The organism is Mucilaginibacter sp. 14171R-50, from assembly GCF_010093045.1.
GTDB lineage: Bacteria > Bacteroidota > Bacteroidia > Sphingobacteriales > Sphingobacteriaceae > Mucilaginibacter.
In genome coordinates this window covers 978,048-1,093,390 of record NZ_CP048115.1, presented here as the reverse complement: position 1 = coordinate 1,093,390, position 115,343 = coordinate 978,048, and the positions used below count along the sequence as shown (strand labels likewise).

The following is a 115,343-nucleotide window of genomic DNA, read 5'->3' as shown; positions in this document are numbered from 1 at the left end:
AAAACCTTACCATCGGTATAAACAGGGGCCGAAGGGTTGCGCTTGTGGGCATTAACGGTGCAGGCAAGTCTACCCTGTTAAAGATCCTCTCAGGTTCGTTAAAACCAACCGAGGGTAATGTTGCGCAAAGTAAAGACCTTAATGTTGGCTACCTGGAGCAGGACCCGCATTTTAAAGGTGCGGTAACCATAAGCGATTACATTTTTCACGCCGATAATATACAGCAACAGCTGATACGCCGGTACGAGGAGTTGTTAGAAAACGACCCCGAAAACATGAGGGAAATGGATAAGGTGATGGAAGCGATGAGCGAGATAGATGCCTGGGAATATGAATATAAAATTAAGACTATTTTAGGCCGGCTTGATATACATCACCTTAATCAGCACATTAGCACGCTTTCAGGCGGTCAGAAGAAACGTTTGGCTTTAGCTAAGCTATTAATTGAGGACCCGGAGATCTACATTTTAGATGAGCCTACCAATCACCTTGATATTGATACTATTGAGTGGCTGGAAAAACTATTGACAGAAGGCAGCAAGACCATTTTGATGGTTACGCACGACAGGTATTTCCTGGATAACGTTTGTAACGAGATACTGGAGATAGACCGTGGCAAGATCATCCCCTATGTAGGCAACTACGGCTATTTTTTGGAAAAGAAAGCCGAACGCGAAGCAGTGGACGAAGCTACGTTTCAAAAAAACGCCAATTTGTTACGCAAAGAGCTGGAGTGGATGCGCAGGCAGCCTAAAGCACGGGGCACCAAATCAAAATCAAGGATAGATGCTTTTTATGACCTGGAATCGAAGACGAAGAACAACGGACCTAAGCAAAATGTTGAACTGAGTGTAAAAACAGCGCGCCAGGGCAATAAGATAATGGAAATGCACCATATCAGTAAAGGCTTCAATGGCACCACTTATATAGAAGATTTTAGTTACGTATTTAAAAAGGGCGATCGCATAGGTTTAGCCGGTAAAAATGGAAGCGGCAAGTCGACCCTATTGAACCTGATCACTGGCGGTTTACCGCCGGATAGCGGGGAGATCGTAAAGGGAGAAACAACTGTTATCGGATATTTTAACCAGGCCGGTTTAAGTTTTAAAGAGGATGAACGCGTAATTGATATCGTAAAAAATGTAGCTGAATTTATTACGATGGCCGATGGCAAGCTAATATCAGCTTCGGCGTTGCTAACCTTGTTCCTGTTCCCTCCTGCCAAGCAGTACGGCATGGTTTCAAAATTAAGCGGTGGTGAAAAGAAACGGCTGCACTTGATGAGCATCCTGATCAAAAACCCAAATTTTCTGATACTGGATGAGCCAACTAATGATCTTGACATTGATACCTTAAATGTGCTGGAAGAGTTTTTGACAAATTTCCCTGGGATTTTGATCATGGTATCGCACGATAGGTATTTACTTGATAAGTTAACCGATCAGTTATTTATTATGGAAGGCCAGGGAAAGGTTTTAATTTATAACGGTAATTATACTTCGTACCGGTTAGAACTTGAGGAAACCAAGCAACAAAACAAGAAAACCAGTGCCCCCGCTGTGGTTGCATCACCCGAGCCGGCACAAAAAGTCAAGTTGAGTTTTAAAGAAGAAAAAGAATTTGAGGGACTTGAAAAAGAGATAGAAGACATTGAAGCGAAATTGAAAGAAACGGCCGATGCATTAAATATAATAAATATCGACCCGAAGGAGTTAAGCAAGCTTACCGACAAGATCGCTTATTTAAATAAACAACTAGATAGCAAAACTGCCCGGTGGATGGAATTGGGAGAATTAAAAGGAGCTTGATCATGAAAGAATCAGACATCATAGCATCAGTTGGCGTTATTATTTTATTGATCGCATTTCTGTTAAATATGTTTAAGAAAACGTCGGCACAAAGTCGTTTATATACCGGGATGAACTTTGTTGGTGCCGGCACGTGCTGTTTTGCGTCATTTCTGATCGATTTTTACCCGTTTGTAGTATTAGAGGGCATTTGGGGCTTATTTGCTTTATACTCGTTTATTAATGTTCCACGTGGAACATCTGAATAAGAAAATACATAATGTTCCACGTGGAACATGGAGGTTATATGTTTAAAAAATATAATGTAATAGTTGTTGGCGCCGGGCACGCTGGCTGTGAAGCGGCTGCTGCTGCTGCAAATTTAGGTTCGTCTGTTTTGCTCATCACCATGAATATGGGGACAATAGCACAGATGAGCTGCAACCCTGCTATGGGTGGCGTTGCCAAGGGGCAAATTGTTAGAGAAATAGATGCGTTAGGAGGTTATTCAGGAATTATTACCGACAAGACCTCGCTACAATTCAGGATGCTGAATTCGAGCAAAGGCCCGGCTATGTGGAGCCCCCGTGCACAAAGCGACCGCATGCGTTTTGCAGAAGAATGGCGGATAGCCTTAGAGAAAACCCCCAATGTCGATTTCTGGCAGGATACCGTTACCTCCCTATTAGTTAAAGGCAATACCGTAGTTGGTGTAAAAACATCAATAGGTATAGAAATTGAGGCCGATTCTGTAGTGCTAACAAATGGCACATTCTTAAACGGCGTTATTCACATAGGTGAAAAGAAGTTTGGCGGTGGCCGTACGGGTGAAAAAGCCGCAACGGGCTTGACCGAGCAACTACTAACACTGGGCTTTGAATCGGGCAGGATGAAGACCGGTACCCCACCCCGCGTGGATGGCCGAAGCCTTAACTACTCGTTGATGGAAGAGCAATGGGGCGATAAAGAACGCGGCCGCTTTTCATATACCGACGTACCATTAGCAACCAATCAGCGCTGCTGTTGGATTACCTATACAAACAGCCGCGTACACGAAACACTCAAAGAAGGATTTGAAAGATCGCCCATGTTCACCGGTCGCATTAAAGGTTTAGGCCCGCGCTACTGTCCGTCTATAGAAGACAAAATAAACCGTTTTGCAGAGCGCGACCGCCACCAGATATTTGTTGAGCCTGAAGGTTGGAACACTGTAGAAATATACGTCAATGGCTTTTCAACTTCGCTGCCCGAGGATGTACAGTATAAAGCGCTGACACAAATACCCGGCTTTGAGACTGCAAAAATGTTTAGGCCCGGCTATGCTATCGAGTATGATTTCTTCCCGCCTACCCAGTTAAGTTTAACCTTGGAGACTAAATTGATAAGCAACTTATATTTTGCCGGACAAATTAACGGCACTACAGGTTACGAGGAAGCTGCCTCACAGGGTTTTATTGCAGGCATTAATGCGCATCAAAAAATCAACGATAAACACGAATTAATACTAAAAAGGTCGGAGTCATATATAGGTGTACTTATAGATGACCTCGTAACCAAGGGAACAGAAGAACCCTATCGTATGTTCACTTCAAGAGCCGAGCACCGACTGCTGCTTCGCCAGGATAACGCTGATATCCGGCTTAGTCCACTGGGACACGACCTTGGTTTGATAAGCGACGAACGATTGGACAAGGTAAACCGAAAGGTCAAAAATTCTGACGAGATAGTTGCTTATACAAAAAACAAGAGTATTAACCCTGCCGAAGTTAACGGCTTGTTAGAAGAAAACGGCACCTCTCCTATTAATCAGAGCGCCAAATTATTCAACTTATTAACCCGGCCGCAAATTGGCTTTAATGAGTTAAAGCGGGTAGATGCCTCATTGCAAGATAAGTTATCGCTTTATGATAAAGAAACTATTGAGCAAGCTGAAATAAAAATCAAGTACGAGAGTTACTTTATAAAAGAAATGGAAATTGTGGACCGGATGAAAAAAATGGAAGACCGGGAAATAAATCCGGATTTTAATTATCAACAGCTTGTTTCGCTTTCAAAAGAAGCGCGTGAAAAGCTGATGAGGATAAAACCCCGAACTTTAGGGCAGGCGTCCCGCATTTCGGGCGTTTCGCCGTCTGATGTATCGGTTTTAATGGTCCATGTGTCCAGGTAACACATAATATATTGTAAATCAAATGGTTATAAAATATTGGCTACAAGGCATTTTTTCAGATTTTTAATATAACAATTCATCAAAACATAAAAATCGTTTATAGGGCATAAAAACAATGTTAAATCCAAAATCGGTTATTTTCAGCAAAAATTTCATTTTCATACTGGCGGTGTTAACGTTTGTGGGTTGTGCAAGTATTCAAAAACCTATGGGTGGCCCACGCGACCTGACCCCTCCGAAATTATTAAAGGCCACTCCCGAAAATATGACCCGTAATTTTACGGCCAAAAAAATCCGTTTGGATTTTGATGAATTTTTTAAACTGAGCAATCAGTACCAGGAGATAAGCATTAGCCCCGCTCAGGAGAAACCGGCCGAGTATAACGTTGACAGAAAAAGCCTCGTTATAGAATTTAAAGATTCCCTCCAAAAAAACACAACCTACGTTATCAACTTTGGTAAAGCTATACAGGATGTAAATGAGAGTAATGTGCTCACCAACTTTACTTACGTTTTTTCAACAGGCCCTCACATCGATTCGTTAAGCATGTCGGGAACGGTTATAAACAGCACAACCCAGGAAAAGGAAAAGGATGCGACAGTAATGATATTCCCGGTAAGTCAGGATTCGTTGATATTTGGCAAAAAGAAACCAAGCATTTTTACAACAACCGATTCGTCCGGTAACTTTTCTTTGAATAACCTGCACGACGGCGAGTACAAAATTTACGCGCTAAAAGAACAAAGCCCCAATAAAATATTTGATAACGATAAAGAACTGATCGGCTTTTCAAACAAAACCATAAACCTTAGTAAAGACAGCGCTAACATAAAGCTATCATTGTTCCAGCAGATACCCGAAAAATTCCGGCTCACGGAAAAGAAGTTTACGAATGATGGTATACTTTCGCTAATATTTAATAAGCGCTTAGACAATCCTTCACTAAAAATAATTTATCCGCCGGCGCTTGATAATCAAAAGATAGTTGATATCAGCAAAACTAAAGATACCGCGCTGGTTTTTATGCGTAATATGGAGTTTGACTCGTTACGTGTGGCCATATATGATAATAATAAACCTATAGATACAATTTACCAGCTGAAAGGGCTTAAGGAAAAATTTGCACGTAACCTCACTTTTAAATATAACATAAACCGTGATAACAAATTAAGGCCTAACGCAGACCTGCGTATCACGGCTAATTTGCCTGTAGAAACCTTCGATCAGGGCCTTATAGCCTTAACACAAGATTCGGTTAACATAACCAACTTTACAGTTCAAAAAGATACCGCAGATGCACGCAGCGTTCTGTTAAAGTACCGTTTCAGACCCGGCAGCAAATATCAGCTGCTTTTAAATGAATCGGCATTTACCGACATCTACGGAGACAAAAATAAACGTACAGGGGCGAACTTTGAAGGCGATAAGCCGGAAAATTATAGCCAGCTTACCCTTAAAATAACGGTACCTGATACGAGTAAGCGCTATGTGGTAGAGCTGCTGAACGAGCAAAAGACCGTAATGCGCAGCGACCCTGTACGCGGTAATACTTCTGTTGTATATAAAAACTTTTTGACCGGTAAATACCGGGTAAGGGTGATATATGATGCCAACAGGAACGGCCGCTGGGATAGTGGGAATGTACGGTTAAAGGCCCAGCCCGAAAACATTTGGTTGTACGAAAAGGAAATAATTTTACGCCCAAACTGGGAAGCGGAAGAGCCTGTAAGTATCCCGAGGGAGCAGGCTAATCCATAAACCAACCCGAGTACATGATATAGTTTTGAGGTAACTTGTTCAATAAAGCCTTTTGCTCATCAGTAAGAGGCTTTATTTTTTTAGCGGGCGTGCCCGCATACAGGTATCCCGATTCGCAGATGGTCCTCTCCAAAACTACAGATCCTGCCCCAACAACCACATAATCTTCTACCACGGCATCATCCATAACAATAGCGCCCATACCTATTAAAACATTATCCTTAAGCGTACAGCCGTGTACAATGGCGTTATGGCCAATAGATACGTTGTTACCGATGTTAGTTGGCGCTTTCAAATATGTAGCATGTATAACCGCTCCATCCTGGATATTCGTATTGTCTCCTATTCTGATATAATGCACATCACCCCTGATAACCGCGTTAAACCATACTGAGCAGTTATTACCCATTACTACATCACCAACAATGGTGGCGTTCTCGGCAATAAAACAGTGGGTACCCCACTGAGGCGATTGATCTTTTACAGGTAGTATAACTGGCATGTTTATTTGGGCTAAAAAGGTGAAAGGATAAAGCTAAAAGCTTTTGAAAACTTATCTCAAAAATTATTATGTTTGGGGCTATATAAGCGGAAATAGCTCAGCTGGTAGAGCATCAGTTTCCCAAACTGAAGGCCGCGGGTTCGAATCCCGTTTTCCGCTCTTAATTCTTACCGTGTAGGTGCTGATAGAGTTTAGTAATACAATCCTCTTTACCAACACAATATGTAATACCCAACATATTGTGTAAATAAAAATATTTTCCAGAATTCGTTCCTTTATAAATTTTTCCCTTTTTTCCATCGTTAAACAAAATTTCTGTTTCCGTGTGATTGCCCAAAACAAAATCAAATTTCACAATTGGTAATTGCTCAATAAAGGTAAAATTGTTTAAGTTGAAGGCTCTTTGGGTGATTTTATCATTATACTTCAATTCAAGATATGAATTGACTTGGTCAATAGATTTAAAAGATAATCCTATTTTAGTTTCATTGAATAAAAATACATATGTATTGGTATCATGGAGATTTAAAATAAGTATAGTGTCATCAAAGAAAGAATTTTTAAATAATAATGATTTTTGATCAGAATCAATTAATAATGTATCATTTCCCAAGTTATCCCATTTTGATTTACTAACTATACCTTTTTCAGAAATTATTAATTCTCCATCATTTCTAAAAATTAAAGTTGACTTCAAAGATGTGACATCATTAAACGCCACCCAATGATGATTTTTTAAAAGTACACCCTCATCCAATTTCCTACTAAATCGCTGAAGTTGAGGTACTATATCTGAAACGTAAAATTTCATTTCTAATTATTTATAATTTAAAAAACCGTATCCTCCAAAACTTCCTGATGCTCGGGGTAATCGGTTGTATAATGCAGCCCCCGGCTTTCGTGCCTGGCCATGGCCGATTTCACGACAAGGTAGCTCACCTGAATTAAGTTCCGTAACTCGCAAAGTTTTACAGAAAGCTTTGTTTTTTTATAAAAATCTTCAGTTTCTTCATATAATAACCGCAAACGGCGCATTGCCCTTTCCAAACGGAAATCAGAACGAACGATCCCCACATAGTCATTCATCAGCTTTTGCATCTCGCGGATATTGTGGGTAACCAAAATATCTTCGTTCAACAATTTTACGCCGTGTTCATCCCAGTCGGGTATATTGCCTGGTATCTCCAGTTCGTTAAAGCCGATGATAGCATCCTTATAAATACGATGAGCGAACACCAACGCTTCTAATAAGGAATTAGAAGCCAAACGGTTAGCCCCATGCAAACCTGTTGACGAGCATTCGCCGCAGGCATACAGGCGGTTAATAGACGAGCGCCCCTGGTGATTAACCATTATCCCCCCACACATATAGTGGCAGGCAGGCGCTACAGGTATCATGTCGCGGGTCATATCAATACCTATATCCAAACACTTAGCGTATATATTGGGGAAATGCGCTAAAATATCTTTCTTCTTTTTGTGGCGGACATCCAGGTAAACGAAATCCTCGCCCGATTTCTTTATCTCTGCATCAATAGCGCGTGCAACAATATCCCGCGGCGCCAATGATTTACGCGGATCATATTCCTGCATAAACTCCTCTCCATTGGTACGTCGTAATATACCGCCGAATCCGCGTACGGCTTCTGATATTAAAAAAGACGGGTACTCTCCGGGGTTATATAACGCAGTTGGATGAAACTGGATAAACTCCATATTACGCACTTTACCTTTAGCACGATATACCATAGCTACACCATCACCGGTGGCAATAACGGGGTTGGTAGTTACCGAATAAATATGCCCGGCACCGCCCGATGCCATAACCGTAATTTTTGATTCTATCTTTTCTACCTGGTTATCTTCGGTGTTAAAGGCATAAATACCATAACACTTTATATTATTTGATGATTTATCAACAAACTCCCCAAGGTGATGCTGTGTGATCAGGTCGACTGCGAAATAATGGGTTAGTATTTCAATATTTGGTTCGCGATGTATCTCTTCTAATAAAGAACGTTCTATCTCAAACCCGGTAATATCCTTGTAATGCAGTACCCTGAATTCGCTGTGCCCTCCTTCTTTTGCCAGGTCGTAAATACCTTCGTTGGTTTTATCAAAGTTTGTTCCGTAGTCAATTATTTCACGAATACGCTCCGGTCCTTCTTTAACCACAGCCTCTACAACTTCCTTATCACACAGCCCATCGCCGGCTATAAGCGTATCATTTATATGTTTTTCAAAAGAATCTTCTTTTTTATCAACAACCACAGCTACACCGCCCTGGGCATACTTAGTGTTACTTTCATCTTCGTTAGCTTTTGTAACTATCAGTACCTTACCATGCTTCGCAGCCTTTAGTGCAAAACTTAATCCGGCAATACCCGATCCTACAACAAGGAAATCAACAGTTCTGGTCATCTTTAATATATGTATTGTGTAAAATTAGCCTTTATGTTAATAAGGGGCGCAAAACATGTTAACTTTGTGTAAGTAATTTTCTAACAAATATTCAGATGGTTGATAACTCCTCTAACTGATGATTTTGACAGTTACTTTTGAGCAATTTGTAAGACGATTTTGAGGGATAACTAACATTTTATTGAGCAGCTAATTATTAACAAATAAGTATTTAAATTAAAACTTGTTTGTCATAGCAATCTTATAATCAATTAAATAAAAAATAAAATTGAATTGTAAAATGTTAGTAAACAGTGAAAAACAACATTTACCTTAAAACGTATCACAACTTTTAAACATAACTAACACCATAATAACAATAGTTTTATTTTATATATAAAAAGAAGTTATTATTAATTGATTTGTTGAATGGATATCTTCGAAGAAATAAAAGCGAAAGGTTTTGCTGACGAATATATTGATCCGTCGCTTGATCTGTTTGCCGAAATAGAAAGACTTAAAAAGGAAAAGAATGCTGTTATACTGGCCCATTATTACCAGGAAGGAGATATACAAGATGTTGCCGATTATATTGGCGATAGCCTGGGCCTATCTCAGCAGGCAGCAAAAACAGATGCCAGCATTATTGTGTTTGCCGGCGTGCACTTCATGGCCGAAACAGCAAAAATATTATCGCCCAACAAAAAAGTTCTTTTACCGGATCTGAAAGCCGGCTGCTCGTTGGCCGACAGCTGTCCACCGCATTTGTTTAAAAAATTTAAGGAGAATTATCCTGACCATTTGGTGATCACCTATGTAAATTGTACGGCAGAGTTGAAAGCTTTAAGCGATATTGTTTGCACATCGAGCAATGCGGTACAGATAGTAGAGAGCCTGCCGCCAGAGCAAAAGATAATATTTGGGCCGGACAGGAACTTAGGTGCATGGGTAGCAAAAAAAACCGGTCGGGAACTGGTACTTTGGAACGGTGCCTGTATGGTACACGAAATATTCAGCCGCGAAAAGATAACTAAGCTAAAGGAACGTTACCCCAACGCAAAAATACTGGCACACCCTGAATGCGAGGAAGTTATATTACAACTGGCCGATTACATAGGATCTACCACCGGTATTTTAAAATATGCTACACAAAGTAGCGAAAATGAGTTTATTGTAGCAACTGAGTCAGGTATATTACACCAGATGCAAAAGGATAACCCGGATAAAACATTTATTCCGGCGCCGCCCAATAATTCATGTGCCTGCAACGATTGCCCGCACATGAAGCGCAATACGCTTGAAAAACTGTACCTGTGTTTAAAAAATGAAACGCCCGAAATAGAAGTGCCTGCCCACATCATTGAAAAGGCGGTAAAACCTATTGAGCGCATGCTGGAGATATCGGCAAGATTGGGGTTGTAGGTTATTCCACTGCGTCATTGCGAGGTACGAAGCAATCTCTGAACTATACATACCATTATGCTTAAATGGAGATTGCTTGGTACCCCGCAATGACGATTTTATAAATAAAAGATAATCATGTTCGAGAACGAAGAAAAAACCAATATAGAAAGCTTAGGTGAGTTTGGATTGATAAATCACCTTACGAAAAATATAACGCTTACCCAAAAGAGCACTATAAAAGGTGTGGGCGATGATGCCGCGGTGCTTGATTTTCAAGGTAAGAAAACACTCATATCAACCGATATGCTTTTGGAGGGTATCCATTTCGATCTGGCCTATACGCCGCTTAAACATTTAGGTTATAAAGCCATACAGGTTAATCTGAGCGATATTTATGCCATGAATGGTACAGCCAGTCATGTAACGGTTTCTATTGGTATGAGTAGTAAGTTTCCTTTAGAGGCGATAGAAGAACTATACGAAGGTATTTACCTCGCCTGTGGAAATTATAATGTGGATATTGTGGGCGGCGACACTTCGGCATCTAAACAAGGTTTGGTCATTAGTGTTACCGCTATTGGTTATGCTGAAGAAAACGAGGTTGTTTACCGTAATACTGCCGAGGAAGGTGACCTGATATGTGTATCTGGCGATTTGGGTGGTGCTTACATTGGTTTACAATTGTTAGAGCGTGAGAAACTGGTATATATAGAAAATCCAAATATCCAGCCTGACCTGGAAGGAAAGGACTATATAGTAGAACGCCAGTTAAAACCCGAAGCGCGTAAAGACATCATTGATCTGCTGAAAGAATTGAAGGTTAAACCTACATCTATGATAGATGTATCCGACGGTTTGGCATCAGAGATATTGCATATTTGCAAACAGAGTAATAAGGGTTGTAAACTTTACGAAGAAAAGATCCCTATCGACCCGATGACCTATGAAACCGCCCGGGAATTTGGGCTTGACCCAACCGTATGTGCGCTAAGCGGAGGGGAAGATTACGAGTTACTTTTCACGGTAAAACAAGCCGATTATGATAAAATAAAGCATAAAATGGACTTCTCTATTATCGGCTACATAACCGAGCCAAATGAAGGGTGCAGTTTGATAACAAAATCCGGCAACCTGCATGAGTTGAAGGCCCAGGGTTGGAATGCGTTTAACGCGCCTGCCCCCTGAAGCAGGGAATTTTTATTTTAAACAACCTTTATTCCATACTTAGTTAGCAAGCCCTCTAAGCCCGATGTTGAAAACATTGCTTTTTTAAGCACATTCAATTCCGGGTCGAGGATGAAATTGTAGGCAGTAGTAAAATTCACGGCCGAAAGGTCGGTGCGATTAAATACGGCGTCCAGAAGGTCGCTTTCATCAAATACTGACCCGCTTAAATTAGTCTCGGTAAAGCTTACCTCTTTTAACGATGACTTTTTGAAACGTGTTTTCACCATCTTTTTACCTGCAAAGGAAGCATAATCCAGTATGCACGCGTCGAAGTTTACACTAAATAAAAAATCTTGGCAAAGGCTGAAATTTACAGCCAAAATTTTGCAGCCTTTAAAAAAAACATCATTAAGGGTGGATGCATCAAACTTGATCATCGACAGATTGCACTCTTCAAATACACAATCAAGAAATTTATTATGAGCGAAGTTGCTGTTGCTGAAATCGCAATTGCGAAACGTACAGCTTTGAAACTCTTTGCGGTTTATAAAGGCGTCGTTTAAGATAGTTTTATCAAAGGTTATATCGTCGTAATGTAGCTGGTCGAACATGGATATAAAGTTACTACGTTTAATAAATTAACGCCAGCCCAATTTTTATTATATATGTTTATACCAAATAAAAACTTGAAAAATAATATATGAAGCCTGCACTGAAAACCAAAAGCAAAATAGTGCTTACGCTGCTGGTTATATTGTTGCTGGTATCGTTACTTACCGTGTTTGGGGCACCTGCCTATTATTTGTGGTTACTTGCCGTATTGGTAACCGGGTTTCCGTTACTTTTCATAGGCGTTACATGCATTTTATTAGTCAGCCTGTTCTGGATAAAAAAATACCGTGTTATTTCAGCAATTATAGGTGTATTGGCCTTAATATTTTTTTGCTCGCCGGTTATGCGTGCTTACTTGGTTTCTAAGGTTATAAAAACGGAGTTTAACGCTGCTTTTGGGTTAGGCAGTACCCATTTAACTGGGGATAAGAGCCAGCCGGCATTCAGCTTTTCCGGGCTATTTACAACGTACGGCATAAAACCGGGTGATTACAAGACATTTGCTTACGGCGGCGGGTCTACCCAAACACTTGATTTTTACCCTTCCCGCGTTGCAGGTAAAAGGCCCTGTATTATTATAGTACATGGCGGATCGTGGAGCAGCGGCGATAGTAAGCAACTGCCCGAATTAAACAGTTTACTTGCACATGCGGGTTACAATGTAGCCTCAATCAATTATCGCCTGGCGCCAAAATTTCAGGCGCCCTTAGCTATTACTGATGTTGAACAGGCGTTTATTTACCTGCGTAAAAATGCCGGCACGCTGAGCATAGATACCAATAACTTTGTGTTATTGGGCCGCTCGGCGGGAGCACAAATAGCACTGCTATCGGCATATAAGTACCCTCAAAACGGATTAAAAGGTGTGATAGATTTTTATGGCCCGGCCGATATGGTTTGGGGGTACTCGGCGCCGGCCAGTAAACTGATCATGGATTCGCGCGCGGTTATGGAGCGCTACCTGGGGGGCACTTATAAGACCGTTCCGGATAAATATTTTGCCAACTCGCCTATCGAGTTCGTAAACAGGCAATCTGTGCCTACCTTAATTATTCATGGAGATAACGATGTACTGGTATCGCCCGTTCATAGCCAAAAACTCAATAAAAAATTAAGGGATAATGGTATTAAACATTATTATCTTAACCTGCCCTGGGCAACACATGGCTTTGATTATAATATCAACGGCCCGGGCGGGCAACTGTCAACCTACCTGGTTGAGCGGTTTATAAGCACTGTTTGTAAGTAACTTTATAATCCCGAATAATAATCATACCCCTGTTCGGCCCAGTAATCGGGCGGTCGCTGGTTGCTGAAGCTGATGCTGCCAATCCGTTTCAGGTTTTTTATTCCATATTTTACAGGGATGATCAACCGCAATGGCTGCCCGTGTTTAGGTGGCAGCGGCCGGGCGTTTACCTCGTAAGCCAGAAGGGTTTGGGGGTGCATGGCGCTGGGCATGTCAAGGCCAACATAGTATTTTTTATCGGGCGTAGCTAAGCCAACATAGGCCAGTTGGGTTTGATCTTCAAGATTAAAATGTTTAATAAAGTCTGTGAACTTCACCCCGCCCCAGTACGATATCTGATCCCAGCCCTCTACACATTTAAAATCAAAAACTATCTCGGTCTTGGGTAACGATTTCAGATCATCCAACGTGATATGTAGTATTTCACCGGATTGTTTTTTTACAACCAGTTTCCAGTTCTGCAGGTCGGGCTGCCCGGCCGACCCTATATCGCTATTATGGCGCACCACTTTTGCCGCCATATGTTTAGGGTAGGTTTTAACCAGGTTATTATTGCTGAAAAAGTTTCTGAAGAAAAGCTCGGTTTTGTTAAGCGCTCTGCGCAGCGGGGCCTTTGCTCCGGCGGTTACCGTGCGCATTTCTTTAGGCGAATTTTTTAGCCAGGCCCAACCCCCGTATGCAGCTCCGGATAGCAGGGCAAATGTACCGAACGAAACAAAGGTTCGGCGGTTTATTTTCTGCTCGATGGTGAGCGGCTTTTTGGGTTTCTTATTTTTCATCGGCCGCGGGTGTGTTTATATGCTTCGGTTTTTGGTTAATCACTTCGAAGCCGGTGATCACTGATTGAAAGTTTCCCCAACCGGCAAGTATTACCTGTATAATGTGTACTAAAAAGAACAACACATAGCCAATGGTTAAAACAAAATGTTCAATGCGCGCGGCATGGTAACCGCCGCAAAGCCAGGTAAGCGTATTAAATTGCACGGGCTTATAAATTGCCAGCCCGGTTATTAGCGAGCCAAAGCCCATTATAATAATAGCAGTGTACGAAATGCGCTGCGCGGCATTGTACTTATTTTGCGGCGGCGCAATCTTACGGATATGCAGATCGTGCAGTATCACCTGCCAGGCTTCTTTAAACGAATTGCGTTTGGGCACCAGCTGGCGCCATTCGCCCGAAGAGAGCGTGTACAATACATATAATGCGCCGTTGATGGTAAAGAACCACATAAATAAAAAGTGGAAAGCCATACCCTCGGCCAGGCGACGTGGTATATTAAAAGTAGTGTAAAACCAGTTTGGGAAAAACTTGATATAGGTATGTCCAAAAAGCGTAATGGAGTAAGTGTCGCTGGCCCAGTAAATAAGCATTCCGCTCCATATCATAACGGTAAGTATGGGGAAGTTTACCCAGTGGCACCACCGCATGGCTAATGAGTGTTTCTCTTTTATCGCTTTCATTATCATCAATTATTTGCCATAGCGGTGCCCGGGAACGGCGCGCGGGTAGCGGCTGTTATTTCTCCCGTCTTAGCGTTTTGTGTAAAAACTATCAGTTCATATCCACCGGGCACAAAATTAGCCGGAAGCTCCATCACTATTGTGCCCTCGGGTTTTTTACCTAACCGGATGCTCTTAAAATTATTTACTATTTGCACGTGCGATAAAACACGCCCGCCGTTTTCGCCGCTTTTTACAGTAGTTTGCACTTGATTTTGAACAAGCGCCACTTGCAGCAAGCCATCATCAATTACTCCTGCTGTTTTGTATCGCAGGGTGGCGCTATAACCATTAACAGATACGCCGCTTAAAGTTACGTGGGTTTTTGCATCTGTTAAAAGACCGGCCTGTATAGCATTTCGCAACGAGCCTTGCGCCGATCCCACAAATTCGATTTTTCCGTTAACAACGGCTTGGGGGGTGTACACGCCGCGTAAGTTCAGCCATTTTGCATAAGCGCTTTGTCTCCGGCTGTATTCAGCCTTGCTGAACACGTCTTTCCAGCCCAAACGATTCCAATAATCAACATGGTAAGCTAAAAGGTAAACCGGTTTACCGGCGCTCTCCTTACGTATCTTAGCAAGCAATTCGTCGGCCGGTGGGCAGCTTGAGCAACCTTCAGAGGTGAATAGCTCGACTACCGCAAACCCCTGGCTGTTGCTGATGATATCCGGTTTATCCGTATTCTTATTTACGAAAGCCAATACAAGCACTGCAATGGCAAGGCATAAGATAACCGCATATATTTTGGTGGGTTTCATGGAATGTTTGTTTGCGTAGTCGGTTGCCGGTCTTAATCCTTACAATAAATATTTAAATTTAAATGGGATTTAATAAATATACGTAAATGTTACGGTTAGGTGATTAACCGGAATAAAGACATAGATGAAATAAGTTGTAAGGATGCTGAGATTTTCACGACTAACACGCGTTAACTATGGATAATATAGAACTAATTGCCGAAGCCGCGCCGCTTAAGCCCCGGGAGTGGGTTAGCGCCCATGCTGATTATTTATACGCCTATACTATTACGCGCGTGAACAACGAAGAACAAGCCCGTGACCTGGTGCAGGAAACCTTTTTAGCCGCGCTGGAAGGCATACACAAATTTGAAGGAAAAAGCTCGGAGCGGACCTGGCTTACTGCCATATTGCGAAACAAGATCATCGACACCTATCGCAAAAAAACAAAGGGGCTTAAAACCCTTAGTATAAATGATACAGGCGCCGGCGAAACCGAATTTTTTTGGGACCAGGAAGGACACTGGCACCAGGAGCACTGGCCGGCACCATTTGGCATAGATAATACGGACCCGATGCTTACCAAAGAATTTAACCACATACTGCAAAAATGCATGCACAAGTTGCCGTCGCTTTGGCTATCTGTGTTTACCATGAAACATATGGATGACCAAACAACGGATGTAATCTGTGCCGAATTGAAAATAAGCGCGTCTAATTTTTGGGTGATCATCCACCGCGCTAAATTAAACCTGAGGGCTTGTCTTCAAAAAAACTGGGTATAAAAATGAATAAGCTGACAAAAATACTTTACAACTGCCGCAAAGCTACTTTCATGATCGAAAAAAGGATGGAACAGCCGCTTAGCCTTCAGGAAAATTTTGAACTGCGCCTGCACTTAATTACCTGCGGCGTGTGCCGGCTATATATCAAGCAAAGCCGGAAGATAGATATAATGGTTAAGCAATTACTCAAAGGCCCGCCGCCGGCAAATATTCGCCTGGATGATAATTTTAAAAGAGAATTGAAACTGCGGATAGACAATGAACTGAATAAAAGTTAACCCCGCTTGTAAGGTTTAGTAATTACCTGCGACAAAGCCGGCAAATTAAAAAACCATAACAATGAAAACGTACAACAGACCAATTTTAAAAGGCACCGTATTAGCGGCTGCCATCGCCTTATGTTTTAGCCTTAATCTTCACGCAGGCACCATCAATCATTCTTTACCATCACTTACCGCCGTTAGCAATACCGGCAAAATGCAAAAGATGGATAAAATGAAAAAGAAGGATATGAAGAAGAAAAAACCGGCCAAAATGGAAAAATCCAAAATGGAACCATCTAAAATGGATGGAGATAAAATGGGCAGTAAAATGTAATTACCTGTACAGGTAAGTTTTTTGAGTTAAAGACGGGGTTGTGAATGGCCCCATCTTTTTTCAACCTATCAATTTAAAAATAATGAAGAAATATATTTTAGCAGCCCTGGGGCTTATGTTCTCGGTGCATATAATGGCTCAAACCGGGTTAAAAACCGGCGATACAGCCCCCAACTTTTCAGCAAAAGATAATTCGGGTAAAACGGTTGATCTGAAAGAGCTGCTTAAGTCGCACAAGTCGGTGGTGTTGTTTTTTTACAGGGGGCAATGGTGCCCGTATTGCAACAGGCAAATGCAGCATATCCAGGATTCATTGCAACTATTAACCAATAAAAAAGCTTATGTAATTGGCGTAACGCCCGAAACATCCGAGAATATCACCAAAACCGTGGCAAAAACAAAGGCGGCGTATTCTATTGTGCAGGATAAAGGCTACAGCATTATGAAAAGCTATGGAGTAAACTATGTGATGGACGAAGCTACCGTTACTAAATATAAAGGCTACGGTTTAGATATGACCAAGGCCAACGGTAATTCTGACAACGTTTTGCCGGTACCGGCTACGTATGTGATTAACAGCGCGGGCAAAATAGCTTTCGTTCACTTTGATAAGGACTATAGCAAGCGCGCAAGCGTAAAAGATATTTTAGCTGTGCTTTAGTTTTAACTGTATTTATAATTGCCCGGGATAGTTAATATCAGCCGGGCAATTTATTATCTTACTTTAACACCTCTCCAATAGCCGTACCTATGTTTCCGTCGGGTGCCTGTATATGTAATAGCTGGGCAACGGTCGGCGCAATATCTGTCATGTGCGTTTCGCGGGTGAGGCTGCCATGTTTAATTCCCCACCCCATAAATACTAATGGAATATGCGCATCATACGGGTTCCAGGAACCGTGGGTTGTACCTGTTTGGCCGCCGCTGAACCATCCGGGTTTCAAAATGATCTGGATAGATCCGCTACGCTCGGAATTATACCCGTTTTGGATGCGTGTTCTAAGTTCATCGGGGATGGTAGCGGTCTGTACGCGCTCCATATCTATGGCGTAAGCAATTTGTGGTTCCTGCTGCAAAAATTGAATACAGTCGAACTTTAGAGCATCCGTATTTAGTTTTTCTTTCTTTACAATTGTATTGTTAAAATTCACCTGGTAATTACCCAGGTTTAGTATTACGCCTCTAACTTTATATTTATCCTCCAACATTTTGTTTAAGCGTGTTTGCAGGTCCCTGCCATTCCAAGCTCCTGCCGGGATATTATGGTCCGTTAAAAAATTAGGGTTATGAGCAGCGCCATGGTCAGCACTCAAAAAAACAGTATAATTTCCTTTACCCAATTTGCCATCTAAATAAGTAAAAAAAGCGGCCAGGTCTTTATCCAGGCGCAGATAGGTATCTTCAACTTCCACGGAGTTTGGGCCAAATTGGTGCCCTACGTAATCTGTTGACGAAAGACTTACCGCCAGGAAGTCGGTAACCGCGCCTGCGCCTAGCTTTTCATTTTCGATAGCGGCTTTGGCCATATCGAGTGTCATGCTATTGCCGTAAGGTGTAGAGCGGATCATCCCGGCCTTACCCTTGTACAGTTCTGATGTTTTTATAGGAAATACAGGGGCCGCAGCGCCTGAAAATTTACCCTCATATTTTGGGCTGTTATCGGGCGCGCTTTGCACATAGGTATCTATCGGATAAAGGGTGTTCCAATCCTGTTTTAAATATCTTTCAGCCGGCTTGCCGGCGTTAAAAGTTTTTACCCAGGCAGGCAGGTCGGTCATATAATAAGTGCTGCTTATCCATGCCCCGTTAGCATCGTCAAACCAATAAGCCGCATTTGCCGCGTGGCCTGCCGGCAAAATACCACCACGGTCTTTTAGTGCTATGCCGATAACTTTTGAACGGAAGTTAGTAGCTAACCTTAGTTCATCAGTAACGGTGCTTACCAACAAATTGCGTGGCGACATCATGCCCGCCTTTGAATCGCTGCCGACTGATCGTGCCGTACTATCGTCTGTACAGTACATTGATTTGCCGGTGGCCTGTACAATAAAATCATTACCGGCTATGCCGTGTATAGCCGGGACCGAACCTGTGTAAATAGAGCTATGCCCAATGGCAGTAACTGTTGGTATATAAGGTATCAGCGTGTTTTCGCAAGTAAAACCTTCGTTGAGCATGCGTTTAAACCCACCGGCCTGGTACCTGTCGTAAAAACGGTAAAGGTAATCCCATCGCATTTGGTCAACCACAATACCCACCATCAGCTTAGGGCGGGGCAGCATACTATTTGTAATTACCGGCGATTTTGCGGCATTGGTATGATTTTTTTTGTTTTGCCCCCACACACCAAAAACGGCGGCGGATAACGTTAAGGTAAGCAGTATTTTTATCTTCATAACAGATGAGGTTAATGGGCAAATATCACCATTGCAGTATTTAAACCATGTGATATTTATGTTACTTAATTAAAAAGCAAAGCTAAAATTAATTAAGAAAAGTGAGTAAACTGTGTTGGCTGGCCGTGTGCAGGTCCCGCCAGGCCCGGTTTATCTCGCTATCGGCCGAGGCCGCCTGCAGCCCGCAGTAAGGATATAATTCATCCACACATTCACGGGATATTTTAGCCAGAACGCGGCTTGTGCTGCTTACAGCCATCAATTTGTCTTCATTTTTGGGGTCGCTCCAGGAATTTTCAACTGCTGAAAAAAATGTTGCGCGCGACTGGTCGTGCAATCCTATCGCATATCGCATCATCTCATTCATTACCTCCACATTTTCCGGTTTTATCCTGCGAATATTGATGATCCGGCTTTCAAAAGCAGAAGCGCACAAATCCATAAAATGAATGGCCATGCCCGAAAGATTTGCCGCCAGCGTAGCTTCGGCCAGTTGCAAAAACGGGTAAGTATACAATGGGGCATCTATTACAGTGGCTTCTGGGTCTATTTTAAAACAACGGGCTTTATCAACCCGTAAATCATTTACCATATAAGCGTCGCTGCCCGTAGCAATCATGCCCATATATTTCCAGCCCGGCTGTAGCATTACATCTTTCCTATCCAGTACAAATGGTAATATCAAAGGTGTCCCGTCTTTATTCAGCACGGGGCTACCGTCATTCAAAATATTACAATTAACCGTAATATAGGTTGCATGGTGCACGCCACTGGCATATTTCCAACCGCCATTTATGATGTAGCCGTCGCCGGTGATAGTAGCGGTACCGGTGGCTGCCCCGCTACCCGCCAGGCACACGTGTTTATCGCTATAGATCTGCCTCGCGATGGCTGGATTCATAAAGCCGCCGAACCATCCCGCGCCACAGCACAGGGTTACCACCCAGCCAAGGCTGCCATCGGCCCAGGCCAGCGCCTCTTCTGTTTTGACGAGTTGGGGCAATGGCGTTTCGGCGCCGCCATACCGGTGTGGTGCCAACAAGTTAAACCACTGCTGCTCATATACAAGCTGCAATTGTGCCGGATGCAGTTTACCCATACGCTCTGCTTCCTGCGCGTTATTCCGTATGGTGTCAATCCATTCGGGGGTTAACAAATATGATGGATGCTGAATTTTTTCCATTTTATTGTGAAACGCTAAAAGTTTGTTCCTCGTTTTGGTTGGTGAAGCGTTTAGCTATCCTTCGCCAGTCAAAATAACCGAATATTGCTACCACAAATAAGACGACCGTGAGTACGGCGAACATCACCAGGTTTTTATGATACAGCAAAGGGATGGCAAACAGGTTGCTTAAGTTAAGCAATATCCAATTTTCCACCTTGCGCCTGGCCAAGAGCCACATACCCGCCCATGCTGTTGATGATACCCACGAATCCCAGACAGGTACGGTCGAAGGGGTAAAGTTAACCAGCACCAGGTATAATATGCCCCACCCAACAAATACAATAAGCAGCGTTATTATCCATTCGTGCCGTGTAGCGTAGCTCACCTTTACGGGGGGCTGGTCCCGTTTTTTTATCCAGTGGTACCAGCCGTAAACGCTCATCACCACATAGTAGCAGCTTAACAAACATTCGGCATACAGGGTGGTATTAAGCAGCAGGTAAATAGAAATTAAAGTGGAGGCTATACCCGTTGGGTACAGCCACACTTTATTTGCCTTTGCCAGTATCACTTCGGCCACGCCCAAAATCACCGCGGCCCATTCCAGCCAGGTTGTTGCTTTTACCTGTTCCAGGAACAGTGCTATCCAGTGTTGCATCGGCCTAAAAACTAAAAGTTACCGATGCCAGGAAATTGCGCGTTGCCTGCGGGAAATAGTAGTTATAGTTAACTAATGTGCCACTATCCACTTCGGGGTAAGTAGCGCCATTGGCCTCGTACTTTTTGCTGAAAACGTTATTGACCAGTAAACCAAGGTTTATGTTTTTGATAGCCTGCGTATGGATGTTATAGCTTAGCCTTACATCGTTTACAAAATAGGCTTTTAGCAACCGGTTAACCGCGTATGGGTTATTGGCCACATCGGGCGAGGTGCTGTAACCCGCCGGGTTAATATTCCCGGTATTATCCAGATATTGCTTGCTTACATACTTGCTGATAAAGGCGATGCTGCCATTTTTTACCGGCGAATAAGCGATCTCGCTCCCCACGATCAACGACGGCGAGTAGGCTATATCTGTTTTTTTGAATGATTGCGTAACCGGGGCCAGTGGATTATAATCATCATCGTAGCTGGCCAGGGCAATATTCAGATCTTTGATTTTATTAGTGCTGATAGTGGCATTGGCCGCCCAGCTCAACTGGTTTGTAATTTTAATACTGCCGTCAAGCTCAATGCCCGCGCGGTAGCTGTTATCAACGTTGATACGCGTTGCCCCGCCTACATCATTTAGGGCCCCGGTTAGTATCAACTGGTTTTTATACAACATGTAAAACAGGTTTATGCCTCCTTTAAATCCATCGCCGCTGATGCGGTAACCGGCCTCAAAATCCTTCAGGTTTTCGGCTTTGGGCCTGCTTGCCGGAGTGCTTTCGGTATAGTCGTTACGGTTTGGTTCGTGGTTACCCACCGCGATGGAAGCATAAATATTGTTATGTTCATCAAACTCGTAAGTGATACCGGCCTTCGGGTTAAAAAAGTTCAGCGTGGCGTTCTGCTGCACGTTGTTCAGGTTCCTGTCGAACCCTAAGAAGGAGTAGTAAACCCTGCGGTACTGCATATCGGCAAAGAGGGTTGCGTTGCCCACTTTATATTCGCCGCGACCAAAAATGTTGAAATCGTTTTTATCAGCATCATCCCGGTAGTACTCGTAATTTGGCGGGATTCCTGCGCTTTCTTTGGTATAAATAATGTTGCCATAATGCGCACCGCTGTAACGGTTATATGCGCCGCCCAAAGTAAAGTTCAGGTTGCTTTGTGCCTGGTATTTTAAGGCATAGGTTACGCCATAAAAGTCATTATTCAGCCAAAGGCGGCGTACCAGGTCGGTATTGGTAATGGCTGTGCCGCCGATAACCACGGGCGTTAGGTTGTAGTCGGTTACATCAGCATCGTTCTTATATTCTTCATAGTAACCAAAGCCCTTTGTATAATGTAAAGCACCGCTAAAGGACAGCTTATCAGACAGTTTTTGATCGTACAGCAACTGGTAATGGTTTTGCTGGTAATTGTCTACCTGGTCTTTATAAAAGTTGCCGTCGCTCATCAAGCCCAGCTCGTTATAGGTACGGTTATCTTTACGGGTATCATCACCAATAATATAATCGGGCACACCGTTCCAGGCCTGGTACGTGCGCTCGATGCCCGAGAAAACGTTAAGCCTTAGCGTACTGTTTTTGCCATAATATGCCCCACTCAGGAAAAACGACCGCAGGCTTGATGATGCCCGGTCGATATACCCGTCGGATTTTATCCTCGACAAACGGCCATCCACACTAAAATGCCCGCCCAGTAAGCCTGTGCCCAGGCTTACGGTGTTTTTCATGGTGTTATACGAGCCTACAGTTGTGCCGATATCCGTGTAGCCGGTATCGCGGCGGGTAGCGGTTTGTATATTGATGCTGCCGCCGAAAGCACCCGCGCCGTTGGTTGACGTGCCCACGCCGCGCTGAACCTGTATGTTGTTTACTGATGACGTAAGATCGGGCAAATTCACAAAGAACGAGCCCTGGCTTTCGGCATCGTTTAACGGGATACCATTAATGGTTACGTTCACCCGTGTTCCGTCGCTGCCGCGGATGCGGATGCCGGTGTAGCCAATGCCCGTGCCGCCATCAGAGCTTACCACAACCGATGGTGTTTGGGCGAGCATATAGGGCAGGTCCTGCCCGAAGTTGTTTTTCTGCAGGTCCTTTTTGCTAAGGTTAGTAAACGCTGTCGGCGAGTTTTTGCCCGCGCGGGTGGCGGTTACCGTAACCTCTTCGGCGCTGAATGTCGCATTCGTAAGGGCAAAGTTAAGCGCCAGGTTACCGTTTAAGGTAACGGCTTGGGTGGTGGTTTGATAGCCGATATAAGTGGACTTAATGGTGTAGGTGCCGCTTGGCAGGCCGGCGATCTGGTAATTACCCTTTACATCGGCCTGTGTGTTAATGGCCGGGCTGGTAATGGTTACGGTTGCGCCGGGCAGTGCTTCGCCGGCTTGGTTGGTTACTTTTCCGCTGATGGAAAATTGGGCCGATGCCAGGACAGGCAGCAGCAGGGCGCTGAGCGCCGCAAATAAGTTTTTCAATTTGTTGAACAATAAATTAGTTAAACCATCTGCTCACCAGGGTATAATGGCAGTACACTTAACTTGTTACCTCTCCCTACGCCGGCATTACCCGGATCAGGTGCATATTTAAGTCGTTAGTCGTAAGTTCTTAGTCCGAAGCCGATTTTTCGACTTAAGACTTAAAGCTTTAGACTTTGTACTCAAATAATGGGTTTGATCTCAGCCTGTCTTTCAGTTTGATTGCTCAAAGCAAGGCACCCCTTGAGAATTATGTGGCAAATATAGGATTTGGTTTGAGAATATGATAAATAATTGTTTGCGACGGTAATAATAATGTAATGAAGTGCGCTTTTAGCGAGCTGGATTTAAAGCGTATTACCACATCATAGCGCGTGTAAAATTATTATATTTTGAAGTGAGGATAGTTAATCTGGTTGCTTATATTTTGTATCTATGCAGAATGAAACATATATACCAAACATTATCCCTTGTATCTGCAATTGCGCTTGTGTTATTTGCTAATGCGTGTAAAAAGGATGGTGATAAAAAGCCTACACCTACCTTAACAACAAAAGAAGTAACATCTGTAACTACTTCTACAGCTGTATCCGGCGCTGAAAATATAAAAAGTGAGGGCTCTGAAGTTTCTGACAAAGGTATTTGTTGGGCCGAATCGGGGCTACCCACTATTTCAGATAGTAAGAAGGCTGAAGGGAGTGGCGCAAGCAGCTTTAATAGCCAGCTTACAGGCTTAAAAGAAAACACCACCTATTATGTAAGAGCTTATGCTATGAATGCCTCCGGGGTATCATATGGCCAGCGGGTGTCATTTACTACACTTGCCCATGCAACAGTTTCAATTGACTCGCTTGTTAGTAGTACAACCAATGAGATAACCGTAAAAGGGAGCGTAGAATCAAAAGAAGGGAATGATATAATTAGTAAGGGATTTTGCCTGGCAAAAACACCAATCCCCACAATTAACGATATAAAAAGCATAGAGTCCCTCGACACAGATCCTATGAACTATACCTTTAAAAATCTGACTCCCAATACCACCTATTATATACGTGCTTATGCTATCAACGCTGCCGGTATTTCATATAGTGACGAAGTAAAGGTAGTAACAGATGTAATTGACATTGATGGTAACATATACAAAACTGTAAATATTGGAAATCAGGTATGGCTTGTGACAAATTTAAAAGTTACTCACTACAGAAATGGGGATGCTATCCCTAATATTACGAATGATAATGACTGGCCGCAAACCAATCAAGGGGCTTACTGTAACTATGATAATAATAATAGTCTCGCTGAAATTTATGGACGCCTATATAATTTTAATGCTGTAAAAGATACCAGAAATATTTGTCCGGTTGGCTGGCGCGTGCCAACAGATGCCGATTGGAAAGCGCTTTATCAGTACTTGGGCACAACAAATACTTCTGCCGGTAAAATGAAAGAAGCCGGAACAGCGCATTGGAGGTCGCCAAATACAGGCGCAACCAACAGTAGCGGCTTTACGGGCTTGCCAGCCGGATACCGCTCTGGGGTCTATTACGGCATAGGTTCAACTACAATTTTTTGGTCAGACGCTACATCGTCGTATACCGCTGTTTTAAGTTTTGATACTGAACTAGCCGGCGGAAGCGCCAATAAGGGAGATAGGGCAGGCTTCTCTGTTCGTTGTATTAAGATAAATTGACAGCTATAATTAACAATATTAAAATTTTTATACTGGCACCATGCTCTTTGTGGAATGTGTAGATTTTTAACGTAGAAGATAGTTATATCACGTGCTTTTACCTTTCGCCTCAAAACAGTACTTTTGCAAGCTTTTAACAGAAGGAATTATGCTTAGAACACACACCTGCGGGCAATTAAATATCAGCGATTTAGGCGAAACGGTAACCCTGTGCGGATGGGTGCAAAAATCGCGCGACCTGGGGGGCACCACGTTTATTGATGTGCGCGACCGTTATGGTTTAACCCAACTGGTTTTAAATACCGATACCGATGCTAACCTGCGCGAAGCCGGCAGGCAGCTGGGCCGCGAGTTTGTGATAAAGGTAACAGGCACCGTTCTGGAGCGTTCTAACAAAAACACTAAAATACCAACCGGCGAAATTGAAATTGCCGTTACCGCACTGGAGATATTGAACGCTGCCAAGATCCCACCATTTTTAATTGAGGATGAAACCGATGGCGGTGAGGAACTGCGCGCCAAATACCGTTACCTCGATCTGCGCCGCAACCCTATTCGTAACAACCTGGTCCTTCGCCATAAAATGGCGCAGGAGATACGCAAATATTTAGACGGGCTGGATTTTATTGAGGTGGAAACCCCGGTACTGATCAAATCCACCCCAGAAGGCGCGCGCGATTTTGTGGTGCCAAGCCGTATGAACCCCGGCGAATTTTACGCCCTGCCGCAATCGCCGCAAACCTTTAAGCAATTGCTGATGGTGAGCGGGTTCGATCGTTACTTCCAGATCGTGAAATGCTTTAGGGACGAAGACCTGCGTGCCGACCGGCAGCCGGAATTTACACAGATAGACTGCGAAATGTCGTTCATCACCCAGGAAGATATCCTGAATATTTTCGAAGGGCTTACCCGCCACCTGTTCCGCACTGTTAAAGGCTTGGAGCTTGGGGATTTCCCGCGCATGCAATATGCCGATGCCATGCGCTTGTATGGTTCTGATAAACCCGATACCCGCTTTGGGATGCAGTTTGTTGAATTGAATGACGTGGTAAAAGGCAAAGGGTTCAGCATTTTTGATAATGCCGAACTGGTTGTTGGTATCAATGCCAAGGGCTGTGCTAACTACACGCGTAAACAGATCGACGAGCTTACCGAGTGGATGAAACGCCCGCAAATTGGCGCTACTGGCTTAATCTATGCCCGCCATAACGAAGACGGCACACTTAAATCATCGGTTGATAAATTTTACAATGAAGAAGAGCTGGCCAAATGGAGCGCCGCTTTTGAAACCGAAAAAGGTGACCTGATCTTAATTTTAGCCGGCGAAACCGATAAAGTGCGTAAGCAACTGAATGAATTACGCCTTGAGGTTGGCGGACGTTTAGGCCTTCGTGATAAAAACAAATTCGCGCCGCTTTGGGTGCTTGATTTCCCGCTGCTGGAGTGGGATGAGGAAACAGAACGTTATCATGCTATGCACCACCCGTTCACTTCGCCAAAACCCGAGGATATTGCATTGCTGGATACCGAGCCTAAGAACGTCCGCGCAAACGCATACGACCTGGTTATAAACGGTACCGAAATTGGTGGCGGTTCTATCCGTATCCACGACAGAGAATTGCAATCGCTGATGTTTAAACACCTGGGCTTTTCGCCGGAGGAAGCGCAAAAACAATTTGGCTTTTTAATGGATGCATTTGAATATGGCGCACCTCCACACGGTGGTATCGCTTTTGGGTTCGACAGGCTTACATCTATCTTCGCAGGACTGGATTCCATACGCGACGTTATTGCTTTTCCTAAAAACAATTCGGGCCGCGATGTAATGATCGATTCGCCATCAACCATCGCCGATGCCCAGATGAATGAACTAAAAATTAAAACCACTGTATCGCAGTCATAATTTTATACGTATCATATCATATGAAAAAACATTTATTGATACTGAGCTTAGTTTTTCTTGCCTTTGCATCGTGCAAAAAGGATGAGGCACCGTTTGATGCCAGCGCGCAAGCCGCTAAGGACGAAACGGCCATACAAGCTTATTTAAGCGCACACGCCGACATTAACGCAACCAAAGACGCCAACGGCGTATATTACCAGGTAATTACCGAGGGCAACGGTGCAGCCGCCACAGCCACAAGTACCGTTACGGTAAATTACATTGGTAAATTATTGGATGGCACCCAGTTTGACACCGGCACCGGCCTGGCTGTAAAATTAAGCGACAACATCATCAAAGGGTGGAAACTTGGCTTATTACATGCTAAAACAGGCGGTCGCATCTTGCTTATCGTACCCTCGGCGTTGGCTTATGGTAATAAGGCGTCGGGTTTAAAAATTCCCGCAAACGCCGTATTGGTGTTTACCATTGATATTCTGGGCATTAGTTAGTAATATATTTGAATTTTAATCGTTAACTTTAATAATTATGAAAAAATATTTCTTTATACTAAGCGTGTTGGTTATAGGATTAGCCTCGTGCTCAAAAAACAGCGAACCCGAGCCTATTGTTGACCCGGCGGTACAAGCAAAAACCGATGATGATGCTATTGTTGCCTACTTAAGCGCGCATACCGATATCACCGCTGTTAAAGACCTTAATCACCCTGAACTTTATTACCAGGTATTGGCAGAAGGTACAGGCGACCCGATAACCGAAAATTCTCAGCTTGTTGTAAGTTATACCGGTAAAACCCTTAGCGGCGCCACATTTGACGCCCGCGATGATTTCTCGCTCAAGCTCTCTCAAAACATTATTGCGGGCTGGAAGATCGGTGTCCCTAAAATAAAAAATGGCGGTAAGATATTATTGATCATTCCTTCTGCCCTGGGTTATGGCCCGTATGCTAACGGTCCGCTTCCGGCCAATACGGTTTTAGTATTTACAATTACTATAAAATCGGTAGATGGTCATACCCCATCTGTCGATCCTATATAAAAAATACTATCCTTTAAATTTTAAGGGTTAAAAGCTTATCTTACTGCACTAAACCGCAGTGATGAAAAAGCTTTTAACCCTTCTTTTTTGCTTGTCCGTTTTATCGGGTGCGGCACAAAATCCTACGTTAAAAAAAGCAGTAAGTGCTAAAGCTGATGCCTTGCAGGATAAAGTAATAGCCTGGCGGCGCGATTTTCACGAACACCCGGAATTGGGCAATCACGAGGTGCGCACATCGGCCATTATTGCCAAACACCTGCAATCGTTAGGCATAGGGGTACAAACTGGTATTGCCACTACCGGTGTGGTAGGTATTTTAAAAGGCGACCTGCCGGGCCCCGTGGTTGCATTGCGTGCAGATATGGACGGGCTGCCGGTTACCGAGCGTGTGAACCTCCCCTTCGCTTCAAAAGTAAAAGCACAATATAACGGGCAGGAAGTTGGCGTAATGCATGCCTGCGGCCACGATTCGCACATGGCCATATTGATGGGGGTAGCCGAAGTGCTGTCTTCGATGAAGAAGGACCTGCGCGGAACAGTAAAATTCATTTTTCAGCCGGCCGAAGAGGGCGCACCTGTTGGAGAAAAGGGTGGCGCCGAAGAAATGGTAAAACAAGGGGTGATGGAAAACCCAAAGGTTGATGTGATTTTTGGCCTGCATATCAATTCGCAAACCGAAGTCGGAAAAATTGTTTACCGCCCGGGCGGTACCATGGCCGGTGTAAAAGATCTTCAAATAATCGTAAAGGGCCGGTCGGCGCACGGGGCCTATCCCTGGAGCAGCGTTGACCCGATAGTGGTTTCGGCACAAATTATCAGTAGTTTGCAAAGTATCGTAAGCCGGAACATAAATGTTACCGAAAATCCTGCAGTGGTAACCATCGGCTTGATCAACGGCGGCTCGCGCTTCAATATTATTCCCGAAAGCGTGAAGATGCAGGGCACCGTACGCTATTTTACCGAAGCGGATGAAAAACTGATAACCGAAAATGTAAAACGCATTGCCACCAAAACGGCCGAAGCATACGGCGCCACAGCCGAGGTACAGATCCCGTTCAGCAATAAATATCCCGTTACCTTTAATGATATTGCCCTTACCGCTAAAATGCTGCCTACGCTGGAAGCTACCGCCGGTAAAGAAAATGTATTGCTGCGCCCGCCGGTAACCGGGGCCGAAGATTTTAGCTTTTACCAGCAAAAAGTGCCCGGTATTTTTTTCTTTTTAGGCGGCATGCCAAAGGGCGGCAATAGTATAACAGCTCCATCGCATCACACGCCCGATTTTTACCTGGACGAAAGTGGTTTTACCCTCGGCGTTAAAGCGCTTTGTAATTTAACGTTGGATTATATGAACGGAAATGGCAAATAAAATGAAACGAACAGCTGCAACGCTCTTATTCCTTTTGGCAATATCTGCAGCATTTGCGCAGGATAAATACCTTGACCGGAAAGATATTGATAGCAGGACAGACAGTATAATGGCAGAAGGAAAGGCGCTATACAGGTCTGAATGGGCATCATGGTATGGTACGGATATTTTTTTAGAAAAGTTCAAAGATAAACGCGCCTTAATTGGCGGGTATTTATCTTATGAAACTAAAAGCGGGGTAAAAAATATCTTTTTGGAAAAGGAGACGACCCGGGCGTTCTTGCATCCATATCGTTTACTAATGATTTTAATGAGCAAAATTTCACGCTTGATACTACGGACAGGAAATTAAATGCAGGTGAAAAAGACTTCTTCACCATCAGGCGCCTCGCGCTCGAGCGCTTGCGCCAGGACACGACATTTAAATTTTATCAAAACACGGATATCAATGTTGTGCCCCTGATAAGAGGCGGGCATAAACGGGTGTATGTTTTAAGTGCGCCAAAAACCGACGGCGTGGTTCTGTATGGTAACGATTATCTAATTGATTTTGATAAAACAAATCAGATCGCTTCTGTAAAACGGATCCATAATTCCCTTATATCTGCGAGCGCGGGCGACAAATCTGATACAGCCAAGACCGTGTTAGAGTTTATACACTCTCATGTTGAGGGAAAAGAGCCCTTTATGACCGCCACAGATATTTGCACTACCATGTTATACCAGCACCTTACTACCTGGAAGCAAAGTATTGTGATATCAAAAAACTATGTTTCGATCTGGGATTGCGACAAGAGGTTAATGTTTGTACTCACTATGGATGCATGGAAAAAAATAGCCGGCGATCAATCTTCAAAAAAACCCCAATAGTAACCCTTGTCAAACCTCCTGTTCATCTGTAGTAAAAACCAGTGGCGCAGCCCCACGGCGGAGTTGCTCTTTAAAGGCCACCTGTTACATAGCGCCCGCAGCGCCGGCACAAGCGACAAGGCGCGTATCCGGCTCAACCAAAAGTTAATGGACTGGGCGGATGTGGTATTTGTGATGGAATATAAACACCGCGACCTGGTAAAGCAGCGATTTGCCTCCAATAGCAAACGGCTTGTTGTGCTAAACATACCGGACGACTACCAGTTTAATGACCCCGAACTTATTGAGATGTTAAGCGCTGCATTGGCCGATTGGCTATAATAAGACGCCTCAGAATATCTTTAAAGCTGACATGTTGAATCACCAGTTCATGAACATTAACGATGCTTACGAGGAATGAACATGAACACCATGAACGCGAAATTATTTATCTACCTTCCTGAAGTCGTAGGCATTGTACTCCACAAAATCGGCCACCTTAACCCGCAGCCCGGTTACCTTACCTTCCCTGACTGTAAAAGGGAATATCGCCTTGCCAAACACTGGGTCGGAGAAGGTTACGTAGAACCGGTTGCCGCCAAGCGGCTGCAGTTTAGCGTACATTTTCGGGTGATGCTCAAAGCGAATCTCCAGGTCATTGCCGCTTTCGCCGCGGGTTATTTCAAGGCTGCCGTAAAAATCGTTTACGTACTTACCGGTATATTTATTGGCCGATAGCGCCGGCTTAAGATTAAGCAGTGTGCTGTCGCGCAGTTTTTTATCGGCCGCCAGTTCCGCGTCGGTATTGGTTTTATTGTTTGCCAGGTAAACATCGTTATAATGGTAGTTTTTGTTCTTAAAAAACGCGTCCATGATATCCCATCGCAAAGCTTCGTAAAGCGCATTCTGGTCCGTATTAGTGAGGATGATAATGCCCAGGTTCTCTTTAGGTACCAGCGTTACCGACGATACATACCCGCTTACCCCACCGTCGTGCATAATTATACGCCGCCCGTCATAGTCCTGTATAAACCACCCCAGCCCGTAAAGCTGAAAGCCGCTATCGCCGTTCAAATGGTTAACATTGCCTACTACATCCTGCGGCTGTCTCGTTGCCGCTATGGCCGATGCAGGTATCACCTGCTTATTACCAGCCTTGCCGTTATTCAGCAAAGCCATTACCCATTTGCTCATGTCATTTACAGACGAACAAATGCTGGCCGCCGGTGCCAGGCCGTCGGTATTACAGTACGGGATGGCGGTAAGTCGGCCGTCAACAAGCGTGTGTGGCGCCGTGCGGTTTAGCGCTTTGGGCATATCGGCTGTTAAGGCCAGTGTGTTTGTCATGCCCAGGGGGGTAAAAATATTGTCTTTTAAAAACACCTCCCATTGATTGCCGGTAACCCGCGGGATGATCTCCCCTGCCGTTAAAAATGCTGAGTTGGTATACCCCCACGTGGTACGAAAGGGATAAGTGGCTTTCATTTTACCCAGTTTTTCTATTACCTCGTGGCGGCTTAAGTTGGTGTTATAAAAAGTAAAGTCTCCCTGAAACGTACGGAAGCCCAGCCGGTGGCAAAGCAGGTCTTTTACGATGGCCATATCGCCGGCAGCTTTATTTTCCAGCTTAAATTCGGGGATATATTTAGTTACCTTTTCATCAAGCGATAGTTTTTTTTCGGCCTGCAGCATAGCCAGGGCAGTGGCGGTAAAGGCCTTGGTATTACTGCCTATCATAAACAGCGTGTTTACATCTACCTTGTTGGGCAGGCCAAGTTCTTTCACGCCATAGCCCTTCATCAGCACAATTTTGCCATCTTTAACAATGCAAACGGCGGCGCCCGGAATACGCCAATTGGTAAGCGCCTTATTTATATAATTATCAAGGCTGTCCGTAATAAACTTACTCCTGTCAACAGTTTGTGCATTAGCGGTCACAACTACCATCAGGCATACAAGCAGTACGTATAATTTTTTCATAGGATGTTATATCAAGGGCTTTAAAATGCTAATTTAACGCAAAATTTACAGCAGCATTATTTATTTAATAAATTAAGAGGACAATAATCAAATCAAATTATTCATGAGTAAATATTACCGTTCAGGGTTGTTTGCCATTGCGTTTATGCTTTGTACGCTGGCACAAACCGCCGTTATGGCACAAATACCATCAACCCACTGGGCAAAAGATGGCTACCAGTATTATAAAGTTCAAAGCGGCGAAATTGTTGTGCTTGATGCACGCGATGCCAACAAAAAGTCGGTTTTGGTAAACAAAGAGATGCTTACCCCGCAAGGACAAAAGCCCATCGCGGTACGCAACTTCTACCTGTCAAACGACGGGCAAAAGGTGTTGCTTTATACCAATGCGAAGAAAGTGTGGCGTTATGCTACCCGAGGCGATTACTGGGTATATGACTTTGCAGCCAAAAAACTAACTAAACTGGGCTCAAACCTGCCGGCGTCATCGCTGATGTTTGCCAAGTTTTCGGCCGATGCAAGTAAGGTTGCTTATGTAAGCGGGCACAATATATATGTGGAAACCCTTGCCGGTGATAATGTTAAACAATTAACTACGGATGGTACCGAAAAACTGATCAACGGCACGTTTGACTGGGCTTACGAGGAAGAGTTTTTTTGCCGCGATGGCTTTCGCTGGAGCCCGGATGGTAACCAGATAGCTTACTGGCAGATAGACGCCAGTAAAACTAAGAATTACCTGATGCTAAACACAACCGATTCGATATACCCCTATGTAAAACCGGTTGAGTACCCGGTAGCCGGCGAGCCGCCATCACCGTTCAAAATCGGGGTGGTAAGCGTTGCCGGCGGCGCAACCAAATGGATGGATATCCCAACTGATCCTGTTTTGCAATCGTACGTTCCGCGGATGGAATGGGCCGCTAACAATACAGAACTGATCATTCAGCACCTTAACCGGGCGCAAAACCAAACAGAGGTAATGCTGTGTAACGTAGCAAGCGGCAAATCAAAAACCATTTACCAGGAGAAAGATGCGGCATGGATAGATATTTTACCCGAATGGGAAGAGCACTATTACTATGGCGGCTGGGACTGGTTTAAAAACGGCGCCGACTTTTTATGGGCAAGCGAAAAAGACGGGTGGAGACATTTATACCGCATAAGCCACGATGGGAAGAAGGAAACCCTGGTTACCAAAGGCAACTACGACGTAATGCAGATAAACGCCATTGATGAAAAATCGGGGTATGTATATTTTTCGGCTTCGCCCCAAAATGCCACGCAAAAGTATTTATACCGTACCAAGCTGGACGGCAGCGGTAAAGCCGAGCGCCTTACGCCGATGAACGAGCCTGGCACGCATGAATATGATGTATCGCCAAATGGCAGGGCCGCTACACATAGCTTCTCTAACTATTACACCGAAGCGGTTAGCGAGGTGGTATCGCTTCCGGAGCATAAAACTTTCGACGGGTCCGAAAAGGCCGTAAAAGCGGTAACCGCATCGGCGGCTAACAAAGCACAATCGAACGTTGAGTTTTTTAAGGTAAAAACAGAAGATGGTGTTGAAATGGACGGTTGGATGGTAAAACCTGATAACTTTGATGCCACTAAAAAGTACCCGGTGGTTTTATACGTATACGGTGAGCCCTGGGGCCAGAATGTAAAGGACGAAAACGGCAGCAGCTATAACTTTATGTACACCGGCGATATGGCTAAAGACGGCTACATCTACATGTCCATAGATAACAGGGGCACACCTGTACCAAAGGGGCGCGAATGGCGTAAATCTATCTACAAAGGCATTGGCACACTGAACATTCGCGACCTGGCAATGGGCACCAAACAATTGCTGAAAGAGCGCTCATATCTCGACACTTCTCGGGTGGCGGTTTGGGGATGGAGCGGCGGCGGTTCATCAACCCTGAACCTGATGTTCCAATATCCCGAAATTTTTAAAACAGGCATTGCTATTGCCGCGGTAGGCAACCAGTTATCATACGACAATATTTACCAGGAGCGCTATACAGGCGTACCTGTTGATGCCGAAGGACGGGCAGCCTATTTAAAAGGATCGCCCATTACTTACGCCAAAAACTTAAAAGGTAACTTATTGTACATCCACGGCACCGGGGACGACAACGTTCATTATCAGAACGCCGAACTGTTGATTAACGAACTGGTAAAATACAACAAGCAATTTCAGCTGATGCTGTATCCAAACCGTACCCACAGCATATCAGAGGGGCCGGGTACCGGGATGCATTTACGCACACTGTACACAAATTATTTAAGGGAACATTGCCCTCCGGGTGCGAGGTAGGGCCTGAATAATATCGAATGATAAATATTCAATATCGAACGCCGAAAGGGTAATATTCGTCATTCGGTATTCAAAATCTGATGTTTGTGATTTAAAGAATAAAAGCAAAAGCCCCGCGGTTACACTGGCGGGGCTTTTATATTAAATCAAATTTATAATTGGTTAAAATGGAAGGTCGTCTGCATCGTTGTTGCGGTAGCCATCGGTGTCGGCTGTTTTTAAAACCGGGCGCTGAGCATTCTCGCTTTCAAAATCGGTTTTGCGGCCCAACATGGTAAAATTTTCAGCAACTACCTCGGTAGTGTACTTTTTGATCCCCTCTTTATCCTCGAATGACCGGGTACGCAATTTTCCTTCAATATAAACCAGTTTGCCTTTTTGTAAAAACTTAGCGGCCACGTCGGCAAGGCCCCGCCACATAACTATATTGTGCCATTCGGTTTGCTCTACTTTGCGGCCATCCTTGTTAAATGTTTCCGAAGTTGCTAATGGGAAACTTGCTACAGCAACGCCGCCTTCTAAATGCCGTACTTCGGGGTCTTTTCCTAAATGCCCTACCAGTATCACTTTGTTAATTCCAGACATGGCCTAAATTAACGGAGAATTATTTAGAAATTAAAAAAATATTTTATAAATATAAAAATAGCTTTCGGGAGCGCTAAATTTTTAATGTTATCTACATCAGTATAAAACCAGCCCTTTTCCATCTTATCAGGAAATTTCTCTAAAACCAAAAACCGGATGAATAACTGCTGGTGTGTTAAAACGTGTTTGATTATAGCCGAATTATCCTTTAAAATAATATTATCACCAAAAACTTTTGCCTGCGGCAGGCGCAGCAATTCAACCGGTTCCAATAACCCGGCGGTTTCAATAAGCGGCAGATCATACATGTTTGCCCATATATCGCTTTCGTCGCGCTTATTCATCAGGATAACGTTCCCATCGGTTATTAACAGATAGTTAAAATATCGCTTGCGTACTTTAACTGTTTTGAGTTTTACCGGCAAATACACGGTTGCATTTGTTTTAAAAGCAACGCAGCCTAACCTAACCGGGCACACGCCGCAAGCGGGGTTGCGGGGTTTGCAAAGCATCGCTCCAAATTCCATCATGGCCTGGTTATGCAGCCCCGGGCGGGCCTCATCAAGCACATCATCGGCTATTTGCTGAAACCTCTTCTTTCCCTTTGGTGAATTTATTGGCTCGTCAATCCCAAAATATCGCGCCAGCACGCGGTACACATTACCATCAACCACGGCCCTCGCCTCATTGCTCGAAAACGATGATATAGCTGCCGCGGTATATTCGCCTATACCCTTAAGCCTGATCAGTTCGTTATACGTAACCGGGAACACCCCGTTGTGCTGCTGCTGTACCAATTGAGCGGTTTTTAACATATTGCGGCCACGCGAGTAGTAACCGAGTCCCTGCCATAACTTTAATATCTCATCTTCGTGCGCTGCTGCAAAGGCTGTTACGGTTGGGTACTTTTCAACAAAACGGTAAAAATAGGGCAAGCCCTGTTCCACCCGGGTTTGCTGAAGTATAATTTCGGATAGCCAGATAACATAAGCATCCGTTGTTTTGCGCCATGGCAAGTCGCGTTTATTATCGTTGTACCAGGCTATTAGTTGCGCCGAAATATCCATTAATTGCAAAGTAACACCATATCATCCCTGTATCATAATTTCCAGCAAAAAATGCGGTTGCAGCGTCCCTGCAAAAAAAATCTTCTATTTATTTTATTCTTTAATTATAAAGCGATACTTTTGCAACCCCAAAACAGTTAAGTATTTATACATTTAAATAAAAGAAAACAGGATATGACCAAGGCAGAAATAATAGCTGAAATCTCATCTAAAACAGGAATAGAAAAAGTGGACGTGCAGGAAACTGTTGAGGCGTTTTTCAAAGTGGTTAAAACCTCGATGGTTGGCGGCGAAAACGTTTATGTCAGAGGTTTCGGAAGCTTTGTTGTAAAAAAGAGAGCAAAAAAAACAGCCCGTAACATCTCAAAAAATACTGCCATCATTATCCCCGAGCACTTTGTGCCAAGCTTTAAACCGGCTAAAACTTTTGTTGAAAAAGTAAGAAGCGGTAACAAAGCAGCTAAAACAAGCAAATAATAAGTATGAAAGTTAAACAAATAGTTGTAGGCGTAGCAGTAGTTGCTATTATGGGCTATTTGTATTCGTTGCCGGTTAAGGGTTTAACCAAACAGGCAGAGGCAACCCGTGGCAATGCTGCCGCAGGCGCTGCGCCAATAGCAAAAGCCAATGCTAATATAAACGCGGCTTCGGTGTCGGCACTGGCTAAACCCAATATCGACGCTGCCCTGTCGCAGGAGATCACCACGCTTGAGGGCAAGCTAAAAACCGCCGGCCAGGCCGATAAAGTTACCCTGCAAAGGCAATTAGCCCAAGCTTGGGACAGCGCTACACAGCCCGCACCGGCTGCCTTCTATTACCTGGATGTTGCGCATAGCAGCAACCAAATGCAAGATTGGTTAAACGCGGGCAACCGTTTTAACGCGGCTTACAGGGTATCAACAGATACGGCGGCACAGGCTGCTTACGTAGCGAACGCTGTTGAGGCCTTTGATCACGCTACCAAATTACAGCCGGCCAGCCTTGAGGCTAAAACGGGCCTGGGTGTTGCTTATGTAAATGGCGGCGCAATGCCAATGCAGGGTATAGCGCTTTTGCTTGAGGTGGTTAAAAAAGAACCCAAAAATCATGATGCCGTGCTAAACCTGGGCATGTTTGCCATGAAGAGCGGGCAGTATGAAAAAGCGGTTGACAGGTTTAAAACCCTTATAGCGCAAAAAGAAGAGGTTGAGCCTTATTTTTATTTGGCGGAAAGCTATAAGCAGTTAGGCAAAAAACAGGAAGCAATTGCAGCTTACCAAAAATGCAAAGATTTAATGGGCGACCCGGTTGCGGGCCAGCGCATAGACGAGTATATAAAGGAATTAAAGAAATAAATTAATCACATTTAAAAATTATTACTATGCCAAGCGGTAAAAAACGTAAGAGACATAAAATGGCTACCCACAAACGCAAAAAGCGTTTAAGAAAAAACAGACATAAGAAAAAATAAGCTGCTGTAAAGCAGGTTATACCCCGCTTAGCGGGGTTTTTATGTGTGTATTTTACCCACTTATTAACTTGCGGCGCAATTATGCGCCGTTTTAAGAAATGGAGTAGCAGTTGATAAAAGAATTAATTATCGATTCATCCCCCAACGGGGCTACTATTGCACTATTACAGGACAAACAACTTGTAGAACTCCATAAAGAGCAGATCACTAACAATTATACTGTTGGCGATATTTACCTGGGCCGCATTAAAAAAATAATGCCGAGCCTTAATGCTGCCTTTGTGGATGTTGGTTACGAGAAGGATGCCTTTTTGCATTATCTTGATCTGGGGCCGCAGGTGCAAAGCCTGCTTAAGCTTACCAAACAAGTACGTAGCGGTGGATACCAATCGAAACTTTTAGATAATTTTAAGCCGGAAGCTGATATAAACAAAGGAGGCAAGATCTCGGATGTTTTATCAAAAAGCCTGCTTGTACCCGTACAAATAGCCAAGGAGCCGATTTCTACAAAGGGCCCCCGCTTAAGTTCCGACCTGTCGATAGCGGGGCGGTATGTTGTGCTGGTGCCTTTTTCTGAGGTAATATCTATCTCAAAAAAAATAAAGAGCAATACCGAACGCAACCGCCTGCGTAAGGTGGTTGAAAGCATTAAGCCAAAGCATTTCGGCGTTATTATACGTACCGTATCTGAAGGTAAAGGCGTGCAGGAATTGCAGAAGGATCTGTTGGACCTGATATCTAAATGGGAAACCTTTGTAACCAAGCTTCACGGTACCGAGCCATCTAAAAAGGTGTTGGGCGAAATTGGCCGTACATCAACAATCCTGCGTGATATCCTTAATCCCGATTTTCAGCATATTTATGTGAATGAGCAGAGTATGTATGAAGAAGTGCGGTCGTATATACACGAGATATCTCCCGACCTGGAGGGCATTGTACGCCTGCATAAGCACAAGGAGCCTATTTTTGAGCATCACGGTGTCGAGAAGCAGATAAAATCGACCTTTGGTAAAACGGTAAACCTTGCCGGCGGCGCCTACCTGGTTATTGAGCACACCGAGGCCCTGCACGTTATTGACGTAAACAGCGGTAACCGTACGGCTAATAAAGAGAACCAGGAAGAGAACGCCTACCAGGTAAATAAAGAGGCGGCCAAAGAGATAGCCCGCCAGCTGCGCCTGCGCGATATGGGCGGCATTGTGGTTGTCGATTTTATTGACATGCACAAGCCAACCAACCGTAAAGAGCTTTTTGATTACCTGAAGGCACAAATGGCCGACGACCGTGCCAAGCACACCATATTGCCGCCAAGTAAATTTGGACTGATACAAATTACGCGGCAGCGTGTAAGGCCCGAAATGAATATTGTTACCAGCGAGGTTTGCCCTGCTTGCGGCGGCACCGGTACAATAAGGCCAACCGTATTGCTGATAGATGATATCGAAACAAACTTCAATTACATCCTTACCGAGCAAAACGAGAAAAATATTACACTTTGTGTACACCCATACATTGAGGCTTACATTAAAAAAGGCGTATTTAACCGCCAGATGAAATGGTACTTTAAATATGGGCAGTGGATAAAGGTTAAAAGTAACCCCGCCTACCAGATAACCGAGTTCAGGTTTTTCTCGAGCAAGGATGAGGAGATAAAATTGTAGATGTGCAGATTTCAGATGTGTAGATGAAAAAGAGCCGCCTTTTAGAAAAGGCGGCTCTTTTTTTGTTTAGCTTTTAAAGCTATAAGTTTTCCAATCTCTTTATTTCTTCAACAATTTGCTCGACAACTTCTACGTTATAAATTTTCTTTCCGCTTGTTGTCTTTTCTGAATAGATGAAAAATACTTTTCCCCCAAAGTCCTTTTCAAATCTTTGATGATTTACCATATGCATTTCCACCCATTGATATTGATTCAAAGCTTGCCCCGAGGCAATTGGTTTAATTTGAAGACCTATAAATCTTCCATTGATTTCAATATAAAAATCGACGCTATATGTACGATCCCATTTATCCTCTGCGGGATGTATGATTTGCCCGACCAACCCTTGAAGCTGACCATAAACTGTCTGAATCTCCGTTATATAACCTTCAAATGTTCGATTTAACACGAGATTGTATGCGTAGTCAATACATTCATCTTCTGTTATAGCGTTCAGTTCTAACTGAACAACCTCCGACAGTTTTATATACAGTGTTTGACCCAAACCAGTAATATACTCTCTTGTTATTGTCGAGCCGCCTAATTTCTTCTGTATAGCGTTATTAAAATAGAACTTTTCCCATTCAGCAAACTCTTTCGGAGCACAACTTCTTATTAACTCAGACGTTGAGCCGACGCTATGAGCCTTATTTAATGCCCAACGGTTCATTCCATAATTAAGAAGCGTTTCCCTTTTAAACTTCTTATTAACACCATCAACATCTGATATCCAGTCCTTAGCCATTTTACTTAATTTAAAAATTCAATAATTCCTGTTTTCCATGTTTTGACGGTCTCTTTATAGCCAAATCATTATTTTTTGCAACAGGTTTATAAATAACAGTATATCCTATGTCAGTCACACCCGTTATTGATTCAACAAAATTAATTTTCATTTCAATTTCCTGGGATGTCATTACAGGTAGATTAAGATAAATGTTAAAATGCTTCATTTCATCTTTTCCTTCTTTGTCTCGGAAAACTATGAAGCGTTTATGACTTTCTACCCTGTTAGAGATGTACCTATTTAATCCCTCCGGTGTAGAGCGATATATATTGTCTTCAATGACTTTAAGGAATGATGGATCAATCTCAACACCGATGCTGTTTCTCTCCGAGGCTATTGCAGCCAGAGTTGAGGTCCCAGTGCCTAAAAAAGGGTCAAATATGGTATCTCCTTTCACGGAATACATATTTATTAAGCGATAAGGAATTTCAAAAGGATAAGCAGCGCTTCTACTACGAGTATCCGAGTTTTCGATTTTCTGTTTTACTCCTTTTAAATCCCATTGATCAGAAAACCAAGTATTCCTTTCCTCCCAAAAAAAAGCACTCTCGCGTCTTAGTCTCTTTTGCTCTTCGTTTTTGAATACTCTCTTTCCACCTTTTCGAAAGATTAAAATCCATTCGTGTTCAAGCGTTACATATGCACCAGCAGGTAGCATTCCTGACCCCATAAACTTGTTTGGAGCATTGGTCTGCTTCCTCCAAATAATATTAGGCATATTTAGAAAACCCAACTCAATAAACTTTGAGATGATTCGAGAATGATTATTATAAAGGCAAAACTTATCGCTAATAGTTCGTGTTGCGTCTCCTATGTTAATACAAACAAAACCGCCTGGTAAAACTATTCTTTCAACTTCAGTCCATACTTTATCAAGTTCCTTGTGCATTAATTCAAAACTTTCAAGCCCATTCTCGTTTATTAAACTTTTTGAAATTCTTGAATTTTGGGCCGACATGATCTCATCCCACATTTCAATCATAGGATAAGGTGGCGAAGTAACTACCAATCCCACTGTATTAGCTTCGATGGTAGCTATTTGTTCACATGCATTTCCAATAAGTATCCTGTGCTCAGTAACTATCTCGCTCATCATGTAAAATTACTTAAAGCAAATGAGAATGCACATATGTGTTACTTATTTGTCAATAATTTTTGCTAATTTTATTGGCAAAACAATCTGCATATTTGCACATCTGTAATCTGCACATCTAACACATGGCTAAAACCAAGATCGCCTATTTCTGCCAGAGCTGTGGCTACGAATCGCCTAAATGGCTGGGTAAATGCCCAAGCTGCCAGCAATGGAATACTTTTGTTGAAGAAATCTTAGAGAAATCGAGCGCATCGGTGCCAAACTGGAAAAGCAGCCCAGCCTCGTCGCAGCGGGCTAATAAGCCGGTTGAGGTTGGCGAGATCACCTTTAAGGAAGAGCACCGCCTGCTAACGCCCGATAAGGAGTTTAACCGGGTTTTGGGCGGCGGCATTGTTGCAGGTTCGCTGGTGCTGATAGGCGGCGAGCCGGGCATTGGTAAATCGACACTGATGCTGCAGCTTGCCCTGAACATGCCAAACGTGAAGGTGCTGTATGTATCGGGCGAGGAAAGCGACCACCAGATAAAAATGAGGGCGGAGCGCCTTGCCAATGAAAAATCCGAAATCCGCAATCCGCAATCCGAAATAAACAAGGGCTGCTACATCCTTACCGAAACATCCACCCAAAATATATTTAAGCAGATAGAAGAACTGCAGCCGGATATTTTGGTGATCGATTCTATCCAGACGCTGCATTCATCGCATGTGGAGTCGACGCCCGGAAGCGTATCGCAGGTGCGGGAATGTACCGCCGAACTGCTGCGTTTTGCCAAAGAAACCTCTACGCCCGTATTTTTGATAGGCCACATCACCAAGGATGGGATGATAGCCGGGCCAAAAATATTGGAACATATGGTAGATACCGTGCTGCAGTTTGAGGGCGACCGCCACCACGTATACCGCATTTTGCGCACTATCAAGAACCGCTTTGGCTCCTCATCCGAACTGGGCATTTACGAAATGCTGGGCGAAGGGCTGCGCGAAGTATCAAACCCGTCCGAGATCCTATTATCGCAACGCGACGAGCCTTTAAGCGGCGTGACCATATCGGCCACTTTAGAGGGCATGAGGCCCATGCTGATAGAAACCCAGGCGCTGGTAAGCACATCGGCATACGGCACGCCACAACGCACCGCAACGGGCTTTGATACCAAACGGATGAGCATGCTGCTGGCAGTGCTGGAAAAACGTTGCGGGTTCAAGCTTGGTGCGCAGGATGTTTTCCTGAATATTACGGGCGGTATCCGGGTGGAAGACCCGGCCATTGACCTGGGCCTGGCCGCTGCCATTATATCATCGCATGAGGATATTCCCATCCCGGCTAAAACCTGCTTTGCGGGCGAGATTGGCCTGTCAGGCGAAATAAGGGCGGTAAATAGAGTAGAGCAGCGCATAGCCGAAGCACAGAAACTGGGTTTCGACCAGATATTTATTTCCAAATACAATATGCCAACTGCCGCGAAGGACAAAAAGCGGCTCGACCTTTCCCGCTATACGATTGATGTGAAAGTTGTGGGGCGTATTGAAGAGGTATTTGGGTTGCTGTTTGGGTAAGGCTATGATATCCTCAACGTAAGCAGGGTTATATCGTCAATGGGTTTGCCTTTAACCACCTGGTTAATGTAGTTCATCAGCGCCTCGTTAAAGCTGTCAGGACTTTGTTCACCATTATGGGACACAAATTCCAGCAACTTATCCTCGTCCCATGCTTTGATATTTTGCGCATCGTAATCCATTAAGCCATCAGTGTAATTAACTATCAGGCTTCCTGGTTCTACATCTATTTCTCCCTCGTTTAAAAAAGGCAATTCTTCAAAGGCGCCAATCATGGTTGTGCCAAGTTTAAGCGGCACAGCTTCCCCTTCAGAATAGAGTATACTGGGGTTGTGTCCGGCGTTTATATAATTAAGCTTCCGGGTTTTTTCGTTGTACTTGGCCAAAAACAAGGTAATAAAACGCTCCCCTTTAGTATTATCTATCACAATTTTATTAAGTCGTTCCACAACGGTCGTTAGCTCGTCTTCTATGGCGGCTAAACCGTGCAGGCTGGCCTGGAAGTTTGCCATCAGCAACGCGGCAGAGATCCCTTTGCCCGATACATCAGCTATGCACCATAAAAACTCGTTTTCGTTCAGCCGGAAGAAATCGAAATAATCCCCTCCGATATCCTGATGCGGCAGGTATTTGGCCCCGATCTCCACCCCCTCTTCCTTGTGTTCCCTTAGCGGGATCAGCATGTTCTGCACTTCAACAGCCAGTTCCATTTCCCGCTGAAACCGCTCGGCCTGTAACCGCTCCCTAAAAAGTTTTTTGTTCTCTAAGGCCACTACTATAACATTTATCAGCGTCTGAATAAAGTTCAGGTCGTTGTTTAACATGTCGCCCGAGGTGTTGAAGTCGCCGATGAGCGCGAATGCAAGGGCCTTGTTTTTATGGTAGATGGGTATAAAATAATTGTAACGGCTAAGCGTGTTGTCGGCATGGCCTGTAAGATCAGCCGGCGATCGTAATTTGTTTAAGTGCGACCATGTTTGATTGAGTGTGGCCGCTGTTTCCATATCCCCGCCGTATTTCGAGATACAGTTATATGCGCCATCCTTTTCGATCAGGAAACGGAATTTACCAACCTGTAAATAATTTTTTAGGATCACCTCCAGCATTTGTATCAATGTGGGGGTTGGGGTGTTTTTATTGATAGCCCTTGTAACTTCCAATAACGAGTTTAACTCCGACTGCCTTTTAAGTAACAGCCTGATTAATTCATCTTCACCAGAACTATCGTTGTTATTTTGCATTTATATTTAGGTAGCCTAAAGTAACTAAATATTCTTTTTTAACGTCAGCGAACCACTCTTTTTTTAGCGGATAGTATTTATAGCTTACTTACCTTACAATACGCCCCTTCCACGCATATTTGCGGGTATTGCCTATCAAACCAACATATACAAAGTAAATAATATGTATAGGAGCAAGCACTATTAACAGGCCTACCAAATTTGCGCGCTTAAAAAAGGTGGTTATAGGCAATAAAAAGGCCACTTCTATAATATACTTTAACAGAAACTGAACCAGAAAAAGCTTAAGATAAAAAATATTATAAAAACCCAACCCTGCGTTTACCAACAGCGAAAGATTAAACAGCCATATACAAACCGCAAGCGCCACTACCTTTTTATCTTTATAACGGGTAGATTTTGACGCCCAGCGCCTGCGCTGTTGCAAAAACTCCTGCAGGGTATGCTTGGCGTGGGTAAATACTACCGCGTCCCGGTTTTTAAAAAAGCCTATTTTATGCGGGTAAATCTCGGCAACTTTTTGCAGCAGCAGTTCGTCATCGCCCGATGCCAGGTCATCTATCCCCTTAAACCCTCCCACCTCATAAAAAACATCTTTACGATAGGCAAAATTTGCCCCGTTACAGGTTGAGGCCCTGCCATTGCCAATAAAGGCTGCACCGATACCTATCAGGTACGAGAATTCAAGCGTTTGCAACCGCTCAAATAACGATCGTTCCTCAAAATAGGTAACCGGCGACGATATCATTACCGGCCCGTGCGTTTCATAATAACCCACAATTGACGAAAGCCACCCGCTTCCCATACGGCAGTCTGCATCGGTACAAACCATTAGCTCGCCGGTTGATAAATTAATAGCCTCGGCAATGGCTTTCTTTTTATAAGAGTTTAACGGCTTATCTTCGTTTAGTTGCAAAAGCCTTACGCCGTGTACCGCGTAGCTGCTTATAATGGCGGCAGTATCGTCAGTAGAGTGGTCGTCTACAATTATTATTTCTGTTAACTGTTTGGGATAATCCTGCGCTAAGATATCATCGATGGTGTAGCGTATGCGTCCGGCCTCATTTCGGGCGGCTATCAACACGGTTACTTTTGTAGCTAATGGCGCTGCGCCAATGCCCGGGCGCTTTAACGCAGCCCAACCTTTTATTAAATAGGCAACCACCAGCAGATATAAGCCTGTTAGCAATAACGAAATGGTACTATGCAGTGCGATCAAAAAACTTAAGTTTAAAAACAAATACTGAACCGATAATGGCAGGGATAATGAGGTTGACCAGCCAGATGGATGATACCGCTGCAATTATAGCTATTTGCTGGTTGGTTACATATAAAAATAAATGCATCGCCGTAAAACTGCGTACGCCGATGTCTAAAAGATCAAGCGATGGCAGGGCCGACTGGATAAAGATGAAAACAAACACTGTCATCATCATGCTGAAAAAGGCGATATCGGGCAGTAGAAGATCTATTACGAGATAATACTGAAATGAGAATACAAAAAACCGGGCAAGGCTATAACCAATAACAATAAGTAACTCATCCCTGTTATAACGGCCCATGATCTCAAAAAACCGGTGATACTTTTTAAGGAACCTGATACGGTCAAGCAGGGCCACCAGCCATTTTATATTTAAATAGAATACCAGCAATAACCCTAAAAAAGCCAGTGACAGTACCGTTATCCCCAGGTACAGCCAAAAATTTAAATTCAGGAAATAATAAATAAACCATAACGAGGCCAGTATACCAACCGTATTGGTGATCACGTTTTGTGCAAAAGCACCCACCGCCATAGCGAAAACGCCATGCACCCTTTTACGGTTTGGCAAAAACATTACGCGCCCCCCGTACTCGCCAATGCGGTTTGGCGTAAAAACGGCCCAGGTAAGGCCGCAAAAAACAGCCTCGATAGCAACCCACACAGATATAGTAGTAAGCTTTTTGGCCAGGTATTGCCATTTAAGGCTTTCTAAAAACCAGTTCAAAACCATCAGCAGAACAACAGCCGACAGGGTGAATATCACCTGATTGCGGCTAATAACAGCAGTTAGCGCTTCAAACTGTTTAAGGCTATCGTTCTTGGTTAAAAACTTATTGTATATAAAAAGAAAGGCTAAAACAAGGATGCCTGCTTTAAGAAGGTACGAGAATATTTTTTTGGCTGCGGCTGTCAATCTTAAAATTTGTGCAATGTTACAAAAAGCAAGTTAAAAGCCGGGAGCAATAAGGCTTTCTGCGTATATTTTAGTGTTGCCCACAAATGTGATAGCTGTTTTGTTTGATTAAGCTAATTACAATATTGCTGTGCTTTTGTTTGATAAAGAAAGTTTTAGGACAGAAAAGGGTTTATATTTGTATAACTGTGCCCAATAAGTATTTTGTATGTTACAATACAACTTGTTTACGTTTAAAACGACGATATTTCTAAACTCAAATACATCATCATGATAACACCTAAAAACATTCTGTTACTGGCCATAGGTATTGCTATAGCTACCACCGCCTGTAACGCGGCCGAACCCTCGCAGCGGGACACCCTGCCGGCGGTGGAAACGCAAAGCCCTAACACCAATTACAAACCAGCTTTTAAAGGGCAAACCCGCATTGGCGGTGTAAAAACCAAAACACCGGTTGCAATCACCGTTATAAACAGCAGCCTTAAAAACCCCTGGGGCATACATGTATTGCCTGATGGGCGTTTCCTTGTAACAGAAAAAGCAGGCTCGATGCGTATATTAAAGGCCAGCGGCGAATTTGACAAACAGATCACCGGTTTCCCGGCGGTGCTTTTTCGCGGACAAGGCGGGTTATTGGATGTTACTATTGACCCCGACTTTGCAAAAAACCGTATGATCTACTGGGCATTTGCAGAGCAGGCCGAGGGCGGATCGCTGCTGGCTATTGCCAAAGGTAAATTATCGGCTGATGAAACAAGGCTTGAAGGTGTAACCGTGATATACCGGGCAACTCCGGCGTATAAGGGCACCCTGCAATACGGCGCTCGTATAGTATTTGACAAACAAGGCAACCTGTTTATAAGCACGGGTGAGCGAAGCGGCAACGATATCCGCATGAAGGCGCAGGACCTTAGCGCGGCCATCGGCAAGATCATCCACATAACAAAAACGGGCAAGGCTGTACCGGGCGGGCCGTTTGCCGGTAAAGCTAACGCGCTGCCCGAAGTGTACGCCTATGGTATACGCAACCCCGATGGATTGGCATGGAACCCGGTAACCGGCGAACTTTGGGAGGCTGAGTTTGGCCCACGCGGCGGCGACGAGATCAACATTATTAAACCCGGGCGCAATTTCGGCTGGCCGGTAGTTACTTACGGGATTGAGTACAGCGGCGAAAAGGTTGGTGATGGCATACAGCAAAAAGAAGGTGTAACCCAGCCAATTTACTACTGGGATCCTACCATATCGCCCGGGGGCATTACGTTTTATACGGGCAATATTGCCGAGTGGAAGAATAACTTGTTTGTAGGGGGGTTAAGCGGGTCGCACATTGCCAGGCTGGTGATAAAAAACAACAAAGTTGTTGGCGAAGAGCGCCTGCTGCGCGATAGAAATGAACGCTGGCGCGCTCTTGTAACCGGTAAGGATGGTGCCCTTTACGGCTTAACTGATAGCGGGAAACTGTACAGGATAGCTAAGAAATAACAAAAACGGCTGATGAAACATCAGCCGTTTTTGTTGACATATGGCCAGTAAACCACTAAATAGTTTTAGTTATTTAAACACGCAGTGGTGACAGAATGGTGTCACCATGTAATTTTTTAACTGCCTGATTATGAGTTGTTCACGTTTGTTCACGGTGTTCACGTGCGCCGAACGTGAACACTTTGCAGAGAGTTAAGCTTCAGATTGACCAGATGGCATTACCCCAGGATCTCCTTAATATCCTCGGCGGTAAGCGATTTGATAAAGCTGTCTTCAGTAGTGATGAGGGCGCGGGCTACGCTTAGCTTGCGCTGCTGCAAAGCCAGTATCTTCTCTTCCACTGTATCTTTGGTGATGAATTTATAAATGAACACATTTTTGGTTTGGCCGATGCGGTGCGTGCGGTCAATGGCCTGCTGCTCAACCGCGGGGTTCCACCATGGGTCAAGGATGAAGACGTAATCAGCCTCGGTTAAGTTCAGCCCTACGCCCCCCGCCTTTATTGATATCAGGAACACCCTTGTTTTGGCGTCCTCCTGAAATTGCTTAACCACATCGCCGCGGTTTTGCGTACTGCCGTCAAGGTAAACATAGGAAATATCTTCCCTATCAAAATAATTGCGGTAGATGCTAAGCTGTTTTACAAACTGCGAAAAAATAAGCACTTTATGCCCGCCGTCAAGTACGTTGGCAAGCGTGTGTACAACGTTTTCGAATTTGCCACTGTCGCCCTCGTATTCAGTGTCTATCATACACGGGTGGTTTGCTATCTGCCGCAGTTTAATAAGCCCTTGCAATACCTGTATCTGTGTTTTGGCATAGGTGCCGTCCTCAATGCTGCGCAGCAATTCGTTGCGATATTCGGATTTTACTTTGTCGTACACTTCGGCCTGTTCTTCGCTCATCTTGCAATAAAAAAGGTTCTCGGTTTTTGGAGGGAGCTCTGTTGCAACCTGTTCTTTGGTGCGGCGCAGTACAAACGGCTTAATAATGGCCTGCAGCTTGCGTGCCTTATCTTCGTCCTTCTTCTTTTCTATCGGTGTAACAAACTCGTTCTGAAAAAACAGCTGCGCGCCCAGTAAGCCCGGGTTGATGAACGACATCTGGGTCCAGAGGTCGTTAACCGAGTTTTCTACAGGGGTACCGCTCAATATCAGTTTAAAACGCGATTTTAACTGCCTGACCGATTGGAAAGATTTCGACGATGGGTTTTTAATGTTCTGACTTTCATCCAATATTACATAGTCAAAAAAGTAAGCTTTAAACATCTCGATATCTATCCGGCTGATGCCATAGGTGGTTATCACCACATCGTAATTGGCAAACACCTCCGCGGATTTGTAGCGGAACGCCCCGGTATGCACCATCAACCTCAATTGCGGCGCAAATTTACGTGCCTCGTTCAGCCAGTTGTAAATGAGCGAGGTAGGCATTATTACCAGCGATGTGGCTTTGCTGCCCGCTGCCTCCGAGTCTTCTTTATGTTTTTGAAGCAAGGCAAGGGTTTGTATGGTTTTACCCAAACCCATATCGTCAGCCAGGCAGCCGCCAAAGTGATACTCCTTTAAAAAGTGGAACCAGTTATATCCCGCTTTTTGATACGGCCGCAGGCTGCCGGCAAAATTTACGGGCATGGCAACATCTTCTGTTTCCTCAAATCCCGCGAGCTTTTGCAGTTTGCGGTTCATAGCCACTTCGGCCATCTCGCCGCCCGCCAAATCGTTAACCAGGCCAAGGTGGTGCCTGCGCAGTTTTAAATGGTCGCCACCCTCGGCAAAATGCAGCAGGTTGCCGTATTGCGAGAACCAGCTTTCCGGAATAACGGCAATCTCTCCGGAGGGCAATACAAATTCCTTTTTATGATTAAGAATATGGTTTTTTAACTGGATAAACGGGATACGGTATTGGCCGAAATAAACCACCGCGTTAATGTCAAACCAATCGTTGTTCTCGCTTATTTCAAGGTCAATTTTGGTGTTTCCAAACACATACCGCTTTTGCCCGTCGGGCTGCTCCAGTTCAAAGCCTTGCTCTACCAGTTCGTCGTGGTGTTGGTTAAGCCATTCAAAAATTGGGAAAGAGCGGTCGCCCTCATCATTATGCGCAGCTACTTCAAGGTTTTGAAACAGTGATGATACCGTTTTTAGCCCCATAGCTTCTAACTGCTGCAGCTTCCCTTTCTCCCAGGCAACCGAGCGCTTAATGCGATGAAAAAGGTAATCATCGCCCGTTTTCTCCATCCTTACCGATACATGCCGGCCATCGCCGTACGGAAAGATATATCCGGCGTACTTAAAATATAATTGCAGCTGAGAAGTGCCGCCCTCAACATAAATAGGCTTTAAAAAGGCTGTTGCCTCGTGCTTTTCGGTATTGATGGTAAAACCTTCGGCATAAACGTTGTGCTTCTCTATCAGCGGGCCAACAAATTTTTCGAAGTACGATTGCTCTGATGATTTTGGTATGGATATATAGCGCTTGTTAAGAAATGGCTGTAGCTTTTTCCCCTCTATCTCTTTATCAAAATAATACAAGGTATCATCCAGCAGCATCCAGGCCGGGTGGTTGCAAATCACCTCGGCATCCTTAAACATAAATTCTATACGCATGCCCTGGTACTTAATAGTTGGGAAATACCTGATCTCGTCATCCCCTCTCCTGAAATGGAAAAGCACAGAGGCGGGTTCATCAGCGATATGAAGCTTACGCCCGGCCGGGTACCCTTCCTTACTCATTAAGTAGATCGGTTTTTTACTGATGCCAAGCAACGCAAGCGCTTCTACTAATTTTTTTTCGATCTTGGGGCGGATGGTGTCAAAAAGCTGGTCGTTAAATATTTTGGCAAAAAACTCGAACGGACGGATAGGCTTTTTGTAGAACTTTTTAATAATGTTACCCTGTTCTATATCCTCCAGTATCTTTATAAGCTTACGGTCGGTATCGTCAATACAGTGCATAAACTCTTCGGCGGTATTACTGAACAGGCGTTGATGGGTAAACGAAAACTCGCCGTTGGGGTTTAACTGCACTATGTGCGGCTCTATTACGTACGACAGGAAATCGTGCCGGGCAATGGCATAAATAATTTGGCAAGGTTTACTGCTATCTACGCGTAACATGAACTTTCTTCAGGTAAAAAATTAAAGAAAGCTACACTGAGAAAAAATTCAAACGTAATGTAAAAAAATGATACCCGAAAATTTTCGGGTATCATTTTTTATAGTGAATTATAACCAGTGGCTAAATAAGCGATGTTTCTTTTCCGGCAATGAGCAGTAAGCCTGGAAATACTTAAAGGTCTATCCGGCCCTCAAAAACGAGTTCTGCAGGCCCTTCTAAAAATATATTGCTGAATTTTTCGCCGTCATGATCAAAGCGGATATTAAGATCGCCGCCTAATACTTTAACGGGGGTATTTATGCTACCGGTTTGATGATGGTGTTTAGCCATTGCCAGCGCAACGGCAGTAACACCTGTGCCGCAGGCATATGTTTCGTTTTCAACGCCCCGTTCAAATGTGCGTACAAAATATCCGTCGCCACTTTTTTCAACAAAGTTTACGTTGATCCCCTCTTGCTTATACGTTGAATTGTTGCGGATGGCGTAACCTTCATTGTAAACATCTTTGGCCTCCAGTGCGGTTGTTAATTTAACATAATGTGGCGATCCGGTGTTAAGCACATACGCTTCACCATCCTCATTGATAATGGATACATCTATCATTTGCAAACTAACCCAATCACCCGCTCCTGAAATTTTGGCATGATGCGTTCCGTCACTCGCGAGAAATTTTGTCATATCAGTTATTATGCCCAGATGTTTGGCAAACGCTACAATACAACGCCCGCCGTTGCCACACATGCTTCCTTCCTTTCCGTCGGCATTGTAGTATACCATTTTGAAGTCAAATCCGGGTTCGTTTTCTAGTAGCATCAGCCCATCTGCACCGATGCCGAAACGCCTGTCGCAAAGCCTTGCAACCTGCTGATTACCAGTAAATTTTACTGATAAATCACGATTGTCGATCAAAATAAAGTCGTTTCCCGCTCCCTGGTATTTATAAAAGTTTATCTGCACAACACTTTGTTATATTTAGTCGTTAAATAATAGTCCAAATATACCGCCCCTGCAGGGTTATTTAACACTTTTTAACATTATTACCTATACCTAATTATTGATTATATCGTCTATATGGTATTAAATTTGAATTTCGATATATAAAGTAAAACAGAAAGTGGATAAAAATATGAAAAAAATTGGTTTAACATTATTAACCGCCTTTGCAGGCGGTGCTATGGCGTTAGGCGTATATAAATTTGCCGAAAAAAAGTACGCCGATAACATGAGTTTGGAGGATAAACAGAAAGTTTATTTTGCCAGCAACCGGGCAAACGCTCCGGTCACTTCATCTGCCGGTTCGGTAGATTTTACCCAGGCCGCGGCAGATGTAACGCCTGCGGTGGTATATATCCGCACAACCTTTGCTGACAGGAGTAACGACCAGCAGGACCAGATGGAGCAAATGTTTGGGCAACTGTTTGGGCAGCGTATGCGCCCGCAGGGTCCGCAAATGGCCTCAGGTTCGGGTGTTATCATCTCTCCCGATGGCTATATCGTAACGAATAACCACGTAGTGGCCAAGGCCGAAAAAATCCAGATCGTTACCAACGATCACCGTAACTTTGAGGCCAAAGTAATAGGTACCGACCCTAATACAGACCTCGCCCTTATAAAAATTAATGCAACCAACCTGCCGATTGTGAAGCTTGGTAACTCTGACGCTGTTCGCGTTGGCGAATGGGTATTGGCTGTAGGTAACCCATTTAAGCTTAATTCAACTGTAACCGCGGGTATTGTGAGCGCCAAAGGAAGAAGCATTAATATTATTGGCCGCGATGAAGACGAAAGCCCATTCCCGGTTAGGCAAAACGAAAACCCTACGCTTAGGAAGGGCATTGAATCGTTTATCCAAACCGACGCGGCTATTAACCCTGGAAACAGTGGCGGCGCATTGGTTAATACCGCCGGCGAACTGATCGGTATCAATGCGGCAATCGCTTCGCATACAGGCAGCTATGAGGGTTATGGTTTTGCTATCCCTATTAACCTGGCAAAAAAAGTTCTTAATGATATAAAGAAATACGGCGCTGTTAAACGTGGCTATATCGGCATCAGCTTTGCAGACCTTAGCGACCCTGATGCGGCTAAGCAAGTTAACAGCGATAAAACAAATGGCTTATACGTAAGCAGTTTGCTAACCGGCGGCGGTGCAGAGCAGGCCGGTCTTAAAACTGGCGATATAATTACCAAGGTTGAAGGTAACCCGGTTTACGAATCATCTGATTTACAAGAACGTGTAGCCCGCTTACAGCCAGGCGATAAAATTAACCTTACTGTATTGCGCGGTGGCAGCGAAAAGAATTTCAGCGTTACCTTAAAGCCGGAATCTGCCATAAGCAACCGTACAGCATCTGTAAATAAATCGGCGGCCGAGCTCTTTAACAAACTGGGGGCAAGTTTCCAGCCGTTAAATGCAGATCAGAAAGCCAAGTTTCATGTTAATTCTGGTGTGATGGTTACCCAGGTACGTCCGGGCGGTATATTTGATGATACCGAAATACCGGTGGGTTCTGTAATTACCTCTATTAATAAGCAACCGGTGAACAGCGTTGCCGATATGGACAAGGTAATAACTTCGTTAAAAAATGGCAGGCTCATCATTACCGGGTACTATCCTGATGGCGGTAGCTTCAGCAACGTTTTTGCAGTTCAATAATTATAAATTCAATTCCAAAAAAAAAACCGGCTAAAGAGCCGGTTTTTTTTTGCTTCATTCTATTAAAAAGTAACGCTTACACCGGTGGTAAATAAAAAGTAGATGCCATTCCGGGCATTTTCATTTACATAATTAACCTGTTTAACAGGTTTGATAAAATAAGGCGTAAAGTTGATTTGCCATTTGTTTATGGCATAAACTATGGGCATAGAGCCCGTAACCGCAAGCAAATTATAACCCTCAACCTCCCGTTGATGTTCCTCTGTTACCGTTTGGTTAATAATGGTTTGCTTAGGCTGCTTTGGAAACAAGATATTGATAGGTGACGTAGGTGTTGGGTTATCTACCGCGCGTTGAACCACCGAGTTTGTGTAATAGGTTTCGGTGAAACGCTGCGTACCGCTGTATAGCGTAAATGTTGGTGTTACTTTCAATCCGTTTGTTTTTTGCGCGCCGGTTTTAAGAACCGCTATCTCTTTGGATAGTTCCGCGGTGTTAACAATATCATTCTTATTATTCCGGCCAAACCGGTAACTGCCGCCCAGGGTGAGCTTCACAATATCAGACGGATTAAAGTTAAGTTGTGCATCTATCGTGGTATTAAATGATGACAGGATGTTCGGGCTATCGTCATTTATAAAATACTTGGTAACAGATATGGCGCCTCCGTAATATTTCTTTTTATCGAAAGAAAAGACATATCCCGGAGTGATGCTAAATCCGGGTGAGTTGGAGCCGCCGCCCCCCGCGTTAAAATAACCGATACCGCTCACAAACAGCCCGTACTTAGATATCAGTGTAAAAGTAGGCAATACCAGCGGCACGCTCGACTCGTCCCTGCGGCCGGCATAAGTAAGGTTAGAGATGTATTGCAACCCTGCATTATAAAATAAAGACTTAACCTGTGGGGTAACGGTATCCTTGCTTACCTCTTGTGCATGTGCGCCAACAGCGGCAGCCATCAATAAGGTAATGCAGATTAGTTGACGTTTTTTCATAGTAAAGTGTTTAAAATTTCCCGTATAAGCAAAAAGGCCGTTTAAGGCCTTTTGCTTTGAATACTTAAATAAAAATTAGTGCCTGGCTGCAACGCCGGTTTTGGTTGCAGTTGATGCATTTATTTTAACCTGTTTTTTGCCTACTTTAACAGCATTGCTGGTTGTAGCATGGGTATTGGTAGCACTTTTTACATTTTTTGATGATACCGCTGATTTGGCAGAACCATTTACAGTTGTTTTGCCGCTAACACTAACTTTAGTATTTTTTACACGGTTAGCTGTAGCAGTAGCTGCGCTTTTTGCGCGTAGCGATGCGTTCTCTTTTGCAGCATTTGCATTGGCTGCTGCGGCTGTAGCAGTATTTTCGGTGTTATCAACAACCTTGTCGGCATTAACATTTACCTTTTCTGCGGCGGTTGCATTTACTGCACCGTTTACTGTTGCTGCATTATTACTTGCGGCTGTTTTTGCAGTTGTATTAAGTGTAGCGTCCACGGCGGTAGTAGCAGCCGGGGTAACAGCAGCTTTTTGTGCAGCTGCTACGGTTTGCGCGGTAGCGTTTTGGGTTGCGGCCTGAACTTGTTTAGTTACGGCGGTTGTTTGATTAACTGCTTTTTGCGCCACCGCTGCAGCATTTACAGTTGGTGTTGTGGCCTGTGTTACTATTTTAGTTGCTGTTGCAGCACCAACGTTAACTTGTGCCATTGCAGAATTAACTGCAAACAAGGCTGATGCAAATAAAATTGGTTTTAATAGCTTTTTCATGTCTGTACTTTTTATAGTTAAATAATCGGCGGAAAAAAGTCCGCATTTATCTAACATTCGCAAAAGTAGTACCAAGCGTATAAATGCTGTTTTTATAAGGTACCAATTACTAAAGTCACTGCTGTTGTACTAAAAAAACTACATCTACCTGTGTATAAATCAGTTAATCCTATTGCCAATTTATTATAAAAAAAGCCCCGGCAAACGCCGGGGCTTGATATGCTCTTTACAAAAGAGTTTACATCTTTGGCATCCGTCGCATCATATTGGCCATAGCCGCCGGATTGCTCATTTGTTTCATCACCTTACGCATATCGTCAAACTGTTTCATCAGGCGGTTCACTTCCTGCAGATCAGTTCCCGATCCTTTTGCAATACGGGTGCGGCGACTTGGGTTAATAATGTCGGGGTTAGCTTTTTCTTTAGGGGTCATCGAGTTAATAATGGCTTCGATGCCCTTGAAAGAATCATCACTTACCTCTACGTCCTTCATCATTTTACCAACGCCCGGTATCATGCCCATCAGATCCTTCATGTTGCCCATTTTCTTGATCTGCTGTATTTGGCTGTAAAAGTCGTTGAAGTCGAATTTATTTTTACGGATCTTGCGCTGCAGCTCAGCGGCTTCCTTCTCGTCGAACTGTTGTTGGGCACGTTCAACCAGGGATACCACATCGCCCATGCCCAAAATACGCGATGCCATACGGTCGGGGTGAAAAACGTCCAGCGCTTCCATTTTTTCACCTGTACCGATAAATTTAATCGGCTTATTAACTACCGATTTGATAGAAAGTGCGGCACCGCCACGTGTATCGCCATCAAGCTTTGTCAGTACCACACCTGTAAAGTCCAGGCGATCGTTAAAAACTTTAGCAGTATTAACAGCATCCTGCCCAGTCATCGAGTCAACTACGAACAGTATCTCGTGAGGGTTAACCGCCGCTTTTACCTGCTCTATCTCAACCATCATGGCCTCGTCTATAGACAGGCGTCCGGCGGTATCAATAATTACCACGTTATTGCCGTTTTGCTTAGCCTGAGCAATACCTTCGCGCGCAATGGCGATAGGGTCCTTTGATTCCAGGTTGGCGTAAACAGGTATCCCTATTTGCTCTCCTAATACCTGTAGCTGGGTAATTGCCGCCGGGCGGTAAATATCATCGGCAACCAAAAGCGGTTTTTTACCCTTTTGTGTTTTAAGGAAATTGGCCAGTTTGCCGGTAAACGTGGTTTTACCCGCACCGTTCAATCCCGCTATCAGGATGATGGTTGGCGATGCTTTCAGGTCCAGGTCGGCAGTTGTACCGCCCATCAGCTCGGTAAGCTCGTCGTTCATCAGCTTGGTTAAAAGCTGGCCGGGCGAAATGGACGTTAATACGTTTGAACCCAAAGCTTTTTGCCTTACATCATCAGTAAAGGCCTTAGCGGTTTTGTAGTTAACGTCGGCATCCAGAAGGGCTTTACGTATCTCCTTCATGGTTTCGGCCACGTTTATTTCTGTGATTGATCCTTGTCCCTTTAATACTTTAAAAGCCCTGTCGAGCTTATCCGATAAATTTTCAAACATTATTTATTCTAATTTTTGAGGATACAAAGGTATGATTTTGAAGCAATTTGCCTTAATAATAGTATTACAAAACCATAATTAACCAGTATTTAACAAAAAGAAATGTAACGTTTATGCATTTTACAGCATCTTATAAAAACTATTAACCACCCAAAATGAAGGTTTTTTTCCTCGTCGTATTATTTGGCGCTGTAACGCTGGGCGCATTCTCGCAAACTGAGAAGAAAACCCTTGTTGCTATAAAAACAGAAACGCCCCCGAAAATAGACGGAACCCTTGACGACGCTGTGTGGCAAAACGTACCCATAGCTACTGATTTTGTTGAGTTGCAGCCCAATGCCGGCAACCACGAAAAGCCCGAAAACCGTACGGAAGTAAAAATTATTTATGACAATGCCGCTATTTATGTAGGTGCCCGTATGTATGAGCGGGACCCGTCTAAGATCGCGCGCGAGTTTGCCACCCGCGATCAGGTTGGCAACGCGGATTTTATAGGGCTTATTTTTGACACTTATAAGGATGGCATCAATGGATCGGGTTTTTTTGTGACCTCAACTAACGGCCAGTTTGACGCCAAGTACGCCCCTAACCCGAATGGCAATACCGAAGATGAAACCTGGAATGCCGTATGGACGAGCAAGGTGAACATAGACAGCCTGGGCTGGACATGCGAGATGCGTATCCCTTACTCGGCCCTGCGCTTTTCTAAAAAGGACGTGCAAACCTGGGGCATGAATATCATCCGCAGGCGTCAAAACGTTCAGCAGCAGCTTTGGTGGAACGAGCTCGACCCAAAAATGAACGGGTTGATAAACCAGGAAGGGATATTAACCGGGATTAAACAAATTGAGCCTCCCGTGCGCCTGGCTTTTTATCCTTATTTTTCTACTTACGTAAACCATTATCCCTATAATACACCGGGTATTGCCAATACCAAAGCCAGTTTTAACGGCGGTATGGATGTCAAATACGGCATTAACGAAAGTTTCACGCTCGACCTTACCCTGATACCCGACTTTGGGCAGGTACAATCTGATAATAAGATATTGAACCTTACCCCTTTTGAGGTAAAGTATAACGAGAACCGTGCATTTTTTACCGAGGGAACCGAGTTGTTTAACAAAGGGAATCTTTTTTACTCGCGCAGGGTTGGGGGGCAGCCTATTAATTATTACAAAGCGTATGATAATTTACAGCCTACGGAACAAGTGATCAGCAACCCTACCGAAACCAAACTGATCAATGCCGTTAAGCTATCCGGCCGTTTATCAAATGGTTTGGGTATAGGGGTTTTTAACGGGCTCACCAATACCGCATATGCTACCGTAGAAGATTCGGTTACAGGTAACCGCCGGCTGGTACAAACCAGCCCGGTTACCAATTTTAATATTATCGTTCTCGATCAAAACCTAAAGAACAATTCGTCCATAACCTTTATTAACACCAATGTTAACCGTTTTGGTAAAGATTATTCGGCCGATGTAGGAGGCTTTGTTTGGAACCTGAATAACAAGAAAAACACCTACAACCTGGGTGGTTATGCGTTAATGAGTAACAAATTTTACAAAGGCCAGGAAACGGTAACCGGGTACAATTACGAAGTGGTTTTTGGTAAGGTTTCAGGTAATTTTACGTGGAATGTGTCGCAGGACAGGGTTGACAGCAAGTACGACTCGAACGATCTCGGGATCATGTTCAATAATAACTATATCGAACATAACTTAAACCTGCAATACGCCAATTACAAACCCAAACATCTTTTTACGCAATGGAATGTTTGGACAAATACCTACTCCTCTTACCGGGTAACACCAACGTCATACCAATATTTTAATCAAAACTTTGGTGGTAACGCCAGCTTTAAAAACTTTTGGCAGGTAAATATAAACGCCCATTACCGGGTGGAGGGAAACGACTTTTATGAGCCTCGCTTTATGGGGAGGGTATTTAAAAACCCCGAAAACTTTGTTTTGAACTGGAACCTTAGCACAAACCGCGCTAAAGTTTTATCCGGCGGGTTCTGGTATTCTGACCAGTGGCTGGCCAACGGTCATGGCGGGCATGGCAATGACCTGGAGGTGTTTTATAATGTGCGCCTTAGCAATAAATTTTCGTTCGGCGAAGATGTTACTATCAGCCCGCGGATAAATTATACCGGCTTTGCAACGTTCGATGATAATAATAATGATGTTTTTGCCCTGCGTGATGTGCACACAGTTGATAATACCTTTACCCTTAAATATACATTTAGCAGTATTATGGGCCTGAATTTGCGTTTAAGGCACTATTGGAGCAAGGTAAACAATAAAAAGTTTTTCGGTCTGGGGCAAGACGGGTACCTTACCGACCTGGCATCAGAAAAATTCGATCATGATATCGATCAAAACGCCAACATCTGGAATGTGGATATGATATACGTTTGGCAATTTTCGCCCGGCAGCGAGCTGAGCCTGGCCTGGAAAAACTCCACGTTCAGCAATACAAACTTGGCCACGCAAGGATATTTTGGAAACCTTAGAAATACTGTAGAACAGCCGCAAAACAACAACTTTTCGTTAAAGCTGCTTTATTATATCGATTTTCAGACTTTCAGGAAACATCATAAGATCTAAACCCCCGGCTGCTTTACGGGAATTTGTATAATATACCCAGCGCCAGGCCCTCGGTGCCTTGTATGGTTGATGACGTGTTTTTGTCGAAAAGCAATGTACCGTTAATTGATACATTGATAAGGCGGTTAACCTTAGCAGCCAATACCGCATCCACACGATGGCGCACGTAACTGAGTGATTGCCCGTAGGGGATGAACATGTCATAACGCGTATTTAAATGCATATTTTTGGCAATGTCCTTATCAAAAATAGCTACCATCTGGAACGCCACATCGGTGCGGATAGTTTTGCCGGGTGTTACCCCGTAATTGGCCGGCTGGTTGTGATAAATGGTGGTATCAAGCACAAAAGTTTGGCGGGCGGTACCCGTACCAAAACGCAGATCGAAATACGTTGTGGGCTTATATTCAAAACCGATCGACTCGGTTAAGTATCCCGGCGACATGAAGTTCGAGATGACAAGCGGTTGGGCAAGTACAGCCCCCGAAGCATCGTTGTATTGGTACCCTTTGTCAAATTGCGATTCGAAACTAAGGGATCCGAAGAAAAACCAATGTTTGGATAGTTGTGTGGCTACCTTGTTATCAAAAAATATACGGTCGTTACTTTTACGCGACGATTGCCCCTTATTTTTTGATTTGCCATAAAGCAGGTTAAGCTCCGAGGTGTAGCTAAATGGCGCTTTGTTATACTCAACCCGGTATATAAAATTCGAGCTTAGCGCAACTGCGGTTACACCACCGGCCGCATAGTTGTCGCTAAAGGCCGCCTGACTAAAGTTTAACCCAAAAGTTATAAACTTACGCCAGTAACTTATTTTATAGTCAAGCATGGTTACCGGTATCAGTTCCTGCTGTATTTTTATGGGGGTTGGCGGTACCGGTATTACATTCTTCTTAGTAGGAATGCGGTATCTGTTAAGCAGATTAGTGTCTATTTTAACCGTGTCTTTTTTTACGGTATCTGTGATTTGTGCGCTTGCCGACAATGTAATTGTGAACGACAGTAAGAAAAATAGTCTGATACTGGTTTTCAACATACCACAAATAAAACGCAAAAAACTCTTATTTCATTGTTTTAATTTAAAATACCTACACCAACTGTACCATCTGCGGTAACGGATGTAATGCGTATCGGCTTCGTTTGCGTAAGCCTCGCGCTCAAAAATTATATTCAAATACGCCACGTTGTGATTGTGATAAATCATCAGATTTACCAGGTAATTTATCAGGTATAACAGGTAAAAAGGGATTACCAATAACTCGGCTTGCTGTTTCAGGTGAATACGTTCGTGGTTGATAACTACAGCATCGTTCAAAAGTTCTTTATTGTTTACCAGTATAACCGGAAATAAGGCCATGCCGCTCACCTTTAAGAAAGGGGCAACAATTATTTTGTATCGGTATCCCATTTAATTTGTGGCAGCGGGGCAAGCTCATAGGCTTCAGGGTGGCGCAAATAGCGTTTCAAATTCGTTTTGATGTAATTAATAAACTCGTAATCGCCTAAAGACAAAACCAGGTAATAACCGGGGCGGTATTTCTGCATAAAATCGGTTAACCGCGGCTCCTGCAAGTGCGTAATACCCTGCACAAAGGCTTTGTTAAACCGGTAATCTATAATGCTTTGCCGGTACTCTGCATCTATAATGTTCCGCAGCTTTTCGGCGTTACGACCGCTTTTACTAAATGCGTTGTAAAGGGCATCTGGGCCAAAACCAACGCCACCTGGCCCAATCTTCAAAAGGTCTGCATTATTTATCGACCCATATATTTTGCTGTAATCGCGTTGGGTATTGGCCAATCGCTTTTCGGGCGTTAAAAAACTGTCGCGGATGGTTACTTCTTGCAGCGGGATGGCCTTCGGCCGCATGTAAACGGCCATGGCGGCATAGCCTGTTACCTTAAGGGTATCGGTATACATATCCGGCTTGCTAAATACCAGCAGGTCTCCCGGATTAGCGGTTATGGTAAATTCGCCCTTAAACGTGTTATAAACGGTTTTGCGCGATGTGATGTTTTGCACATTAACCTTGGCTACGCGGGTTTTGGTGTCTTTATTAAATACAATGCCGGTCACCTCCTTTTCCTGCGAAAAAGCCGTTGCGCATAAAACGCTAAAAAAACAGGTAAGCCATAACTTCATTGTAAAGTTTAAAGCTAATCGTTTAAAGAGGGAAAATTTATAGTTTAACAATCTTTAACACACTATTTCACCACAACAATTTTCTGACCGATCTTAAGGGTATTGTCAGACATTTTGTTGAGCGATCGTAATTCATCAACAGTGATACCAAAACGTTTAGAAATATTGTATAGTGTGTCGCCCTGTTTTACGGTGTAAATTTTATCGTCGGGCGGGGTTTTTGAAATAGAGTCCTGCTGCGGCTGGCCCATGTTGTCGTTTATCTGTGTAAGCACCCGGTCTTCGCGCTTTATCTTGGCAATTTCGCCTTCCGGCCGGTCGTACTGATCAAGCTGATATTTGGTTATGATGTTCAGCAGCAATTGCGGATACTTTGGGTTGGTTGCATAACCACAGGCTTTTAAACCGTAAGCCCAGCCTTTAAAATCATTCTTATCCAGTTCAAAAAGGCGGGCGTAGTTTTTCTTCTTTAAAAACTCCGAGTGATCGCGAAAAGATTCTTCCGGGTTATTATAAACCCTGAAACAGTCGTTTTCGTTATCATCGTTTTTGTAATAGCTTTCACCAGCCCAGGTGCTTCCGCATTTTATCCCAAAGTGGTTATTGGCCACCTTGGCCAGCTCGCTATTGCCGCTGCCGCTTTCAAAAAGGCCCTGGGCAAGTGTTATGCTGGCGGGGATGCCGTAAGTATTCATTTCCTGTATGGCAATGTCTTTAAAGCGTTCAATATACTCCAGCGAGGTAAAGTCTTTATGCGCAGCTATAGCGGCGCGGTTGCGTTTTTGAATAGCCTTGTTGTTTTTTGAGGCTTTGCTGCGGCTAATGGTGTTTTTGTGGGCCGAGCACGAAGTAAATAACAGGGTGGCAATTAATAATGTATATATCCTACGCATGCAGTTAAGCTTATTGTTAGCCAAACTTAGGTTAAAAAATATAAAAGTTAATTGTTGTCTGCTATTTCGCGTTTGGTACTATCAGGCATGGCATCATCGTCAAGTTCGTTCAGGTCATATTTGTTGATGATACCTAAAACCTGGGCGGCCCATTTTTTACTGCTTGCGTAACCACTGCGCTGTATGCCCTTCGCCCAACCCTTATAATCCGTTGTAGAAAATTTATCAAGCAGGTGACTGAACTGTTTGCGTTCGGTCATGATACGGGCGAAATCTTTAAATGAATCGAGCACGCTATCGTAGCGTTTGTATGATGAATGTACCTTTTTGTTGCCTTTATAGTACACCGTGCTGCCACCGCCCTTAACACCAAACTGGTTGTTCAGATTTTTGGCCACCGCGCTCTTTCCGCTGGCCGATTCATGTATGGCAACGCCTAAAATAATGCTTGCAGGCACACCGGTTTCATGCATTATGCGAATGGCATTGTTTTTGAACTTCTCGATGTAAGATTGTGCTGCGGATTGCGCCGATACGGCCGTGGTAGATGCAATTAATGCGGAAACTGAAAGGAGAGTAACAGTTAAGAGTTTCTTCATAATTATTTTTTTCTGATGATCAATATGCCGTCGCGGACAGGTAGAATTAGTTTTTCGACCTGTGTGTTAACAGCTATTAGTTCATTTAGTTTGCGGATATTTTCGGTATCGGCATCTTTTTCGGTACCATATACTTTCCCTTTCCACAAAACATTATCAATTATTATTAAGCCTCCTGGCCTTACTTTATCAATTACTAACTCAAAATACTTAAAATTATTTCGTTTATCCGCATCAATAAAAACCAAATCGAAGTCAGTTTCTTCAAAATCAGCTATTATTGCTTCTGCAGCCCCAAAATGAACCTTAATTTTTTTATCCACATTTGTTGATCTGAAATGTGAGTTAAGCATTTCCTCAAATTCCCGGTTAACTTCAATGGTATGCAATATGCCCCCTTCAGCCAAACCCTCGGCGAGGCAAATGGCCGAGTACCCGGTAAAGGTCCCTATTTCTAAAATAAGTTTTGGCTGTATCATTTTGCTGATCATGCTCAGCAACCGGCCCTGGTAGTGGCCCGATAGCATATGCGGCTTCAGCACCTTCAGGTAAGTATCCCGGTTTATTTTTTGCAAGGCCGCCGGTTCCGGGTCGCAATGGTTATCAAGGTAGGCCTGCAAGGCCGGATCAAGGATCTCCATGCCGGCAAAGATACATCGCAGATTTTTAGGATTATGTGATTTCGTTGATTTTTGACAAATTATAAACTATTGGTTGCGATTTTTTCTTGAGAGTTTGTGTTCATTAGTCGCTCGTTTAAATTCAAGGCTCCTTCCGCCAAAATTTATTAATAATCCGGTTGCCAATTTGTATGCTTCCAAGTAATTTAACACCTGTGCCAAATGTGCATCATCTAACTGTGATATCGCTTTCAATTCGACCATCACAACATTCTCAACCAAAAAGTCTACCCGCCTTGTCCCAACTTCAACTTCTTCGTAATGAATAGTCATTTCTAATTCACGGGAGAATGAAATGCCTTGTTTTTGCATCTCGATTGCCAAACAACGCTGGTATATAACTTCCTGAAACCCGTTACCCAAAGTCCGATGAACTTTCATTGCGCAGCCAATGATCTTTCCAGTAATATCCGAGTGCTTATAGTCCATTCTTTCGTTTAATCAGCGAGATCTTAAAATCATTTAAATCTGCGGTCCATCCAGCTTTGCAGCAATATCACGGCTGATATCGTATCAACAAGCTCTTTATTTTGCCGGGCTTTTTTGCCCATGCCACTTTGCGCTATGGTAGCCGATGCCATTTTTGAGGTAAAACGTTCGTCGAGCATTTCTACCGGAATATCCGGAAAGGTTTTTTTAAGCAGGTTTACAAATCCCTTAACGTGCATAGCTGATTGTGAAGGGGTGTTGTCCATTTGTTTGGGTTCGCCAACAACAAAGCGCTCAACGCCCTCGGTCAGCAGGTATTTTTTGAGGTAGTCTATGATCTTTAACGGATGGATGGTATCCAGGCCCGTCGCGATGATCTGCATCGGGTCGGTAACGGCAATACCTATTCGCTTGGTACCATAGTCAAAAGCCATTACCCTCATGGCTTCGCAGCTATAAGATGTGAGACATGAGATGTGAGAACTTGCATGATATAGTATAAGCTTGTTTTATTCAAAGATAGGCCAATCACATGGTTGTCTCAAATCTCGTATCTAAAATCTCATATCTAATTTTTACCTTGCACCAAATGCAGTTTAAGGATATAATAGGGCAACAAGCAATTAAGCAGCGGTTGATAACCTCGGTTAACGAGAACAGGGTTAGCCATGCGCAACTGTTCTTAGGGCCGGAAGGTGCCGGAGGCCTGGCGCTGGCGGTTGCTTATGCGCAGTATCTATCGTGCGGGGACAAGCGCCCGGACGACTCGTGCGGCGAGTGCGCATCGTGCCGGAAGTACCAGAAACTTATGCACCCCGACCTGCATTTTTCATACCCGTTCTTCGCCAAGCATAAGGATGACACCGCGCTTACTTTTATTGAGCAATGGCGTGATGCCTTTACAGCCCATCCGTATATTAATCTTGATATTTGGCGGGGCTATCTGGATGCCGAAAACAAGCAGGCTAATATTAACATTGCCGAGTGCCATCAGATCATTAAAAAACTGAGCTTTAAACCGTTCGAATCTGCATACAAAGTGCTGATTCTGTGGTTGCCCGAATACCTTGACAAAGAGGGGAATGCTCTGCTGAAAATGATTGAGGAGCCGCAGCCCAACACGCTTTTTATACTGGTGGCCCAAAATCAGGACCAGATACTGAACACGATATTATCGCGTACGCAACTTGTCAAAATCCCTTGTTTAAATTACGGGGATATAAAAGCCGAACTGGAAAATAAGCACCATCAAACAGAAACAGCGGCATCGGAGATTGCCTACCTGAGTAATGGAAACATGACCGAGGCTTTAGCCATGCTGCAGCACGACACTAAAAGCTATCATGCGTTATTTGTGCAATGGCTGCGTTACTGCTTTGGCAACAAAGGGCTTGATATTTTAAAATTTGTAGATCAGGCGGCAAAGATGGGGCGTGAGAATCAAAAAAACTTTTTACGCTATGGAACCAGTTTTATACGCGAATGCACCCTGCTGCGGGCAGGGGCCGAACGAATAGTTAAACTGCCCGGGCAAGAGATGGAAACGGCAAAAAAAATGTCGGCGGTTATCAGCAACGCCATGGCGCAGGGTATTATTACCGAGCTGGAAAAGGCTCATTATCATATAGAACGTAATGCAAATCCTAAAATCTTGTTTTTAGACGTATCTTTGCAGATTATAAAAGTACTAAATTTGAAAACTGTCCCTGCGGGGAATCATTATATACCGAATTAATTATGGGATGCGGAAGTTGCTCATCCGGCGGATGTACGCCGGCCGGCTGCAAAAGTAATGGCTCGTGCCTTACTAATGGTTGCGCCAAATTGGATGTTCACGATTGGCTGTCGCACATGGATATGCCAACTAACTATAGACCTTTTTCTATTGTAGAGGTCAGATTTAAAGGCTCGCGGAAAGAGTTTTACCACAACAACGATAATATTTACCTGGAGGCGGGCGACCTTGTTGCCGTTGAAACCACTACCGGTGGTTACGACATAGGCCACGTATCTATCACCGGCGAACTGGTGCGGCTGCAAATGACCAAGAGGCATGTAAAAGAAGCTGATGTTGTTAAAAAGATATATCGCCGCGCCACCCCGGCCGATGTAGATAAATGGAAGATGGCCAAAGATATGGAATGGGAAACCATGCATAAATCGCGTACACTTGCCCTCGACCTTAACTTATCGATGAAGATAAGCGATGTGGACTACCAGGGCGATAAAACAAAAGCCACCTTTTATTATACCGCCGAGGGTCGCGTTGATTTCAGGGAACTGATCAAAAAAATGGCCGAAAGTTTCCGCATCCGTATTGAAATGCGCCAGATAGGTATGCGCCAGGAGGCAAGTCGCCTGGGTGGTATCGGTTCCTGCGGCCGCGAACTTTGCTGCAGCACCTGGTTAACAGATTTTAAAACAGTTTCTACATCAGCTGCCCGGTATCAAAACCTATCGTTAAATACCTTGAAGCTTGCGGGCCAATGCGGCAAATTAAAGTGCTGCCTCAACTATGAGCTGGATACTTATATGGACGCGCTTAAGCATATACCGGACAATGTGAATGTGCTGAAAACTGAAAAAGGCGATGCTCGCCTGCAAAAAACCGATATATTTAAAAAAATAATGTGGTTTAGCTACCCGCGCGAAGAAGCCTGGGTGCCTATGCCGATAGCCCGCGTAAAGGAAATTCAGCAGCAAAACCGCGAAGGAATTATCCCGGCGGACCTGGGTGAGGTAGTTGTGGTTGAAACCAAGCCGGTAAAGATACTTGATTACGAAAATGTGGTTGGGCAAGATAGCCTTACCCGCCTTGACGAGCGCCGCAATCAAAACAACAAGAATAAAAATAAGAACAAAAACCGTAGCCGTAACCAGCAAGGGGGTAATCGCCCGGATGGCCAACAGGCATCCCAACGGCCGGATGGTAACCGCCCTCAAGGAGGAAACAGACCAGACGGCGGCAATCGCCCGCAAGGGAACCGGCCGGATGGTGGTAACAGGCCCCAGCAACAGGGTGGCCCAAGGCCGGATGGTAATCGCCCGCAGGGAAGCAATAACAACAGGCGCAATAATAACCGGCCACGCCCGAATAATAATCAGCCCCCTAACAATAACACCCCCCGGCCGGAATAATGCGAGCGTTTAAATTTATTCCCGGCTGCTTAATTGCCCTTGTGCTTTTTGCAGCGCAAGGCTGTACCGATCCTAATGCGATAGTAGATCAAAGTACCCCTATTGATAACCACAATTGGTCGTACGTAAACCGGATAAAAGTAGATGTGAAGATAGATGACATTACGGTGCCATACAATCTTTACTTTAATTTAAGGGTAAGCGGCAGTTACAGATATTCAAACATATTTGCGTTGTTAAGGCAAACGTCGCCGGGTAAAAAAACACACACCACCCGTTACGAGTGGCCTTTGGCCAATAAAGATGGTGAATGGCTTGGTAGCGGCAGCGGCAATATTTACAGCTACCAATTGCCCCTGCGAACCAATTATAAATTCCCGGCTAAAGGGGTTTATCATTTCGAGATAGAACAAAATATGCGCGATAACCCGCTTCATGAGGTTATTGATGCGGGCTTACGGGTTGAGAAAGCGCGCTGATCTTCAACGCCAAATATTTAAAACCTGAAATGGCTCTGTTTGTAGTTTAAGTATATATAATACTTAGTATGAAAAAGTTATTTCTTTATATAGCCATGGCAGCAGCGCTAAGTTTTGCCGCCTGCAACGGTAGCCATAAAACAGGCGGCGACCAGCCCGATTCGGGCGCTACCAATGCAGGTAGTTCGGGAGCAACGGATAGCGCGGCCATTTCGGCCGGTTCCGGAAGTCCGCAGGCTGTTGGTACAAGCGGTACCGATACCAGCGGAAATGGAAAAGGCACCACTAACCCAACATCAGATACCCTTAAAACCAATCCTAAATAAGATGAAAAAGTTAGTTATATACTTATTTACGGTGATAGCAATATCTACCGCATCGTGTAAAAGTAAGGATAGCAAGGTTGATGCTGCTGATTCAGGACAGGTTCATGTGGGTGGTTCTACAACTGCCGATAGCGCTAAATATCCCGCAACTCCTGTTGAAACCGGCGGGCAGGATACGAGTGCTGATGGTACCATGAACACCAACCCGGCGAAAGACACGGTGAAAGGAACCCGCTAGCTTACTAAATATTTTATTTTAAAAGTAAAATAGCTACATTCGTTTTGCTAATATTTTTATCAAAATGGATGCTATTATTTTAGGCGCGGCGGTTGTTATATTACTGATAGCCGTTATTATATTTCTAAAACGACCTGCTGCCACCGGTGTTTCAACGGGCGAATTATCCTTGTTGAAAACTGAAAATGAAGCCTTGAAGATTTCATTGGCTAAGGCCGAGGAAAAAGCTGCCGGCATTTTAACCGAAAAAGAAAATGTCGCCAGGCATTTTAAGGAGGAGCAAAGCCGGCTGTTAGATGAGCTTTTGTATGAGCGTAGCCAACTGGCACAGGCCAACCAATCTTTAGAGTCGTCACGAGCGTATTTTAAAGCACAGCAGGAAAAACTGACTGAGCAGAAGGAAGAGATAGAACAAACGCGGAAGTATTTTCAGCGCGAGTTTGAAAACATTGCCGAAAAGCTGCTGAAGGAAAAATCCCGGGAGTTTACAGATGTGAATAAACTAAGCATCGATGCTATATTAAATCCACTGAAAGAAAACATAAAGGCCTTTGAGGATAAAGTTGAGAAGGTTTATAACAAGGAGGCGGCCGAGCGCAATACGCTTAAGGGTGTTATAACGCAGTTAATGGACCTGAATAAACTCATCAGTACCGAAGCATCAAACCTGACGAGGGCTTTAAAAGGCGACAACAAAAAGCAGGGTAACTGGGGCGAAGTCATCCTTGAAAAGGTTTTAGAACGCAGCGGATTGATCCGCGACCGCGAATACCGCGTACAAGCCAGCCTGAACAACGCAGATGGCAGCAGGCTGCAGCCTGATGTAATTATCGACCTTCCGGATGATAAACATTTAATAATCGATTCCAAGGTGTCGCTGATAGCTTATGATCGTTTGGTAAATTGCGAAACGGAGGATGAACGTAAACTATACTCAAAAGCGCATGTAGAATCGCTGCGCAACCATATACATGGCCTGTCAGCCAAAAGCTACCATGATCTTTACCAGGTAAACTCACCCGATTTTGTTTTACTTTTTGTGCCGATAGAATCATCGTTCAGTTTTGCAGTTCAATTAGACGCAGACTTATTTAGTGATGCCTGGGAAAAGCGGGTGGTAATCGTTAGCCCAAGTACTTTGCTGGCTACCCTGCGCACCATTGCCAGCATTTGGAAACAGGAGCGCCAAAATCGCAATGTATTAGAAATAGCGCGACTGAGCGGTGAAATGTACGATAAGTTTGTCGGTTTTGTTGGAGATATGGAAGGCATCGGCAAAAACATTAAGCAAAGCCAGGATAGTTATGACAGGGCACTTAGCAAACTTACCGATGGCCGGGGCAACCTGACCATTACCGCCGAAAAAATTAAGAAACTGGGCGCCAAGGCCAATAAACAGATAGAGCACAAATACATTAGTGAAGATTAGTATGCCTGTTGCGCGTTTGCTTACGCGATCGTCGCTCCGTTAGCATGCCATACGAAAACATTAAAAAAGCCCGGTTGCATTAGCAAGCGGGCTTTTTATATCTTGATTCTTAACTCTTATTGTCTTGTCTCACTTACACATGAAAATTATTAGCTTTCATGTAATTGTAGCTTTTGGTAATGCTTACAAACGGATCGCCGGGGCAAATATCCTGCTCATTGAAAAAGTATTTTAAGCCTGATGTTTTGGTATGCTTAAATATCTCTTTAAAAGGGATTACACCGTTACCCACCTCGGTAAACATCTGCTTTGGTGTGTTATCCATATCCTTTACGTGCCATAACGGGAAACGGCCCGGGTGTTTCTTAAACATGGCGATAGGGTCTTGCTTGGCTTTATACATCCAGTAAATGTCCATCTCCATTTTCACCAGATCTGCATCAGTGGCATCAAGCAGCACATCGTAGGGGTATTTGCCATCCTGCGATGCAAATTCAAAATCGTGGTTATGGTAGCAAAGCTGGATGCCTGCTTTTTTAGCTATTTCGCCACCCTTGTTTAGCTTATCGGCCGTTTCTTTATAATGGTCAAGCGTGCCGCGTTCGCTGTCTAACAGGTAGGCACAAACCATGTATTTAAGCCCAACCTCCGCCGCGTCGTCAACGGCTTTTTGCCAATCGTTGGTAATGGTGCCTTTGGCGTTTGGCATACCTTCGCCCAGCATAAAGTGCCCGCTTGGCATTATCAGGCCATTATCACTTAAAACTTTTTTAAATGCGGCTGGTTCCATCCCGTAAAATTTTTGGGTGCCGGTGTAAGTGGCGCCTTCAACCGAGTTAAAACCTACTTTGGCAACTTTAGCCAGCGTAGCAACCGGGTCTTTAGCCATTGCATCGCGCACAGTGTACAGTTGTACGCCTACATATCTTTTTTTATGCGCTGCAAATAATTCGGGCGCCATTAGCAGGCCGGCCGAAACCACCGCCGTGGTTTTAAGGAACGAACGTCTTGATGTCATTTCGGTAATTTAATTGGTTTGTGTAAATGTAACACATTGACTATACAAAACAAATAGACCGCATAAATATTACAAGGTTTAATTTGCCACAGATATTAAACAAAAAATCCCGGCAACAGCGTTACCGGGACGAGTATGTTTGATAATAGCTGAAACTACTTTGCCGGGCGCGACGGTTTGTTTTTGCCAAACCTTTTGGGGTTACGCCGCCCATCGCGGCGTTGAGAATGGCCCGCGCTGTGCGGCCGCTCTTCTTTCGGTGGTGCAGCAATACCTTGCAGTTCTTCAGGTAGTTCCTTTTGGGTAATGGGTTTATCAATAAGCTGCTCTATGCTCTTAAGCCGCTTAAGGTCGCGGTCGTTCACAAAAGTTATGGCCGTGCCTTTGCTTGCTGCACGCGCAGTGCGACCAATGCGGTGAACGTAGTCTTCCGGGTCGCCGGGTACATCGTAGTTAACCACCAGGTCTATCCCTTCTACATCAATACCACGCGACAAGGCGTCAGTGCCGATAATAACGGGTAGCTGCTTGTTTTTAAAGCGGAGCAATATCTCTTCGCGTTCGTTTTGCTGCAGATCGGAGTGAAAAGCAGCCACATTGATATGCGCCGACTTCAGCTCCTTATAAAGGGATTTCACAATTTCCTTACGTGATGCGAAAATGATAGAGCTTAGGTAGCCGCCATCCTTTAAAAGCATTTTTAATAAAGGTGTTTTTTGTCCGTCGTGCAGGCGGTATATCTGCTGGTCGATACCTGCTGCGGGCTGGGATATGGCAATGTTTATTTGCTGCGGGTCGGTAAGAATGGCCTTAGCTAACGTGCGGATGCGCCCCGGCATGGTAGCCGAGAACAGCAGCGTTTGGCGTTTTTTTGGCAAATAACCAATAATTCGCATAATGTCGTCCTGGAACCCCATGTCGAGCATGCGGTCGGCCTCGTCTAAAACCAGATGGGTAATGTCGTTAAATTTTAGCACCCCTGAGGTAAGATGCGCTATCAGCCTTCCCGGCGTAGCAATAATAATATTTACATTGTTTTGAATACCGCGTCGCTGCTGCTCATAAGCCATGCCATCGCCCCCGCCAAAAACCGCCTGCGAGCTTACGCCCGTAAAATAGGCAAGGCCCTCTACCTGTTGGTCTATTTGCTGAGCAAGTTCGCGCGTTGGTGCAAGTATAAGGGCTGTGGTATGGTGCTTATGCGTATTGCATATGTAATTTAAAACAGGCAGCAAATATGATGCGGTTTTGCCGGTGCCCGTTTGCGCACAGGCTATAAGGTCGTCGCCGTTAAGTATGGCCGGTATAGCCATTGCCTGTATAGGCGTTGGGGTAGTGTACCCCATACTTAAAACGCCTTCTAAAAGTTGTTCGTTAAAATTAAAATCCTGAAAAGTCACGTATGTTATTAAAGATGAGCACGCAAGGTAAGCATTTTTGTGGTTTTATGCATGTTTACTTTATTATGATACAATGTCGTTTAATTTTGAGCGCCTGATCTGCCGGCTTAAAATTTCTGTTAAAGAAAACTATTTTAGGTATAAAGTATTTCTGTTAGTATCTATGTATACATCCGCCATTTACCCTGCTAAAGCGTTCGTTCTTTTCCTGTTAGTGCTTGTATTTTCATCGGCCCAAAGCTATGGGTCGCCGACCGATACATCAGTGTTCCAAAACGGTACCGATACCGGAAAAGTGGCTGCCCGTGTAGTAAACCGCGACTTTAATAACATCTATATACAAAACCTTAAACCCTCCTTTTTTGGGCAGGAGCTTTTTCAGCCGGTTAAAACCAAATTGGTTGGCGATGTTAACGCGCACTTTGTATTGTTAAATACCCCTAAATCACGTTTCTTTTTTGACCTGTCTGCGCGGGTAAAGCTGCGGTTGCTATCTGCCTATGGCGAACCTGTGAAATCTCCGAGCTATATGCCCAGCGGTAATTTATATTACAGGCTTAACCGTGATGCTTACAAACCGCAGTTCCTGCAACTATCATACACCCATCATTCAAATGGTGTACGGGGGCCAACCTTAAAACCCGATGGCGGCTTCAATCGGGATAGCGGAAAATTCAGCACAGACTTTTACTCGCTTAACTATACTATCGGCAAACGGGTAGATAACCCCAATAACATTATAAATCATTATAGCACTATCGGCATCGAACTGCACCGGGGTTTGTTTGGTGACGATGCGGCTATGGGGCTGCCCGGTAGTTATGGTTTTGTACGCGTTAACGGCGGCTATATTTATAACATTGCCAAAAGGTACCAGGACGATATTGACGCCGATGCATCTTCGTTTAAGAACTGGCAGCGCATACAGTTCGATTTTACTTACATTGCCGATAAGTACCGGGGCTATGATGCCTTAAATTTAAAAGAACGCCTCAACGTTAGCCTCAAATATTACTACCAGTTTCCGTTTATGCAAAATGTATCGTTCATAGTGGGCGGGGGTTACCGCGGGCAGGATGATTATAATATTTACTTTGAAGACAGTTACGCCTATGTGCAGTTTGGGATAGCATCGGGTTTGAATTTCTTATTTCATAAGGATTAGCTTTTAAACGATTAAGCGGCTGTTATCTAATAAGCAATATGTACAGGGGCTTTATCCAGTCCTGCCAAACAAAACAGGTGTAATTTGCTTAAAAGTAAATTTCGGCGGCAGCTATCTGTAAAAATTTTGATTGATAAATTGCGTTACTATAGCATCAATAAAAATAAATACTACATTTAGCTGTTCTAATATTAACAAGCGGTACCCACACTGCTATATCTGATAACCCGTATGAAAAAATTACTTTTAAGCGCTATTGCTGTTGCCGCATTGCAGTATTCATCATTTGCGCAAACCAAACTTTTTGATGGTAAAACTACCAACGGCTGGCATGCCTATCTACAAAAAGATGCAGGCCCGTGGAGCGTTGTTGACGGCGCATTACAGTTTGACCCTAAAGCACCGCACTCAGCTGACCTGATAACCGATGGGGAATACGAAAATTATGAGCTTAAGGTAGATTGGAAAATTGCCGAAGGCGGTAACAGCGGCATCATTTTCGGCGTGCACGAAGACCCTGCCCTGGGCGCTACGTATTTATCGGGTATTGAAATGCAGGTATTGGATAATGAAAAAGCCGAAGATAATAAAAACCCAACCCACCTTGCCGGGTCGTTATATGATATGAAAGGTGCACCTGCAAATGCTGCAAAGCCTGCGGGGCAGTGGAATACTGCAAAAATACGTAAAGATAAGGGCCACCTGACTTTTTGGCTTAACGGTAAAGAAGTGATAAACGTGCAAATGGGCAGCCCCGAGTGGACAGAGATGCTGAATAACAGCAAGTTTAAAACCTGGAAGGATTTTGCTAAATACCCAAAAGGCCATATCGCGTTGCAATCGCATGGTGCCGTAGTAGCATATAAAAATATTACCCTTAAACAATTGTAGCCAATCACATTAAATTTTATAGTTCGACATATAAATGGAAGATTTACAGATAAAAAAATCAACCACAGCATACGATGTAGTAATTGTAGGCTCGGGCGCGGGCGGCGGCATGGCCGGTTACGTATTAGCTAACGCTGGCGTAAAGGTGCTAATGCTTGAAGCAGGCGCTTATTTTGATCCTAAAGTAGATTCGCACCAACTTAAATGGGCTTGGGAGTCGGCACGCCGGGGTGCTGGCACTACCCGACCATTTGGCGATTTCGATGCCGCTTATGGCGGATGGGAATTAGAGGGGGAACCTTACACCCAGAAGGACGGTACCGAGTTTGCGTGGTTCCGTGCACGTATGCTGGGCGGCCGTACCAATCACTGGGGCCGTATATCCTTGCGTATGGGGCCTGATGATTTTAAACCAAAGGACGGGCTTACTGACCCGTGGCCGATAACCTACGACGACCTAAAGCCTTATTATGACAAGGTTGACCGTATGATAGGTGTTTATGGAACGGTTGAAAATATTGAAAGCGAGCCGGACGGAATTTTTCTGCCGCCGCCAAAGCCACGATTAAACGAGTTGTTTATTAAGCAGGGCGCTACCAAAGCGGGGGTTAAAGTAATTACCGGCCGCGGATCAGTGCTTACAGAGGCCTTACCAAATAATAAAGACCGTGGCGCTTGCTTTTTTTGTGGGCAGTGCGGACGCTCATGTAAAGTTTACGGCGATTTCTCGGCCTCGTCATGCTTGGTGATCCCCGCCATTAAAACCGGCAATCTTAAAGTAATAACAAACGCTATGGTGCGCGAAGTTATTACCGATAAGAACGGGCTGGCTACCGGCGTATCATACGTAAATAAAGATGATATGCAGGAGTACCAGGTAAATGCCAAAACGGTGGTACTTGGTGCAAGCGCCGGCGAATCGGCGCGTATATTGTTAAATTCAAAATCAGCAGCCCACCCGGGCGGCCTGGCCAACAGCAGCGGTGTGGTAGGTAAATACCTGCACGACAGTACCGGATCCGGCGCGGGCGGTTTCCTTCCGCAGCTGATGGACCGCAAACGCTACAACGAAGACGGTGTAGGCAGCGTGCACATCTACTCGCCCTGGTGGCTTGATAATAAAAAACTGAATTTCCCGCGCGGCTACCACATCGAGTACGGTGGCGGCATGCACATGCCATCGTATGGCTTTGGCGGCGGCATACAGGATATGAACGGCGCTGTGCCCGGCCGCGACGGTAAGAAGAAAGATGGTGGCGGTTACGGTGTTGGATTGAAAGATGACTATCGCCGTTTTTACGGTACGCAGGTAGGTATGGCAGGCCGAGGTACTGCTATTGCCCGTGCCGATAACTATTGCGAGATAGACCCTAACGGCGTTGTTGATAAATATGGTATCCCGGTGCTGCGTTTTCATTATAAATGGACCAACGACGAAATAAACCAGGCCAAACACATGCAGGAAACCTTTGAGGAGATACTGCATAACATGGGCGCCATTTACGGCACCATGCAAGGGCCCGAAACCAATTACGGCTTAGAGGCACCGGGCAAGATCATCCATGAAGTGGGTACCGTTCGTATGGGCGACGACCCTAAAAAATCTGCTTTGAACAAATATTGCCAGGCGCACGATTGTAAAAACCTTTTTGTGGTTGATGCCGCGCCGTTTGTGCAGCAGGGCGATAAAAACGCCACCTGGACCATTCTGGCCCTGAGCATGCGCACAGCTGAATATATACTACAACAACGTAAAAAACTTAATGTATAACGCATCATGAACAGACGCGACTCCCTTAAAGCAATAGGTTTAGGAACCATATCAACCGGGCTGTTATTAGGCGGCTGCAAACCGGGCGAAAAAACTGATACAGCGGCAACCGGTGAAAAAGCCGGCGCGGTACCCGGCCGGCAGGCCTATGAAGTTGAACGTGAAAATAAACTGAAGGACGAAAAGTATTTCGATGACCATGAAATGGCCACCATTACGGTTTTGGCCGATATCATTATACCAAAAGACGCCCACTCGGGCAGTGCATCTGATGCCAAGGTGCCCGAGTTTATAGAGTTTATTGTAAAGGACATACCAAGCCATAAGCTACCCATGCGCGGAGGGCTTAAGTGGCTGGATATGTATTGTCTTAACCATTATGGCAATACATTTATAAAATGCAGCAGTTCGCAGCAAACCGAGCTGTTAGACCAGATAGCCTACCCTTATAAAGCCAAGGCAGAAATGCAGCAAGGCGTAAACTTTTTTAACCGCATGCGTGACCTGACTGCATCAGGTTTCTGGAGCAGCGAGATGGGTACCAAGGATATTGGATACGCCGGGAACGCCCCTAACAAATGGACCGGCGTGCCGGCCGATGTGTTAAAGCAATACGGCATGGAAAACGTGAAGATATGATACGACGCCCCTGAAAAGGGGCGTTTTTTGTTGATTAAAACCATTTTTTACTGGTAGCCACCTTTATGGCCGATGCCTTGTTGGATACGTGCAGCTTATCATAAATGTTAGCGATATGCTTACGTACGGTATGCGGGCTTATAAATAAGCGCTCGCCTATTTCCTGATAATTTAATCCATCAACAACGCGGCTTAATATTTCCATTTCGCGGGTCGAAAGGGCATGTTCACCGGCAATAGTCTCCTCTTCTTTTGCAGCGGCTTGTCTTGCCTCGGGCACCGTTCTTAACAGGGCGAGGGCCTTGCGGGCTATCCGTGGCGACATTGGAACTCCGCCTTCGTGCACAATTTCGGCAACTGCCTTAACTATGTTAGCTACCTTTTCATCTTTAAGTAAATAACCGCTTGCTCCTGCCTTAATGGCCTCAAAAAGCTTATCGTCATCATCAAAAACAGTAAGCATTAAAAAATGCATGTCAGGATAAAGGTCTTTGGCAATGCTAACGGCCTCAATGCCATCCATCACAGGCATCTCTATATCCATAAGTACTACTTGCGGGCGCTCTGTCGGGTTCAGCGCTTTTAATCCATCTAAAAAATCGGAACCATCGCAAGCTTGCAACACTATACTTATCTCGTTATAGTACGAAAGGTTATTGAATAAGGCCTCGCGAAGCAGTGTTTTGTCATCAACAATAGCTACCGGTATAGTGCTCATACATTTTAGATTGATCATCTAAAATAACGATATAAATTAAAAAAGCCGTTCAAATTAACGAACAGCTTTTTCAATTGTTGATTGGGTTGCATTACTTGCTCGGAATAGCCATTTTAAAAGTTAAAACCAACGCGTAAGCCTAAAAAGCCTGCACCGCTGTAGCCTTCGTAGCGTACACTTGCGTCAAAGCCGCCTAATTGTACACCAACCCCGGGCGCGTAGGTAAACTCAGAACCGCTTACCGACTGAAGGTCGCCGTTCGAATCGCTGTAGTATGACCGGATGATCGACATGCCGGCTTCGCCGATAGCATAAAAATTACTGCTCAGCATGTATTTATAACCTGCTTTGATGGGTATATTTAGTTGCGCTTTACTGTCAACACCAAGGTTTGAAAGATCTTTTGGTAAAAATGCCATGGCCCCGGATGTTAATGTGATAGCGCTGGTTTCGTCAAGTCCGAAAGCGGCACGTATTGTTAAACCGCCACCCACAGTGTATGATGTTTTCAGGGCTCCCATAGGCAAAGCGCCTTCTGCAGCTAAGCCAAGTTTAAAACCCGATTGTGCAAACAGGTTTGAGGTGGTTAATGTAGCCACCATAATAATTGCGATAGTAAAAAGTTTTTTCATTGTTTTTTAATTAAGTTATGAAACGATTTCTGTTAGGTTTTTAATAGTACTAAGCAACTGTAATAATTCCGCTCTGGCAATACCACATATACGGTATATTTATATGGTATAATTATGCGCTATAAAATATTCAAGGCTTTACTTGGTGTAAATTTCGTCTATCTTACAACTGCATGTCAAGCTCAGTATGAATGGCCGGGTAACAAAAAAGCGCGGTTACATTTATTGCTGTGAGAGCGCGCTCTGTGATTTTTATTCAACAACTATTACAGAATCGCCGTTAGGTCCTTCGGTTTGGGCGTTACCCGGATCGGATATCCATTTACCGTCTACAATAAATTTATAGGTGGTTTTGCCCTGTTCAGTTTCGGTAACTACCACCCATTTATTGCCCTTGCGTAACATTTGTGAGGCGTGTTGATCCCAATCGTTAAACGATCCAGCTACGTATACTTCCTTTGCGTTTTCAAAGCCTTGCAATTCAAAGGTAACGGGTTTAAGTTTAGGTGCGCTTGCTACAACTTCTGCCATCCAATCTTTTAGCGCGCCTTTCCATCTGTCGTCATTGGCAGCTTTTATAGATGACAGCATGGCGAGTTCCTGCGCTTTTTGCAGGGCAAGCCTTGCATTGATAACCGTATCGGGTTGTACGCCGACGTGCTCCCAGTTGCTTTTAGTTATTGGGTTCACCACTTTACCTACCGGAACAAACATCCTGAAATGCCCCGTTAACCTAACTATACCACCAGGATTGGCTCCACCACCTGTGGGCTGGCCAACAACAGTGGCACGCTTAAGTGCCTGAAGATCGTACGCCATTTCTTCGGCGCCCGAAAATGTACTACGGCTGGTTAATATGTATATGGGTTTGTTTAAATATTTGCGGCCGTTTACGTGCGCGTAGGTCCATGATTGGGTGAGCTTTGCATCTTTGCCGAAATAAGTATCATTTAAATGTACAGGCGACTGGAAAAAATAACTGCAAAAATAAGGCACTGCATCAGGCGACATGCTGCCCCCACATTTGCGCAGGTCGATAATAAGCGCTTCGGTATGGGCAACGTATAGCATCATAGCGTCGTAAACTTCGCCCGCGAATTCGGGGGATATCAACGTGTTAAAAGATAAATAGCCAATATTGCCCTTTAAAATGTCTAATTTATCGATACCATAATTGGTGCGCTGAAACATTTCTGCTAAACCTGCGCGTTCTTCATCCGGTATGCTCATCAGTTCGCGTGGTTTTTCAACAGGCAATTCTTCTGGCGTGTATGCAGCCCACAAGTGTTTATCGTTACCTGCGACCTGCATATCCTGTGTTAATACCTGCGCAAACTGATTGCCGCCTGTAATGGCGTTATAAGCGTTCTTGGCCTGCCTGTTACGCAAGTATTTCTCCACTTTTAGTGCGACATCAGGAAATATATAACGTGTTTTGATAGTCTTTACGATGCTGTCTATGGCCTCATCTTTTTGTTGAAGCGTTAGGGGCGCCTCCTGTTGTTGCGCTAAAGCGCTTATGGTTAATACGGTAAACAAAAATCCGGTGATAAGTACATGTCTCATTTAGGTGATTGGCTGGTTCTATATATTGACGTTAGCAAAAAAAATTCGTTACAAACCAAATTCATAAAAATCAATTAATTTGCACTAATAAATACAGCCATGTTTTTTATACTGTCTAAAGTGCTCCTGGTATTTATTTTACCGCTCACCTGGGTTTTCGCCTTAATGCTTTATGCGCTTTTAACAAAAAAACAACGGCTGAAACAACGGTTACTGCTAATAGCAACCATTCTTTTATATTTTTTTTCGAACCGGTTTACCATAACCGCCTTTGCCAGGGTATGGGATGTAGCACCTTATAAACAACTGAATGTTAAATATAGCAGTGCTATTCTTTTAGGAGGATTTGTATCCAGGGACAGCGGGGGGAACCCCTATTTTAACTGGGCAGCTGACCGTTATACCAAAGCGACCGACCTGTTATCTACAGGCGCTGTGTCACACTTGCTGTTTACGGGCGGGTATTCTGACATTTATCCGGATGGGTTTGCCGAAGCCGATTTTGTAAAGCAGGAATTAAAAAAGAAGGACTTTGCAGACAGCCTTATACTTTTAGACAGAAAGGCGCGTAATACTTTAGAGAATGCACTGTTTTCTAAAAAGCTGTTAGATAGCGCGCATTTAAAGCCGCCATATATGTTGGTAACATCGGCTTTTCATATGCGTCGGGCGCGGCTGATTTTTAAAAAGGCGGGTATTGATGTTGTGCCCTACCCGACAAATAATCTCTTTGACGCGAAGCACCTGTATTTAGAAGATTTTTTGCCCTCGGCAGACGCATTGGGAAAATGGAACTTATATATTAAGGAATTTTTTGGTTATTTAACCGTTTACTTTAGTTAATATCGCAACTAATGAAAAAGATATATTTATTATTACTGCTACCCGCCGCTTTATTGCAGGCGGCCTACGCCCAGCAGCCAGTTAAAAAAACATCAGGTAACCCCATAGCGCAAGGCTGGTATGCCGACCCGGAAGCCACCATTTTTGGTAAACAATACTGGGTTTATCCTACGTATTCGGCGCCGTACAACCAGCAGGTACATTTTGATGCTTTTTCATCGCCCGACCTGGTGAACTGGACCAAACATGAGAACGTGCTGGATTCGTCAAACGTAAAGTGGGCTAAACGGGCCATGTGGGCCCCGGCCATTGTACAGAAGGATGGAAAATATTATTTCTTTTTCGGCGCAAATGATATACAAAGCGATAAAGAATACGGCGGTATTGGCGTAGCCGTTGCCGATAAGCCCGAAGGGCCATTTAAAGATTACCTGGGTAAGCCGCTTATTGATAAAATAGTTAACGGGGCACAACCCATAGACCAGTTTGTATTTAAAGATACCGACGGGCAGTACTATATTATTTACGGCGGCTGGGGCCATTGCAACATCGCCAAGTTAAAAGACGACTTTACGGGCATTGAACCCGCCGCCGACGGAAAGATGTTTAAGGAAATTACGCCAGAGGGGTATGTAGAGGGACCGATTATGTTTATCCGCAAGGGCAAATATTACTTTATGTGGAGCGAGGGCGGCTGGACCGGCCCCGATTACCGCGTTGCTTATGCGGTTGGTAACAGTATAAACGGACCGTTCAAAAAAATCGGTGTTGTGTTAAAACAAGATCCTGCTGTGGCTACGGGCGCGGGCCACCACTCGGTTATTAAAGTGCCTGGTAAAGACGAATGGTATATTGTTTATCATCGCCGCCCCCTTACCGAAACCAATGGCAACCACAGGGTAACGTGTATAGATAAAATGACCTTTGATAAAGACGGCTTGATTAACCCGGTCAAAATTACAAACGAGGGAGTAACAGCTAACGTTATAAAATAACGGTATGCGCGGCGGGCTGTGATAACTTATCGTAAATTGGCGGCATCCCGGCGACACATGAAACAGGATAATTAAGCTATATCCACTTCATCTCCGCTGATGCCGTCTAACTCCTGCGGGTTATGGCTAACTATCAACACAGTTGCTTCAAGTTCGGCAAACAGCACTTGAAGTGTTGTTATCAAAGCCGCTTTCATGGTGATATCTAATGCTGAAAAGGGTTCGTCCATCAGCAATAGTTTAGGCTTTATGGCCAGCGCACGCAAAATAGCCAGGCGCTGCTGTTGCCCGCCGGATAGCTGATGGGGTTTTTGGTGGATAAATACATCCAGCCCACCTATTTTGAGTAATCGGTCTATCCATATATGATCATCGGTAGCATACTCCAGGTGCTGTCTTACCGTCATGTTCGGAAACAGCGCGTAATCCTGAAAAACAAAACCGATCTGACGCTGCTGCGGAGGTAAATTTATATTGGTTGCGGCATCAAACCAAATAACGCCGTTTGCTTTAATGGTGCCGTTATCTGGCGATATCAGACCTGCGATCATTTTTAACATGGTGGATTTTCCCGCACCCGACGGGCCGGTTATACGGGTAATGCCGCCCGGAATAAATTGCTTTTTTATTCGCAGCACATACAAGCCGTTATATGCCCTTAGCTTTTTCTCAATATCTATAGTTATCATTCTAACGGACTTTTGGCCTGGTACTTATTGTAAATAAATACGCTTAATACCATCGCAAAAGTAATAGCAAACAGTATCAGCGAATAGTTATTGGCAGCGTTATAGTTCATTTGCTCTACCGAATCGTATACCGCAATAGACGCGACACGGGTAACCCCTGGAATGTTGCCGCCTATCATCAGCACTACACCAAACTCGCCCAGGGTGTGTGCAAACGTAAGCACTGCCGCGGTAAGCAAAGATGGCTTGATGTTGGGGAGTAACACATGCCATAGGGTTTGCCAGTGCGTTTTTCCAAGCGTGTACGATGCTTGTGACAGCGAGGCCGGAAGCTGTTGAAAGGCCGATTTAACTGGGCTTATCATAAACGGCATGCTGTATATTACTGAAGCAATTACAAGCCCCGGGAACGAAAATACAAACTGCACATTAAACGTTTGCTGCAGCCAAAGCCCTACTCCGCGCTGCGGACTGAACATTAACAGCAGATAAAAACCCAGGACAGACGGAGGCAACACCAGTGGCATGGTAATAATAGCCTCGGTAATAATTTTAAACAACGACCGCTTTTTTGACAGCCACCACGCCAATGGCAGGCCAGCAAGCAGCAATATTAGCGTGGTAATGGCTGCTAATTTAATTGAAAGCCAAATGGGCGATTGGTCCATGCGTTATTGTGTATGATAACCGTAAGCGTTAAAAATGGCCTTTGCAGGGGCGCTTAATATATATTGGTAAAATTTTTCGGCGGCAGTATTTTTTTCGGCACGCTTTAACAGTACCATGGACTGTTGTATTGGCGCGTAGTCTGCCGGATTTACCAGTCTGTAAAATAGTTGTTGCTTATTCGCGGCGTCTTTTATCAGCGATAGCGTGGTAAACCCAACTTGTACCGCTCCCGTGGTTATGTAAGTATTTACCTGCGAGATGCTTTCTCCAAACACCATCTTGCCGTTCACCTTACTATAAACACCTGCTTTGGTAAGCGCCTGCTGTGCGGCTTTGCCGTATGGTGCAATGGCGGGGTTGCCAACAGCTATTTTTTTTATAGTATTTGTCATCAACAGGTTATTCCAGTTTGTAAGGTCTAAATTTTGAGCGCTGCATATTATAAGCACACCTTGTGCATAAACGGCCGGGGCCTTTGCGGCAAGGCCATCACGCCGTAACGTTTGCGGGAAATTACTGTCGGCCGATAGGAACACATCGTAAGGTGCGCCGTTGCGTATCTGTGCCGAAAGATTGCCGGAAGAGCCGGATATCACCTCGAGATCAATTTTTGTCCTCAACTTAAAATCGTTTTTCAGCGCCTTTATCACCGGCTGCAGGTTTGCTGCTATAGCTACCTTTATTGTTTGCGCGTCGGCCGTATCAAAAAAACACGTAATGATGAAAAAAATCGAAAACGTTTTAGTGAATAGTTTTATCATCCTTGGTATGTTGTTTCACAAATTACGTAATATTGGATATTGGCACAAATGTAACGATAATAGGTACGGTTACATTTATAAGCGCGCTTGCCAATTAGCGCATATAAACCAACGGTATTAAACAATGAAAAAACTTATCGCGATGGTGCTGCTAACAACCGCAGCAATGGCCGGCGCATTTGCACAGGCACCAAAATTTATCAGTGTAAAAGGCAAGGAGGTTATAGGGGTTGATGGTAAGCCTTTTTTAATGCGTGGTACCAATTTGGGAAACTGGCTTGTGCCCGAAGGCTACATGTTTAAATTTAAAAAGATCAATTCGCAACGCTTGATAAACGAGGCGCTTACCGAGTTGGTGGGTCCGGAAGAGATGAAGGTGTTTTGGCGTAAATTTCAGGACACCTATATTACCGAGGCCGATATCCAGTTTTTGAAAGCGTCGGGCATGAACTCCATCCGTATACCTTTCAATTATAAACTTTTTACCTACGAGGATTATATGGGCCAGAATAACCCAAACCGTGGTTTCGAGCTGTTGGACAGGGTGATCGGCTGGTGTAAAAAAGCAAAGCTATATGTAATATTGGATATGCATTGTGCCCCTGGCGGCCAAACCGGCGATAATATCGACGATGGTAACGGTTACCCTTTCTTGTTTACCAGCGCGGCAAGCAGGAAGCTTACAGCAGATATATGGCGTAAAATAGCCAGCCATTATAAAAACGAAACCATTATAATGGGTTACGATCTGCTGAACGAGCCGATTGCTCATTACTTCGATGTAAAAGCGCTTAACCCACATTTAGAGCCAACCTTTAAGCAAATAACCGCGGCGGTGCGTTCGGTTGATAAAAATCACATTGTATTCATCGGCGGCGCGCAGTGGGATAGTAATTTTAAACCGTTCGGCAAGCCGTTCGATAGCAAAAGCGTTTACACTTTTCACAAATACTGGACGGATGTAAAGCAGGATGTGATACAGGAATACATGGACTTTCGTGATAAATACAATGTGCCGATCTACGTGGGAGAAACCGGCGAAAACACCGACGAGTGGGTAAGGGATTTTCGGATCCTTTGCGAAAAGAACCGCATTGGCTGGCATTACTGGCCATATAAAAAACTGGACAACCTACAGGGCATAGCCAGCTTTAATGTGCCCGAAGGCTATAACGAAATAATTGACTATACCGAAAAACCACGCGGCAGTTTTGAAGAAATACGAAAAGCCGCCCCTGCCGATAGGGAAAAAATAAAGAGAGCACTATATGGATTTTTGGAGAATTGCAAGTTTGTTAACTGCAGCCCTAATAAAGGATATATAGAGGCGCTCGGCTTAAAGGTGCCGGCAAAGTAATGTAAAAAAGGACCCGGATAGCTATTTCGGGTCCTTTTTATTTATGGTTTTTGGCTGTTTTTAACGTCCTTTATCAATTTTACCTTTAAGGTGATCAATATGCCCGCTATAAACGCGCAGGCAAGTACATACTCATAACGTGCATGTGCAATTGCAGAATAGGTGATTATGATACACAAAAATATGCCTATGTTATAAAGCACATTCAGGGCTACTTTTTTCCCCATGTTAGTAAACGTTAAGCTCAGGGTCTATTTCGGCCTTCCAGGCTAAAATGCCGCCTTGCAGGTTGCTAAGATTGGTGTAGCCTTGCCCCTCTAACTGCATAATGGCTGCCGCGCTGCGTTTTCCGCTGCGGCACATGATCACTACAGGTTTATCTTTCGATACTTTGTCCGCCTCAATCAGAATTCCGCCAAGCGGTATTGATAGCCCGCCAAGGTTCGATGTTTCGTATTCAAAATCTTCGCGAACGTCAATCAGTTGAAAATCCTCGCCTTTATCTAATTTCTCTTTTAGTTCCTGTACGCTTATTTCTTTCATCTTGAATGTAATTGATAGCCAAAGGTAGGTTTTTCTGCATCAAATATTTGGGCATATTTTGTAACAAACAGTTCCTAAGTGCGTTTTAATATTAATGTAAATTATTACATCATAAACCGGATGAAGAAAATAACCCGTTTTTTTTGGTTTTGCTCGGGCGCGCATGTCGACACACTGAAAAAATACCCTATAGAACATAACAAGTATGTTGGCATTGGGGCCACCATATTTTTCACCGCCCTGTTTGCATCCCTATCCGGCGGATACGCCATGTATTTTGTATTCAGCGGCAATGCGTTTGCCGTTGGCTTTGCCATTTTATTTGGCCTTATATGGGGTACGGCCATTTTTAATATGGACAGGTATATCGTATCCAGCATCAACAAAGAGGGCAGCATGAACAGCCAGATATTGCAGGCAACGCCCCGTATTTTGCTGGCTATCATGATCGGCGTGGTAATATCACGCCCGCTGGAGCTTAAAATATTTGATAAAGAGATACGCACTAAACTAAAAACCGCTTACCTGAAAGGCCAGCATAGCAAGATAGATACCCTTCAAAAAACCTATCAGCAAAAATACGCCCAGGAGTTGGGTAAGAACAACGAACTTAAAAAGGAAAAGGACTCGCTTGAGCGCGATATCAATCGCTCGCGGTACCAGCTTAACCAGGAAGTATTCGGTGATAAAACCAATCAAACATCGGGGGTAGTGGGTTATGGCACTTATGCCAAGCAAAAAGCCCAGGTACTGCAGGAAAAAGAAGACCGTTTAAAAACCGTAAGGGATAACCTGGGTAAGATGGATCAGTATCTGAGCCAGCGTAAAGATTACGAAGGCGTAAACTCCACCCGCCTCTTCAGCGAGAAGCAACTTGACAGCCTGGCTAACGTGGCGGGCTTTGCCGACCGCAACTGGGCGCTTGGTCAGTTATCATTTAATGTGGACGGCACACGCGACCTGGATACTTACATGGCCATATCCTTTATTGGGTACCTGTTTATTTTGTTTGAATGCCTGCCCGTGTTTGTTAAACTGATGTCGCCCAAAGGGCCTTATGATGCTGCCATCGCTAAAGTTGCTGAGGCAAATATTTACTATGCGGATAAAGATAAAGAGCGCGACATAGCCGTAACCGATAGCACTTACGACCATAACCTGGATGTTGACATAGCGCGCCGAAAACAGATCATCACAGGGCAATCAGAGTTTGATCTGGGCAGGCATAGTTACGAATAGTATAGATCCGGTTTTATTTGTAATAAAATTGATAGATAACTGTTATTTATTAATTGGTAATTTCAACACCTGAATCATATCACCTCAATGAAAAAAATAATACTACTGGCGACTACTGCGCTATTTGCGGTTGCGGCTAACGCTCAACCCAAGGTACGTAAGGCAATTTCCTACGCAGTTTCTTTCCCGAACGCGGCCCATCATGAGGCTGAAATCACCATGACCATACCCGATCCGTCTGCATTGGCATTTAGGGTTAGGATGAGCCGCTCATCACCCGGCCGTTATGCTACGCACGAATTTGGCAAGAACGTCTACAATGTAAAAGCAACCGATTTAAGCGGTAAGGCCGTAGGAATTAAACAGGTGGAAGGGGATGTTTATGAAGTTGGCGGTCATAAAGGCACTGTAAAAATAAGCTACACCCTTTTTGGTAACCATACAGATGGCACCTATGTAGGCATTGATGCAAGCCATGCCCACCTGAACATGCCCGCAAGCTTTATGTGGGTTATAGGCATGGCCGACAGGCCTGTTAAATTTCAGTTTAACGATCTTGACAAATATGGGTGGAAGGTAGCCACGCAGTTGAAGCACGAAACCGGCAATGTTTACAGCGCACCCGATCTGCAATACATGATGGATAGCCCTACCGAGCTTTCAGCGGTTAACGTTAGTAGTTGGGAGGTAGTGAATACCAACGGGAAAAAACAAAAAATGAGCATTGCCGTACACTCTGATGACGACCAGGCAACCATAGACAATTTTGCCAAGATGGTGCAAAAGGTTGTGCTGGAAGAAAAGGCGGTATTTGGCGAACAGCCCGATTATGATTACGGCAGCTATACTTTCCTCGACGATGTGCACCCTAACAATTTTGGCGACGGGATGGAACACCGCAATTCTACCTGTATTGTCGACAGGTCAGAAAAGGTAGCAGGTAACGAGAATAATCTTTTAGGCACCTACTCGCACGAATTTTTCCATAGCTGGAACGTAGAGCGCATTCGCCCCAAATCATTAGAGCCATTTAACTTTGAGCATGCCAACATGAGCAACGAGCTTTGGTTTGCCGAAGGGTTTACCCAATACTACGGTGAACTGATATTGGCGCGCGCCGGCTTTAATTCGGTTGATGACTATACTGGTACAATAGCCGGTTTGGTTAATTCGGTATTGGCGCCCCCGGCGCCGGCCAAATACCCGCCAACGCAAATGAGCCGTTACGCGGTGTTTACAGATGCGGGTGTAGCGGTAGATGCAACCAATTATGCCAATATTTTCACCAGTTATTATGTGTACGGCGGTGCTACCGCACTGGCGCTTGATCTGCGTCTGCGCAGCGAATTTAAGATCACCCTTGACGATTATATGCGCCAGGTTTGGCTGGCTTTTGGTAAAACCGGTAAGCCGTACACCATCCCCGACTTGCAAGCTGTATTAGGCAAAGTAACCAACCCAAAATTTGCAGCCTCATTTTTTGCTGATTATATATACGGCGTTAAAAAGAACAATTACGAAGCTTTGCTGGCAAATGCGGGGCTGCTAATGCGTAAAGCCGCACCCGGTAAAGGCTGGATGGGCCGTATCCAGGCCCGCGCGGGCAACGGCGGATTGCTGATCATGAGCTCGACCGCATCAAATAGCCCTGTTTATAAGGCCGGTTTAGACGCCAACGACACTATTTTGCAAATGGATGGAAAAGATGTAAAAGAACTTGCAGCCATAAACGACATTATTAAAGATAAAAAGCCTGGCGATAAGGTAAGCGTTAACTATAAAAACCGCAGCGGCAACCACCAAACAATAATAATTTTAGAAGAAAGCCCGGCGATAGAGGTGATAACCTTTGAAAAAGCCGGTAAAGAATTATCTCAGCAGCAAAAAGATTTCCGCAGCAGCTGGTTATCATCAAAAGTAAATTAGAAAAATGAAAGCAAAAATATTAATAGCGATAGCCGCTTTAGCCGCCGCCCCGGCAATTGGGTTTTGCCAGGATGTAAATAAGCTGATAAAGCAGGACGATGTTGAACGCGTAATTAAAACCCTTAGCGCCGACGATATGCAGGGCCGCGGTACGTTTACACCGGGTATTGAAAAGGCCGCCAAGTTTATAGAGAGCGAGTTTAAAGCCGCGGGCTTAAAGCCGATGGCTGGGGCTCCGGGCTACAGGCAAACGTTTTCGCAGACACGTATTACCCCGGTTAACCCAAAAGTGATTTTTGACGGCACAGCTGTACCCGACGATAAAGTGACCATCATGACAGGCAGCGCTTTTAACTGGAAAAGCGATTCGACGGTTAGCGTGGTGCAGCTAACAGACGAGAAAACCTACCGTAAGCAATTAGGCGAAGCTATGCGAAGCGGTAAAAACCTGGTGGTGATATTTGATACTTCGATGGCAGATCTTTTCAAGCGCGTACGCGATAGGGCTACAAAAGGCAGCATCAGCAGCGGCAGGCAATCAAAACCGGTTGTATATGTGCTTGGCACACCGGCACCCAAAGCTTTTGAAGCGAGCTGCGAGGTTAAATCAGAAGAGTTGCCGTTAAGTAATGTGGTGGGGATCATCCCCGGGAAAACTAAGCCCGACGAGTATGTGGTTTTTGGCGGACATTATGATCATTTGGGCATATTGAAGCCAATGGAAGGCGATAGCATAGCCAACGGAGCCGACGATGACGCATCAGGCACCACGGCAGTTATAACATTAGCTAAGTATTACAAACAGTTGAATAATAACGCACGCACCTTAGTGTTTGTGGCCTTTACCGCCGAAGAGATAGGTGGGTTTGGTTCGCAATATTTTTCAAAGCAGCTGGATCCGGATAAGGTGGTGACACTGTTTAATATCGAAATGATTGGCAAACCTGCAAAATTCGGAGAAAATTCTGCCTTTATTACGGGTTTCGAGCGGTCGGATTTTGGGACTATACTGCAGAAAAACCTGGAGGGAACCGCCTTTAAATTTTACCCCGACCCTTATCCGGAACAAAATTTATTTTATCGCAGCGATAACGCCACTCTGGCTGCTTTAGGTGTGCCTGCACACACCATATCTACGGACCAGATACCTACCGATAAATTTTATCATACCGTAAAAGACGAATATGCAACGCTGGATGTAAACAATATTACGGCGACCATCCGGGCTATAGCGCTAAGTTCGCGCAGCATCGTAGCGGGTAAGGATACCCCAACCCGTATCCCCAAACTGGCGAAATAGTTGTTGATAGAAATTTCACAGCACAGAGGTTGTAACGGTTTTAACCGTTACAACCTTTTTTATTTACAACTTTTTACATTCATCATAACCTTTACAGCCCCGCAGCAAACCTTTAGATGTTAACGCTGTTTAAAAGCTAAATTAATCCCGACAATTATGCAATGGTTTGGCAGGCGCGAAAGCAGTAATACAGAAGACGGTAGCAGCAGCGGTGGCCGTGGGCTGGCCCTTGGCGGCGGTGTGGTAGGCATCATAGCTGCAGCTATATATTTTTTTACGGGTATAGACCCGTCTGCGGTACTTAACGGGATGCAGAGCGGCGGCGCACCGCAGGAAAACAACCAGCAGGCCATCCCTGACACCAAAGAAAAGAAATTTGCCAAAGTTGTTTTTGCGGATACCGAGGATGTATGGAACAAGCTTTTTGCCGATATGGGAAAAACCTACCAGGAGCCTACCCTGCATTTTTTTGAAGCCGCCGTAAACACCGCCTGCGGGCAAGCCGGCGCCGAAACCGGTCCGTTTTATTGCCCCGGCGACCAGAAGGTGTACCTCGACCTTTCGTTTTTTAATGAGCTGTCCGAAAAGTTTGGCGCCGCGGGAGATTTTGCCCAGGCTTATGTAATAGCCCATGAGGTGGGTCATCACGTGCAGGATCTGCTTGGGTTATCGGCCAAGATGGAAGAAGCCCGTAATCAGTTAAGCCAGGAAGATTACAATAAGCTTTCGGTGAAGCTGGAGCTGCAGGCCGATTTTTATGCCGGCGTTTGGGCGTATTACGAGAAAAACCTGAAAAATGTGCTTGATCCCGGCGACATCGAAGAAGCCCTGAACGCCGCCCACCAGATCGGCGACGACCGTTTGCAAAAGGAATACCAGGGCGAAGTGCACCCCGATAGCTTTACGCACGGTACCAGCGCCCAGCGCATGTACTGGTTTAAAAAAGGCTACGAAACCGGTGATATTAAACAGGGCAATACATTTGCCGCGGATACCGAATAATAAGCAGGCAAAGTTTCATCAGGTGTTCACGTTCGGTGCACGTGAACACCGTGAACATTTATGAACGCCTGATAATCAACGGTTTCGTTTTTTGCTACTGACAAAATAGCGCCACCATATTTTTAAAAAACAATTGTTTGGAGAAGCTGGGTGCGAAGGATTGAAAAGGCGTTATGAATGTTGCGGGTCTACTATCGCCCTTATCTTTTCTTCTGCTGACTTCACCAATTCCTCAACGGGAGTGGCGCCGGGCTCTATCGGTTCAAGCACTTCCCATTTCATGGGCGTAAAGGTATTTAAGGGGTATAACCCGTAACGTATCATCTTCCACGAGTCGGTAATAGCCACAGGTACTAAGAGCGCGTTGGGGCATTTTTTTAACAGTGTGGCTACCCCTGCCGATTGAAAAGGTTTTACCCTGCCATCTTGCGAGCGTGTCCCCTCGGGGAAGATCATCGCGCCCCAGTTATTCTCTTTCATACGGGTGCCCAACTTCACCAGTTCTGTGATCGACTGTCGCGGGTCTTTCCTGTCGATATTGGCACCGCCGCCATGCTTTAAGTTAAATGATATGGATGGTATACCTTTAGTTAACTCTATCTTTGATATAAACTTTGCGTGGTAACGGCGCAGATAATATATCATGGGCGGGATATCGAAGAGGCTTTGGTGATTGGCAATAAATATAATAGGCCTGCCAACCGGCAGGTTTTGCTTGTTAATGAAGATAACCCTGTTGCCCAAAATATAAAAGGTATGGAGCAAAAAGAAGTTCAGGATATCTACGCACCGCTTATGCGCCTGGTATCCCCCAAGTTTCAGGCTTAGCCACTGTAAGGGGTGAAAGATCACCAGCACCAAAAAGAATGCTAAAGTTGCAAACGGGGACAGGAAATAGCCTAAAAACTTTTTCATCAGCCCCGCAAATTTAAAGTTTTTTTGAGGATTTGATAATCGGGATATTACAAAGTGTTCTCTAACTGCATTAAACGGGCTTTTAATACGGCCGCCACCGCCAGCGAATCAGTTATCTCTCCTTTACAAACCATTTCGTAAACTTCATCAAACGGTACTTTTTTTACGATCAGTTGCTCAGTGTCTTCGGGTTCGGCCTCACACTGTTCCAGGCCGCGGGCAATGTACAAAATGCAAAGCTCATCGCTAACAGAGTTGGACAGGTGCATTCGTTGTATCTCTGTCCAGCCCGACGCTTTTAAGCCGGTTTCTTCCAGCAGTTCGCGTTTTGCCGATTCCAGCGGGTCAACGCCGATCATGCCGCCCCCCTCGGGCAGTTCCCAGCTGTATTGATTTAAGGTGAAACGGTACTGACCCACCAGGTAGGTGTTCATATCATCATCCAAAGGCAAAATGCCGATGGCGATATTTTTATAATGTACCTGGCCATAAATGCCGGGGTTACCCGATGGGTTGATTACCTGGTACTCGGTAACGTTTATCCACGGGTTATCATAGATCTCTTTTTCAGCAGTTATTTTCCAGGGATTGGCTTCGGGATGTTGCATAAGTAAAGATAATATTTTCTCTGCCACCGCATTAAAAGGCGGATTTCAAAAGCCATCAATCGCCTAACAGGTCCTTTAAACTATCCAGGGTATCGGCTTCCTCTTTTGGTTTATCATGCCGCCACCTGAGTATCCTCGGGAAACGCAGCGCGATGCCCGACTTATGCCGGGTAGACCTGTTAATGCCTTCAAAGCCTATTTCGAAAACAAGTTCGGGTTTTACGGTGCGCACCGGGCCAAACTTTTCGAGCGTATTGCGTTTTACAAAATAATCAACCTTATTTATCTCGGCATCGGTAAGGCCGCTGTAGGCTTTGGCAAAGGGCACCAGCTTATCGCCGTCCCAAACGGCAAAGGTATAATCGGTATACAGATCGGCACGGCGGCCGTGTCCTTTTTGGGCATATATCATTACCGCGTCAACCGATAGCGGGTCGATCTTCCATTTCCACCAGTCGCCACGCCGACGGCCAACCTGGTATGCGGCGCTTTTCCGTTTCAGCATAATGCCTTCCGCGATCATCGCGCGCGATTGCTCCCGCGTTTTTTCCAGCTCTTCCCAGCTGTTAAAATCAATAAGTGATGAGATGCGGAATACTTCAGGGAATGCCGTTCCGCTTTGCAGCTTTTCCAGTACCTCCCGGCGTTCGGCTTGTGTTTTATGCCGGATATCTTCGCCGTTATATTCCAGGCAATCATAAACAATAGTAGCTACCGGACTGTCGGCCAGTATTTTTTTGCTCAGGTTTTTACGGCCTATACGGGTTTGCAATACATTAAAAGGCATCGGTAGCCCGTTCTGAAAGCTCAGTATCTCACCATCCAAAACGGTGCCGTCAGGCAGGGCACTTAAAAAAGGGTGCAACTCCGGGAATTTCTCTGTCGCCAGGTCTTCGCCACGGCTCCAGATAAAAATTTCGCCGCCCCGCTTTATCATTTGCGCCCGTATCCCGTCCCATTTCCACTCGGCCTGCCAGTCGGCCGCTTCACCTAAAGCATTACCCACGTCCTCTGCAGATTTTCGTTTTTCAGATGTTTCCTGTATCGGGTAAGCCAAAAAGAAAGGGTATGGCCGCGATATATTATCCGCAGCATCCTGTTCCTGTACCAATTGTTCGTAAGTGTAATCTTCGGGCATCCAGCTACCCATAATGCGGTGAGTGAGCGCGGGGGCTTCAATACCGGTAATATCTGCAAGGGCCTTCACCACCAAATTGCTTGATACACCAATGCGGAAGCTGCCCGTAAGCAATTTGTTAAACACAAAGCGCTCCTGCCTGTCAAGCATCGCCCACGAATCCATCAGCCACAGCTTTTTTTCTTCTTCGGTTTTACTGCCCACCTGGTTTATTTCGGCCATCCATTCGGTTAACGTTTTACTGCTGCTGTTCTGGCTCTCGGGCATCAGCAGCGACATGGTTTCGGCCAGGTCGCCCACCACCTGGTAGCTTTCTTCAAAAAGCCATTGGGGGATGTTTGAGGCCTCGATAGCCCAGTTACGGATAAGGGTTGAATTGATAGGCCGTTTTGGCCGCCTGCCGGTAAACAGCGCCAGCATGTGCATTTTATCGGTATCGGGTACGTTAGTAAAGTAATCTTTTAAAACCTGAACCTTTTCGTTGGTTTTGTTGGTTTCGTCTAACGAGAGAAAGAGTTGGGCGAAAGCTTTCATATGGCAGCCCCTCCGGCCTCACCTAAATCCTCTCCAAAGGAGAGGACTTGGGACGTGTTATCATCTTTATTTTCCACTAATGGCTCCCTCTCCTCCGGAGAAGGCTGGGAAGAGGCTTCTTCCTCTTCCTCGCCGCCATAAAGCGTATGCACTTCGCGGGCGTTAAACCCTATCTCATTTAAATATCTGGTGAAAGATGCTGTGTAACCATGGGTAAGGTAAACACATTCGCAGCCGGTGGCATCAATAGCGCTTACCAAACCGTTCCAGTCGGCATGATCAGACATGATGAACCCCCTGTCGGCCGCGCGACGGCGCTTGGCACCGCGCAGGGCCATCCATCCGCTGCAATAACCAAAACTATAGGGGCCAAACTTACGCATCCATGGGGTACCTACCGATGATGGCGGGGCAAGTATAATGCCTTTACGTACCTCTTCTTTTGATGATTCTGATGTGATCCTTTCCGTTGGATTCAATATCACACCGTTTCGGCGCAGGGCTTCGTTGGTATTCTCGATCACCCCATGGGTGTACACTTTGCCAATATCCAGATCCAGGTTTTGCAGGATGCGCTGCGCTTTGCCCAATGAATAACCGACGATAACCGTAGCCACGCCGTTTGCGACATTGGTGCGCCACCAATTGTTTACATCGGTAAAGATCTCGGACTGCGGCTTCCATGAATAAACGGGCATGCCAAAAGTACACTCCGAAATGAAGTGATGACATTTAACCGGCTCGAATGGGGTCGAGATACCATCGTCGTCCGTCTTGTAGTCGCCGGATACCACCCAAACCACGCCTTTGTATTCCACCCGTATCTGCGCCGAACCTATAACGTGCCCTGCCGGATACATAGCGATATGCACACCGTTTTTGGTTACGGTTTCGCCGTACCCGATGGTGCGCAGGTTTATCTCGCCCAGGCGGTAAAGCAACACTTCTTTCGACAGATGGTGCGCCAGGTAATTTTTATGGCCCCAGTAAGCGTGGTCTGCATGAGCATGGGTTATTACAGCATCGTCTACAGGTTTCCAGGGGTCAATGTAAAATTTCCCCTGCTCGCAGTAAATGCCCCTGTCGGTAAACTCCAGCAATGGTTTGGCCATAGTTTTTTAATAACCAATGGGAAGGGGATTGGTTTGCTGCCAGATAGTCGGTTAATTAACCAAAGAGGAATGAGCTCTACTCCGTGCACTCTGTGGGTAAAAAATCTCACCAATAAAAAAAGACGCGAAGTATCGCGTCTCTACGGTTAATCTTCCTCCGGGATCCTAAACAGGCAGCCTTCCAGAGTTTCATTTACACGCAACTGGCATGACAAACGGCTGCTTTCGTCAACAAAGGGCAGGGTATCCAATATATCAAGCTCCTCGTCGCCGGGCTCGGGCAATTGTTCCAGTCCTTTAAGTACCTCTACTCTGCACGTTGCACAAAGCGCCATACCACCGCAGGTTGCAAGTATAGGGTAGTCGCTGCCTTTTAACACCTCCATCAGGCTCAGACTGATACCCTCCGGAATCTCTATCGGCTGTTGCACGCCGTTTCTGTCTTCTACTATAAAGTTGATCATGCCAGTTCGGTTATGCCATAAACGGTTGTGTATTTAAAAGTAAGCCGCTGATCGGGGTAAACGTACTTGAACGCACTTTGCGCCATCAACGCCGCTTCATGGAAACCACAAAGTATCAGCTTTAGCTTGCCGGGGTAGGTGTTGATGTCGCCAATGGCAAATATGCCGTCGATATTGGTGCTGTAATCAAATGTATTCACCTCAATAGCCGATCTGTCGATATTTAAGCCCCAGTCTTCTATAGGGCCTAATTTGGGGCTTAAACCAAACAATGGAATAAAATTATCGGCCTGCAGGTTTCGGTTATCACCACCGGGACCGGTAATAGTTACCTGTTCCAGATGCCCTGCACCATCCAGCGCCACCACGCGCGATTTAAGCACCAGGTCTATCGCGCCTGTGCGCGCAAGTTCTGCTACCTTTTCGGCGGCATCAGGCGCGCCCCTGAATGTATCACCGCGGTGTACCAGGGTTACCTTTTTTGCTACATTGGCCAAAAAGATAGTCCAGTCTAAAGCCGAGTCGCCGCCGCCCGCTATTACAATGTTACGGTCTCTGAACATTTCGGGGTTGCGTACCGCGTACATCACCCCTTTGCCCTCAAACTCGGCAAGGCGGTCCACCTCAGGCTTCCGGGGCTCAAAGCATCCCAGGCCACCTGCAATAACCACCGCCTTACAACTTATCTGTGTTCCTTCGTTAGTGCCGATAAGCCAGCTGCCGTTATCCAGCTTTTGCAAGGTCTCCACCCGCTCGCCAAGCGTATAGCCGGGATGGAACGGCGCTATTTGTTCTGATAGCTTATCTACCAGTTCCTGCGCGTTAATAGCCGGATAACCCGGTATATCATAAATGGGTTTCTGAGGATAGATCTCTGACAATTGCCCACCCGCCTGTGGCAGCGAATCAATTAAGTGGCAATGCATTTTTAACAGCCCCGCTTCAAAAACCGCAAACATGCCGGTTGGGCCGGCGCCTATAATGCCTATATCTGTAGTTATCATGTTATTCTGTTCCTAAGTTTTGATAAATCTTGTTTAATATCGTTTTCAACTGCTCGTAATCCTGCTCGGTAAGGTTTTCCCAGGCTTTCATGCGTATCTCGGTCACTTTCGGCAATAATTCCAACAACTTTGCCTTGCCTGCTGGTGTAAGGTGAACGGTAAAGCTGCGCCGGTCGTTCTTATGCATGAGGCGCTCGGTAAGTCCTTTTTTACAAAGCAGGTCGATAATGCGGGTTAGCGTTGGGTTGTCTTTCCCGGTAAGCTCTGCCAGCTCCTTTTGTTTAAGGTACCGGTCGTTATCCAGGCTTTTCAAAACCAGCCATTGGTCAACGGTTATATCAAAATTACCTGTTGCAAACTTTTGCTGTGCATACCCCTTTACCCGCTTTGCCGTACGATCGAGCAGGTAAGAGTAACTATCAAATTTTTTAGTTGTCATACTAATTATTAGTCAAACAAATATACTTACATTTAAAGGTTAGTTTTACATAATTGTGTAAATTATTTGCCGGTAAGGCGGCAAAAAAAAGGGCAAAAAAAATGACGCGGGATACGCGTCATTTTTTATTAGCATTAAAGTATTTTAAAAAGTACCTGTAGGTTTAACGCTGGTAAATTTACTCCCCAGCGTAAGGTAATCTGTCAGGATCTGGCCGGCTTCCTTTTGTAGAAAATCCATGTCCTCATTTTTAGGTTTTGCCTGGCCTTTTTTCAGCGCGGGCAGCCCTAAAGCTATACGGCGCAGGTTGTTTTGTTCAAATGTTTTTTTCTCGTCGGCATCGCGTTCCTGTTTCAGCTTTTGTTCGTTAAGCGTCACGCTTTTTTCTTCGGCCTGTTTTTTTGAATCTTCTATGTCTTCCAGCAAATATTTATAGCTTGGGCTGGCAGCCATCCGGTCGTCGTGCAGTTTTTTTAGCTGCGGAATTACGGTTGCAAAACTGCCCACAGGGCTGTAATCGCTTTTTTGGATCACATCAAAAGGCATAGCCGAGGGCTCAGTATCTTCGCCATATTTATCCAAAGGGATAACCGACGGGAACGAGATATCCGGTATAACGCCTTTATGCTGGGTAGAGTTACCACTTATGCGGTAAAATTTGGCAACGGTTAAGTTTAACTGGCCAAACTTATTTTGGCTACCTGTAGCAACGGTTTTGGCTTTGCCGGCCATTGCCAACAATTTATCCTTTAAGCTGGGGGTTATTACCTTATCCAGATCGATAGCGTTTTGTACCGAACCTTTGCCGTAAGTTTGGGTACCCAATATCAGGCCGCGGCCGTAATCTTGTATCGCTCCTGAGAAGATTTCTGACGCAGACGCGCTAAAACGGTCAACCAATACAGCAAGCGGGCCCGAGTAAGCTATCGCCGGGTCCTCGTCCTTATCAACGTCTACCTGGTCGCGAGGGTCCCTTACCTGCACTACCGGGCCTGTTTTAATGAACAGGCCGGTCAGTTCGATGGCTTCCATTAACGACCCCCCACCATTTTGGCGCAGGTCGATCACTACACCATCCACATTTTCGCGTTTTAAAGTGTCTAATATCAGCTTTACATCGCGCGTGGTGCTTTTATAATTAGGGTTGCCTGCTTTATAATCGGCGAAATCAAGGTAAAAGGCCGGGATAGAGATCACCCCGATTTTAACGGATTTGCCATTGTTGTTATACGTACGGATCTCCTTTTTCGCAGAGATATCCTTCAGAATTATTTTTTCGCGCACAAGTTCTACTATCCTTGGCTTTGCTGTAACCGGGCTGCCTTTTGCCAGTAATTGCAGGCGTACGGTAGTGCCTTTTGCACCGCGTATCAGGGCTATGGCGTTATCTATCCTCCAGCCTACTATATCCTGAAATTCGCCTGTTTTGCCTTGTGCCACGGCCACAATGCGGTCGTCGGTATTTACTTGTTTGCTTTTATCGGCAGGGCCGCCGGGTGTAACGCTTTTAATGGTCACATATTCATTTTCGCTTAACAACGATGCGCCGATACCCTCTAAAGAGCGCGACATATCGATATTGAAGTTGGCGGCAAGCGCGGGGGTAAAGTAATTGGTATGCGGGTCAATGGCTTCGGTAAAGGCATCCATAAACGCCTGGAAAACATCCTGGTTTGAAAGCTTGTTTGATTGCGACAAGATATTGGTATAACGCTTTTTCAGCGTTTCCTTAATGGTGCCTGCATCTTTGCCGGTTAGTTTAAGGTTAAGCAGATCATACTTTACGCGCTGCGCCCAAAGGTTGTGCACCTCTTCCTCGGATGCCGCCCAGGGTAGTTTGTCGCGGTCGTAAGTAAATGTCTCGTTTTTGGTAAAATCGAAGTTTTTACTAAGCTGCGACACCGAGAAGTTCACGTATTCGGTATAACGCTTTTGAAATACATTAAATATGTAGAAAACATTGGCGAGGTTACCGGCCTTGATGTCATCGTCCATTGTGGTTTTAAATTGTTCGAATTCTTTTATATCCGATGCGAGAAGATAGTTGTGGTTCTCATCAAGCTTTTTGATATAACGGTCGTATATAACGGCCGACAGGGAGTCGTTTAAGGGCACCTTTTTATAATTATATTGCGATATAAGGCCCGCCACATATTTTAGTACAACACTTTGCTGTTCGTCAGGCTGCAGGTCGTTAGGTCCGGCGTGCTTGTAGTTTGGTTTAGACGGAGCAGCGTTGCAGGCAAAAGCAGCAGCTAATACCAGCAATAAATATAATTTCTTGAACATATCTTTTACACTATTTAAATTGGGGCCTGTGTGAAACATCAATACTTGTGCCTGTTTTAATTTATACAATAAAAAAAGAGACAGCCACAAAGCCGTCCCGCTAATATATTGAATAACAATTATACAATAATGTTGGTTTGTTTTTATTATATGAGCGGCATTTTACGCAAATGTTACAAAAAACAGGCCGTTATTTTGATTTAGCCGTAACGTCAACAGCTTCAGCATATCGCAGTTCGGATTTTGGCAGCCACACTTTGTTATTTTGCACAAATTTTATCTTTCCTTCAATCATCTTAACGTCGGCATTGCGGCCGGTATTGCGCGCCAGGTCGCGCGCTTCGGTAAGGTCCTGCTGGGCCTGCGTAATATCGCCCAGGTCTGCCTTGATCAAAGCCAGGCTAACCAAGTTATCAATGGTGTGTTTAAAATCGTTTTGTTGTTTTGAAATAAGGATGCTTTGCAGGTAATACCACTTAGCCTCCGAAAGGCGGTTCTGCGAAACATATATCTGCGCTAACTCACTGAACTTATAGCTGGCCTGGGCATACTCGCGGAAACGCATGTTATGCTGCGCGGCGCGCATTACTATACGCTCATTTATTTGCAGGCTGAACTGGCTGGGCGGAATAACTACCAAAGCAAGTTTTTGAGGATTGTAAGCAGGCGTTTTAGCAGCCAGGAATTTTTTTAGCGAATGGTCTTTAACCTGCGCTATCAGCGGATATCTTTTGTGCTTTTTAAAATCGAGGCGGTACCATTGGGCAGATGCCGAAAGGGTGATAACGCAAAGAAATACTAAGATGATGTATCGCATGTATAGTTTCGCGGGGGAATAGTTAAATTAACTGGTATGCAAATGTAAAAATTAGTTTTCTGATTTACAAGTGTTTAATGATGGCCTATTTTGCGCTGTGCAGCATGGCAAAACATTCCTTTCAACGCTTGAAAGACAGGAATATTGCTATTTCAAAATTTATTAATATCTTGTGCATAACGACAAATCAATAGTTGCCGTTAAAAACCTAACCTATATTATCACATCTCAAGTAAATGAAAAAACCTACTCCTATCCGTTTTATTACAGCCGTTTGGTGCTCCATTTTAATATTGGCAATGGCTTTGGTTATAAACAGTTGCCGTAAAGATATCCAGCTTGCAGGGCAACAGGCTAATATTGCGGAAGCAAACCCCCATCTTTCTGTTAACGAAGCAAAAAGCTGGTTTGCTGGCAACAAAACTGCGCTGGCAAACAAAATAAAACTTAACTCCGAAACATCTTTTTTGAGTAAGATAGCCGATTTTACTCCGCTTTGGGATAGCGCCCGTACCGCAGTAGATACCAATTATTACGTGGTAGAAGCGCCGGCACAGTACGCCCGTAAAATACTTTTTACTACTGATGGCACCAGCAATATTAACGGACTGACCCGTCTGCTGATCCTAAAGAATAAGCGTAACGGCGAATTGGTTGCCGCTTTAATGCAAATACATGGCGAGCCGGGGGTAAACATTAACAATGTGCATTATATGGCCGTGCCGCGGAACTTTAGCGGCAATATATTTTATACCACCTTACAGGGATTATTTGTAAATGGCAATGCTTATCAAAACGGCGAAATAACGTTTGCCAGTCGTAGAGAGCCCCCTGCAGTTGAAGAACCAACCGGGCCACAAATTTTAAAATTGCCGGCACCCGGCGGATGCGAGGTGCGGACGATCGGCATATACGAACAGACCTGCTATTATTCAAGTTCGGATGTGCTTGAATATTGCGACCCGGAGGTGCTGTTATTTACACAGGATGTTACCTATTGCCCCGGGCAGGGCGACGATAGTAGCGGCGGGTACAGTCCGCCATGTCCACCAGGATCAAGCCCGGCACCTCCCGGAACCAACCCGCCACCCGGTGGAAACCCCACCCCGCCCATTATTCTTGAACCGCTTACCATCAACGGCAAAAAGGCGGTCAGGTTAGTGCAGGGCGGCGATCAGGGCAGCTGTGTGATAAACGTACAGGATACTATTAAATTTTGTGATGATATTACTACACAGCAAAAAGCCACAATTGAAAACACCATAGCGGAATTTAAGAGCGCAAATTGTGCAAATGCCACACTTTATAAAATTATTGATCAAGATGGTTCCGGATACACCTTTTGCATTAAAACTGGATATGGCAGTGCAAGTTATAGTCCAACTGATAAAAGTATTTCTTTTACAACAGATTATGCCGCCACACGTGCCGATATATTACAGCATGAAATGTTTCATGGCTATCAAGACCTGTATTATCCGGGTGGGACTGCGGGTTACGGGAAAAATTCATCCACCGGAATAGCATCTCCAGGGTTTTCAAATATCGAATTTGAGCAAGCCGTATTTAGCGATATAGTAAATAATGAAGTTGTGGCATTTCAAAACGGAACGCCTGAACAGCAAACCAGCTATCGAAATTGGTTAGCAGGATTAACAAATGACTTTACTTCATATCCCAAGTTAACATCAGGCACAACTGATTATAACAATTTTATAGAGCAATATACCTCTTTTTTAAACCAATTTAATAATTTACCAAACAATCCGCTAAGCGGACCAATTATCAATTTAGACCCTAAAGCATTGATTAATTTATTTAACCAAACAAATTGCAACTAATGAAAAAGCCATATTTTATTTTTTTGATTCTCCTGTTTTATAGCATAGCAGGCTGTGCACAAACAAAATTTTCTGTCGGAAAAAAAACATTTAAGAAAGAAACATTTACAATAACTAAATCTCAGATATTAACAAATAATCAAAGATCATGGTTTATATTTCCAGAGAAAAATAAATACAAAGGACCAGTTCCGCCTTCATTCAACAATTATCAATTTAAAGTTTTAAAATCTGATATACATTTGAATATTGAACAGGTAAACGATATAGTTTATGGTAACCTAAAAAACAAAAGGCAGGCTTTGCATGAGAAAAATGAGAAGCTAGGAATAATTTTCATTTTTGAGACTGACGGTTCAACTGCCAATATAAGTTATACATTACAAGAAAATACACTCATCACTCCTGTAGAAATAGAACAAATAGATATTGATTTAAGAAAAAATATAAAAGTGACCTTTACAGGAACTGATTATAAATATTATAAAGCAGTAAATTATGCATTCCCGTACATCAAATTTTGAAAGCACCAATTTATAATAATTGTAGTGCGGGGTTTTGCTAACAGGGCCGTAAGGCACAGCAATTAAAGCCAAACACCGTTATAAAAACAAATTCGATATCATTTAAACGGATGTTACTGTAAACGGCATAATGACAGTAAGAAACGAAAAGAGCGCGTTTGTAAATAGAAGCCCCAAAAACCAACGATTTCAATTAACCGATCCGCGAACTTTCAATATTTTAACGGCATTCAGGCAGGTGTTAACGATGGCCGGTTAAAAGAATTGCTTAACGAGCCATCTATAATGCTTACTTACTATATCTCCCCCCAGGGCAGGGTGCTTGATGTTGCATATAATTTAAAAACAAATACACTTATCACAGCCGATGAATTGGCGGCATTAACCAATGCTATAAAAAGCTGCGTTTCTTTTAAAATTAAGCAGGAGGGCAACAACGGTGATTTCTTTATGATATCTCAAAGAATATTGTTTAAGAGGATCTTAGACAAAACGCAGCCATAAAGGGAGCTGAAAGTGGCGGATAACTCCCTATTCAAACACCTCCACCTCGCCATCGTGCAGGGCCCAAACCATGTAGGGGTGGGTATCGGCGTGGTATATATCGCCGGTATTGGTAATGCCTATTATGCCGGCAAAGCCATCGTAAGGCTTCATTTCGTCAAGTGTTTTTTCGGTAGCGATCGACAGCGGCATACCATCGGTAACGCGCGTAACAATTTTTGTGGCTACCGATCCGCTTACGATATCTTCGCCTACACCGGTACATGAGATACCTGCAAAAGCGTTGGCATAATTGCCTGCCGTAGTTGCCGAATCACTTACCCGGCCGGGCATCTCAAAGCCCTTGCCCCCGGTTGAAGTGGCGGCAGCTATATCGCCGTAAATATCAAGTGCTACGCAGCCTACCGTACCCAGGCGGATAGAGTCGCTCAATTTTTTTTCATATTCCCTGCGGCGCTGCGGGGTTTCCGGATTATAATATGCTACGCCGTTATTTGCTGCAAAAGCGTTTGCGCCCTGTCCGCTCAATACACGGTCGTCGTAATCCATTAATTTTTCGGCAATGCATATAGGGTTCTTCACATCCTCTATATTAATAACACCGCTAAATTTGTGTGTTTTGCCATCCATCAGCGATGCGCTGAGCCGTATCTTGCCGTCGCTTTGTATCTGGGAACCGGTACCGGCGTTAAACAGGTCGCAGTCTTCCAGCAGGCAAACGGTATACACCACGGTTTGGGCAGCGGTATGGCTTTCCAGGTATTTGTGGCCAAGCGTAACAATTTCGCGCAGGGCATCCTGCTTGGCTTTTTTTACCTCCTGGTTTGTAAGCGATTCGCTAAAAAACCCGCCGTGTATGATCAATTTCATTGTAAATCGTTATTATCGCTATCCTGGGCCGTTACAAAAACACCCTCCTCTACCTTAACCACTTTTTTAATGATCATGCGGTGCTGTTGCAGGTCGTACTTATCATAGATCGACATTACGTGCACCTTTAAATTTTCAATCGAAACAGGGTCGCCTATCTCTACATCATAAACGTTGGTTTCCACAATATTCTTGCCATCAACCAGCATAATTAAACCCGAGCCGATCGCTTCCATCATATTGCCTTCGGTGATCAGCAATCCTGCATCTTCACCAAGGCCTATGCCGAGTATGCCGGGATTGGTAGCTACGGCGTACAGTAATCGGCCAATACGGCCCCGCTGTACAAAGTGGGTGTCGACAATAACCGAGTCGATAAAGCCTAACCCTGCGGTTATTTGTACTTCGCCCTTTATCAGCGCCTCGTTGCTTTGCCCGCGGTATATCATGTGGGTCGACGCTGCGGCCGCCCCGGCAGAAGTACCTGCTATTACAAAGTTTTCGTGCCGGTACCGCTCTTTTAATATTTGCAGAAACTGCGTACCGCCAAAAATAGCGGTAAGGCGCAGCTGGTCGCCGCCGCTGAACATTACCACATCAGCTTTGCGTATGCGTTCCAGGTATTCTTCATTCGATGCATCCTCGCGGCTTTTAATGTGCAATACATTAACACGGGTAACGTGCAGCTGGTTAAACGCCTTTATATATTCGTTACCAACAAGTTCGGGAATTTGCGATGCCGTAGTAATTACTTCTACAACTGAAGCTTCCTGTTTGTCCGATTCATTAATGATGCGCCTGAGTATGCCCTTTTCAAAAAATTTGATATAGTCTGGCTGCATAATATGCTCCAACACACTTACATTACTGCCCATATCCACAGCGCCTCCAATTATTACCAGTTTTCCTTTCGGGACATCCATAATCTTATATCAGTTTATACAAATTAAAATAAAAATTGATTAAAAACTAATGTATTAATGAATAATAATGCATTTTTTGGTCAAAACATTTCATAGATTTCGTAAGTTTTTTAGCTTTAGAATAATTATTGTACACAACCAGCAAGCATTTATGAAAATTGAAAATATACAAGTACTGCGCGGCCCAAACATATGGAGCATCAGTCGCAAGAAACTGATACAAATGCGGCTGGACCTGCAGGAAATGGAAGAGCGCCCATCAAATACTATCGATGGTTTTTACGAAAGGATGAAAGCCCTAATGCCCAGCCTGCATTCGCACCGCTGCTCGCCCGGCGTGCCGGGGGGCTTCTTCGAGCGGGTAATTGCCGGTACCTGGATGGGGCATGTAATAGAACATGTTGCCTTAGAGATACAAACCCTTGCAGGCATGGATACCGGCTTTGGCCGCACCCGCGAAACCAAAACGCCGGGCGTGTACAACGTTGTATTTGCCTACCTGGAAGAAAAAGTTGGCGTATTTGCCGCGGAGGCCGCTGTGCGCATTGTGCAGGCGCTTATTGACGGCACTGAATACGACCTGGAAAAGGACATACAAACCATGCGCGAGATCCGCGAGAATACGCGCCTGGGGCCAAGTACCGGCGCTATTGTAGAAGAAGCCATATCGCGCAGGATACCCTGGATTAGGTTGAACAATCAATCGTTGGTGCAGTTGGGCTACGGCAAAAACCAGGTGCGCTTTCGCGCTACCATGACCGAAAGGACAAGCAGCATTGCTGTTGATATTGCCAGTAACAAAGACGAAACCAAGCGTTTGTTGCAGGAACAGGCCATCCCGGTGGCTAAGGGCATGACCATCGGCCGGGTTGAACAGGTGGTTGAGGCTATCAATAAAATTGGCTTCCCCCTGGTTTTTAAACCGCTTGATGGCAACCATGGCCGCGGCATCAGCATCAATATCACCAATACCGAGGATGCTATTGCCGCTTACGAACACGCCGCCCGCATATCGCGCCGCGTAATTGTTGAACGGTATATAACCGGGTATGATTTTAGGGTATTGGTGATAGATAACAAAATGGTTGCCGCTGCCCTGCGCGACCCGGCACATGTTAAAGGAGATGGCAAACTAACCATACAGGAACTGATTGATAAAGAAAACACCGACCCCCGGCGCGGATACGGCCACGAAAATGTGCTTACCCTGATAGATGTTGACCGCGATACGCTCGACCTGCTGGAAAAGAAGGGGTATACTTTAGATACCGTGCCCGCCAAAGATGAAAAGGTGTTTGTAAAATCTACCGCAAACCTCAGTACCGGCGGTACATCTGTTGATGTTACCGACCATGTACACCCGCAGAATATATTCATTTGCGAGCGTATATCGAAGATCATCGGCCTCGACATCTGCGGTATAGATATTATGGCCGAAAACCTTACCGAGCCTCTAACCGAAAATGGCGGTGTAGTGTTAGAGGTAAACGCAGCCCCCGGTTTCAGGATGCATATTGCCCCCAGCGAAGGGCTGGCGCGCAATGTGGCAGGGCATGTTATTGATATGCTTTACCCGCCCGGTAAATCGGCGCGCATACCTATTATAGCCGTTACCGGTACTAATGGTAAAACTACCACCACCCGTTTAATTGCCCATATTGTTAAGAATAACGGCTACCGTGTTGGCTTTACCACCAGCGATGGTATATATATTCAAAACAATATGATGCTGAAAGGCGATACAACCGGCCCGGTAAGCAGCGAGTTTATTTTAAAAGACCCCACGGTTGATTTTGCCGTGCTGGAAACCGCCCGCGGCGGCATATTAAGGGCTGGCCTTGGCTTTGGCAGCTGCGATATTGGTGTAATAACCAATATTCAGGAAGACCACCTGGGCCTTTCGGATATCCACACCCTTGACGACCTTACCCGCGTAAAAAGCGTGGTGGTTAATTCTGTTAAAAAAAGCGGCTGGGCCGTTTTAAATGCCGATAACAAATACTGCGTGCAGGTAGGCAAAAAAGCCGATTGCAACGTGGCATACTTTAGCCGTGACGAGAACAACCCTGTTATTGTAGCCCATTGTAAAAAGGGGGGCATTGCCTGCGTAAACGAAAATGGCTTTATCACCATTATGAAGGGCGACTGGAAAATACGCGTGCAGCGCACCATCCTTATCCCGCTTACTTTTGGCGGTACAGTGCCGTTTATGATAGATAATGTAATGGCCGCGACGCTGGCTGCATTTTTACATGGGTTTAAAACCGAGGATATCAAAATGTCGCTGGAAACTTTTATCCCATCGGCTGCGCAAACGCCGGGAAGGATGAACATATTTGAGTTTAAGGATTTCCGCTTTATGATTGACTTTGCGCACAACCCGGACGGCTTTAACGGTATAAAGGAATTCCTGAGCCATATCGATTCGCCTTTAAAAATAGGCATCATAGCGGGTACCGGCGACAGGCGCGACGACGATATACGCGAAAATGGAAAAATAGCGGCCGAAATGTTTGATTACATCATCCTTCGCCAGGAAAAACACCTGCGCGGCCGAACCGAAGAAAACATACTCGATCTGTTGCAGGAAGGTATCCGGTCGGTTGATCCTAACAAACCGTTCGAGATCATCCCTAAAGAAGTTGATGCTATAAAACATGCCATGAGCCTGGCACAACCCGGCGCTTTCATTACCGCCTTAAGCGATGTAATAAGCAACGCTATTGAAACGGTACAAAACTACCAGGAGCAGGAAAGGAATGGTTTGTTTAACGTATAGCCCCCCAACCCCATGAAGGGGGAGCTTTTTAAAAGCTTAAAACCCCGTCTGTTTTCAGGCGGGGTTTTTTATTCCCACTATGTCGTTTGGAACGAGGAACGTGGAGAAATCTTATACGAGCAGTAGTCGCCAATATATAGGGCGAATAAGATTTCTCTCTGCACTTTCCTCGAAACGACATACTTTTTTGAAGCCTCGGCATAGTGAGCCTGTCGAACCATTAGCAAACCTCACAATTGTTTGATTGACAATCGTGCTCCCCCTTCAGGGGGTCGGGGGGCCTGAGGGCTTCCTGTCGCTCAAATAATAATGCCATAACAGCATACTTGCAACGGTGCGGTAAGGCTGCCATTGTTGAGCCAACAGCACCAAGTCGTCTTTTGGGGTTTCTTTTGGCAAACCTTTCAATCGTTTGATGGCGTTAACAATAGCCAGGTCGCCGATGGGCAGAACGTCGGTGTGCTGCAATACAAACATTAAGTAAACATCCACCGTCCAGTTACCGATACCTTTAAGGGCGGTAAGTTTCGCGCGGATATCGGCATCCTCCATCTGTTCAAAGGCCTCTAAATTTATTTCCCCGCTAATGATGGCCTCGGCCAGGTATTTTATATAGGCCGTTTTTTGGCGGCTACAGTAACATTCGCGCATTTCGGCATCGGTGAGCAATAATACCCGTGCAGGGGTAATTTCCTGTACACGTTCGCGCAGTTTATTTAATGCCGATAATGCTGAGGCCAGCGATACCTGCTGTTCCAGGATGATATGCACCAGGGTTTCAAAGGTATTGGGCCTTGTCCACATGGGCGGGTAGCTATGCTGTTTAATAACGTTAGCAAAATCGGCATCCATTTGGGCGAGCTGATCGCAAATAGAATGATAGGTAGCCTGGGTAAACTGTTGTGGCATTAAGTTGTTGATATTCGTATTCACTTGTCATCCTGAGGAACGAGGGATCCGATCACCCATGGATTCTTCGGAATGCTCAGAATGACAAAAGTGAAAATTACTAATTTTTTTAGGATTTAGCGTTTCTATTTCAGATTTTTACAATATGAATAACCTGCCGCCATTAGCCGAGCGTATGCGCCCAAAATCATTGGATGATTATGTGGGCCAGAAACACCTTGTTGGTAAAGGCGCGGTTCTGCGCAAGGCTATCGAAAGCGGCTCGTTGCCTTCCATGCTGTTTTGGGGGCCGCCGGGCGTTGGTAAAACCACGCTGGCTTATATCATATCGCAATCGCTTTATCGGCCTTTCTTTTCGCTAAGCGCCATTAATTCGGGGGTAAAGGATGTGCGCGAGGTGATTGAAAAGGCGTCGTTACTAAAAGAACAGGGCGAAATTTTACCGATATTATTTATCGATGAGATACACCGTTTTTCTAAATCGCAACAGGACTCGTTGCTTGGCGCGGTGGAGCGGGGCATTGTTACGTTGATAGGCGCTACTACCGAAAACCCTTCGTTCGAGGTGATCTCGGCGTTACTATCACGCTGCCAGGTGTATATCTTGCAGCATTTATCAGAGCAGGACCTTTTAGACTTATTGGAAAAAGCAAAAAAGGAAGATGTTGTACTCAAAGAAAAGAACATCGATATAAAAGAGCATGAGGCTTTATTGCGACTTAGCGGCGGCGATGCCCGCAAGCTGCTGAATATTTTTGAACTGCTGGTAAACGCCTTCGACAGTAAGAAAATAACGCTTACCAACGAGGTGGTGCTGGAGCATGTGCAGCAAAATATGGCCCTGTACGACAAAACAGGCGAGCAGCATTATGATATTATTTCGGCCTTTATCAAAAGTATGCGCGGCAGCGACCCTAACGGCGCAGTTTACTGGCTTGCGCGCATGATAGTAGGCGGCGAAGACCCGCTATTTATTGCGCGCCGCATGCTGATATTGGCATCCGAAGACATTGGTAACGCCAACCCCAACGCGTTGCTGCTGGCCCAGGCTTGTTTTGAATCTGTTAATAAAATTGGCATGCCTGAATCGCAACTGATATTGAGTCAAACGGTAATTTACCTGGCAACTTCACCAAAAAGTAATTCGGCCACTACGGCTATCGGTGCCGCTATAGCGCTTGTAAAAGAAACCGGCGACCTGCCCGTGCCCCTGCACCTGCGCAACGCCCCCACCAAACTGATGAAAAATATAGGCTATGGCAAAAATTATAAATACGCGCATAGCTACGAAGGCAACTTTGCCGACCTTGACTTTTTGCCCGAGCAAATAAGGGGAACAAAAATTTATAACCCGGGTAACAATGCGCGCGAGAATGAATCAAAAGAAAAGCTAAAGAAACTTTGGGGCGACAGGTATAAATATTAGTATCTTAACAGCATTAAACTATTTGTCTGACCGGCATAGTGAAGGCTCTGTGGGGGTGGGCAACTCTTTATAACTTCTATGATATCAACTTTTTTCGATCACGAACTGAAGGCCTTCTGGCGTTCAAAAAACACCGGGAAAAACATCACCGTAAAGGTGGTAATGGGCATACTCATCTTTATACTGTTTTTGTATGTGCTTGCGCTTGGGGTGTTTATGGATAAGTTGCTGGGCGCAATGTTCCCGCAAGAAGATCTTACCGTTGCCTTTTGCGGAGTTGTTTTAGTGTATTTTTTATATGATTTGCTGATGCGCCTGCAACTGCAGGAACTGCCCACCTTAAAGGTGCAGCCTTATTTACACCTGCCTGTTAAGCGCAACAGCGTTGTTGGCTATTTGGCGTTAACCGCGTTACTGTCGTTTTTTAATTTGTGGCCAATCATCATATTCGGGCCGTTTATACTAAAGGTGATATTGCCTGCATCGGGTGCGTTAACCACATTAGTTTTTATCGTTTCCATTATAGGCTTTTCGATATTTAACAATTACCTGGCCCTGTACATTAAGCGCAAAGCAAACTTAAACGGGTGGATATTTTTAATTGCCGGCGCTGTATTATCACTGGCAATATGCGGCGACTATGTTTGGCACCTGTACTCGTTAAAGGCCGGCTCATACCTTTTTTTTGGTAATTTAATTGCTATGCCTTACCTGGTGTTGCTGCCGTTGACATTGGCTGCCGCTATGTATTACGTTAACTTTTACTATTTAAAAGACAACCTTTACCTGGAAGAATTAACTACCAAAAAGGATGCCGCACCAAAAAGCAGTACCGAAATACCGTTGCTTAACCGCTTTGGCCATGTAGGCGACCTGGTGGCTAACGAAGTAAAGCTGATATTGCGTAACAAGCGCCCGCGCTCGGCGCTTGTTATGGGGCTTTTTTTTATGTTCTACGGGTTAATATTTTATACCAATCCCAAACTGGGCGAAAGCTTCAAAATTTTTGTGGGAATGTTTATGACGGGTATTTTCATCATCAACTACGGGCAGTTTATGTTTAGCTGGCAGGCCGCGCATTTTGACGGGCTGCTGGTAAGTAAAATTAAATTCGCCGATTTTTTAAAGGCCAAATACCTGCTGTTTACCATCGTGTCAACAGTGGCTTTTATACTCACCACGCCATACGTTTACTTTGGCTGGCGCACGGTGCTTATCCACTTTATCATGTACCTATGGAATTTGGGCGTTAATACCACCATTGTATTATATTTTGCCAACCGTAACTATAAACGCATAGACCTTAGTAAGGGCGCATCCTTTAACTGGGAGGGCGTGGGCGCAAGTCAGCTGCTGTTGTCGTTCCCGCTTATTTTGTTCCCTTACGTAATATTCCTGCCGTTTAAGTATATGGGATACCCCAATGTTGGGTTAGCTACGCTCGCCATAATAGGGATAGCTTTTATTATTACGCGCAACTTTTGGCTGCAAAAGCTGGAAGCCGATTTTTACACCAAACGATTTAAAATAGCCGAAGGCTTCAGAAATAAATGATCATGATAGAGATAAAGAACCTTAAAAAAGTTTACAACGGCGTAACGGTAGTGAATATACCGCATCTGCAAATAAACAAGGGCGAAAGCATTGGCCTTGTTGGTAACAATGGTGCCGGTAAAACTACCTTGTTCCGGATGATTTTAGACCTGATACGCCCCGAGAGCGGCGAGGTGCTGTCAAACGGCGAAAAAGTGATGGGTGCCGAAAACTGGAAAAGCTACACCGCATCGTACCTTGACGAAGGCTTTCTGATAGATTACCTTACACCCGAAGAATATCTTTATTTTATTGGCGGCCTGCACCAGCAGAACAAAGCCCAGGTTGATGAACGGCTGTTAAGCCTATCGGAGTTTTTTAATGGCGAGATCATCAATAAAGGCAAGTACATCCGCGACCTGTCAAAAGGTAACCAGTGTAAGGTTGGCGTTGGTGCATGCCTGTTGCAGCAGCCGGAATTACTGATGCTGGATGAGCCCTTTGCCAATATTGACCCAAGCACACAGTTCAGGCTAAAAAACATCCTGAAAGATCAGAACAAAAACCACGGGGTAACCACCATCGTATCCAGCCACGATTTGAACCACGTAACCGATGTGTGCGAGCGTATTTTGCTGATGGAAAAAGGCGTGGTGATAAAGGATATCGCCACAAGCTCATCAACTTTATCTGAACTGGAAGAGTATTTTGGTGTTGGCCAAAGCAGCAGCACTTTTATGGTAGATAGGGAGGAAAACCACTAAACGGCCCTATGTACCAGATAAGAGAAGCCACAACGGCCGATGTTGAAGCCATTTTACAAATAGCTGAGCAAACTTGGTGGCCAACCTATTCACCTATCCTGTCTAAAGAGCAGATAGGGTTTATGCTGAATGAATTGTACTCGGCTGATAAGATAGCCAAACAGGTAAAAGAAAAGGAGCAAGAGTTTTTGCTGCTGATAGAGGACGGGCAGCCCGTAGCCTTTGCAGCTTACTCGCCCCGCGCGGAGGATGAAAATATTTATAAACTTCACAAACTATACTGCCTGCCGGCAACCCAAGGAAAAGGTTATGGTAAAATATTGATCAATGCCGTTGCAGAGAGAGTTACCCAGGCCGGTAAAAGCATTTTAGACCTTAATGTAAACCGCTATAACAATGCCAAGAACTTTTACGAGAAAATGGGCTTTGAGGTGGTGTACGAAGAGGATATCCCCATTGGCCCGTATTGGATGAATGATTATGTGATGCGGAAGCTGTTGTAAATTGCCCGGTATTTTTTGTTTCGATTCGGCTTACAGTCGCCGGGACAGTCGCCAGGTGTTCACGTTCGCGGCACGTGAACAGTCATGAACACTTAATAATCAGTAATTTACATAATTGCGTACTGGCAAAATAGCGCCACCAAAAAGCTGAGTAAAATTTATATGAGCATCTTTCTCTGTTAGAATTACCCGCCACGTCATTGCGAGGTACGAAGCAATCTCTTTAGGACAGATCGCCGATCAGCACTTCGTTAGGTGCGGCAGTGCGTAATAACTAAGCTTGCGGATGTTCGTTTTATTTGTCTCAGCCGCAAAGAAAAGGCTAGTCAGGGTGAATGCTTCGCCGCCGTACCCGCCCACCCGCTTTAGCTGCGCCGGGCGAAAGTTCCCAATGCCCTGCCTCGCTTAGGCCATCATCGTTCTTCCCGCTTTCGGACGAAGCTGTTTTGCTGACGGGGACGAGGAGGAAGCCCAACGTGACTTGGCACAAAATGAGGTGGCTTTAAACTTGCGTGGGCAGTGGGGCTTGATTAATAAGGCTTGTTATTGACAAAAATTAGTTATAATTTTGAAATACAAGAACCCGCCACATCCCGTGACGGGTTCAAGTCGGCATACTAAAGTTTCACGAGGAAACGGAAAACTTTAGATTTCGTAGGATAAACTCGCTTACCGTTTATGGTTTTGTAGCGAGCGTAAACTACTTTGTAGCCTGGGGGTACATTTGAATTTCCCATGGTTACTAATAGCCCAGTTAGACTGCAATCTAATTGGGTTTTCTTTTATGCTCCTTCAGTAAAATTAAATTTCTTCTTAATCTTACGTATCACAGCATTTAATATGTCAAAATCCTCTTCCTCTACTATCGTTATTTTGGTGTTTATTCCTGGTCCAACGATATGAAATGAGAATTCGTTGCTATCTTGTATTTCAATAATTTTTGAATTTGAAATTTTATTCTGACTATATTCTTCAGCGGAATTATTGACTGCCATTACCTCTATGTTAGATTGCTCTTCCTCTTCCGCGGGCTTAATTTCAATAACATTATTGTCACTATCTAATAACTTGATTTGCTTTAGCCCTTCTATAAAAATATTTTTAACTCGTGTCGCTATATTTTCTTCCACATTCAATTCTCTCACTAGAAACTTTGAGAGCATTGTTACAGGCAAGGGTTTACCTTTAAACGTTTCATATAATTTGTTAAAAAGCACCATTGAAAAGAATGCCTGTCGTTCAAATTCTATCTTTTCATTGTCGTCATAAGCAAGCTTAATATTTCTATAAAGAGGAGTAGTAGATAATTGACCCGATTTAATATCTATTAATCCATATTTCGACGTCGCCGATACAAGGGCGTTAAAACTTCCACTAACTTTAAGCTTCATTCCATCAGCAGCTGATTGAACAGAACATCTTCCGCCTAATAAATCAATTGAACTCGCTAATTCGTAAGCATTTTTTAAAGTAACTCTTGGGTAATCAACTACTCTTGGCATGGTTTTTTTATTCAAATATAAAACTTTAAGTCCAAAAGTCAAGTCTATGAAGTAAATAATTTAAGTCTATAAAGTTTTACGCGCTAATTTTAGCGAAAAAGTCCATTTAAATGGTTTTTAAGGACATTTTATTTAGTCATAAACTTTTCCACATTTTGCTTTTAAACAGAAGATCAGCACAAATAGCCGATGGCAGCTTAAAACTGAAGTCAAAGTTCACTTTTTCCTGAACTTATATTAAGTTGATTCCTGACCGATGCTGGCATAAAGCATTGCTTCTCGCTGGCTCACGCTTGCGTGTTTGCCATACAGTCTATCGATTCAAATAACTATGGATTTACTTTTCTGATTCCTCGACTATCTATTTAAACGACGATAATCTTATACGAGCGACAAGCGAACCGTGCTTAAACGATGCATTACGCAGAAGATTTCTCCTCACCCCAACTCACAGCCCACCGCGTTCGTTCGAAATGACATCAGGCTAAAAGCTATAGCGAGCTACTCTCCATCCTCCCCCTCGCCAACATCCAACAGCCCTTCCGGCTGTTTAAAATTGCTTTTTACAAAGTGGCACCAGTCGCATTCCTTTTTGCCGCAGCCGGTGTTAAAATCGTGGGCTAATATCTTTTGATAAACAGTGGTTATCTGGTTGGTAACCTCCTCAATATCCTGCGGACTGATCACAACTTTCGCCTTGTAGTATTCGCCTTCGCGTTCTGGCTCCACAAAATCAAAAATGGTGTTTACCACTTCCCAGTCGTTGGTGCGGTCGTTATCCACCAGTATCTTGTAAAATACTGCCTGTCGCCAGTAGTCGCCGCCATTGGGCTGCTCGTTGGTGGGGCCCTCCAGCTTTGGTTTGGCATTACGCACCCGGCCGGTCTTGTAATCAACAACGGTAACCTGCTTGCCGTCAAACTCTATTTTATCCAGGTTGCCCTTAATGGGTACGCCCTGCACCTCAATATTCTTAATGCTCCGCTCGGTTTGCGCTACCTTATTCCAGGTGGGCACGTTTTGTTCGTAGTAGGGCGGCAGTATTTTATCGCCGTAATCTACACGTAGTTTAAAATCTTCCTTGGTG

Annotated in this window: 107 protein-coding genes and 1 tRNA gene (2 of these 108 cut by a window edge); 52 read left to right on the top strand and 56 right to left on the bottom strand. The window is 44.5% G+C overall.

Annotation, left to right across the window (positions count from 1 at the left end):
• The 4 genes from GWR56_RS04950 to GWR56_RS04935 all read left to right on the top strand — a co-directional run.
• Positions 1–1,808: the 3' portion of an ABC-F family ATP-binding cassette domain-containing protein gene (locus tag GWR56_RS04950; RefSeq protein WP_162430048.1), read on the top strand. The gene continues 61 nt to the left of window position 1, outside the view; the window shows 1,808 of its 1,869 coding nt (coding positions 62–1,869); its start codon lies beyond the left edge, outside the window; it ends in the stop codon at positions 1,806–1,808.
• Between the two features lie 2 nt (positions 1,809–1,810).
• Entirely contained in the window at positions 1,811–2,056 is a 246-nt protein-coding gene (locus GWR56_RS04945) for a hypothetical protein (RefSeq protein WP_202925374.1), read from the top strand.
• Between the two features lie 38 nt (positions 2,057–2,094).
• Positions 2,095–3,957, top strand: a complete 1,863-nt coding sequence (mnmG, locus tag GWR56_RS04940; protein ID WP_162433106.1) for a tRNA uridine-5-carboxymethylaminomethyl(34) synthesis enzyme MnmG — start codon at positions 2,095–2,097, stop codon at positions 3,955–3,957.
• A gap of 115 nt (positions 3,958–4,072) precedes the next feature.
• Positions 4,073–5,716: an Ig-like domain-containing domain gene (locus tag GWR56_RS04935; protein WP_162430047.1), complete on the top strand. Its 1,644-nt coding sequence runs from the start codon at positions 4,073–4,075 to the stop codon at positions 5,714–5,716.
• Here the strand turns inward: GWR56_RS04935 and GWR56_RS04930 are convergent.
• Positions 5,706–6,218: a gamma carbonic anhydrase family protein gene (locus tag GWR56_RS04930; protein WP_162430046.1), complete on the bottom strand. Its 513-nt coding sequence runs from the start codon at positions 6,216–6,218 to the stop codon at positions 5,706–5,708. The genes GWR56_RS04935 and GWR56_RS04930 overlap by 11 nt on opposite strands.
• Positions 6,219–6,304: 86 nt before the next feature.
• On the opposite strand from GWR56_RS04930, the gene GWR56_RS04925 reads away from it, so the two are divergent.
• Positions 6,305–6,377: transfer RNA gene (locus tag GWR56_RS04925), tRNA-Gly, on the top strand.
• A gap of 1 nt (position 6,378) precedes the next feature.
• On the opposite strand, the gene GWR56_RS04920 is transcribed toward GWR56_RS04925, so the two are convergent.
• Positions 6,379–7,029, bottom strand: coding sequence for a hypothetical protein (locus GWR56_RS04920; protein WP_162430045.1), 651 nt, complete (start codon positions 7,027–7,029; stop codon positions 6,379–6,381).
• Between the two features lie 17 nt (positions 7,030–7,046).
• A complete protein-coding gene (nadB, locus tag GWR56_RS04915) occupies positions 7,047–8,639 on the bottom strand; it encodes an L-aspartate oxidase (RefSeq protein ID WP_162430044.1) in 1,593 nt (530 codons plus the stop codon).
• 408 nt (positions 8,640–9,047) lie between these two features.
• Here nadB and nadA point away from each other — a divergent pair, with 408 nt between their 5' ends.
• Positions 9,048–10,040 carry a quinolinate synthase NadA gene (gene nadA / locus GWR56_RS04910; protein WP_162430043.1) on the top strand — a complete coding sequence of 331 codons (993 nt, stop codon included), beginning with the start codon at positions 9,048–9,050 and terminating at the stop codon, positions 10,038–10,040.
• A 117-nt stretch (positions 10,041–10,157) separates the two neighbouring features.
• Positions 10,158–11,207: a thiamine-phosphate kinase gene (thiL, locus tag GWR56_RS04905; protein WP_162430042.1), complete on the top strand. Its 1,050-nt coding sequence runs from the start codon at positions 10,158–10,160 to the stop codon at positions 11,205–11,207.
• 17 nt (positions 11,208–11,224) lie between these two features.
• On the opposite strand, the gene GWR56_RS04900 is transcribed toward thiL, so the two are convergent.
• A complete protein-coding gene (locus tag GWR56_RS04900) occupies positions 11,225–11,800 on the bottom strand; it encodes a pentapeptide repeat-containing protein (RefSeq protein ID WP_162430041.1) in 576 nt (191 codons plus the stop codon).
• Positions 11,801–11,889: 89 nt separating this feature from the next.
• Here GWR56_RS04900 and GWR56_RS04895 point away from each other — a divergent pair, with 89 nt between their 5' ends.
• A complete protein-coding gene (locus tag GWR56_RS04895; RefSeq protein ID WP_162430040.1) occupies positions 11,890–13,050 on the top strand; it encodes an alpha/beta hydrolase in 1,161 nt (386 codons plus the stop codon).
• 2 nt (positions 13,051–13,052) lie between these two features.
• On the opposite strand, the gene GWR56_RS04890 is transcribed toward GWR56_RS04895, so the two are convergent.
• The 3 genes from GWR56_RS04890 to GWR56_RS04880 are packed head-to-tail and all read right to left on the bottom strand — an operon-like array spanning position 13,053 to position 15,311.
• On the bottom strand, positions 13,053–13,829 hold the full coding sequence (locus tag GWR56_RS04890; RefSeq protein ID WP_162430039.1) for a molybdopterin-dependent oxidoreductase: 777 nt from the start codon (positions 13,827–13,829) through the stop codon (positions 13,053–13,055).
• Complete coding sequence (locus GWR56_RS04885) at positions 13,819–14,511, bottom strand: cytochrome b/b6 domain-containing protein (protein ID WP_238395305.1); 693 nt, start codon at positions 14,509–14,511, stop codon at positions 13,819–13,821. The genes GWR56_RS04890 and GWR56_RS04885 overlap by 11 nt, the downstream gene beginning before the upstream one ends.
• 5 nt (positions 14,512–14,516) lie before the next feature.
• Positions 14,517–15,311 carry a thioredoxin family protein gene (locus GWR56_RS04880; protein WP_162430038.1) on the bottom strand — a complete coding sequence of 265 codons (795 nt, stop codon included), beginning with the start codon at positions 15,309–15,311 and terminating at the stop codon, positions 14,517–14,519.
• A gap of 176 nt (positions 15,312–15,487) precedes the next feature.
• On the opposite strand from GWR56_RS04880, the gene GWR56_RS04875 reads away from it, so the two are divergent.
• The 4 genes from GWR56_RS04875 to GWR56_RS04860 all read left to right on the top strand — a co-directional run bounded on the left by GWR56_RS04875 (position 15,488) and on the right by GWR56_RS04860 (position 17,333).
• The gene (locus GWR56_RS04875) at positions 15,488–16,075 is read left to right on the top strand and encodes a sigma-70 family RNA polymerase sigma factor (protein ID WP_162430037.1); all 588 of its coding nucleotides are present in this window, start codon (positions 15,488–15,490) and stop codon (positions 16,073–16,075) included.
• Between the two features lie 2 nt (positions 16,076–16,077).
• On the top strand, positions 16,078–16,353 hold the full coding sequence (locus tag GWR56_RS04870; RefSeq protein ID WP_162430036.1) for a hypothetical protein: 276 nt from the start codon (positions 16,078–16,080) through the stop codon (positions 16,351–16,353).
• Between the two features lie 61 nt (positions 16,354–16,414).
• Entirely contained in the window at positions 16,415–16,672 is a 258-nt protein-coding gene (locus GWR56_RS04865) for a hypothetical protein (protein ID WP_162430035.1), read from the top strand.
• Between the two features lie 82 nt (positions 16,673–16,754).
• On the top strand, positions 16,755–17,333 hold the full coding sequence (locus tag GWR56_RS04860) for a peroxiredoxin family protein (protein ID WP_162430034.1): 579 nt from the start codon (positions 16,755–16,757) through the stop codon (positions 17,331–17,333).
• 58 nt (positions 17,334–17,391) lie between these two features.
• Here the strand turns inward: GWR56_RS04860 and pafA are convergent, their stop codons facing one another.
• The 4 genes from pafA to GWR56_RS04840 all read right to left on the bottom strand — a co-directional run bounded on the left by pafA (position 17,392) and on the right by GWR56_RS04840 (position 23,361).
• The gene (pafA, locus tag GWR56_RS04855) at positions 17,392–19,068 is read right to left on the bottom strand and encodes an alkaline phosphatase PafA (protein ID WP_162430033.1); all 1,677 of its coding nucleotides are present in this window, start codon (positions 19,066–19,068) and stop codon (positions 17,392–17,394) included.
• 88 nt (positions 19,069–19,156) lie between these two features.
• Entirely contained in the window at positions 19,157–20,251 is a 1,095-nt protein-coding gene (locus GWR56_RS04850; protein WP_162430032.1) for an acyl-CoA dehydrogenase, read from the bottom strand.
• Between the two features lies 1 nt (position 20,252).
• Positions 20,253–20,891, bottom strand: a complete 639-nt coding sequence (gene pnuC, locus GWR56_RS04845) for a nicotinamide riboside transporter PnuC (protein WP_162430031.1) — start codon at positions 20,889–20,891, stop codon at positions 20,253–20,255.
• A 4-nt stretch (positions 20,892–20,895) separates the two neighbouring features.
• A complete protein-coding gene (locus GWR56_RS04840) occupies positions 20,896–23,361 on the bottom strand; it encodes a TonB-dependent receptor (RefSeq protein ID WP_238395304.1) in 2,466 nt (821 codons plus the stop codon).
• A 442-nt stretch (positions 23,362–23,803) separates the two neighbouring features.
• On the opposite strand from GWR56_RS04840, the gene GWR56_RS04835 reads away from it, so the two are divergent.
• From GWR56_RS04835 to GWR56_RS04800, 8 genes are all read left to right on the top strand, one after another.
• Positions 23,804–25,051, top strand: a complete 1,248-nt coding sequence (locus GWR56_RS04835) for an FISUMP domain-containing protein (protein ID WP_162430030.1) — start codon at positions 23,804–23,806, stop codon at positions 25,049–25,051.
• Positions 25,052–25,199: 148 nt separating this feature from the next.
• Complete coding sequence (aspS, locus tag GWR56_RS04830; protein WP_162430029.1) at positions 25,200–26,954, top strand: aspartate--tRNA ligase; 1,755 nt, start codon at positions 25,200–25,202, stop codon at positions 26,952–26,954.
• Positions 26,955–26,974: 20 nt separating this feature from the next.
• The gene (locus GWR56_RS04825; RefSeq protein WP_162430028.1) at positions 26,975–27,445 is read left to right on the top strand and encodes an FKBP-type peptidyl-prolyl cis-trans isomerase; all 471 of its coding nucleotides are present in this window, start codon (positions 26,975–26,977) and stop codon (positions 27,443–27,445) included.
• Positions 27,446–27,482: 37 nt separating this feature from the next.
• The gene (locus tag GWR56_RS04820; protein ID WP_162430027.1) at positions 27,483–27,992 is read left to right on the top strand and encodes an FKBP-type peptidyl-prolyl cis-trans isomerase; all 510 of its coding nucleotides are present in this window, start codon (positions 27,483–27,485) and stop codon (positions 27,990–27,992) included.
• Between the two features lie 61 nt (positions 27,993–28,053).
• A complete protein-coding gene (locus tag GWR56_RS04815; protein ID WP_162430026.1) occupies positions 28,054–29,361 on the top strand; it encodes an amidohydrolase in 1,308 nt (435 codons plus the stop codon).
• A 1-nt stretch (position 29,362) separates the two neighbouring features.
• Positions 29,363–29,713, top strand: coding sequence for a hypothetical protein (locus tag GWR56_RS04810; RefSeq protein WP_162430025.1), 351 nt, complete (start codon positions 29,363–29,365; stop codon positions 29,711–29,713).
• A 101-nt stretch (positions 29,714–29,814) separates the two neighbouring features.
• Positions 29,815–30,231, top strand: a complete 417-nt coding sequence (locus GWR56_RS04805; protein ID WP_162430024.1) for a hypothetical protein — start codon at positions 29,815–29,817, stop codon at positions 30,229–30,231.
• 6 nt (positions 30,232–30,237) lie between these two features.
• A complete protein-coding gene (locus GWR56_RS04800; RefSeq protein ID WP_162430023.1) occupies positions 30,238–30,552 on the top strand; it encodes a low molecular weight protein tyrosine phosphatase family protein in 315 nt (104 codons plus the stop codon).
• A gap of 102 nt (positions 30,553–30,654) precedes the next feature.
• Here the strand turns inward: GWR56_RS04800 and GWR56_RS04795 are convergent, their stop codons facing one another.
• Entirely contained in the window at positions 30,655–32,190 is a 1,536-nt protein-coding gene (locus GWR56_RS04795) for a serine hydrolase (RefSeq protein WP_162430022.1), read from the bottom strand.
• A gap of 103 nt (positions 32,191–32,293) precedes the next feature.
• On the opposite strand from GWR56_RS04795, the gene GWR56_RS04790 reads away from it, so the two are divergent.
• Positions 32,294–34,516 (top strand): S9 family peptidase, encoded by a 2,223-nt coding sequence (locus tag GWR56_RS04790; protein WP_238395303.1) that lies wholly within the window; start codon positions 32,294–32,296, stop codon positions 34,514–34,516.
• Positions 34,517–34,678: 162 nt separating this feature from the next.
• Here the strand turns inward: GWR56_RS04790 and GWR56_RS04785 are convergent, their stop codons facing one another.
• Positions 34,679–35,101 carry a single-stranded DNA-binding protein gene (locus GWR56_RS04785; RefSeq protein ID WP_238395302.1) on the bottom strand — a complete coding sequence of 141 codons (423 nt, stop codon included), beginning with the start codon at positions 35,099–35,101 and terminating at the stop codon, positions 34,679–34,681.
• Positions 35,102–35,124: 23 nt separating this feature from the next.
• Complete coding sequence (gene mutY / locus GWR56_RS04780) at positions 35,125–36,168, bottom strand: A/G-specific adenine glycosylase (protein ID WP_162430021.1); 1,044 nt, start codon at positions 36,166–36,168, stop codon at positions 35,125–35,127.
• A 174-nt stretch (positions 36,169–36,342) separates the two neighbouring features.
• Here mutY and GWR56_RS04775 point away from each other — a divergent pair, with 174 nt between their 5' ends.
• The 3 genes from GWR56_RS04775 to GWR56_RS04765 all read left to right on the top strand — a co-directional run bounded on the left by GWR56_RS04775 (position 36,343) and on the right by GWR56_RS04765 (position 39,279).
• Complete coding sequence (locus GWR56_RS04775; protein ID WP_162430020.1) at positions 36,343–36,645, top strand: HU family DNA-binding protein; 303 nt, start codon at positions 36,343–36,345, stop codon at positions 36,643–36,645.
• A gap of 5 nt (positions 36,646–36,650) precedes the next feature.
• A complete protein-coding gene (locus GWR56_RS04770; RefSeq protein ID WP_162430019.1) occupies positions 36,651–37,502 on the top strand; it encodes a tetratricopeptide repeat protein in 852 nt (283 codons plus the stop codon).
• Between the two features lie 226 nt (positions 37,503–37,728).
• A complete protein-coding gene (locus GWR56_RS04765; protein WP_162430018.1) occupies positions 37,729–39,279 on the top strand; it encodes an Rne/Rng family ribonuclease in 1,551 nt (516 codons plus the stop codon).
• Between the two features lie 79 nt (positions 39,280–39,358).
• On the opposite strand, the gene GWR56_RS04760 is transcribed toward GWR56_RS04765, so the two are convergent.
• Positions 39,359–40,063 (bottom strand): MjaI family restriction endonuclease, encoded by a 705-nt coding sequence (locus tag GWR56_RS04760; RefSeq protein ID WP_162430017.1) that lies wholly within the window; start codon positions 40,061–40,063, stop codon positions 39,359–39,361.
• Positions 40,064–40,073: 10 nt separating this feature from the next.
• Positions 40,074–41,201 (bottom strand): site-specific DNA-methyltransferase, encoded by a 1,128-nt coding sequence (locus tag GWR56_RS04755; RefSeq protein ID WP_202925373.1) that lies wholly within the window; start codon positions 41,199–41,201, stop codon positions 40,074–40,076.
• Positions 41,202–41,323: 122 nt separating this feature from the next.
• On the opposite strand from GWR56_RS04755, the gene radA reads away from it, so the two are divergent.
• A complete protein-coding gene (gene radA, locus GWR56_RS04750) occupies positions 41,324–42,754 on the top strand; it encodes a DNA repair protein RadA (RefSeq protein ID WP_162430016.1) in 1,431 nt (476 codons plus the stop codon).
• 2 nt (positions 42,755–42,756) lie between these two features.
• Here the strand turns inward: radA and GWR56_RS04745 are convergent, their stop codons facing one another.
• From GWR56_RS04745 to GWR56_RS04735, 3 genes are all read right to left on the bottom strand, one after another.
• The gene (locus tag GWR56_RS04745) at positions 42,757–43,995 is read right to left on the bottom strand and encodes a PP2C family protein-serine/threonine phosphatase (RefSeq protein WP_162430015.1); all 1,239 of its coding nucleotides are present in this window, start codon (positions 43,993–43,995) and stop codon (positions 42,757–42,759) included.
• 88 nt (positions 43,996–44,083) lie between these two features.
• Positions 44,084–45,214 (bottom strand): glycosyltransferase, encoded by a 1,131-nt coding sequence (locus GWR56_RS04740; protein ID WP_162430014.1) that lies wholly within the window; start codon positions 45,212–45,214, stop codon positions 44,084–44,086.
• Entirely contained in the window at positions 45,198–46,172 is a 975-nt protein-coding gene (locus GWR56_RS04735) for a lysylphosphatidylglycerol synthase domain-containing protein (RefSeq protein ID WP_162430013.1), read from the bottom strand. Before GWR56_RS04735 ends, GWR56_RS04740 begins: the two co-directional genes overlap by 17 nt.
• A 270-nt stretch (positions 46,173–46,442) precedes the next feature.
• On the opposite strand from GWR56_RS04735, the gene GWR56_RS04730 reads away from it, so the two are divergent.
• The gene (locus GWR56_RS04730; RefSeq protein WP_162430012.1) at positions 46,443–47,660 is read left to right on the top strand and encodes a PQQ-dependent sugar dehydrogenase; all 1,218 of its coding nucleotides are present in this window, start codon (positions 46,443–46,445) and stop codon (positions 47,658–47,660) included.
• A 218-nt stretch (positions 47,661–47,878) separates the two neighbouring features.
• Here the strand turns inward: GWR56_RS04730 and GWR56_RS04725 are convergent, their stop codons facing one another.
• Together GWR56_RS04725 and dapF are read right to left on the bottom strand one after the other, a co-directional pair.
• Positions 47,879–50,779 carry a DEAD/DEAH box helicase gene (locus tag GWR56_RS04725; protein ID WP_162430011.1) on the bottom strand — a complete coding sequence of 967 codons (2,901 nt, stop codon included), beginning with the start codon at positions 50,777–50,779 and terminating at the stop codon, positions 47,879–47,881.
• A gap of 172 nt (positions 50,780–50,951) precedes the next feature.
• On the bottom strand, positions 50,952–51,737 hold the full coding sequence (dapF, locus tag GWR56_RS04720; RefSeq protein ID WP_162430010.1) for a diaminopimelate epimerase: 786 nt from the start codon (positions 51,735–51,737) through the stop codon (positions 50,952–50,954).
• A gap of 169 nt (positions 51,738–51,906) precedes the next feature.
• On the opposite strand from dapF, the gene GWR56_RS04715 reads away from it, so the two are divergent.
• On the top strand, positions 51,907–53,436 hold the full coding sequence (locus GWR56_RS04715; RefSeq protein WP_162430009.1) for a Do family serine endopeptidase: 1,530 nt from the start codon (positions 51,907–51,909) through the stop codon (positions 53,434–53,436).
• 62 nt (positions 53,437–53,498) lie between these two features.
• Here the strand turns inward: GWR56_RS04715 and GWR56_RS04710 are convergent, their stop codons facing one another.
• The 3 genes from GWR56_RS04710 to ffh form a co-directional block, all read right to left on the bottom strand.
• Entirely contained in the window at positions 53,499–54,434 is a 936-nt protein-coding gene (locus GWR56_RS04710; protein WP_162430008.1) for a hypothetical protein, read from the bottom strand.
• Between the two features lie 75 nt (positions 54,435–54,509).
• Positions 54,510–55,199 (bottom strand): hypothetical protein, encoded by a 690-nt coding sequence (locus GWR56_RS04705; RefSeq protein WP_162430007.1) that lies wholly within the window; start codon positions 55,197–55,199, stop codon positions 54,510–54,512.
• Positions 55,200–55,437: 238 nt separating this feature from the next.
• On the bottom strand, positions 55,438–56,766 hold the full coding sequence (ffh, locus tag GWR56_RS04700) for a signal recognition particle protein (RefSeq protein WP_162430006.1): 1,329 nt from the start codon (positions 56,764–56,766) through the stop codon (positions 55,438–55,440).
• Between the two features lie 155 nt (positions 56,767–56,921).
• Between ffh and GWR56_RS04695 the strand changes: the two genes are divergently transcribed.
• Entirely contained in the window at positions 56,922–59,378 is a 2,457-nt protein-coding gene (locus tag GWR56_RS04695) for a DUF5916 domain-containing protein (protein ID WP_162430005.1), read from the top strand.
• 13 nt (positions 59,379–59,391) lie between these two features.
• Here the strand turns inward: GWR56_RS04695 and GWR56_RS04690 are convergent, their stop codons facing one another.
• The 8 genes from GWR56_RS04690 to ruvX all read right to left on the bottom strand — a co-directional run bounded on the left by GWR56_RS04690 (position 59,392) and on the right by ruvX (position 64,567).
• On the bottom strand, positions 59,392–60,417 hold the full coding sequence (locus GWR56_RS04690) for a DUF3078 domain-containing protein (protein ID WP_162430004.1): 1,026 nt from the start codon (positions 60,415–60,417) through the stop codon (positions 59,392–59,394).
• Positions 60,418–60,447: 30 nt separating this feature from the next.
• Positions 60,448–60,789 carry a hypothetical protein gene (locus GWR56_RS04685; protein ID WP_162430003.1) on the bottom strand — a complete coding sequence of 114 codons (342 nt, stop codon included), beginning with the start codon at positions 60,787–60,789 and terminating at the stop codon, positions 60,448–60,450.
• Entirely contained in the window at positions 60,768–61,523 is a 756-nt protein-coding gene (locus tag GWR56_RS04680; RefSeq protein WP_162430002.1) for a hypothetical protein, read from the bottom strand. The genes GWR56_RS04685 and GWR56_RS04680 overlap by 22 nt, the downstream gene beginning before the upstream one ends.
• A gap of 62 nt (positions 61,524–61,585) precedes the next feature.
• Positions 61,586–62,416 (bottom strand): glucosaminidase domain-containing protein, encoded by an 831-nt coding sequence (locus GWR56_RS04675; protein ID WP_162430001.1) that lies wholly within the window; start codon positions 62,414–62,416, stop codon positions 61,586–61,588.
• A 47-nt stretch (positions 62,417–62,463) separates the two neighbouring features.
• Complete coding sequence (locus GWR56_RS04670) at positions 62,464–63,015, bottom strand: glycoside hydrolase family 73 protein (RefSeq protein WP_162430000.1); 552 nt, start codon at positions 63,013–63,015, stop codon at positions 62,464–62,466.
• A gap of 2 nt (positions 63,016–63,017) precedes the next feature.
• Complete coding sequence (locus GWR56_RS04665) at positions 63,018–63,656, bottom strand: O-methyltransferase (RefSeq protein WP_162429999.1); 639 nt, start codon at positions 63,654–63,656, stop codon at positions 63,018–63,020.
• A gap of 66 nt (positions 63,657–63,722) precedes the next feature.
• Positions 63,723–64,124, bottom strand: a complete 402-nt coding sequence (locus GWR56_RS04660; protein ID WP_162429998.1) for a GxxExxY protein — start codon at positions 64,122–64,124, stop codon at positions 63,723–63,725.
• Positions 64,125–64,153: 29 nt separating this feature from the next.
• Positions 64,154–64,567, bottom strand: coding sequence for a Holliday junction resolvase RuvX (gene ruvX, locus GWR56_RS04655; RefSeq protein ID WP_162429997.1), 414 nt, complete (start codon positions 64,565–64,567; stop codon positions 64,154–64,156).
• A gap of 146 nt (positions 64,568–64,713) precedes the next feature.
• Between ruvX and GWR56_RS04650 the strand changes: the two genes are divergently transcribed.
• The 6 genes from GWR56_RS04650 to rmuC all read left to right on the top strand — a co-directional run bounded on the left by GWR56_RS04650 (position 64,714) and on the right by rmuC (position 69,734).
• A complete protein-coding gene (locus GWR56_RS04650; protein ID WP_162429996.1) occupies positions 64,714–65,859 on the top strand; it encodes an ATP-binding protein in 1,146 nt (381 codons plus the stop codon).
• A 2-nt stretch (positions 65,860–65,861) separates the two neighbouring features.
• The gene (gene ricT, locus GWR56_RS04645) at positions 65,862–67,262 is read left to right on the top strand and encodes a regulatory iron-sulfur-containing complex subunit RicT (protein ID WP_162429995.1); all 1,401 of its coding nucleotides are present in this window, start codon (positions 65,862–65,864) and stop codon (positions 67,260–67,262) included.
• Positions 67,262–67,741, top strand: a complete 480-nt coding sequence (locus GWR56_RS04640; RefSeq protein WP_162429994.1) for a gliding motility lipoprotein GldH — start codon at positions 67,262–67,264, stop codon at positions 67,739–67,741. Before ricT ends, GWR56_RS04640 begins: the two co-directional genes overlap by 1 nt.
• A 68-nt stretch (positions 67,742–67,809) precedes the next feature.
• Entirely contained in the window at positions 67,810–68,067 is a 258-nt protein-coding gene (locus tag GWR56_RS04635; RefSeq protein WP_162429993.1) for a hypothetical protein, read from the top strand.
• 1 nt (position 68,068) lies between these two features.
• Positions 68,069–68,305 (top strand): hypothetical protein, encoded by a 237-nt coding sequence (locus GWR56_RS04630; RefSeq protein ID WP_162429992.1) that lies wholly within the window; start codon positions 68,069–68,071, stop codon positions 68,303–68,305.
• Between the two features lie 64 nt (positions 68,306–68,369).
• Positions 68,370–69,734 carry a DNA recombination protein RmuC gene (gene rmuC, locus GWR56_RS04625; protein WP_162429991.1) on the top strand — a complete coding sequence of 455 codons (1,365 nt, stop codon included), beginning with the start codon at positions 68,370–68,372 and terminating at the stop codon, positions 69,732–69,734.
• A 133-nt stretch (positions 69,735–69,867) separates the two neighbouring features.
• Here the strand turns inward: rmuC and GWR56_RS04620 are convergent, their stop codons facing one another.
• On the bottom strand, positions 69,868–70,752 hold the full coding sequence (locus GWR56_RS04620; RefSeq protein WP_162429990.1) for a TIM barrel protein: 885 nt from the start codon (positions 70,750–70,752) through the stop codon (positions 69,868–69,870).
• Positions 70,753–70,907: 155 nt separating this feature from the next.
• On the bottom strand, positions 70,908–72,152 hold the full coding sequence (locus GWR56_RS04615; protein WP_202925372.1) for a DEAD/DEAH box helicase: 1,245 nt from the start codon (positions 72,150–72,152) through the stop codon (positions 70,908–70,910).
• A gap of 73 nt (positions 72,153–72,225) precedes the next feature.
• Here GWR56_RS04615 and GWR56_RS04610 point away from each other — a divergent pair, with 73 nt between their 5' ends.
• The 4 genes from GWR56_RS04610 (at position 72,226) to GWR56_RS04595 (ending at position 76,618) form a co-directional block, all read left to right on the top strand.
• Positions 72,226–73,317 (top strand): hypothetical protein, encoded by a 1,092-nt coding sequence (locus GWR56_RS04610; RefSeq protein WP_162429989.1) that lies wholly within the window; start codon positions 72,226–72,228, stop codon positions 73,315–73,317.
• A gap of 231 nt (positions 73,318–73,548) precedes the next feature.
• Entirely contained in the window at positions 73,549–74,208 is a 660-nt protein-coding gene (locus GWR56_RS04605; RefSeq protein WP_162429988.1) for a DUF1080 domain-containing protein, read from the top strand.
• Positions 74,209–74,242: 34 nt separating this feature from the next.
• On the top strand, positions 74,243–75,979 hold the full coding sequence (locus GWR56_RS04600) for a GMC family oxidoreductase (protein ID WP_162429987.1): 1,737 nt from the start codon (positions 74,243–74,245) through the stop codon (positions 75,977–75,979).
• Between the two features lie 6 nt (positions 75,980–75,985).
• Positions 75,986–76,618, top strand: coding sequence for a gluconate 2-dehydrogenase subunit 3 family protein (locus GWR56_RS04595; RefSeq protein WP_162429986.1), 633 nt, complete (start codon positions 75,986–75,988; stop codon positions 76,616–76,618).
• 34 nt (positions 76,619–76,652) lie between these two features.
• Here GWR56_RS04595 and GWR56_RS04590 read toward each other — a convergent pair whose 3' ends face one another.
• The 3 genes from GWR56_RS04590 to GWR56_RS04580 form a co-directional block, all read right to left on the bottom strand.
• Positions 76,653–77,336 (bottom strand): response regulator transcription factor, encoded by a 684-nt coding sequence (locus tag GWR56_RS04590; protein ID WP_162429985.1) that lies wholly within the window; start codon positions 77,334–77,336, stop codon positions 76,653–76,655.
• A 113-nt stretch (positions 77,337–77,449) separates the two neighbouring features.
• Positions 77,450–77,968, bottom strand: coding sequence for a hypothetical protein (locus GWR56_RS04585; protein WP_162429984.1), 519 nt, complete (start codon positions 77,966–77,968; stop codon positions 77,450–77,452).
• A 252-nt stretch (positions 77,969–78,220) separates the two neighbouring features.
• The gene (locus GWR56_RS04580) at positions 78,221–79,534 is read right to left on the bottom strand and encodes a S41 family peptidase (protein ID WP_162429983.1); all 1,314 of its coding nucleotides are present in this window, start codon (positions 79,532–79,534) and stop codon (positions 78,221–78,223) included.
• Between the two features lie 99 nt (positions 79,535–79,633).
• Between GWR56_RS04580 and GWR56_RS04575 the strand changes: the two genes are divergently transcribed.
• Positions 79,634–80,377, top strand: coding sequence for a YdcF family protein (locus GWR56_RS04575; RefSeq protein WP_162429982.1), 744 nt, complete (start codon positions 79,634–79,636; stop codon positions 80,375–80,377).
• An 11-nt stretch (positions 80,378–80,388) separates the two neighbouring features.
• Complete coding sequence (locus GWR56_RS04570; protein WP_162429981.1) at positions 80,389–81,372, top strand: glycoside hydrolase family 43 protein; 984 nt, start codon at positions 80,389–80,391, stop codon at positions 81,370–81,372.
• A 71-nt stretch (positions 81,373–81,443) separates the two neighbouring features.
• Here GWR56_RS04570 and GWR56_RS04565 read toward each other — a convergent pair whose 3' ends face one another.
• Genes GWR56_RS04565 through modA form a run of 3 tightly spaced genes read right to left on the bottom strand, consistent with a single transcriptional unit; the run spans position 81,444 to position 83,491 of the window.
• On the bottom strand, positions 81,444–82,061 hold the full coding sequence (locus GWR56_RS04565) for an ATP-binding cassette domain-containing protein (protein WP_162429980.1): 618 nt from the start codon (positions 82,059–82,061) through the stop codon (positions 81,444–81,446).
• On the bottom strand, positions 82,058–82,729 hold the full coding sequence (gene modB / locus GWR56_RS04560; protein ID WP_162429979.1) for a molybdate ABC transporter permease subunit: 672 nt from the start codon (positions 82,727–82,729) through the stop codon (positions 82,058–82,060). The genes GWR56_RS04565 and modB overlap by 4 nt, the downstream gene beginning before the upstream one ends.
• A 3-nt stretch (positions 82,730–82,732) precedes the next feature.
• The gene (gene modA, locus GWR56_RS04555) at positions 82,733–83,491 is read right to left on the bottom strand and encodes a molybdate ABC transporter substrate-binding protein (RefSeq protein WP_162429978.1); all 759 of its coding nucleotides are present in this window, start codon (positions 83,489–83,491) and stop codon (positions 82,733–82,735) included.
• A gap of 124 nt (positions 83,492–83,615) precedes the next feature.
• On the opposite strand from modA, the gene GWR56_RS04550 reads away from it, so the two are divergent.
• A complete protein-coding gene (locus GWR56_RS04550; RefSeq protein ID WP_162429977.1) occupies positions 83,616–84,848 on the top strand; it encodes a glycoside hydrolase family 5 protein in 1,233 nt (410 codons plus the stop codon).
• 41 nt (positions 84,849–84,889) lie between these two features.
• On the opposite strand, the gene GWR56_RS04545 is transcribed toward GWR56_RS04550, so the two are convergent.
• Both GWR56_RS04545 and GWR56_RS04540 read right to left on the bottom strand, forming a co-directional pair.
• The gene (locus tag GWR56_RS04545; protein WP_162429976.1) at positions 84,890–85,075 is read right to left on the bottom strand and encodes a DUF6358 family protein; all 186 of its coding nucleotides are present in this window, start codon (positions 85,073–85,075) and stop codon (positions 84,890–84,892) included.
• Position 85,076: 1 nt separating this feature from the next.
• On the bottom strand, positions 85,077–85,391 hold the full coding sequence (locus GWR56_RS04540; protein ID WP_162429975.1) for a rhodanese-like domain-containing protein: 315 nt from the start codon (positions 85,389–85,391) through the stop codon (positions 85,077–85,079).
• Positions 85,392–85,511: 120 nt separating this feature from the next.
• On the opposite strand from GWR56_RS04540, the gene GWR56_RS04535 reads away from it, so the two are divergent.
• The 4 genes from GWR56_RS04535 (at position 85,512) to GWR56_RS04520 (ending at position 90,858) form a co-directional block, all read left to right on the top strand.
• Entirely contained in the window at positions 85,512–86,630 is a 1,119-nt protein-coding gene (locus tag GWR56_RS04535) for a DUF4407 domain-containing protein (protein ID WP_162429974.1), read from the top strand.
• A gap of 87 nt (positions 86,631–86,717) precedes the next feature.
• A complete protein-coding gene (locus tag GWR56_RS04530) occupies positions 86,718–88,556 on the top strand; it encodes a M61 family metallopeptidase (RefSeq protein ID WP_162429973.1) in 1,839 nt (612 codons plus the stop codon).
• Between the two features lie 4 nt (positions 88,557–88,560).
• Positions 88,561–89,856 (top strand): M20/M25/M40 family metallo-hydrolase, encoded by a 1,296-nt coding sequence (locus tag GWR56_RS04525; RefSeq protein WP_162429972.1) that lies wholly within the window; start codon positions 88,561–88,563, stop codon positions 89,854–89,856.
• Between the two features lie 156 nt (positions 89,857–90,012).
• Positions 90,013–90,858, top strand: a complete 846-nt coding sequence (locus tag GWR56_RS04520) for a neutral zinc metallopeptidase (RefSeq protein ID WP_162429971.1) — start codon at positions 90,013–90,015, stop codon at positions 90,856–90,858.
• 171 nt (positions 90,859–91,029) lie between these two features.
• Here GWR56_RS04520 and GWR56_RS04515 read toward each other — a convergent pair whose 3' ends face one another.
• From GWR56_RS04515 to GWR56_RS04475, 9 genes are all read right to left on the bottom strand, one after another.
• Positions 91,030–91,773 (bottom strand): lysophospholipid acyltransferase family protein, encoded by a 744-nt coding sequence (locus GWR56_RS04515; RefSeq protein WP_162429970.1) that lies wholly within the window; start codon positions 91,771–91,773, stop codon positions 91,030–91,032.
• A gap of 47 nt (positions 91,774–91,820) precedes the next feature.
• Positions 91,821–92,381, bottom strand: coding sequence for an NUDIX hydrolase (locus GWR56_RS04510; RefSeq protein ID WP_162429969.1), 561 nt, complete (start codon positions 92,379–92,381; stop codon positions 91,821–91,823).
• A gap of 55 nt (positions 92,382–92,436) precedes the next feature.
• Positions 92,437–94,053, bottom strand: a complete 1,617-nt coding sequence (locus tag GWR56_RS04505) for an ATP-dependent DNA ligase (RefSeq protein WP_162429968.1) — start codon at positions 94,051–94,053, stop codon at positions 92,437–92,439.
• Positions 94,050–95,165: a ligase-associated DNA damage response exonuclease gene (locus GWR56_RS04500; RefSeq protein WP_162429967.1), complete on the bottom strand. Its 1,116-nt coding sequence runs from the start codon at positions 95,163–95,165 to the stop codon at positions 94,050–94,052. Before GWR56_RS04500 ends, GWR56_RS04505 begins: the two co-directional genes overlap by 4 nt.
• Before the next feature lie 146 nt (positions 95,166–95,311).
• Positions 95,312–95,629 (bottom strand): 2Fe-2S iron-sulfur cluster-binding protein, encoded by a 318-nt coding sequence (locus tag GWR56_RS04495; protein ID WP_162429966.1) that lies wholly within the window; start codon positions 95,627–95,629, stop codon positions 95,312–95,314.
• Positions 95,626–96,633 (bottom strand): NAD(P)/FAD-dependent oxidoreductase, encoded by a 1,008-nt coding sequence (locus tag GWR56_RS04490; protein ID WP_162429965.1) that lies wholly within the window; start codon positions 96,631–96,633, stop codon positions 95,626–95,628. The genes GWR56_RS04495 and GWR56_RS04490 overlap by 4 nt, the downstream gene beginning before the upstream one ends.
• A 1-nt stretch (position 96,634) precedes the next feature.
• The gene (locus tag GWR56_RS04485) at positions 96,635–97,072 is read right to left on the bottom strand and encodes a MarR family winged helix-turn-helix transcriptional regulator (protein WP_162429964.1); all 438 of its coding nucleotides are present in this window, start codon (positions 97,070–97,072) and stop codon (positions 96,635–96,637) included.
• Between the two features lie 144 nt (positions 97,073–97,216).
• A complete protein-coding gene (locus GWR56_RS04480; RefSeq protein WP_162429963.1) occupies positions 97,217–99,361 on the bottom strand; it encodes a carboxy terminal-processing peptidase in 2,145 nt (714 codons plus the stop codon).
• 190 nt (positions 99,362–99,551) lie between these two features.
• A complete protein-coding gene (locus tag GWR56_RS04475; protein ID WP_162429962.1) occupies positions 99,552–100,178 on the bottom strand; it encodes a hypothetical protein in 627 nt (208 codons plus the stop codon).
• 236 nt (positions 100,179–100,414) lie between these two features.
• Here GWR56_RS04475 and GWR56_RS04470 point away from each other — a divergent pair, with 236 nt between their 5' ends.
• The gene (locus GWR56_RS04470; protein ID WP_162429961.1) at positions 100,415–102,019 is read left to right on the top strand and encodes a hypothetical protein; all 1,605 of its coding nucleotides are present in this window, start codon (positions 100,415–100,417) and stop codon (positions 102,017–102,019) included.
• Positions 102,019–102,543: a hypothetical protein gene (locus GWR56_RS04465; protein ID WP_162429960.1), complete on the top strand. Its 525-nt coding sequence runs from the start codon at positions 102,019–102,021 to the stop codon at positions 102,541–102,543. The genes GWR56_RS04470 and GWR56_RS04465 overlap by 1 nt, the downstream gene beginning before the upstream one ends.
• A 531-nt stretch (positions 102,544–103,074) precedes the next feature.
• On the opposite strand, the gene GWR56_RS04460 is transcribed toward GWR56_RS04465, so the two are convergent.
• Positions 103,075–103,917 carry an isoaspartyl peptidase/L-asparaginase gene (locus GWR56_RS04460; RefSeq protein ID WP_162429959.1) on the bottom strand — a complete coding sequence of 281 codons (843 nt, stop codon included), beginning with the start codon at positions 103,915–103,917 and terminating at the stop codon, positions 103,075–103,077.
• Complete coding sequence (locus GWR56_RS04455; RefSeq protein WP_162429958.1) at positions 103,914–104,840, bottom strand: cyanophycinase; 927 nt, start codon at positions 104,838–104,840, stop codon at positions 103,914–103,916. Before GWR56_RS04455 ends, GWR56_RS04460 begins: the two co-directional genes overlap by 4 nt.
• Before the next feature lie 151 nt (positions 104,841–104,991).
• Between GWR56_RS04455 and cphA the strand changes: the two genes are divergently transcribed.
• Positions 104,992–107,619 (top strand): cyanophycin synthetase, encoded by a 2,628-nt coding sequence (gene cphA, locus GWR56_RS04450; protein ID WP_162429957.1) that lies wholly within the window; start codon positions 104,992–104,994, stop codon positions 107,617–107,619.
• A gap of 264 nt (positions 107,620–107,883) precedes the next feature.
• Here cphA and GWR56_RS04445 read toward each other — a convergent pair whose 3' ends face one another.
• The gene (locus tag GWR56_RS04445) at positions 107,884–108,528 is read right to left on the bottom strand and encodes a DNA-3-methyladenine glycosylase (RefSeq protein ID WP_162429956.1); all 645 of its coding nucleotides are present in this window, start codon (positions 108,526–108,528) and stop codon (positions 107,884–107,886) included.
• Positions 108,529–108,673: 145 nt separating this feature from the next.
• Here GWR56_RS04445 and GWR56_RS04440 point away from each other — a divergent pair, with 145 nt between their 5' ends.
• The 4 genes from GWR56_RS04440 to GWR56_RS04425 all read left to right on the top strand — a co-directional run bounded on the left by GWR56_RS04440 (position 108,674) and on the right by GWR56_RS04425 (position 112,754).
• Positions 108,674–109,954, top strand: coding sequence for a replication-associated recombination protein A (locus tag GWR56_RS04440; protein ID WP_162429955.1), 1,281 nt, complete (start codon positions 108,674–108,676; stop codon positions 109,952–109,954).
• 78 nt (positions 109,955–110,032) lie between these two features.
• On the top strand, positions 110,033–111,508 hold the full coding sequence (locus GWR56_RS04435; protein WP_162429954.1) for a DUF5687 family protein: 1,476 nt from the start codon (positions 110,033–110,035) through the stop codon (positions 111,506–111,508).
• Positions 111,509–111,510: 2 nt separating this feature from the next.
• On the top strand, positions 111,511–112,251 hold the full coding sequence (locus GWR56_RS04430; RefSeq protein WP_162429953.1) for an ABC transporter ATP-binding protein: 741 nt from the start codon (positions 111,511–111,513) through the stop codon (positions 112,249–112,251).
• 8 nt (positions 112,252–112,259) lie between these two features.
• Positions 112,260–112,754 carry a GNAT family N-acetyltransferase gene (locus GWR56_RS04425; protein WP_162429952.1) on the top strand — a complete coding sequence of 165 codons (495 nt, stop codon included), beginning with the start codon at positions 112,260–112,262 and terminating at the stop codon, positions 112,752–112,754.
• Positions 112,755–113,536: 782 nt separating this feature from the next.
• Here the strand turns inward: GWR56_RS04425 and GWR56_RS04420 are convergent.
• Together GWR56_RS04420 and GWR56_RS04415 are read right to left on the bottom strand one after the other, a co-directional pair.
• Positions 113,537–114,271, bottom strand: a complete 735-nt coding sequence (locus GWR56_RS04420) for a hypothetical protein (RefSeq protein WP_162429951.1) — start codon at positions 114,269–114,271, stop codon at positions 113,537–113,539.
• A gap of 486 nt (positions 114,272–114,757) precedes the next feature.
• Positions 114,758–115,343, bottom strand: partial view of an ATP-dependent DNA helicase gene (locus GWR56_RS04415; RefSeq protein WP_162429950.1) — the end only. The gene runs 2,585 nt beyond the window's last position; only the last 586 of its 3,171 coding nucleotides appear in the window; the start codon falls outside the window, past its right edge — the gene reads right to left on this strand; the stop codon is at positions 114,758–114,760.

What these genes read in the sequence shown, in the direction of transcription:
- GWR56_RS04945 (WP_202925374.1), top strand. Translation starts at nt 1,811, where the DNA reads ATGAAAGAATCAGACATCATAGCATCAGTTGGCGTTATTATTTTATTG.
- mnmG (WP_162433106.1), top strand. Translation starts at nt 2,095, where the DNA reads ATGTTTAAAAAATATAATGTAATAGTTGTTGGCGCCGGGCACGCTGGC.
- GWR56_RS04935 (WP_162430047.1), top strand. Translation starts at nt 4,073, where the DNA reads ATGTTAAATCCAAAATCGGTTATTTTCAGCAAAAATTTCATTTTCATA.
- GWR56_RS04930 (WP_162430046.1), bottom strand. Translation starts at nt 6,218, where the DNA reads ATGCCAGTTATACTACCTGTAAAAGATCAATCGCCTCAGTGGGGTACC.
- GWR56_RS04920 (WP_162430045.1), bottom strand. Translation starts at nt 7,029, where the DNA reads ATGAAATTTTACGTTTCAGATATAGTACCTCAACTTCAGCGATTTAGT.
- nadB (WP_162430044.1), bottom strand. Translation starts at nt 8,639, where the DNA reads ATGACCAGAACTGTTGATTTCCTTGTTGTAGGATCGGGTATTGCCGGA.
- nadA (WP_162430043.1), top strand. Translation starts at nt 9,048, where the DNA reads ATGGATATCTTCGAAGAAATAAAAGCGAAAGGTTTTGCTGACGAATAT.
- thiL (WP_162430042.1), top strand. Translation starts at nt 10,158, where the DNA reads ATGTTCGAGAACGAAGAAAAAACCAATATAGAAAGCTTAGGTGAGTTT.
- GWR56_RS04900 (WP_162430041.1), bottom strand. Translation starts at nt 11,800, where the DNA reads ATGTTCGACCAGCTACATTACGACGATATAACCTTTGATAAAACTATC.
- GWR56_RS04895 (WP_162430040.1), top strand. Translation starts at nt 11,890, where the DNA reads ATGAAGCCTGCACTGAAAACCAAAAGCAAAATAGTGCTTACGCTGCTG.
- GWR56_RS04890 (WP_162430039.1), bottom strand. Translation starts at nt 13,829, where the DNA reads ATGAAAAATAAGAAACCCAAAAAGCCGCTCACCATCGAGCAGAAAATA.
- GWR56_RS04885 (WP_238395305.1), bottom strand. Translation starts at nt 14,511, where the DNA reads ATGAAAGCGATAAAAGAGAAACACTCATTAGCCATGCGGTGGTGCCAC.
- GWR56_RS04880 (WP_162430038.1), bottom strand. Translation starts at nt 15,311, where the DNA reads ATGAAACCCACCAAAATATATGCGGTTATCTTATGCCTTGCCATTGCA.
- GWR56_RS04875 (WP_162430037.1), top strand. Translation starts at nt 15,488, where the DNA reads ATGGATAATATAGAACTAATTGCCGAAGCCGCGCCGCTTAAGCCCCGG.
- GWR56_RS04870 (WP_162430036.1), top strand. Translation starts at nt 16,078, where the DNA reads ATGAATAAGCTGACAAAAATACTTTACAACTGCCGCAAAGCTACTTTC.
- GWR56_RS04865 (WP_162430035.1), top strand. Translation starts at nt 16,415, where the DNA reads ATGAAAACGTACAACAGACCAATTTTAAAAGGCACCGTATTAGCGGCT.
- GWR56_RS04860 (WP_162430034.1), top strand. Translation starts at nt 16,755, where the DNA reads ATGAAGAAATATATTTTAGCAGCCCTGGGGCTTATGTTCTCGGTGCAT.
- pafA (WP_162430033.1), bottom strand. Translation starts at nt 19,068, where the DNA reads ATGAAGATAAAAATACTGCTTACCTTAACGTTATCCGCCGCCGTTTTT.
- GWR56_RS04850 (WP_162430032.1), bottom strand. Translation starts at nt 20,251, where the DNA reads ATGGAAAAAATTCAGCATCCATCATATTTGTTAACCCCCGAATGGATT.
- pnuC (WP_162430031.1), bottom strand. Translation starts at nt 20,891, where the DNA reads ATGCAACACTGGATAGCACTGTTCCTGGAACAGGTAAAAGCAACAACC.
- GWR56_RS04835 (WP_162430030.1), top strand. Translation starts at nt 23,804, where the DNA reads ATGAAACATATATACCAAACATTATCCCTTGTATCTGCAATTGCGCTT.
- aspS (WP_162430029.1), top strand. Translation starts at nt 25,200, where the DNA reads ATGCTTAGAACACACACCTGCGGGCAATTAAATATCAGCGATTTAGGC.
- GWR56_RS04825 (WP_162430028.1), top strand. Translation starts at nt 26,975, where the DNA reads ATGAAAAAACATTTATTGATACTGAGCTTAGTTTTTCTTGCCTTTGCA.
- GWR56_RS04820 (WP_162430027.1), top strand. Translation starts at nt 27,483, where the DNA reads ATGAAAAAATATTTCTTTATACTAAGCGTGTTGGTTATAGGATTAGCC.
- GWR56_RS04815 (WP_162430026.1), top strand. Translation starts at nt 28,054, where the DNA reads ATGAAAAAGCTTTTAACCCTTCTTTTTTGCTTGTCCGTTTTATCGGGT.
- GWR56_RS04810 (WP_162430025.1), top strand. Translation starts at nt 29,363, where the DNA reads ATGAAACGAACAGCTGCAACGCTCTTATTCCTTTTGGCAATATCTGCA.
- GWR56_RS04795 (WP_162430022.1), bottom strand. Translation starts at nt 32,190, where the DNA reads ATGAAAAAATTATACGTACTGCTTGTATGCCTGATGGTAGTTGTGACC.
- GWR56_RS04790 (WP_238395303.1), top strand. Translation starts at nt 32,294, where the DNA reads ATGAGTAAATATTACCGTTCAGGGTTGTTTGCCATTGCGTTTATGCTT.
- GWR56_RS04785 (WP_238395302.1), bottom strand. Translation starts at nt 35,101, where the DNA reads ATGTCTGGAATTAACAAAGTGATACTGGTAGGGCATTTAGGAAAAGAC.
- mutY (WP_162430021.1), bottom strand. Translation starts at nt 36,168, where the DNA reads ATGGATATTTCGGCGCAACTAATAGCCTGGTACAACGATAATAAACGC.
- GWR56_RS04775 (WP_162430020.1), top strand. Translation starts at nt 36,343, where the DNA reads ATGACCAAGGCAGAAATAATAGCTGAAATCTCATCTAAAACAGGAATA.
- GWR56_RS04770 (WP_162430019.1), top strand. Translation starts at nt 36,651, where the DNA reads ATGAAAGTTAAACAAATAGTTGTAGGCGTAGCAGTAGTTGCTATTATG.
- GWR56_RS04760 (WP_162430017.1), bottom strand. Translation starts at nt 40,063, where the DNA reads ATGGCTAAGGACTGGATATCAGATGTTGATGGTGTTAATAAGAAGTTT.
- GWR56_RS04755 (WP_202925373.1), bottom strand. Translation starts at nt 41,201, where the DNA reads ATGATGAGCGAGATAGTTACTGAGCACAGGATACTTATTGGAAATGCA.
- radA (WP_162430016.1), top strand. Translation starts at nt 41,324, where the DNA reads ATGGCTAAAACCAAGATCGCCTATTTCTGCCAGAGCTGTGGCTACGAA.
- GWR56_RS04745 (WP_162430015.1), bottom strand. Translation starts at nt 43,995, where the DNA reads ATGCAAAATAACAACGATAGTTCTGGTGAAGATGAATTAATCAGGCTG.
- GWR56_RS04730 (WP_162430012.1), top strand. Translation starts at nt 46,443, where the DNA reads ATGATAACACCTAAAAACATTCTGTTACTGGCCATAGGTATTGCTATA.
- GWR56_RS04725 (WP_162430011.1), bottom strand. Translation starts at nt 50,779, where the DNA reads ATGTTACGCGTAGATAGCAGTAAACCTTGCCAAATTATTTATGCCATT.
- GWR56_RS04715 (WP_162430009.1), top strand. Translation starts at nt 51,907, where the DNA reads ATGAAAAAAATTGGTTTAACATTATTAACCGCCTTTGCAGGCGGTGCT.
- GWR56_RS04710 (WP_162430008.1), bottom strand. Translation starts at nt 54,434, where the DNA reads ATGAAAAAACGTCAACTAATCTGCATTACCTTATTGATGGCTGCCGCT.
- GWR56_RS04705 (WP_162430007.1), bottom strand. Translation starts at nt 55,199, where the DNA reads ATGAAAAAGCTATTAAAACCAATTTTATTTGCATCAGCCTTGTTTGCA.
- ffh (WP_162430006.1), bottom strand. Translation starts at nt 56,766, where the DNA reads ATGTTTGAAAATTTATCGGATAAGCTCGACAGGGCTTTTAAAGTATTA.
- GWR56_RS04695 (WP_162430005.1), top strand. Translation starts at nt 56,922, where the DNA reads ATGAAGGTTTTTTTCCTCGTCGTATTATTTGGCGCTGTAACGCTGGGC.
- GWR56_RS04690 (WP_162430004.1), bottom strand. Translation starts at nt 60,417, where the DNA reads ATGTTGAAAACCAGTATCAGACTATTTTTCTTACTGTCGTTCACAATT.
- GWR56_RS04685 (WP_162430003.1), bottom strand. Translation starts at nt 60,789, where the DNA reads ATGGGATACCGATACAAAATAATTGTTGCCCCTTTCTTAAAGGTGAGC.
- GWR56_RS04680 (WP_162430002.1), bottom strand. Translation starts at nt 61,523, where the DNA reads ATGAAGTTATGGCTTACCTGTTTTTTTAGCGTTTTATGCGCAACGGCT.
- GWR56_RS04675 (WP_162430001.1), bottom strand. Translation starts at nt 62,416, where the DNA reads ATGCGTAGGATATATACATTATTAATTGCCACCCTGTTATTTACTTCG.
- GWR56_RS04670 (WP_162430000.1), bottom strand. Translation starts at nt 63,015, where the DNA reads ATGAAGAAACTCTTAACTGTTACTCTCCTTTCAGTTTCCGCATTAATT.
- GWR56_RS04665 (WP_162429999.1), bottom strand. Translation starts at nt 63,656, where the DNA reads ATGGAGATCCTTGATCCGGCCTTGCAGGCCTACCTTGATAACCATTGC.
- GWR56_RS04660 (WP_162429998.1), bottom strand. Translation starts at nt 64,124, where the DNA reads ATGGACTATAAGCACTCGGATATTACTGGAAAGATCATTGGCTGCGCA.
- ruvX (WP_162429997.1), bottom strand. Translation starts at nt 64,567, where the DNA reads ATGAGGGTAATGGCTTTTGACTATGGTACCAAGCGAATAGGTATTGCC.
- GWR56_RS04650 (WP_162429996.1), top strand. Translation starts at nt 64,714, where the DNA reads ATGCAGTTTAAGGATATAATAGGGCAACAAGCAATTAAGCAGCGGTTG.
- ricT (WP_162429995.1), top strand. Translation starts at nt 65,862, where the DNA reads ATGGGATGCGGAAGTTGCTCATCCGGCGGATGTACGCCGGCCGGCTGC.
- GWR56_RS04640 (WP_162429994.1), top strand. Translation starts at nt 67,262, where the DNA reads ATGCGAGCGTTTAAATTTATTCCCGGCTGCTTAATTGCCCTTGTGCTT.
- GWR56_RS04635 (WP_162429993.1), top strand. Translation starts at nt 67,810, where the DNA reads ATGAAAAAGTTATTTCTTTATATAGCCATGGCAGCAGCGCTAAGTTTT.
- GWR56_RS04630 (WP_162429992.1), top strand. Translation starts at nt 68,069, where the DNA reads ATGAAAAAGTTAGTTATATACTTATTTACGGTGATAGCAATATCTACC.
- rmuC (WP_162429991.1), top strand. Translation starts at nt 68,370, where the DNA reads ATGGATGCTATTATTTTAGGCGCGGCGGTTGTTATATTACTGATAGCC.
- GWR56_RS04620 (WP_162429990.1), bottom strand. Translation starts at nt 70,752, where the DNA reads ATGACATCAAGACGTTCGTTCCTTAAAACCACGGCGGTGGTTTCGGCC.
- GWR56_RS04610 (WP_162429989.1), top strand. Translation starts at nt 72,226, where the DNA reads ATGTCGTTTAATTTTGAGCGCCTGATCTGCCGGCTTAAAATTTCTGTT.
- GWR56_RS04605 (WP_162429988.1), top strand. Translation starts at nt 73,549, where the DNA reads ATGAAAAAATTACTTTTAAGCGCTATTGCTGTTGCCGCATTGCAGTAT.
- GWR56_RS04600 (WP_162429987.1), top strand. Translation starts at nt 74,243, where the DNA reads ATGGAAGATTTACAGATAAAAAAATCAACCACAGCATACGATGTAGTA.
- GWR56_RS04595 (WP_162429986.1), top strand. Translation starts at nt 75,986, where the DNA reads ATGAACAGACGCGACTCCCTTAAAGCAATAGGTTTAGGAACCATATCA.
- GWR56_RS04590 (WP_162429985.1), bottom strand. Translation starts at nt 77,336, where the DNA reads ATGAGCACTATACCGGTAGCTATTGTTGATGACAAAACACTGCTTCGC.
- GWR56_RS04585 (WP_162429984.1), bottom strand. Translation starts at nt 77,968, where the DNA reads ATGAAAAAACTTTTTACTATCGCAATTATTATGGTGGCTACATTAACC.
- GWR56_RS04580 (WP_162429983.1), bottom strand. Translation starts at nt 79,534, where the DNA reads ATGAGACATGTACTTATCACCGGATTTTTGTTTACCGTATTAACCATA.
- GWR56_RS04575 (WP_162429982.1), top strand. Translation starts at nt 79,634, where the DNA reads ATGTTTTTTATACTGTCTAAAGTGCTCCTGGTATTTATTTTACCGCTC.
- GWR56_RS04570 (WP_162429981.1), top strand. Translation starts at nt 80,389, where the DNA reads ATGAAAAAGATATATTTATTATTACTGCTACCCGCCGCTTTATTGCAG.
- GWR56_RS04565 (WP_162429980.1), bottom strand. Translation starts at nt 82,061, where the DNA reads ATGATAACTATAGATATTGAGAAAAAGCTAAGGGCATATAACGGCTTG.
- modB (WP_162429979.1), bottom strand. Translation starts at nt 82,729, where the DNA reads ATGGACCAATCGCCCATTTGGCTTTCAATTAAATTAGCAGCCATTACC.
- modA (WP_162429978.1), bottom strand. Translation starts at nt 83,491, where the DNA reads ATGATAAAACTATTCACTAAAACGTTTTCGATTTTTTTCATCATTACG.
- GWR56_RS04550 (WP_162429977.1), top strand. Translation starts at nt 83,616, where the DNA reads ATGAAAAAACTTATCGCGATGGTGCTGCTAACAACCGCAGCAATGGCC.
- GWR56_RS04545 (WP_162429976.1), bottom strand. Translation starts at nt 85,075, where the DNA reads ATGGGGAAAAAAGTAGCCCTGAATGTGCTTTATAACATAGGCATATTT.
- GWR56_RS04540 (WP_162429975.1), bottom strand. Translation starts at nt 85,391, where the DNA reads ATGAAAGAAATAAGCGTACAGGAACTAAAAGAGAAATTAGATAAAGGC.
- GWR56_RS04535 (WP_162429974.1), top strand. Translation starts at nt 85,512, where the DNA reads ATGAAGAAAATAACCCGTTTTTTTTGGTTTTGCTCGGGCGCGCATGTC.
- GWR56_RS04530 (WP_162429973.1), top strand. Translation starts at nt 86,718, where the DNA reads ATGAAAAAAATAATACTACTGGCGACTACTGCGCTATTTGCGGTTGCG.
- GWR56_RS04525 (WP_162429972.1), top strand. Translation starts at nt 88,561, where the DNA reads ATGAAAGCAAAAATATTAATAGCGATAGCCGCTTTAGCCGCCGCCCCG.
- GWR56_RS04520 (WP_162429971.1), top strand. Translation starts at nt 90,013, where the DNA reads ATGCAATGGTTTGGCAGGCGCGAAAGCAGTAATACAGAAGACGGTAGC.
- GWR56_RS04515 (WP_162429970.1), bottom strand. Translation starts at nt 91,773, where the DNA reads ATGAAAAAGTTTTTAGGCTATTTCCTGTCCCCGTTTGCAACTTTAGCA.
- GWR56_RS04510 (WP_162429969.1), bottom strand. Translation starts at nt 92,381, where the DNA reads ATGCAACATCCCGAAGCCAATCCCTGGAAAATAACTGCTGAAAAAGAG.
- GWR56_RS04505 (WP_162429968.1), bottom strand. Translation starts at nt 94,053, where the DNA reads ATGAAAGCTTTCGCCCAACTCTTTCTCTCGTTAGACGAAACCAACAAA.
- GWR56_RS04500 (WP_162429967.1), bottom strand. Translation starts at nt 95,165, where the DNA reads ATGGCCAAACCATTGCTGGAGTTTACCGACAGGGGCATTTACTGCGAG.
- GWR56_RS04495 (WP_162429966.1), bottom strand. Translation starts at nt 95,629, where the DNA reads ATGATCAACTTTATAGTAGAAGACAGAAACGGCGTGCAACAGCCGATA.
- GWR56_RS04490 (WP_162429965.1), bottom strand. Translation starts at nt 96,633, where the DNA reads ATGATAACTACAGATATAGGCATTATAGGCGCCGGCCCAACCGGCATG.
- GWR56_RS04485 (WP_162429964.1), bottom strand. Translation starts at nt 97,072, where the DNA reads ATGACAACTAAAAAATTTGATAGTTACTCTTACCTGCTCGATCGTACG.
- GWR56_RS04480 (WP_162429963.1), bottom strand. Translation starts at nt 99,361, where the DNA reads ATGTTCAAGAAATTATATTTATTGCTGGTATTAGCTGCTGCTTTTGCC.
- GWR56_RS04475 (WP_162429962.1), bottom strand. Translation starts at nt 100,178, where the DNA reads ATGCGATACATCATCTTAGTATTTCTTTGCGTTATCACCCTTTCGGCA.
- GWR56_RS04470 (WP_162429961.1), top strand. Translation starts at nt 100,415, where the DNA reads ATGAAAAAACCTACTCCTATCCGTTTTATTACAGCCGTTTGGTGCTCC.
- GWR56_RS04465 (WP_162429960.1), top strand. Translation starts at nt 102,019, where the DNA reads ATGAAAAAGCCATATTTTATTTTTTTGATTCTCCTGTTTTATAGCATA.
- GWR56_RS04460 (WP_162429959.1), bottom strand. Translation starts at nt 103,917, where the DNA reads ATGAAATTGATCATACACGGCGGGTTTTTTAGCGAATCGCTTACAAAC.
- GWR56_RS04455 (WP_162429958.1), bottom strand. Translation starts at nt 104,840, where the DNA reads ATGGATGTCCCGAAAGGAAAACTGGTAATAATTGGAGGCGCTGTGGAT.
- cphA (WP_162429957.1), top strand. Translation starts at nt 104,992, where the DNA reads ATGAAAATTGAAAATATACAAGTACTGCGCGGCCCAAACATATGGAGC.
- GWR56_RS04445 (WP_162429956.1), bottom strand. Translation starts at nt 108,528, where the DNA reads ATGCCACAACAGTTTACCCAGGCTACCTATCATTCTATTTGCGATCAG.
- GWR56_RS04440 (WP_162429955.1), top strand. Translation starts at nt 108,674, where the DNA reads ATGAATAACCTGCCGCCATTAGCCGAGCGTATGCGCCCAAAATCATTG.
- GWR56_RS04435 (WP_162429954.1), top strand. Translation starts at nt 110,033, where the DNA reads ATGATATCAACTTTTTTCGATCACGAACTGAAGGCCTTCTGGCGTTCA.
- GWR56_RS04430 (WP_162429953.1), top strand. Translation starts at nt 111,511, where the DNA reads ATGATAGAGATAAAGAACCTTAAAAAAGTTTACAACGGCGTAACGGTA.
- GWR56_RS04425 (WP_162429952.1), top strand. Translation starts at nt 112,260, where the DNA reads ATGTACCAGATAAGAGAAGCCACAACGGCCGATGTTGAAGCCATTTTA.